Here is a 115,343-nt window from a genome sequence, read left to right as displayed (position 1 = left end):
CAACCTGCCGCTGCCGCCGAAACGCAACCAGCGCCCGTGTCGCCCCCAGTCGCTGAACAAACAGCGCTTCCAGAAATCATCCAGTCGGATGGGGTCAGTCATTTCACATTGCCAAATGGTCTGGAAGTGGTTGTCATCCCCGATCATCGCGCTCCAGTCGTGACCCAGATGATCTGGTACCATGTAGGGTCGGCCGATGAAGCGCCCGGCGTTTCAGGTATCGCGCATTTCCTCGAACATCTGATGTTCAAGGGTACGAAGAACCACCCAGCTGGCGAGTTTTCGGCGAAAGTCGCCTCCATCGGCGGGCAAGAAAACGCCTTCACCTCCTATGATTATACGGCCTATTTCCAGCGGGTATCTCCCGAAGCGCTGGAAATGGTGATGCAGTTCGAGTCGGACCGGATGGAAAATCTGGTGCTCAATGAAGAAGCGGTGAAAACCGAACGGGATGTCATTCTGGAAGAACGCCGGATGCGAGTTGATTCCAATCCGGCTTCCATGCTGATGGAGAATAGCGACGCTGTTCTTTTCTATAACCATCCTTATCGCAAGCCTGTAATTGGCTGGCAGCAGGAAATGGAAAAGCTAAGCCTCAAGAACGCCATCGACTTTTATCAGCAATATTACACACCGAATAATGCAACGCTCATCATCGCTGGAGACGTTTCACCGGAACGCGTACGCGAGCTGACGTTGAAGACATGGGCAAAGGTGCCGAAACGCGCCGAAGTTCTGCCGCGTGAGCGTCCTCAGGAGCCCGCGAAGCACGCCGCCCGCGTCGTGACGTTGCACGATGAGCGTGTAAGCACCCCCTCATTCCGTGTGTCGTGGCTTGTTCCTTCCTATGCGAACGAAAAACGGTTTCCGAATGTAAAACCAGGGGATGCCCCCGCCCTCGATCTACTGAGCGAAATTCTCGGCGGTTCGTTGCGTTCACGCCTTTATCAGGAATTGATCGTCAAGCAGGGTATCGCTGCCAATACGGGCGCGAGCTATGGTGGCGATGCGCTTGATGACGGTACGTTTTCTGTATATGGCGCGCCGCGCAATGGCGCGACGCTTGGCGATGTCGAAAAAGCCGTTGAAGCCGAAGTGGCACGGATCATCAAAGACGGCGTAAGCCAGACCGAGCTCGATCAAGCTCGCAATCGTTTCCTGAAAGCGGTTATCTTTGCACGCGACAGCCAGACAGGTATGTCCCGGATTTATGGCTCGTCGCTGTCTGTTGGGCAAACGGTTGACGATATCCAGAAATGGCCGGAGGTCATCAAGGGTGTCACAGTCGATCAGATCAAGGATGTGGCGACGCGTTATCTCGTTAAAGACCAATCGGTAACGAGTTACCTGCTTCCTCCGGACGCCGAGCCGGAGAGCGCTCGCGAGAACCCGGATGCGTCAGCGGGAAGCGCCGGGGCCAATGGTGCGGGAGGAGCGATCCAGTGAAGAACATTCTTACGTTGAACTTCAGACGTGTTTTCGACTTTCGCTATGCCGGGTCGGCTGTGGGTGTTCTTGCCGCATCAGTGACATTGTTGATCGTGTGCGCCTTGCCGGCGCGCGCAATCGAAATTCAGGAAGTTGTTTCGCCAAAAGGTATTCATGCCTGGCTGGTAGAAGACGATTCAGTCCCGCTTATTTCCATGCGGTTCTCATTCAAGGGTGGCACATCGCAGGACCCTTCCGGGAAGGAAGGGTTGGCTAACCTGATGACAGGGCTGTTCGATGAGGGGGCGGGCGACCTGAAATCGGATGCGTTTCAGGAGAAAATAGACAATCTGGGCGCCGAAATGAGCTTTTCTGCAACACAGGATTCCGTTTCGGGCGGTATTCGCATGCTCGCGGAAAATCGCGACGCAGTCACAAACTTGCTTGCTCTTTCTGTCGACAAGCCTCGCTTTGACCAGGATGCAATTGATCGTATTCGACAGCAGGTGGTTGCGAGTATCGAATCCTCACAACGCAACCCTTCGACGATTGCATCGCGTAAGTTCTCCGAAGTTCTCTACGGGAACCATCCTTATGCGCGTCCCGATGATGGCACGGTGAAATCACTGCAGTCGATCACGCGTGACGATCTGGTGAACTTTCACCGCAAGAACTTTGCGCGTGACCGTCTGACTATCGGCGTTGTGGGTTCGATCAATGCGAAGGATTTGGGGGCGTTGCTGGATAAGGTGTTCGGCGATCTCCCCGCGATGGCCGAACTGGTTCCTGTACCCGATGCCAAACTGGCACTTGGCACGACGACCAGCCTCAATTTCGATATGCCGCAGACCTCGATCAGCTTTGTCTATCCGGCTATTCCGCGCAAGGATCCCGAATTCTTTGCAGCCTATCTGATGAACCATATTCTGGGTGGTGGCTTTACATCGCGTCTTTATGCCGAAGTGCGTGAAAAGCGTGGCCTTGCCTATTCGGTATCGTCATCCATGGTCATGCGCGATCATGTTTCGGCATTGATGATTTCGACTGCGACCCGTCCTGACAAAGCGCAGGAATCCCTGAAGATTATCCGCGAGCAGGTTGCTGCTATGGCCGCGGACGGGCCCACGGAAGAAGAACTCGCTGCTGCCAAAAACTTCCTCAAGGGATCTTACGCCGTCAACAATCTGGATTCATCCGCCGCTATTGCTGAAACTCTCGTTAGCTTGCAGGAAGCAGAACTTCCGCGTGATTATATCGACAAGCGCTCGGAGTTGATTGATGCTGTAACGTTGGATCAGGTCAAGGCTATTGCTAAGAAACTGCTTGAAGCGGAACCGGCAATATTGATTTTCGGCCCGGCCCAAAGCTAAAAGGTGCCAAATTGGAAAAGGCAGTGCCGTCATCGCCACGAATTGCCGTCGCTTTCGGCGGAGGTGGGGCACGCGGCATTGCCCACATCCATATTGTCGAGGTGCTCGATGAACTTGGTATCAAACCGGTTGCAATTGCAGGCTCGTCGATAGGTTCGATTGTTGGCGCCGGAATGGCGAGCGGCATGACGGGCAAGGAAGTTCATGAATATATGGCGGCGATTTTCAATCGCCGCTCCGAAGTCGCAAAGCGTATGTGGCAAACCCGCCCTGCGCGCTGGGTAGAATTGCTGAAAGGTGGCTTGCGCGTCAGCCAGTTCAATATCGAAAAGGTGCTGGACGTCTTTTTGCCTGCAAGCCTGCCGATGAATGTAGAAGAGCTGAAAATCCCGATGACTATCACAGCGGCGGACTTTCACGCCGCTCGGGAAATCCATATTCGCGATGGCGATCTGCATTCGGCCATCGCAGCATCCTGTGCCATACCACCAGTTTTCGCACCAGTACGCCGGGATGGCCGCATTCTGGTCGATGGCGGCTTGTTCAATCCAGTACCCTTTGATCTGCTGTTTGATGAGGCCGATATTGTCATCGGCATCGACGTTGTCGGCACGCCGGTCGGACCAGATGACTACATGCCAACCACATTCGAGGCAGTGATCGGGGCGAACCAGCTGACCATGTGCTCCATCATCGAAAACAAATTTCGAATTCGCCCCCCGCATATTTTCATTCGCCCTAATGTCGAGCGGATCGGTCTTCTGGATTTCCTGAAGTTCGAACAGATATTGTCACAGAGCGCCAGTGTTCGCGACGAACTGAAACGTGCTCTCGAACTGACAGTTGAGGGAAAAGTGGTGCCGATAAATTCAACGCTTGCAACCTGAATCTACCGGCTTCCTATACGTTTGCTATTCCGCCGGAACGGGTGATCCGACTGTGTCACTTGACGACGAGGCGGATACGATATCATCCGCGCCTTTGTCGATGCGCTGACCTTCGCGGACAGGTTTGACCAGAGGCTCTGGTGTGACCGGTTTGTTGAAGAGCAGATGGCGACCAGCCATGATTCCTTCCGAAGCCTGCACGTGGAGACGATCTTCGTCGCGCTGGCGAACGTCTTCACGAATTTCGTAGGCTTGGGTTTCGGCTATGCCGAGCCCTTCGAGTGTACGCTGACCAAACAGCAAACCGGATTCGAACGTTTCGCGCAGTTCATACTCGACACCTTGAGCGCGCAATTGCAGCGTATGTTCGCGATCATATGAACGAACGAACAGCCGCACATCCGGATATTCGGATTGTATGAGGTTGACGATGTGGTTGGTTGTTTCCTTTTTGTGGGTACAGATGGCAACGATCTTCGCTTTTCTTATACCTGCCGCTTCCAGCACGTCTTTACGAGTGCCGTCGCCAAAATAAATACGGAAGCCAAATTTTCCGGCAGCACGGACGCGATTGGGCGAACTGTCGATCACGGTTACGTCGATACCGCCAGCGAGCAGGATCTGCGATGCAATCTGACCGTATCGCGAGAAGCCAATCATCAATACGTCAGAACCGGCACCTTCAAAGTTTTCCTCAATTTCATCAACAGTCTTGTCCTTGATAAGCAGCTTTGAGCCAATGAAAACGGAAAGCGGTGTTAGCGCCATGGATACGGTGACGGCAGCTACAAGCTCTGAGCCGAGTGCGCTTGAGATTATGGATGCGGCAGAAGCTGCCGAGAAAAGAACAAAGGCAAATTCGCCGCCTTGCGGCAGAAGAAACGCAATTCGCACAGCATCGTTATGGTTGGACCGGAAGACACGGCACAGCAGGTAGATGATCGCGATCTTGGCTGCCATGAAAATGGGAACAGCAAGAAGGATAACCTTCCAATACTGTATGATCACAGTGAGGTTCAGCGAAAGACCAACCGCCACGAAAAACAATCCGAGAAAGATTCCGCGAAATGGTTCGATATCCGCTTCAAGTTCGTGTCGGTAGGAAGATTCCGCCAGCAAAACACCGGCGATAAATGCACCCATGGCCATCGAAAGGCCAGCCGCCTGAAGCAGGCTGGCTGATCCGAGCACCACAAAAAGCGCTGCTGCGATCATCACTTCGCGAGCGCCGGTATTGGCGATAATGCGGAACATTGGATTGATAAGATAACGTCCGGCGACCACCAGTGCCGCGATGGCCGCAATTGCTGTGGCAAGATGGAAACCCGCGCTCGCCTGCGACGGTTCGGTTGGCGAAAGTGCCGGAATAATTGCAAGGATCGGCACGATGGCGAGGTCCTGGAACAGCAGGATCGAAAAAGCACGTTGACCGTGTTTCTGGTTCGTTTCGGCCCGGTCCTCCAAAACCTGCATGGCAAATGCCGTAGACGAAAGCGCGAGACCGAAACCGATGATGATCCCTGCTTCGGGGCTGAGGCCCGCAAAGTAAATGCCAAGAGTAGTGAGGGCTGCTCCACAAAGCAGAACCTGGGCGGTACCAAGACCGAAGATTGATTGGCGCAACGCCCAAAGTCTTGAGGGTTTCAGCTCAAGTCCGATGATGAAGAGAAGAAAGACAACGCCAAGCTCGGAGAAGTGCAGAAAATCTTCGCCGTCTGCAATGAGGCGAGCTACGGGTCCAATCGTGATGCCTGCCGCAAGATAGCCCAGGACTGTACCAAGCCCTAATCGCTTGAACAGCGGCGCAGCGATAATCGCACCGCCCAAAATCATCAGACACTGCAGGTAGAGACTTCCGCCAGTTGCAACCATGCCAAGCTCTTGGAATTTGGAGAAATGTAGGAGGGCTTGCCTTGAAGCCCTAGGATTTCGGCAATATAGAAACAAGATATGGCTGTAATCAGCCCGATGTCGAACAATTTGACGATATTTTTTAGCAAGTCCCGGTTTCGGTCCCGCTGCAAATCGTACTGCGAGGTTGAACCGTGATGAACTTGGGAAACTCGGATTATATAATGATTTCAGATAATTCGGCGGAGAAACTTGTCGATCGCGCAGCCGTTCTCGTGGCTGCAGCCAAACGGGCGGGAGCTGATCAGGCTGACGCAGTCGTGATGCGGGCACGGTCAGTTAGCGTATCAGTGAGGTTGGGCAAGGTTGAGGGAACCGAATCGTCGGAAAGTGATGATTTCGCTCTGCGCGTTTTTGTAGGCCGTCGCATTGCGAGTGTTTCTGCCAATGCGAGCGCCGATCCCGACCGTCTCGCCGAGCGTGCCGTTGCTATGGCACGCGTTGCGCCGGAGGATCCCTATGAGCAACTCGCAGACCCATCGCTGCTTGTTGTTTCGCCTCGTGATCTTGATCTCTACGATTCAACGGAAATCGATTCCGATCGTTTGACGCAGGACGCACTTGCGACGGAAGCAGCTGCACTCGCAGTCAGCGGCGTGACGAATTCAGGTGGAGCTGGTGCCTCGCGCAGCCTTGGTGGTCTGGTGCTGGTCACATCGACAGGCTTTTCGGGGCATTATGCTGCTACACGCTTTGGACGATCGGTCTCGGCCATTGCGGGCGAGGGCACGAAAATGGAGCGCGATTATGATTTCAGTTCGCGCCTGCATTTTTCTGATCTTGATACGCCTGATGATATCGGTCGTCGCGCTGGTGAGCGCGCTGTGCGGCGGTTGGGTGCACGTCAGGCAAAGACGGGGCCTGTCACAGTTATCTACGATCCTCGCCTTGCGCGCGGTATTGCGGGACATCTTGCAAGCGCGATTAATGGCGCTTCTGTTGCACGCAAGACGAGTTTTCTTCGTGACAGTCTCGGTAAACAGGTTCTCAAGAACGGCATAAATGTTACTGACAATCCGCTGCGTGTGCGCGGTTCGTCTTCGCGTCCGTTCGACGGCGAAGGGATTGAGGGGCAATCTTTGACGATGGTGGAGGATGGCGTTCTCAAACACTGGCTGCTTTCTGGATCGAGCGCCCGGGAACTGGGCCTGCAAGGCAATGGTCGTGGTGTTCGTTCGGGCTCTGGCGTTTCGCCTGCTTCAACCAATTTTGCCATCGAGCCCGGTTCGCAGTCGCCGGAGGAATTGATCCGTGCAATTGGCACAGGTTTTTATGTGACAGAGGTGTTCGGGCAGGGTGTTGACATGATCACGGGCCAATATAGCCGCGGCGCATCGGGGTTCTGGATCGAAAATGGCGAACTTGCCTACCCGATCAGTGAAGTGACGATTGCTTCGAACCTCAAGGACATGTTCCTCAATATGACACCCGCCTCCGATATTGATCGAAACTTCGGGATGACAGCACCGACACTCGCAATTGAAGGCATGACTCTTGCCGGAAACTGACAAGCACAACGAAATTGTCAGTGAACTGACGCTTCTGCGTGATGCTGCGCGTGAAGCCGGACGTATCGCGATGCGCTACTTTGGTCGTTCTCCGGAAGTCTGGCTGAAGGATGGTTCATCGCCCGTCAGTGAAGCTGATCTGGCCGTTGACCGCTATCTAAAGGATGTCCTTTTGAAAGCGCGGCCAGATTATGGCTGGATATCGGAAGAGACCGTCGATGAACGGGCAGCTGAAAAACGCAGCCGCGCCTTCGTTGTCGATCCGATTGACGGCACCCGTGCATACATCGCTGGGCAGGATCAATGGTGTATTAGCATAGCCGTTGTGGAAAATGGCCGCCCGTTGGCCGGCGTTCTGGAATGTCCGGCGCGCAACGAGCTCATCGAAGCAGGGAAAGGCGTTGGGGCTTCACAAAACGGTGCTGTCATACGTGTCAGATTACCATTGCCCGGTGAACAGGTGACAATAGCATCAGCCCGCAATATGGTGACGGCACTCCCGGAAAGCTGGCGGGATCGTGCAAAGATTCATCCCTACGTTCCCTCGCTGGCCTACCGTATCGCTATGGTGGCGCGCGGAGATATAGCGGGCACCTTCATTCGGCCAAATTCACATGATTGGGATTTGGCAGCAGCTGATCTGATCCTGAGTGAGTCGGGCGGGGCAATCCTGACAAGCGATGCCCTACCGATCCAGTATGGTGGTCCGACGTTGAGCCATGGCGCTCTCGTTGCCGCCAGCGGAGACCTTCTGCAAGAAATGTTGAGTGTTGTCGCGGGCTGACCCTTGGGTTAATCATGCCGCGAACCAATTTTGTTCAGGGATAATTGTCATGAGCGTCGAAGGCGACAAAAAGCAGCTTCTTCATCTGGTGTTCGGCGGTGAGCTGAAAAAGCTCGGTACCGTTGAGTTCCGCGATCTTGAAAACGTCGATATCGTTGGCATCTACCCGGATTACGAGTCGGCCAAGACCGCATGGAAGTCGAAGGCACAGCAAACAGTAGACAATGCTCATATGCGCTATTTCATCGTGCACCTGCATCGGTTGCTCGATCCAGAAGGCGTGACGCTGAAGGCGGATTGAGCAGTTTGACTGCTCCCGGCCAATATCGGATGCAAAGCGGAGATAGTCCGGGTCAGACCACCGGGCATAAGAAACAAGGATTCGCGAAGCGCCTCTGGCGACGTATTCGCGGGCCGCTGGCGCAGTCTGCCGTGGTTAAAGCCATGCTGGTCTGGCTGATCACCTCCTACTTCAAGCTTGTCTATTTCACAAATTCTCGCTTGAAAGAATCAGCAGACCCACAGGCGCTGGTGGGTAAGGACGATCCTTTCATCGTGACTTTCTGGCATGGGCAACATCTCATGGGACCGTTCATCTGCCCCAAGGGAATTGAACTTGTCGCCATGTTTTCGCGCAGTGCAGATGCGGAACTGAACGCTCGTGTTGCGGAAAAACTTGGATTGTTGACAGTGCGTGGCTCTGGTGGACGAGGTTCTCGCTCCAAGCCTGAAAAGGGAGGCGCACGCGCGCTTCTGACGTTGAAGAATGCTCTCAAAAACGGGCAATCGGCATCAATTATAGCGGACATCGCTCACGGCAAAGCGCGTGAGGCCGGAGAAGGCATCATTTTATTGGCGAAATTGTCCGGTCGTCCGATAATACCGGTTGCTTATGCTTTCTCGCGGAACCATGTTCTGGAAAAGTCTTGGGATAAAACGACGATTCCGCTGCCCTTTGGGCGTTCGATTATCGTGCGCGGCGACAATGTATGGGTCGACGCGGATGCCGATGAAACGCAATTGGAAGAAAAACGCATGGAGCTAACGCGCCAACTCAACGACGCGACCGTCAAGGCCTATGCTGCGTTGGAGAAAGCGAAATGAGCGAACGCTGGGCGCGCAATATGTTGTCTGCCTACCGTGCACTCGGTTCCGCGGCCTATCCATTTATGGGGCCTTACATCGCCTATCGCGCGTCTCGCGGCAAGGAAGAGCGCATGCGTCGCGGCGAGCGCTACGGCAAATCCGCCATAGCACGTCCGCAAGGGCCGGTTATCTGGGCCCACGCGGCAAGCGTTGGTGAAACCGTCGCGATCACGCCATTGATTGAGCGGATCGCTGCGACTGGTATCCATATCGTGCTGACGACAGGTACTGTGACTTCGGCAAAAGTTGTCGCAGATCAGTTAGGTAGTAAGGTCATTCACCAATACGCGCCGCTGGATTTGCAACCGGCGGTCAACAAGTTTCTCAACCACTGGAAACCTGATCTTGCCATCGGTTGTGAATCTGAAGTCTGGCCTGCTACTGTGCTTTCACTCGGCAGTCGCCACACGCCGCAGGTTCTGGTCAACGGGCGCATGTCTGATCGCTCCTTTGCTGTCTGGCAGAAAAGACCGGCTCTGGCCGAAGCGCTCTTTGAAAATTTTGCCTATGTGGTCGCACAGTCGGAACTAGATGCAGATCGCTTTCGTACGCTGGGAGCGCGGCCTGTCAGTGTTTCAGGTAATCTCAAGGTCGATACGAATCCGCCGCCGGCTGATCCACAGGCTCTGGCCGCATTGCAACGCCAGATCGGTGGACGGAGAACGTGGGCCGCAATTTCGACCCATGACGGCGAAGAAGCGATCACAGCAGAAGTTCATCAGATGCTGAAAGTACGCTATCCGCATCTTGTCACGATCATCGTGCCGCGTCATCCAGATCGTGCTGCGGCCATTCAGGCCATGCTGGCTGAAAAGGGGCTCAAGGTTGCGCGTCGCAGCGCCAATGAACCGATTGAAGCCGACACAGATATCCTGCTCGGAGATACCATTGGGGAGATGGGACTTTATCTCCAACTCACCGAAATAGCATTTATTGGCAATTCGCTGACCAAGGAAGGTGGACACAACCCTCTGGAACCGGCGATGATGGGAACTGCTGTGCTAACGGGACGAAATGTCCAGAATTTCCGTGAATCCTTCCAACGCCTCATCAAGAATGGGGGCGCACGCATTGTGAAGGATCGCAATATGCTCGCAGGAGCGATCAATTTCCTGTTCAACAACCCTCAGCATCTCCGTGCCATGATCAATGCTGGGGTGAGCACGGTCAGGGATATGCGCGGCGCACTGGATCGTACGCTTGTCGCCCTCGAGCCGTTTATCCAGCCGTTGATCCTGCAGGCACAGTTACCCGGCAATCGCAATGAGGCTGCCTATCAGACAGGCGGTCACTGAGCATGGTGAGTGAAGCGCCGCCTTTCTGGTGGGATAAACCTGATTGGCGCGCTTTGTCTTTGGCGCCTGCTGCCTGGCTCTACGGAGCCGTGGCGGGCCGTCGGCTTTTGAAAGCGGAACCACCAAAAATTTCTCTGCCGGTTCTTTGCGTGGGCAATTTTACCGTAGGTGGGGCCGGAAAAACACCGACTGCAATTGCTTTTTCTGCTGGCGCAAAAGCACGAGGTCTAAACCCCGGCATCGTCTCACGCGGCTATGGCGGCGCTTACAAGGGACTACACGTTGTTGATCCCGCGCATGACAGTGCGCGTTACGTCGGGGATGAGCCACTCCTGCTGGCACGTCATGCTTCGGTGGCTCTCTGTCCTGATAGGCTAAAGGCGGCTCGACATTTACAGGCGCTCGGTTGCGATTTCATCATCATGGATGACGGTTTCCAGAGCGCACGACTTTTTGCCGATTTTTCGTTGCTGGTTGTGGATGCTGCCCGTGGTATTGGCAATGGAAAGGTCATACCGGCAGGCCCCCTGCGGGCTCCACTGACTGATCAAATGCGTAAGACCGACGCTTTGCTGCGTATCGGCAAAGGTGATGGTGCTGATTTCGTTATCCGTCAGGCAGCACGAGCAGGTAGACCGATATATGAAGCTCACCTTAAGCCGTCGTCTACCGTACCGGTAGCGGGCAATCGTTGGCTTGCATTTGCGGGTATAGGCAATCCTGAAAAATTCTATGCAAGTGTTGCTGAAGCAGGCGGTGAGATTGTGGAAACACGCTCATTCCCCGATCATCACAGCTTTGCATCAGACGATATTCGCAATCTGACAGACACAGCACGTCGTCAGGGATTGGGATTGATCACTACGGCGAAGGATCAGGTGCGTCTGGCAACGATGATTGGAGTTCCTGCCGGTTTTCTGACGAAAATCGCTGTCCTTAACGTTGATCTCAAATTTGATCGCAACGATGCGCTTGACCACATTCTGGATACGGTCATCGAGCGCTTCAAAAGCCGTGTTACAAGCTGATTTTAAGCCTTCTTTCGGCTACGCATTTCAGGATTGACTTCCAACTCACGTTCAAAAGAAATCAGGCCTGTTGCGTAGGGTTCCTGCCGCGAAACACTCCAATATTTGAGTTCATCGAGCGGGATATGGGCGCCTGTCACCGCACACGCGACATAGGCTCCATGCCTGACGATTTCATAATCACCGTCGAGATAGCGCAGAACAGCTTCGGAAGAACGGGGGGATTCAAATTTATTCATGTGTGTAAAACCTTTGTAGCCGACTCTAGCAAGCGTCGTGCGTTGCGTCCAGCAGTACAACATCATACGTCGTTGTAATTTGTAGTGGCCCCCTAAATCCCCGGACACGATCTCCCACTTGTTAAGTGTTAGGAGTAATGTGCCCATTATGATCAGTCATATCCCTAAGATAGAAGTGCTGTCCGGCCCTGAGCGCCGCCGTCGCTGGTCGACAGCGGAGAAGCTCGCGATAGTCCAGGAGACCTACGAGCCTGACGTTACGGTCAGCATCGTTGCGCGACGGCATGGCATTCAGCCGAACCAGTTGTTCGCCTGGCGCAAACTTGCGGCGCAGGGTGCGCTGACGGCCACCGCATCGCAGGAAGAGGTCGTGCCGGCATCCGAATACAGGGCACTTCAGAACCAGGTGAAAGAGCTACAGCGCCTCCTCGGCAAAAAGACTATGGAAGGCGAAATCCTGAAAGAAGCGCTTGAGATAGCATCAGGGTCAAAAAAACACCTGTTGCGCTCGCTCTCGTTGCCGAAGGACGGTTCGCGATGATGGCGGTGTGCGAGACCCTGGGTGTCGCCCGATCCAGCATAGCGGAACGTGTGAGGCAGCGTCCTTCCAGAGCCAGAGGGCGGCCGCCGCTCGCCGATCAGGAGCTGGTGGATGAGATCAAGACAATCATCGACGACATGCCGACCTACGGATATCGCCGGGTTCACGCGATCCTGCGCCGTAAAGCCCGCAACGAAGACCGTCCATGGCCGAATGCCAAGCGCGTCTACCGGGTGATGAAGGTCCACGGCATGCTCCTTCAGCGCCACACCGGTGCGATCGATACGCGCCGTCACGATGGTCGTGTGTCTGTTGAGCAATCGAACCTGCGTTGGTGTTCAGACGGCTTCGAAATCGGCTGCGACAACAAGGAGAAGGTGCGCGTTGCCTTCGCTCTCGATTGCTGTGATCGCGAGGCTATCGCCCATGTCGCGACAACCGAGGGCATCAAGAGCGAGGACGTCCAGGACCTTGTCATCACCGCTGTCGAGAACCGCTTCGGTCTCATCAACACCCTTCCAAAGCCAATCGAATGGCTGACGGACAACGGCTCCTGCTTCATTGCAAAGGACACCAGATCGCTGCTTATGGATATCGGCATGGAGCCGTGTTCGACGCCCGTTCGCAGCCCCCAGTCCAACGGAATGGCCGAAGCCTTCGTCAAAACCTTCAAGCGCGATTACGTCTCGGTGAACCCATTGCCGGACGCCATAACCGTCATCGCGCAACTGCCCTCATGGTTCGAACACTATAATGCCCTTCACCCGCATAAGGCATTGGGGTATCGCTCGCCTCGTGAGTTCTTAAACCGTCAAACCGAAACCTGATCCTGTCCGGTTTTTAAGGGGCAACTCCATACGTCGTTGTAATTCTATCAGCGCCTGCCAAATAGCCGTTCGATATCTGTCAGTTTCAGTTCGATGTAGGTTGGGCGACCGTGATTGCAGGTGCCTGAGCCGGGGGTGGCTTCCATTTCACGCAGGAGCGCATTCATTTCTTCAGGCTTCAACCGTCGCCCCGAGCGAACGGAACCATGACAGGCCATTGTTGCGGCCACATGGTTCAACATGGCCTTCAATCCTTCAGATGTGTGGTGTTCCGCAATCTCATCCGAAAGATCGCGGATCAGCTGCTGCACGTTCATTTCTCCGAGCATTGCGGGCGTTTCACGCACCGCGATAGCACCTGGCCCGAATTGCTCGATGCCAAGGCCAAAGCGGGCAAGTGTTTCCGCGTGGGTTGCCAGTCGCTCGGCGTCTTCTTCCGGCAGATCCACGATTTCAGGAATAAGCAGCATTTGTCCCGATATGGGACGAGAATGCAGGGCGTTTTTCAACGCCTCATAAACAAGACGTTCGTGAGCCGCATGCTGATCTACAATGACGAGACTGTCTTCGGTTTGGGAGACAATATAGTTCGCGTGGATTTGTGCGCGGGCCGCCCCGAGTGGCTTTTGCTGGAGTTCCACCGGTGCTTCGTCACGCGTCGCTCGGGCATCTGCCGCCAGCACGTTAACGGTGGCGAGCGTCGCCTGGTCACTTTCCTGAAAGGAGCGTGCCGCTCCCAAGTCCAGCGGCCGATGCGCCGGATGTGCGGTCTGCGGTGACCATTCGGTTCTCGGGGAGGAAGCTGCGGGGTGCCAGCTCCCCGATGCATAACCAGCCGAAGAAGGCCGCGATGTGAATGATGGTGAGGGCGGCTGGAATCCTTCTGCACGGAACGCTTGCAGCATGGCATCGGCACCGCTGGTCGCAGGCCGAATACCTGATTGCGCCAGTGCTTGTTTGATCGCCCCGACGATTAGCCCGCGCACAAGACCTGGATCACGGAAACGCACATCAGCCTTGGCAGGATGCACATTAACGTCGACAAATGCCGGATCCAGCGTCAGAAACAATGCGGCAACCGGATGACGATCACGTGCCATGACATCCGCATAGGCTCCACGCAATGCGCCGAAAAGCTGTTTGTCCCGCACCGGGCGCCCATTCACATAGGCGAACTGATGCAGGGCGTTGCCACGATTGTGGGAGGGGATGCCGACAAACCCGGCCAGACGCACGCCGTCGCGTTCCGCGTCAATGGCAAGCGCATTTTCGCCGAATTCTTTTCCGAGCACCTGATTGATGCGCTCAAGCGTTGCTTCTGCGCCGCTGCCGGTTGCGGCCAGTTCCAGCGGTGTCCTGTCGGTGCCTGCAAGCGAAAAGCGGACATGGGGAAAGGCAATTGCGATGCGCTTGACGACATCGGTTATGGCGGAAGCTTCCGCACGATCCGTTTTCATGAATTTGAGACGGGCAGGCGTGGCGTAAAAAAGATCGCGAACCTCGGCAATCGTCCCGCGATTGAGCGCGGAAGGACGGGGACCGTCGAGATGTCCGCCGGAAACCGATACTTCAAAGCCGGAGTCAGCGTCCTGCGGACGAGATTTGAGGGTCAGTTTTGCGACCGAGCCAATAGATGGCAGAGCTTCCCCACGAAACCCAAGTGCGCGAATGTCGTGCACATCGTCCGAAAGCTTGGAGGTACAGTGGCGGGAAACTGCCAATGGAAGCTCATCGATCGGAATTCCCGAACCATTATCCGTCACGCGCAACAATGTCTTGCCACCGCCACCGGTCACGACCTCAATGCGGGTCGCGCCAGCGTCGATAGCATTTTCGACAAGTTCCTTGATAACGCTGGCGGGGCGTTCGATGACTTCCCCCGCCGCGATCTGATTGATGATGGTTTCGCTTAAGTGTCGAATTGGCATGACGGAACTATAGAAGGATTCGCTTCTGTAAAGAACATGCTTCTACAGTCCGTCCAGACTACCTTTTGTGCGTCTGAGGGGGCACAGAAATGCACAGTATTGTTGACAGGTAACCACCTTACTGCGGAGCGTAATCCTTATATGCTGGCAAATTCAAATCCTTAAGGCTGTCCGCATTGACAACTGCACGTGCCACGGCTTCTGCCATAACAGTCGCTGCAATCGCTCCAATCGCAGTTACATCGGCTTCCACGTCTTTTGCCTTGCCTGTGGAAAGTGCGAAGATCGTGTCACCGTCCCACATAGTATGGATTGGGTTGATTGTGCGCGCAAAACCGTCATGCGCCATGCCTGCAATCTTTTTCAGTTGAGCCTTGTCGAACGGGACGTTGGTCGCTATTGCGCCAATCGTGGTGTTGGCGCCGCCGGACTTGACCACGCCATGGCCCTGCATGATGGCAGACATCGTATCACGGAAGCCCTTGCCGTCCTCGGTCCGCGCACCAGCCAGAATCTGGCGCGAGTTCGGTGCATAGACGTCACCAACGGCATTGACGGCAACAATTGCGCCGACAACGATTTCGGTGCCAGGCACCTTGTAACTGGCTGTGCCGAGCCCGCCCTTCATGGCGTAGTCCATGCCGAACATTTTGCCGACGGTAGCGCCTGCACCAGCACCGATGTTGCCTTCTCCAGAAGCTTCAGCCTTGGCGGCCTGGCATGCCAGATAACCGGCTTCCTCATCGGGGCGCACAGAAAAATCTCCGACACCGAGATCCATCAGGATTGCTGCTGGTACAATCGGAACGACGCCTTTGCCGATCTTGAAGCCGAGATTGTTCTCTTCAAGATAACGCATAACGCCAGTCGCAGCCGCCAGACCATAGGCACTACCGCCTGAAAGCAGAATAGCTTGAACCTGCTGCACATAATTGATCGGATCGAGCAGATCGGTTTCACGCGTACCGGGCGCCGAACCGCGTACATCAACACCCGCGGAAGCGCCTTCTTCGCAGAGAAGAACAGTGCAGCCGGTCGGGCGTTTTGTCAGTGTGTGGTGTCCCAGCTTGATTCCGGGTACATCCGTGATGCTTCCACCCATAAGCTCCAGCATGCTTGCTCCTCCCTCAGTAGCTGCCGATGCCGCATTGGCGACAAAGGGCATTGCCCCAAGTCCCGCAAGCGACTTGGCGAATGTTCTGCGATCCATGAACAGTTTTCTCCTCCATTTTCGCTCTATTGAGAGAGCGTATTCTTTTCGCGCGCCCGGCGCTGGCGCAGTACGTCTGCCACGTAGTCACGTGACAAAGCATGGTAGAGCGGCTCGTGAGAGATCAGCCGTGCAGTGCCGTAGCCCAGCATCGATGCGCACATGAGTGGAATGACGTTGTTATGATTGCCGGTCATTTCCAGAATGATGACGAATGCAGTCATCGGCGCTTGCACGACGCCAGCAAAATAGCCTGCCATACCGAGAACAGCAGCAAGACTCGCACTGGTTCCAAGAACCAGGCCGATTGTGCTGCCTAGTCCCGCACCGACCGACAAAGAAGGTGCAAATATTCCGCCCGGTATCCCCGAAATCATGGAAAGGAGACCAGCAAGGAACTTCCCTATGAAATAAAGAGGTGGAAGAGCCAACCCTTCCACGGCGCTCCGTGCCTGATCGTAGCCTGCTCCAAAGGTCGATCCGCCGGACGCAATGCCAATGATAGCGACCAGAAGACCGCAAATTCCCGCGAAAAATACTGCGTTGCGAAGAGGGGCCTTTTGTATGCGGCGTCGCACACGACGTCCTAGTTCGAGTGCGAGCGCACTGAAGGCAGCCCCGAATGCTCCACCAATTACACCGCACGCAATCACCAGAACCCAGTCTTTACCGCTGGAAGCAGTAACGGTGGTCAGCCCGAAATAATTATAGTTTCCAACGAGGCCCAGCGAAGCAAGACCGGCGAGAATAACAGCAGATAATACGAGACCGTTGGTTCGTGCGGCGTAGGCGCGCCCCATCTCCTCAATAGCGAAGACAACACCTGCAAGGGGGGTATTGAACGCAGCCGCTATACCTGCGGCAGAGCCTGCAAGGATGAGACCACGCGCTTGTTCCATGCCGCCGAAACGCGCAGATTGCATCATGATGGACGCACCGATCTGCACGGTTGGACCCTCACGACCGATAGATGCACCACTGAAAAGCCCGGCCAGAGTAAGAATGATCTTACCGATCGCGGTTTTGAGTGAAAGCAGCAGAGTTCGATCTTCATGATCGTGCAAATGGCGTGCGGCAATTGCTTGCGGAATGCCACTGCCTCCAGAATTTGGAAACCAGGATAAGGCTATCCAGGAGCAGGCCATAAACCCCACCGGCGTGATCAGCAGGGGAAGCCATGCACGCCAGCCGCTTCCACTTGTGAGGCTCTTGAACCAATCTTGTGCAATGTCCGCAGCTTCGGCAAAGCCTACACTGATAAGACCGATGGCCAGTGCGCCGCACCAGAAGACCAGTCGCGGTTTCCAGACATGTGGTGAGATCCACATGGCTTTTGACCGGCGGATGAGTGGAACGCGTCTATAGGATTTTCTCACTTTGCCCCTGCAAGCCTGCTGCTGCCCGATTTCGATGTGTGCAGAGATTTATCACGTAAATCCTTATCGGTAACTGAAACTTGTCAGCAAAAGGCTTTCCATTTGGTCATAACCGTGTTACCAGCCGGTGCCAATTCAACCTAGCAAACCAGATGTGTCGCTGCTCCCGGACTTATTCCGGAGAGGCGGCTTTTCTCATTCGATAAAATCGGCAAAGGAATTGGCAATGGCTAAAATCGTGGAATCGCCCACTGGCGCTCTCGCTCTCACATTTGATGATGTGCTGTTGCAGCCGGGCCATTCCGAAGTAATGCCGGGGCAGGTTGATCTGCGCACGCGCATCGCCAAGGATATCGAGCTTAACCTTCCTCTTCTTTCTGCTGCCATGGATACGGTGACGGAATCCCGTCTGGCTATTGCGATGGCGCAGGCCGGCGGTATTGGCGTCATTCACCGTAATCTGACGCCGGAACGTCAGGCGGAAGAAGTCCGGCAGGTAAAGAAATTCGAGTCCGGCATGGTTGTAAATCCGGTCACGATCGGACCGGATGCAACCTTGGCCGATGCACAGGCATTGATGAAGGCGCATGGAATTTCCGGTATTCCGGTCGTTGAAAATGCTACCAAGGGGCCGGGCCGTCTTGTCGGTATCCTGACCAATCGCGACGTCCGTTTTGCGTCCGATCCGAAGCAGAAAATCCACGAGCTCATGACTCGTGAGAACCTCATTACGGTCCGCGAGAATGTCAATCAGGACGAAGCAAAACGTCTGTTGCACGCTCATCGTATTGAAAAGCTTCTCGTTGTCGACGATCAGGGCCGTTGTGTCGGTCTCGTCACCGTCAAGGACATTGAAAAGTCGCAGCTCAATCCGAACGCCGCCAAAGATGCCCAAGGGCGTCTACGCGCTGCCGCTGCTACGAGCGTCGGTGAAGACGGTTACGAGCGCGCCGAACGTTTGATCGAAGCCGGTGTCGATCTTCTGGTGGTGGATACGGCGCATGGCCATTCGCAGCGCGTTCTTGATGCAGTGGCCCGTATCAAGAAAGCCTATCCGAATATAGCAATTCTTGCAGGTAATGTGGCAACGACCGCTGGTACACAGGCACTGATTGATGCCGGTGCGGATGCGGTCAAGGTTGGTATCGGGCCGGGCTCGATCTGCACCACGCGTATTGTTGCCGGTGTCGGTGTTCCACAGCTTTCGGCCATTATGTCAGCCGTTGAAGCAGCGCAGAAGCAGAATATCCCGGTAATCGCTGATGGCGGCATCAAGTTTTCGGGCGATTTCGCCAAGGCGTTGGCCGCTGGAGCGGTCGCGGCAATGGCTGGTTCGCTGTTGGCCGGTACGGAAGAAAGCCCCGGCGAAGTCTATTTGCATCAGGGCCGCTCGTTTAAAGCCTATCGCGGTATGGGGTCGGTCGGCGCCATGGCGCGCGGTTCGGCAGACCGCTATTTCCAAGCGGAAGTGCGCGATGAGCTGAAGCTCGTACCGGAAGGCATCGAAGGACAGGTGGCTTACAAGGGGCCGATTTCCGCGGTCCTGCACCAACTTGCAGGCGGTTTGCGTGCTTCCATGGGCTATGTAGGCGCGAAGACGCTGGAGGAATTCCGCGAGAAGGCGACTTTTGTGCGCATTTCCAACGCCGGGTTGCGGGAAAGCCATTCGCATGGCGTTGCAATCACCCGCGAGAGCCCGAACTATCCCGGCGGCATGTAAGGTCAGTTCCCTGTGTACTTATAAAAGGCGGCTTCAAGCCGCCTTTTCATTTTGCGAGAGTTTCTAGTTCCTTTGGATCGATGAGAAGCCCGTTGGCGCTTTCCACGATACAATCACCAAGCGCCTGAAAGTCTTTTCGGCGCATACTCTGTCGCCGCCAGAACAAGGCGATTTCCCGCTTTGGTTGCTCGCCGTCAAAGGGCACGATACGCATATGATTACTGCGTGCTTCTGCGCGCACCGCGATTTCGGGAATGAGAGTAAGGCCCATTCCATGACTCACCATTTGTAGAAGCGTGGTCATGCTGGTGGCACCATATTTTACAAGCTGGCGCTGAGAAGGCAGCGAACAGACGGCCAATGCCTGATCCCGCATGCAATGCCCCTCTTCCAACAGGAGTAAACGGTCGAGAGCGACGTTGTCCTGTGTCATAGGCGAAGCGAGAACCGTTTGATCATTGGTTGAGGTCGCAATCAGGAAGCGGTCGTCGAACAGCTTTCTTTGGGCAAGCCGCTCATCATCAATGGGAAGGGCAGCGACAATTGCATCGATTTCACCCGCGTGTAGTTCATCAAGAAGTTTCGCGGTTACGCTTTCTCGCAATTGGAGGCGAAATGACGGATGCCGTTCGCGTAAAAGAGGGATAAGAACCGGGACCAAATAGGGTGCGACAGTTGGAATGATGCCCAGCCGCAGCCGTGTTTGTAACAATCCTCGGCTTTGCGCGGCTATTTCCTCAAGTGTGTGGAGTTCGCGCAAGATGGTCTGGATACCCGGATAAAGCTGCTTGCCGAGCTCCGTCATTATCACCTGTCGCTGTGAGCGCTCGAAAAGGGGCGCGCCTGCAAGAGCTTCCATTTCCGCGATCTGGGCCGAAAGGGCCGGCTGGGACACGTGTGCCAGTTGCGCGGCTTTGCGGAAATGCAGCGTGGCGGCAAGCGCTTCGAAATAGCGCATTTGACGTACTGTAAACATGATAAGAAAAACTTATCGAAAATAATCGGAAAAGCAATTGGAGATTATGATTGGAATAGGTCTAATCTGAGCCAGTTACCTAGCCACGGCACGACACGGACGAACTGTGTCGTGCTTATAGCAAGGCTAGTTGTATTCCAATATTGGCTTTTCAGGAGGGAATTCCCATGACAGATCGCCCAATTATGACGACGAGTGCAGGCGCTCCGATACCGGACAACCAGAATTCCCTGAGCGCAGGTGAGCGCGGCCCGCTTTTGATGCAGGACTATCAGCTCATTGAAAAACTAAGCCATCAAAACCGCGAACGTATCCCGGAACGTGCCGTTCATGCCAAGGGCTGGGGCGCTTATGGTACGCTGACCATCACCGGCGATATTTCGAAATACACCAAGGCCAAGGCACTGCAGCCGGGAGCCAAAACGCCGATGCTGGCGCGGTTTTCGACTGTGGCCGGTGAGCAGGGTGCGGCGGATGCCGAGCGCGACGTGCGGGGCTTTGCTCTCAAGTTCTATACGGAGGAAGGTAACTGGGATCTGGTCGGCAACAACACGCCTGTGTTCTTTGTACGCGACCCGATCAAGTTCCCGGACTTCATTCATACCCAGAAGCGTCATCCCAAGACGAACCTGCGCTCGGCGACCGCCATGTGGGATTTCTGGTCGCTTTCACCGGAAAGCCTGCATCAGGTGACGATCCTGATGTCTGATCGTGGCTTGCCGACCGATGTGCGCCACATCAACGGATATGGCTCTCACACCTATTCGTTCTGGAACGATGCCGGTGAGCGCTATTGGGTCAAGTTCCACTTCAAGACCATGCAGGGCCATAAGCACTGGACCAATGCTGAAGCCGAGGGTGTGGTTGGTCGCACGCGAGAATCCACCCAGGAAGACCTGTTCACGTCCATTGACAAGGGCGATTTCCCGAAGTGGAAGGTCCAGGTGCAGATCATGCCGGAACTCGATGCCGACAAGACACCGTACAATCCGTTCGATCTTACCAAGGTCTGGCCGCATGCGGATTATCCGCCGATTGATATCGGTATCATGGAGCTGAACCGTAACCCGGAAAACTACTTCACCGAGATCGAGAATGCGGCTTTCTCGCCGTCGAATATCGTGCCGGGCATCAGCTACTCGCCTGACAAGATGCTGCAGGCGCGTATTTTCTCCTATGCGGATGCGCATCGTCATCGCCTTGGCACGCATTACGAGACCATCCCGGTCAACCAGCCGAAGTGTCCGGTTCATCATTATCACCGCGATGGTCAGATGAATGTCTATGGCGGTATCAAGACCGGCAATCCGGACGCCTATTACGAGCCGAATTCGTTTAATGGCCCGGTCGAACAGCCGTCAGCCAAGGAACCACCTTTGCGCATTTCCGGCGATGCCGCCCGCTACGATCATCGTGTGGGCAATGACGACTACGTGCAGCCGCGGGCCTTGTTCAATCTGTTCGATGAGGGACAGAAGCAGCGCCTGTTCTCCAACATCGCTGCGGCAATGGGTGGGGTGCCGGGCTTTATCGTCGAGCGCCAGCTCGGCCACTTCAAGCTCATCCATCCCGACTATGAAGCTGGCGTGCGCAAAGCCTTGAAGGATGCACATGGTTATGAAGCCAACACGATTGCTACAAATGAAGAGGCAACGGCAGCCGAATAAACCTAGTTTATAAGACAGAAAGAAAGCCGGAGCTCGTTGCTCCGGCTTTTTTGTTTTGATTTGCCGATTGCCTTTTCCCTGCAAGGAAGGCTATGCCCGAGCAGGCATTCGAGAAGGAGACACAATGCGGCTTGGCGGACGCCTGCAGGCGGCTATCGAGGTATTGGATCAGATTGAAGCGGGTACACGCCCGGCTTCTGACGTGCTGAAGGATTGGGGCGCTTCCCATCGTTTCGCAGGTGCGGGTGACCGCGCTGTGATCGGCAATATCGTCTATGATGCACTGCGCCGCAAATTATCCATCGCATGGCGAATGGATGTCGATGACGCACGCGCTCTGGCTTTTGGCGCATTATTGGCCGACGGCGGCATGGATATTGCGGCCATCGACGCTGCTCTCGATGGAGACAAGTTTGCGCCGGAAGTGCTGGAGCAGCCGCGTCGTATTGCTTGGGAAAGCAGGGATGTCACAGAAGCGCCTGCCCATGTTCAGGCGGATGTGCCCGAATGGTGTGCATCGTCGCTTGAGGAACTTTTCGGCGCGCGCTGGGTGGATGAAGGCAGGGCGCTGGCAACGCGACCGCCAGTCGATCTTCGTGTGAACAGTTTGAAGGCGACGCCGGAAAAAACGCTCACAGCACTTGAAAAGGCTGGCGCTGCACCCGCGCCGTTCCTTGCGCAGGCGCTACGCATCCCACCGATTGAAGCACTTGGGCGCCATCCGAATGTGCAAGGCGAGCAGGCCTTTCTCGACGGCTGGTTCGAGGTCCAGGATTTGGGGTCACAGCTCGCCGCACTCTTTGCCGGTGCCAAACCCGGCCAGCAGGTACTGGACTATTGCGCTGGAGCTGGTGGAAAGACATTGGCTTTGGCCGCTGCGATGCAAAATAGCGGCCAAATTCACGCCTATGATGCTGAACGCTCCCGATTATCGCCGATGCATGAGCGACTGCAGCGTGCTGGAGTGCGTAACACGCAGGTCCATGGAAATCTCGATGCACTGGACCCACTGACAGGGCAGATGGATCTCGTGCTGACCGATGCACCTTGCACTGGTTCCGGCACATGGCGCCGCCGCCCGGATGCGAAATGGCGGTTGAACGACCAGCAGCTTGAGCGGCGCGTTCAGGACCAGAAGGAAGTGCTGGAATCTGCCAAGCATTATGTGAAGCCGGGCGGACGTCTGGCCTACATTACCTGTTCATTGTTCGCAGAAGAAAACACGAGACAGGTTGCACAGTTTCTCACAGGGAATGCTGATTTTACGGAAGTTGCGCCAAAGGCTTTGTGGGATACAATTGTAGCGGACGCTGGTGATGTGAAGCCAGTATTCTCGTCGCACGGCGCGGTATTCTCGCCATTGTCCACTGGCACTGACGGGTTTTATGTGAGCCTTCTGCAGAGATCAAACTAAAGCATTTCCAGCAAAAGTGCGAAGCGGTTTTCCGTTGGATAATGCGTGATAATAGATGAAAAGAAGGGGGGACGATGTCAGCGCATCGTGTAGCAGAACCGGATTTCAAAGAGCGCGTCGAGGAAAGTTTTGGTCGGCAAGCAGCCATGAAACTGATAGGCGCTGAACTGACACGGTGTGAGCCCGGTATTGTTGAAGTTGAGATGCCGTTTCGTGAGGAGCTGACGCAACAGCATGGCATTCTCCATGCGGGTATGATTTCTGCCGCTCTCGATTCTGCTTGTGGCTATGCGGCACTGACACTGATGCCCTCCGACGCAGCTGTACTGACCATCGAGTTCAAAGTGAATCTGCTGGCTCCAGGCAAAGGGGAACGTTTCCTCTTTCGTGGAGAGGTCACCAAACCCGGGCGGACGATCATGGTTAGTGATGGACAGGCATTCGCCGTAACTGACACGGAAGTGCGCCTGATCGCAACCATGACCGGAACAATGATGGTCGTGCAGGACAGAAAAGGCCTGCAGGGATGATTAAAACTGTCGCCGGAAAGCGTCTCCTCTACGTCATGGCAGTGGATGCCGAATATGGGCGTCATTTGGCGAAGCTCTTTACGCCGGTCATGATCGGGGTAGGGCCAGTCGAGGCGGCTGCCAATCTTGCATATACTCTTGCAGGTCTGGCGCAGGCGGGAGAAAAGCCCGACCTCGTGGTCTCGCTTGGCTCAGCAGGCTCAGCCAGTTTACCGCAAGCTGAAGTGTTTCAGGTATCTTCTGTATCCTATCGCGATATGGATGCTTCACCTCTCGGGTTTGAAAAAGGTACAACGCCTTTTCTCGATCTTCCCAAAGTGATCGAGCTCCCGGTTTCTGTACCAGAAATCCCTGTCGCTTCGCTCTCAACAGGTGCCAATATCGTTTCCGGCAAAGCCTATATGACGGTTGATGCGGATATGGTTGATATGGAAACCTATGCCTGTCTGCGCGCATGCCAGCTCGCAGGAATTCCGCTTTTTGGGCTTCGCGGTATCTCCGATGGTGCAAGCGAGTTGCAGCATGTCGGGGACTGGACGCAGTATTTGCACATTATCGATGAAAAACTGGCCCATGCTGTCGAGCGATTGGAGGCTGCAATCGCGGATGGTCTCCTGTCGGCTCCTGACAATGGTATGTCAGTATAGGTCGATTTTTGGCAACGCACTTGTTGAGCACGATGCCTATAACCCATATAGGCATTGCATCCCGGTCACTTTTTAAATAGACGCTGCACATGAGCACCACGGCACATCCCGACACAATCCTAATCATCGACTTTGGCAGCCAGGTTACGCAGCTGATTGCGCGTCGCGTGCGCGAAGCCAGTGTCTATTGTGAAATCGTCCCTTTCCAGTCTGCGGAAGAGGCTTTCAAGCGGCTGAAGCCGAAAGGCGTTATCCTTTCAGGCAGCCCCCATTCGACGACTGATATTGGGTCGCCGCGAGCGCCGCAGGCCGTTTTCGAGGAAGGCATTCCCGTTCTCGGCATCTGCTACGGCGAACAAACGATGTGCGCCCAATTGGGTGGCAAGGTGGAAAGTGGCCATGATCGCGAATTCGGTCGTGCTTTCCTGGATGTGCAGGAAGACAGCCCACTCTTCGAAGGCATCTGGGCCAAGGGCACTCGTCATCAGGTCTGGATGAGCCATGGTGACCGTGTTACGTCGCTGCCCGATGGCTTTACCATTATCGGCACTTCGCCGAATGCACCTTTCGCGGCTATCGCTGACGAGAAGCGCAAATATTACGGCGTGCAGTTCCACCCGGAAGTCGTGCATACGCCGGATGGTACAAAACTTCTTCAGAACTTCGTTCATCGTATCGTCGGTGTGAAGCCGGGCTGGACCATGGGCGCCTATCGCGAACAGGCAGTCGAGGCGATCCGCAAGCAGGTTGGTAGCGGCAAGGTGATCTGTGCGCTTTCCGGCGGTGTGGATTCTTCTGTTGCAGCACTCCTGGCGCATGAAGCCATCGGCGATCAGCTGACCTGTATTCTGGTTGATCACGGGCTGATGCGTAAAAACGAAGCTAACCAAGTCGTTGAAATGTTCCGCGAACATTACAACCTGCCGCTCATTCTCGTTGATGCTGCTGATCGTTTCATCGGTGAGCTGGAAGGCGAAACCGATCCTGAAAAGAAGCGCAAGACGATTGGCCGTCTCTTCATCGAAGTGTTCGAGGAAGAAGCAAAGAAGCTCGGCGGTGCGGATTTCCTCGTGCAGGGCACGCTCTATCCGGACGTTATCGAAAGCGTTTCGTTTACCGGCGGTCCTTCTGTCACGATCAAGTCGCACCACAATGTTGGTGGTTTGCCGGAGCGCATGAAGATGCAGCTGGTTGAACCGCTGCGTGAACTGTTCAAAGACGAAGTACGCCTGTTGGGCAAGGAACTCGGCCTGCCGGATAGCTTCATCGGTCGTCATCCGTTCCCTGGACCGGGTCTTGCTATCCGCTGCCCGGGCGGTATCACTCGCGAGAAACTTGAAATCCTGCGTGAAGCCGACGCGATCTATCTGGATGAAATCCGCAAGGCTGGCCTCTACGATGCCATCTGGCAAGCTTTCGCTGTTCTGCTGCCGGTTCAGACCGTGGGCGTGATGGGCGATGGCCGTACCTACGAATTCGTCTGCGCACTGCGCGCCGTGACGTCTGTGGACGGCATGACCGCCGATTTTTACCATTATGACATGAACTTTCTTGGCAATGCGGCAACTCGCATCATCAACGAGGTACGCGGCATCAATCGTGTTGTTTATGACGTGACCTCAAAGCCGCCCGGCACGATCGAGTGGGAGTGATCGGGCGTCTGGCACTGTCTGGCAGCTAGCGGAATAAAAGCCAGCGATTTCAATATGGAATCGAAAAATTGGGCGATTCCGTTTGGTGCTGATTGGCACCGTTTGGCATGACCAAGCACGTATTTGCATGGCATGGATCATGGTATCGACCAACGCCGATGCCATGCGCCATGCTCGATACCATGTGGGCCTTTTCAGCGGATCCATGGTATCGAGCGACAGGAAACTGTTGAACTTCATTGGCTTAGTTCGCGAAAACGGGCGCATTCGCGGCATGGTATTTCCGGGTCCCGAAGGCACTGCGCATTGCTTCCCTATACCACGCAGCGGAACCTCAAGCCGCAAGCCTAAAACGGCCCCTATACCTGATATGGTTCGTTTCTAACCCGTGCAGCCGTGCAGCGGCGAGTTAGCGAGCCGTGAACAGGTCGGCGGTGGCGTCGTCGCGTTGCGGTTTCTGGCCGCTGTCCCACAATCCCATGCCGCGTTTTCCCATCGCACGCGCGGCGTTTTCCGACACGCCACCTAGGGTTTTTCCTACCTCACGCCAAGACATTCCCGTAGCACGCAACGCGGCGGCTTTGCGTTGCAATTCGCGGCGGTGTTCCGTCCACCAACGTGGATCGCGCTTGAGTGCAGTCGTCACGGTGCGCACGCTCACGCCGAACTTTGCGGCCACTTCGCGGTTCGTCGGAACGCGCTTGAATTCGGCGCTCATGCGGGGTTCTCCACGTAGGCCGCCATAGCGGCATAAAGGACAGGGGCGGCGATGCTGGCGGCGCGGCGACGTGCGCGAGCAGCTTGCAGGGCGGCGAACGCTTCGGGCGTGAACTTGACCCACACCCACTTCGCCACACTCTTGGCCGTGTGCATCGCTTCGCGTTCCGGCAGTGGGTGCGCGAACTCGTTGAGCGTGCGGGTGTACTGCCGACAGGCCGCGTGCCATGCGTCGAAATCGCCATAGGCGAAGCGGTTTTTGTAGGCCCATCGCCGCAGGCCATCGAACAGCGCGACGTTGCGGCCTTCGCCCACGGCTTCGGCGCGGGCGATGCGCAGCGGCAGGTTGTCCGGCAGGTAGTCGCGCAACTCGTCCAGGTCGTAGGGCTGGCCACGCTCCCAGAACGTGCGCCAGCGCGGATGGCCTGGGTTCTTCGTGAGCCGGTGCGAATAGGCCCGGTCGGCATCGAGGGCGTTCGTCATGGCGCACTCGATGCGCGCCAGCAGCCGCAGCGGCTTGCCCCGGCTGGCTTCGCTGCGCGACACCGGCGCGGCCAGCACGTAGCCCAGATGCACGTGCCCGTTGGCCGGATTCTCGGCCACCCAATTCGGGGTCGGCATGTCCGCGTCGTCCCACGCCAGCGCAGCGCCGGGACGGTCGATGTCGAACACCATCGCCCAGACCCTGCCCCGTGGGTTGGGGTCGATGTAGGCGCGTTCCAGCGCGGGCGTGCGCGGTAGGTGCCGTTGGCCGTACTGCGCTGGGTCGTTGCTGCACCACATGCCCGCCGGGGTCTGCTTGCGGAACAGGTCTAGCTGGCGGTTGAGGGTCATCGGGTCGGCTCCGTTCGCTCGACCGCTCGGGTCGCGCAGCAACCATATCAGGTATGGGGGCCGTTTTGGGCTTGTCTCACTCATTGGCGGGATGGGGCGACCGGGTAGCGGTGGGGTAGTGGGTGCAGGCGGTGGGCAGGGCGTGGGCAACAGCTCCATCGTTGTCCATCCCTGTCCATGGTCTGTGCCCACGGTCGGCGAAGCCGAACCCCACGGCCTCGCGTAGCGAGCCGGGCGCGCAAGGCCGCAGGCCGCGCAGGGAGCGCAGCGACCGCAGGGGTGGGGGTCCGGGGGAGGGCGATCACGGGCGGCGCTCTACGGGCTTCCTAGGCGGTTTTGCGGAGCAGAGGGGGAAGGTCGGCACCAAAAGGGCAGATTCGAGCAGTGTATTTAATTCGTGATGCGTCACATATAGCGAAACATCATTAGTATTCCGTGACGCGTCACGGTATTATGATCGCTACCCAACAAGGCCATGCCCATGACCGACCAGCAACAGAAAAGGGGACGCAAGCCACTCGGAGATGCGGCGATGACTTCCGCCGAGCGGGCGCGCCGCTACAGGCACGATAGAGCGAAGGCCGCGCAGCTCGGCCGCCTTGCCGCCGTTGACGATCGGACGGCAGAGCGGGTGAGCACGATGGCGCTGATTGACACGTTGCGCGATTGCGTGACGCGTCGCGACAAGAAAAACGGCCGTAACGTCCTGCGCCTGATCGGCCAGCGGCTGGCAGAACTCGATGACCTGGCGAAGCCGAACGGAGACCCCCAATGACCAAGCCGAAAAGCTACATGACCAAGGCCGAGCGGGCGGAGCTGGTCGCTGATGGCATGTCCGAGAATGGGATGCTGGGCGCGGAGGCCGAAGCCGCCGAGAAGGCTGGCGACCTTGCACGTGTGGACGATGAAGAAAGCCGCTTGGAACAGCTTTGGCAGCAGATGGATGCGGACGTAGACGACGGCCGCGCGGCGCGCGAGCATTTGGCCGCCGGCTTCCCGATCTACTACCGCGAGGCCGACACGCCGGAAGGCTTGGAAATTAAGAAATACCCGGACGGCCGCCGGGAACTGGTGCGCTTCCACCGGGCAGGCGATGAGGTCATCCGCGCTCTATGAGTAGTGGACGGCCGAATTTATGGGTGTTCGCCGGGCCGAACGGCGCGGGCAAGTTCACGCCGGGAAGGCCCGGAAGCGCCTCACCAGCAAGCGAAACAGAGCGGCCGAGCTGTGAATTGGCACGTGCTTTCACATGCAGAACATCGTGCCTTTACGTGCAGCCCCCTTCGTGCCTTTACGTGCAGCAACACCTTTCGAGCCCTTGTGCCGCAAGGCTTCCAGAAACCGTAACGCGCGCGCGCGCTTTTAAATTCTTTAACTAAAAGCTTTTAACGCACGCGCCCTGTGGGTAACTCGGGCTGCGTTACGCCGCGTGCAACGAAAGATAAATAGCACCAAAAGAATAAAGGACAGCGGCAACCCGCAACAGCCCCATAAGGTAGCCAGAGAAGTCAGGGGGGCTTTCAGAGGGTGGACTGCCACCCCCCTACGTCCACAGCATGGACAAGGCTTAGATCGTCACTTACGCGGATTCAACCTTGCCGACATCCTCTAATGCTGGAGCGAAGTAAATCAACGCAAAGGGAAGCAAAGGGAAGCAAAGGGAAACGTGATTGCTCTCGATTGCACTGAATTGCGCAACTTGCATCCCTACACCTTGAATTGCACTCCCGCACCTTCGATTACGCAGAAGCAGACGGCAAGATGTGTGTTGTACCGGTGCGGGCTATGCCCGAACCAGTACAACACCGCCCCTTTACTCGCCTTCGGCTCGACGGGAATCTTGCTCTGCGAGGCTAACGGTCGCTGCCGCGACAACCATCCAACCGCCAACGAATTGCGAGCGTTGGGCATGGCATTTTTCATGGTATTGGGCGGGCCTGCGCTGCCATTGCATTGATGCGCAATGCGAATTTCGACGTTCAACAATCGAGTGGGAATGATTTGGGTTCGCCTATCACACCAAATGTGATTTAAATCGCCGAAAACCCTTTGGATTTATGCCCGTCAGTTCTTGCTGGCGGGCATATCATTTTTATAGCTCAGCATTGGCCGCTCCCGATCAAAACAACAACGACGCGATTAAAACTATGAGCGTTTCAAGTTCTGGACCGCGTAGGGATCGAGAGTAATCTTGGCGAATTGAGCGATGCTGACAGTCTGAGGCTGTGACGTGATGTTTACCAGCCAGAATTCGTGCTCTGTTGCAAAGGCCAGAACGTGATCAGGCCGCGACGAAATAAGCTGCCACCAATCCTTTCCTGCAAGTCCGGACAATGTTTTTATCGTGGTGAAGAGTGGACGTTTCCCACCTGCGAGTGTTGGTTCGCCTTCACCTGCAGTAAGTCCGAAAGGTCCGGTGAGGGCTGAAAGTGTAAGGCTGTCGAGACCAGCATTCAGCACCGATATGGCATAGGCCAATGCGAAGCTTTCCGCGAATTTTCCATTATGGCGCGGATCGCGATTGGCCATCGCAATGCGCTTGCCATTCGGGTTTTCCATCGTTCTGCTGCCATAAGGATTCTGGCGCATGGGGATGGTAGACGGCCCGATGCGATAGGGCTTGTCGCCATAGACTGCTCGCACCGAACGGGTAATGAAAGGCAGCGCCTCCAGTGTTTGCATGACGCTTAGATCATCGGCGGCATGAACAATCGGATTGGTGCAATGGGTGACGAAATCAACAAGCTCGCCTGGAACGCGCTTGCGATTAAGCTCGGTGAAATAGCTCAGCATTCCGCCACCAAGCCGCGCATTCGGGAAGGCTGCTCTTGCTGCCGCATAGACATCTTCAAGCGGGGGGCAGGTTGGCCATTCGCTGCCGGGTGGTGTCGACTGCCGATCTATAGCCGGTGAAACAATGACCGCATCTGGGTTAAAGCCAGCCGCTTTCATGTCAGAAGCGATTGCTGTCGTCTCTTCGATGAGCGATTTCTCGCAAGGTAATGCAATTTCGAGCGAAACGCGCGCGCTATGCTTCGCAGCCAAGGTCGCGAAATCAGCAAAAGCTGATCCGTTATGACCTGCCATTGGATCGTATTGAAATAACAAATCCTGCGGGTCAATTTCCTGCAACAGATCAATTGCAGCAAGGCTTGCCTTGGCTTCTTCCGGTGTGATGATGATGCCGATATTTGGCAATTTGCCACTTGTGTTGCCGAGCGTAATGCTCACCGGCTCCGCATTCGTGCCCGCTTGTAATGCTGCTTTGCGTGTGTCGGAAATGTTGAGCACGATGCGCTGATGCTGAGGTTTGGAGGCTTCGATCTGGTAAGGCCATGGCAAGGCCAGCGGACGTACATAGGTCTTGTAAGATGCATCGGACCAGTTGCGCTGATCTTCCATCTCAAACGTATCGCCTTCCATGCGGCATTCGGCCGTAACGCCAGGCATGGCCTCATGGGTGATCGCACGCATATCCTTGAAAGGCTGCCATGGCTCAATCAGATCGGGCAGCTGTGTTCTATTGAGCGTGCCATCGACATGCTCGACAGTTACAGGCGAACCGGCAACGCCGACGATTGGATGCAGGATGCAGAAGCCGCAACGGTTGGTTTCAAAGCCTGTCGCAGTATTCGCTACGGCGTCGAAAGTGAGCGTACCGCCACTCTTTGCCTGAATGCGGACATCAATGGTGAGTTTGGTCGCATCCGGGCCTTCGCAACGTGCCTGATAGGTGACGATGAAACCGCTGTCGCTTTGCTCGACGTTCAGATCATGGATTTGCGGATTATAGGTCCCCCAGTCGCGATCCCGCACCAGATAGGAGACGGCACGCAGAACTTCGACACCGTCGTAAGTGATGGTGCGAAGATTGCCGTCGTTCAAATCCAGGCTAAGCAAGCCCGCTTTCAGATGCGTCGGCTTAGCTTCGGTTTCACGCGTTCCATAGAGCAGGAAAGGATCGACGTTGCTCATTTGAGCAGCGCCGTAATGTCGATGCGGTTGCCGCTTGCGGCACTGTCATAGGCGGCTTCGACAAGCGCGAAAGTCTTGAGATTATCCGCACCTGATGTTGAGGTTTCTTCGCGAGTTTCCAGCTTGTCCACCCAATGCTGCTGAATGGCAAAGACGCTTTCCTGAATATTGTGCCATGGACGTGTGGCCCATGAGAGCAGTTTTGGTGAAACGTCGGAAACCGTGGTGCCGTTCGGCGTAATCACTTCAAGGCGATAACCCTGATAAAGCCGGATCGAACCTTCGGTGCCATCAATTTCAATGAGTGTTTCCGGGAAAGGATCGGTTTCGAGCTTGGTGGCATAGCTTACGTCAACTATGGAAGTAGCACCATTTTCATGGTCCATGAGGATGGTTGCAACATCTTCACCCTTGATCTTAGGGTTCACACGCTTGGTGCGTGCGACAAGGCTCGTAACGTCGCCCAAGATAAAGCGCGCAATATCAAGCGTGTGGATCCCGAGGTCTTCGATGATGAAGCGTTCGCCTTCTGCAAGATATGGCTGCCCGGAAAACACGTCGAAGCCCGAGCGGAAGGAGAAACGTCCCCAGAACGGCGTGCCGATGACGCCACTGTCGAGTGCCTTGTGCACTGCCTGAATAGGCGTCTGCCAGCGGAAGTTTTCATGGACCATGAGCGGAATACCTGCTTCATCGCAGACCTTCACCATGGCCTTTGCATCATCAAGCGTTTTGGCAAAAGGCTTCTGGCAGATTGCTGGCACCTTGTGGGCAGCAGCAAGTTCCACCAGAGCACGATGGCTTGAAACTGTGGTGGCGATATCGACAAAGTCGATGCCGCCATCTGCAAACAGCGCTTGCGCATCCGTGTAGTGGCGTTCGATGTCAAACTGGTCGCCGACAATCTTCAACCGCTCAGGATCGCGGTCGCAGATTGCCACGATTTTGGCACCTGAAACGTCATTCCATGCGTGCATCTGGTTGATTGCGAAGAAACCGCAGCCGATCAGAGCGCCATTCAATTCCGCCATTTACTGAGCCTTTATCCTGCTTTTGCCATTTGCATAAGTGTAACGCGCTGCTGGAGGCGGCGCTGTGCCTGATCAACCACCACGGCAATGATGATGACAAGGCCCTTGATGACCATCTGCCAGAAGGACGATACGCCCATCATAACCAGACCGTCGGAGAGAATACCGATGACGAATGCACCGATGATTGTACCGCCAATGGTGCCGCGTCCGCCTGACATCGAAGTGCCGCCGAGAACGGCTGCTGCGATGGCGTTCAGCTCGAACGAGTTGCCGGTTGCTGGATGCGAAGACATCAGTTCAGACGAGATGATAAGCCCGGCAATTGCGGCACAGAAGCCCGAAAACATGTAAACGAACATCTTTACACGGTCGACGCGGATACCCGACATGCGTGCCGCACGTTCATTGCCGCCGACGGCAAAAATCTGGCGACCAAGCGGTGTGTATCGCGCGATATAGGCTGCGGCCAATGCGACGACGATCAGAATCCAGATCGAGACCGGAAGACCGAGAATGCTGCCCGATCCCAGGAATGCGAAGCCGGTTGTGCCCAAGTCTTCGCGGCCCACGAGATTAGGGAAGGTTTGGCCGTCCGAGGACAGAAGAGCCAGACCGCGCGCTACATAAAGCGTGCCGAGTGTCGCAATGAAGGGCGCAACATTCAGTTTGGTTATCAATAGCCCGTTTATGAAGCCGACGGCGACACCAACAGCCAGCGTTATCAGCGAGATTTCGATGATGTTGAAATAGATCGTATAGCCGATGCCTAGATCGATACCGTAGATCAGAAGACCACCGGCAACCATGCCGCAAAGCCCGACAATGGAGCCGACCGAAAGGTCGATGCCGCCTGTGATGATGACGAAGGTCATGCCCATTGCAAGAAATGCGTTAAGCGCAACGTGCTTTGACATCAGGATCAGGTTGGCGGCTGAAAGGAAGTTCGGTGCTGCGAACGAGAAGAAGATGAACACCGCAAAAAGCGCGATGAAGGTTCTCAGTTTCATCAGTGTCAGCAGGGCCGAGCCGCTGTTAAAGGTTGAGTCAGTGGCGGCCGTCGTCGTGTTGGCTGTCATGACGCGAGTTCCCTTGTTTGTTTGTTGTGGTCGTTGTCATGTGTGTGCCCGTGGCCCTTGGCCGATGCGGCAACAATGTCGGCTTCCGTCGCTTTGTCGCGGTCGAATATGGCAATCAGCTTCCCATTGCTGAGCACCGCGATGCGATCGGAGAGCGCCATGACTTCTTCCAGATCAGAGGTTGAAAAGAGAATGGAAAGACCTTCGGCAGCAAGCCTGCGCATGGTGCGGAAGACATCGGCTTTCGCACCGACGTCGATGCCGCGCGATGGCTCGTCCATCAGAAGGACTTTCGGATTGGTCATCAGCGCCTTACCGATGACGACCTTTTGCTGATTGCCACCTGACATCGAAGTGACTTCGAATTCCGGATTCGGCGCCTTGATCGAAAGGTCTTTGATCGCCTGTTGAATGGCCTGCTTTTCACGCTTTGGCGTGATGTGGAAGAAGCGAGCCAGACGGTCGAGACTTGCCAGTGTCAGATTGCTGGCAATCGACAAAATCTGCACCAGTCCTTCGCGCTGACGATCTTCCGGTATGAGGGCAAGGCCGCGCCGGATGCGACGGGTCGTATCGCGTTCCTTCACTTGCCTGCCGTCGATATATATATGGCCGGTAGAATGCCCATGCTGGCCCATCACGCATTCGAAAAACTCGGAGCGCCCCGCGCCCATAAGGCCGTAAATGCCCAGAACTTCGCCTGCGCGCACGGTCAGCGATACATCATCGACCGCCAGCCCGCCGGTTGGGCGGGGTAGGCTGATGTTTTCAGCGCGAAACCGTTCTGCACCGATCTTGTGGGTAACAGGCTTGGCAAAATCCTTGGCATCAGAACCGATCATCGAACGCACGATCCATTGCGTATCGATATTTTTGATCTCTTCCTGGCCGGTGATTTTTCCGTCGCGCAGAACCGTGATGTAATCGCCAATCCGCATCAGTTCTTCGAGACGATGCGAAATATAGACGATTGCCACGCCCTTCTTCTTCAGTTCGGCGATCACCTTGAACAGAATGTCGACTTCGGCAGCAGAAAGTGCCGATGTCGGTTCATCCATGATGACGATGCGTGCATCGAGCGAAATGGCCTTGGCGATTTCGACAAGCTGCTGCTGACCGATCGGCAGATCGGCGACGAGCGTAGTTGCACTGATGCCTGCGTCAAGGCGGTCGAGATATTCATTGGCCTTGACGACCTGCGCCTTGTGATCAATGCCACGCAAACCGCGTGTGATCTCGCGTGTGGCAAAGATATTCTCGGCCACCGTCATGTTTGAAAACAGGTTGAGTTCCTGAAAGATCATCGCAATGCCGCGCTTCTGCGCGTCGGCGGGACTGTCGAATGACACTTCCTCGCCATCGAGAATAATCTTCCCCATGGTCGGACGCTCAACGCCCGCGATGATTTTCATCAGCGTTGACTTGCCAGCACCGTTTTCGCCGACAAGCACATTGACCGAACCACGGCGCAATTCAAGATTGGCGCGCTTGACCGCGACAATGCCCGAATAGACCTTGGAAACATCCTCAAGCTTGAGGACGATATCGTTTTTCTCGTTCAATTCCGTCTCCATGGCTTATTTCTCCAGAGAGATGGAAACAGGCGTCACAAGAGGAAGCTGGCCCTTCGATGGCAACGGGAAAGCACCTTCGGCCTTCACCTTCATGCCAATGAGTTCTTCGCGTGGCAGCTTGGACAATACGTCATCGTTGATGCGGGTGTTGAACGCCTTGCCAAATTGCGCCCAGTCGATCTGATTGCGGAACTCGTTGAAGTTCACGAAGGACAGGCTGTCACGGATTGCGCTGCCGCGAACGGTCGGCCCGATCTGCACGCGTGCATCGGCCTTGCCATCGCCATTGCTATCGACATCGACATAGGCGGCACGTGACTTTGTTTCAGCGGCTACCACTGTGCCTTCAAGCTTGGCTGCGAAAGTCCAGGGGGCATTGCCCTGCTTTTCGCGATGACCGTATTTCGCTCCAGCGGCATCCGCATCTGCGTTTGCTGCCTGCATCACTTCATCGAGCGTTGGAGTTTTCTCGGCAAAAAATGGCTTAACTTTTGAATCCCATATGTCGGCAACAGAACGATCGGGATTGAAATTATCGCCGCGTGCTTCTGCGGCTTCTTCTGCTGTCGGCGTCTTGATGATTTTGCAACCCGAAAGCGCGACACCGCAGGCCAGCAGGATAATGGAAGCTGACTTCAGCACTGACATGAATTTATCCTCAATATAGAAAATAGTGCCGGGAACACCCAAATTAGATTGGCGCTCCCGGCCAGGCAGTGCTTGATCAATCCTTCAAAGCGAAGGTTTCGAGCTTGTCTGCATTGTCGGGATTGATGAGGACACAGTCCATCAGCTGCTTTTCTTCAGCAGGGCCCTTACCGGTCTTGATGAATTCGTCAGCCTGAACGACAGCCATCTGTGCCTGAGCATAGGCTGGCTGAAGAACGGTTGCCTTGATGCCGCCAGCCTTGATGGAGTCGCGAACATCGTTGGAGCCGTCGAAGCCGACAACGATAACGTCCTTGCGACCTGCGGCTTCAAGCGCTGCCCATGCGCCCATGGCCATGGTGTCGTTGCCGGAAATCACGCCCTTAATGTCGGGATTTGCCTGCAGGATGCTCTGCATCTTGGAGAAGGCTTCAGTCTGGCTCCAGTTGGCAGACTGCTGCGCAACCATCTTCATGTCAGGATATTCATCGATGACGTCGTGATAACCCTTCGAACGAGTGCCTGCATTGAGGTCGGATTCGCGGCCGAGCAGCTCGACATAATTGCCAGCTTCACCCATCAGCTTGACGAACTCTTCCGCACCGAGCTGTGCGCCCTGATAGTTGTTCGAAACGATCTGTGAAACCGCAACACCGGAGGCGTTGATTTCACGGTCGATCAGGAATGAAGGGACTTTGGCATCCTTGGCCTTCTGAACGGCGGCAATCGATGCTTCCGAGCCAGCATTGTCGAGAATGATTGCCTTTGCGCCACGACCGATGGCCGTATCGACGAGCTGCGACTGCTTGGTTGGATCGTCGTCATGCTGAAGGATCAGTGTTTCGTAGCCGAGTTCCTTGGCTTTGGCTTCAGCACCCACGGCTTCAGCTTTGTAGAATGGATTGTCGTGCGATGGCGTGATGATTGCGATCAGATCAGCGGCCCATGCTGGCATGACAACGCTGCCTGCCAATGTTGCCGAGACGGCTGCAATCGCAAAACCGCGTGCAATTGTCCTGCGTGTAAACTTCATATTTTCCTCCCAAATCAAGCCCCGTTTCCCAAGAGGCGGTAAAAAAGGGGAAGGCGCATTACGCCCTCCCGGATAACGTCACGTAATGCGACGGATGCTTTCTGCGATTTCTTCCGGTTCGAAAACGTTCTTCCAGTCGTCGCGCATCAGCGCAGGAATGCCGAATTCGATTGCCTTGTTGCAGGCATCGGAGAATACGCCCTGGACTTCGCCAAAGATGACGGCGCCGAGAACATTCATGTGGCCGAGCAGGAAGTCGCGCGCTGCTTCTTCAGGAACGCCGCGACGAACGGTTTCATCCATGGCCTGCTTCATGACAACGAGAAGCGAAGCTGCAACGGTTTCCGAGAGGCCCGGCTCGAGAATTGCGAGCTGCTCAACGGTTACGCGATGCGAGCGCATCACTGGTGCCCAGATGACCTTGGCGATTTCTTCGCCCAGTGCATAAGCTTCTTCCGGTCCCTGCATCAGAGCCGAAACGATGTGCTGCTTTGCAAACAGACCGCCGAAGTGGTCCTTCTTTGCTTGCATATCCGTTTCGTCGTTGAAGATCGGCGGATGGCAAGGATGGGTCACGAAATAGGTGAGGTCTGCACGTTCTGGCAGATGGCCGGCAAATGGCGCGGCTGCGTCGAGTGCAACAACCATCGTGCCCGGCTTCAGCTTGTCAACGATGGATGAAGCAACTTTACCGATGATGGTATCCGGCACAGCCAGAATGACGACTTCCGCGCCTTCAAGACCCGCATCAACATCGACTGTATCGATGCCGAGGTCGTTCTTCAGGCGTGCCTTGCCTGCGTCGCTGACTTCAATGTGACGGACGTCAAAGCGCGAACCTTTGAGGTTCTTGGCCAGACGGTAGCCCATCTTGCCGCCCGCTCCGAACAAAGCGATAGCTGTCATGATTGTAGTTCCTTCCCAGACTTTTGGTAGCGCAACTGGTATAACCAGTCAATGAGTATTCCAGATTCAAGCGGTCAGGCCGTCGCGAATCTGACTGAAATAACCGTCAGAACCGACCTGACCACCCTTGAGGGCAATCTGGAGGCCGTTGGTGGCGGCGTGAGCGCCGTGCGCCGTGCAAAGCGGCGACCCCGGTGTTTGTGGAAGCGGCAAAAGCGTGGTGAGTGCATCGACATGCAATTCACGCAATGCGTGGCTCGAAGTGTCGCCGCCTGCAATGACGGCGCGGGTAAGCCTTTCGCGCTCGACAAGGCTGCGGAGGATGAAGCCGAGGCTGCGGGCCAGCTTGTGGCGGCTGCCTGCAATCTTGTCGATTTCGGTGCCTCGGTCAGCCGAAGGGCCGAGGGCGGTGTTGAGGATCACACTGTTGCCCTGCTGAAGCGCCTTCTGACCGTCAGCAATGGCAGCTTCGATTGCCTGATTGCCATTCTCACCCAGAAGATCGAGCGGGTTGAGATCAATGCCGGTAAAGCCTGATGCCGTTGCATGACGAATCTGACGTTCTGTCGTCGGTGAGACGCTTCCTGAAACGACCGCAATGCGGTCAGCCTTGCCCGGAAGTGGAAACTCTTTTTTCGCACTGATCAGTCCGGCCTTGGCCCATGCTACGAGAAGTGCGTATTCGACACCGGACGAGCCTGCAACGAACCAACCCGCATCAGGACGCAGACGCCAAAGCTGTTCACCTGCCTGTAACTGGCTTTCATGGCTGTCGACGTCGAACAGCAACATGCCGTCCGCATTTTTGACAATGGCGTTTATGTGGTCATTTGCGTCTGCGGCTGAAAGCGCTACGAGATCAGCAAGTACCGTTTTCAGTGCGGTCTGCTTTGCCAGATGCACGCGCAGGTCTGCTTCATGCATGGGCGTGACCGGATGGCGGCTCATGACGGGGTGGCGGTCGATACGATAGGTTTCGCCCTGATAGGCGGCAAAGAGATTGCCGAAAGATGTGTAACGCTTTAGCTGCGGCGCACCGACAATCAACGGTACATAGGCCTGATCGAAGATTGCTTTGCCGATTTCCACGGCCTTGCCAATATTGCCGACATGTGGTGCGGAATCGAATGTCGAGCAGACTTTGTAATGCGCAATCGCAGCATTCAGACTTTTGAGCCAGTTGAATGCAGGCGTGAGATTTTCCTGCATCCATTCCGGCGTTTCGCTGCGGCTGGTGCCTGCAAGACCGATAGCCTTGCAGTGTGAAAAGCGCGAAAGAAGCGCTTCGTCTGGCACATTCATGAACAGCACAGTGTCGACGCCGTTGGAAGCCATGGCTTCCATAACATCGGTCGAGCCGGTGAGATCGTCACCGTAGTAGGACAGCAGCAGTTCGTTGGAAGCCTGTGACATTACTCGCCACCGTTCCCGAATTTCGCGAGCGAAGCTGCAAGCTCAGGATGGTCCGTTGCATAGGTTTCAAGTGGGATGCCAGCGACTGCTGCTTCCCATGCCTGTTGCACGGCGCGAACACCGGCTGCCGGGCCACCCGGATGGCTGACAATGCCGCCGCCGCACAGATAAAGCAGGTCTGTCGTGCGGCCCGTGCGCTCATAGGTTTCCGGTGCCTGTCCACCCCATTGCCCGGAACCGGCGACAGGAAGCGGGCAATCGGCAGGCGTGAACAATGGCGTGCTGACAGCCTTGAACGAATTGACGAAGCTTTCGTCCGGCTCCCAATATTTGACGCGGATGCCGTTGATCTGGAACTGATCGACGCCGAGCAGGCGCCAGAACTGCTGATAGACGCGGAAATCCATGCCGGCGCCCGGATTGCGGGTCAGAATATCCCAGCCATTGCGGTGGGCGTGAAGCACGAGGCCTGAGCGCTTGCGCAAGAAGCTCATGCCGCCAAAGCCAACCGAGTTGATGTTGACCACGGCGCAATTGCCGCCAGCTTTCAGCACCATGTCGTGGTTGCGCATCATGACATCAGGATCAGCATGGGAGATGCCAAAGGCATACATCACCTTTTTGCCGGTCTTCTGTTCGTGATTGAGAATGAGCGGCATGATCGCGGCGATGCGCTCTTTAAGCGGCGAGTAGGCCGGGCTCATCAGCTTTTCATCGTCCTTGATGAAATCGACGCCAGATTCGATCAGTTCGCCTACGAGTTCTGCTGTCTCATGTGGACGCAGACCGAGTGCTGGCTTGACGATGGTGCCGATGATCGGACGCTTTTCAACGCCGGTGAGACGGCGGCTTCCGGTGATGCCGAACTGTGGGCCGGGATGCGCGCTTTTGAAGGCTTCCGGTAGCTTCATATCGACAACGCGGATGCCTGTCATGCCCTTGATCGAATAGACGCCGCCAACGGCAATTGTCATCAGCGCTGCTAAATCGGTGCCGATAGCATCAAGCGGAAAGGCAATATCGACATCGGCGCGCCTGATCGGGCTGTGTCCGGGCTCAAGCTCCGGCCATGCAGGCACCGTTGCGTCTTCAAGTGGGCGAACTTCGAGCACGCGTGCTGCGACGCGTGCCTTCAACTCTTCGGTTTCGCCTGGAATAGCGACGAAAGTGCCGGTCGACTGATCGCTCGCGATCTTGGCGGCCATCTGTTCGATGCTGCCGGTTGTCTCAATGCGATAGGTCAAACAGATGTTCATCGGAATTGTCGTCACTCACGGTTTTCGTTGCGCCTACAATGAGCGCATGGTGTTTGAGTGCAAACTGGTATAATGAGTATTCCAATATCTGCAAGGGGAAAATTGTTAACCGGTCACGAGAGTGTGGGTAACGGCTTTCCTCAGAGCATTTGAAGATGCATAAGGGAGAAAAGCTCATGAGCAGTGAGACGCAATGACCCAAGCAATTGAACCCATCATTCGCCGCAAACTATCCGACGAAGTTTTCGACCGGCTCGAAAACATGATTACTTCCGGTGAATTGACGCCGGGCGACGAGATGCCGTCCGAGCGCGTTCTGATGGAGCGTTTTGGCGTTGGACGGCCCGCGATCCGCGAGGCGATGCAGTCACTTGCCAAGATGGGGCTGGTCAGCATTTCGCATGGTGAGCGCGCCAAGGTTTTGAAGTTGACGGCAAAGTCGATCTTTCAGCAGGTGGATCCGACTGCGAAGATCATGATTGCGCAATCAATGGACACGCTGGAAGATTTGAAGAGCGCGCGAATTTTCTTCGAGCGTGGTATTGTTCGCGAGATTGCACAGAAGACAACGGAAGATGATATCGCCGAGCTGCGGGAGATCATCGAACGGCAGCGGAAATCGCTTGGTGATGCAGACGCATTCATCGCTGCGGATATGGAGTTTCATGTCCGGATAGCTAGAATTGCTGGCAATCCAATATTGGTCGCAGTAAGCGAAGCTATGCTGGCTTGGCTGAAAGAGTATCACACTCATATGCTTATCTGGACAGGCAAAGAGAAATATACCCTTGTTGAACACGAGGAAATATTGGATTGCTTGTCGGCTAAGGATGCGGACCGCGCCGAGGCTGCCATGCTCCGACATCTTGAGCGGTCGCGCACGCTTTACAAGAAAGAATAGAGCTTCGTGCCTGAAAGCTATTGTCGTTTCATCAGGCAGTAGACCAAAAGCGAGGAGGCGATGGCCACGATTGCAGAAACCAGAAGCGCAACCGAGAAGCCAGCAGAATAACCTCGCATGGCAAGTTCGGTTGCGGCAATCCTCGCCGAAGGTGCTACCATACCAAGTGCGTTAGGCAAGTCGCCCGCGACTATCGCGTCAGCAAAATTTTCACGGCATGTCGGATCGTTGCAGCCCGCTTGCATTAAGTGAGTCCGGACAGCACTTGCAAGCACTCCGCTCAGGACCGCGAAGCCGAGCAGAATACCGGTAAATCGGGCGGTTGTGCTGATGCCCGATGCCATCCCAGCACGGTCGCGTGCAACGGTACTCATGATCGCTTTCTGGGTTTCACCATTCAGCAAGCCGCCACCGCTCCCAATCAGAAACATACCGCACATAACGATAGACCAGGCGCCGGAATGTGCGCCGAAGCTTGTCACAAGACTACCGATACCCACGATCATGAGTCCAAAGGACAGAATTTCCCGTGAGGACATTCTCTTTCCGAGAAAACGCCCGACATTGGGGAAGATCAGCATCGCGCTTGCAAATGGAAGCATGGCAAAACCAGCTTGCAATGGCGGCTGACCGAAGCCGTTTTGAAGGAATAGCGGCAGCATGGACGCCATCACTTGAGCGCAGGCTGCATAGGCAAACATCGCCCAAACCCCGCCTATAAAGCGAGGATTGCGAAATAGGCTGAGATCGAGCATCGGACGCTGCTGGACAGTCTCCGCAACCAAGAAAATAGCCAGACCGGCCAAGCCGCCGACAAATCCTGCAATCGCGGTTGAAGAGGTCCAGCCATGTGCCTGTCCATTGATAAGTCCCCATGTGAGGCCGAACATTGTACTCGCAAATGCAACGATGCCGATTGGATCAACGCGCCGCGCATTTTCATCTTTTGAATCGGTGATGGAACGCAGCGTAGCCAGTGCCAACACAATGCCGATAGGTATGTTTATGTAGAATGCCCAGCGCCAGCCGAGACTATGGGCGATAAGGCCTCCGATAATCGGTGACAGCACCATGGTCAGGCCCATGATGCCGCCCCAGATTGACCATGCACGGTTACGTTCCTCATCGCGATGGAACGTATGGCCAATGATTGCGAGCGCAGGCGCGAGCTGGAAGGCGGCACTGGCGCCTTGCAACGCGCGAGCAAGGTAAAGTGAAGCGGCTGAATCTGCTACACCGCAAAGCCAGGATGAGAATGCGAACGCACCAATTCCAATCAAAAAAACAGTGCGACGTCCGAACCGGTCGGCTAGAGCGCCAGCCGGCAAGAGCAGCGACGCGAAGCAAAGGACATAAGTGCTGATGACCCACTCTACGTCAGCAAAACTTGCCGAAAATTCCCGTGCAATGGTCGGTAGGACCATCGCGATAACATTTGTGTCCAGCACGGTCATTGCGCAACCGGTCGAGGCTGTCAGCAAAATGAAAGTTGAATTGGTAACGCGCGGCGCGGATGCGAGAACAGTTGTCATTTGGTTGTCAATGCTGCTGCACCAGCTTTCGCAATCTGCTGGTCATGATCGGGTGTGTCGGCTGATACGCCAATGGCGCCAACAATTGTACCATTCACCGTGATTGGAACTCCTCCGCGCATGAGTACGAAACCGCGCGCCGTGATAGCGGCAGGGCGAGCCCCGTTGATAGCATCCTCGAGAGCGCCGCTTTCCCGACGGAAAAGCGCGGCTGTGCGAGCTTTGCCGGGCGCTAGCTCGACGCCAGCAGGTACTGACGCGTTGTCCATGCGTATCGTGAGGATCTGCAGACCTTCTGCATCTACGACTGAGATCACGCAGGGCCAGCCGTTCGCTGTCGCTTCTTTTTCGGCAGCAGCTACGACGGAGCGGGCAGCTTCAAGAGTAAGATAAGGCTTTGTCGGCAATTCGATTGCCAATGCCGGGAAGGCTGCGGCGAGGGTCATCGTTGCGGTCAACGAGGCGAGGATTGTGACAGAACGGGCGGACATTGGACTTCCTTCATTACGTTTGAGGTGCCAATAAACAGGATGTTTGAATTTCTTTCATTCGTGGCATTTTGAGATAATATTAGTTTTTACCTAATTATTGGAGCCACTCATGGAACTCAGGCATCTTCGTTATTTTTTGACACTCGCCGAGGAGCTTCATTTTTCAAGAGCGGCAGAACGGTTGAACATTGCGGCTCCGACGCTCACGGTTCAGATACAGGAAATCGAGCGGCGGCTCGGTACGAAACTTTTCTTCAGAACCAAACGCTCAGTCACAATCACTCCCGCGGGTGAGGTGTTTCTGAAGGAAGCGAGATTGGTGTTGGATCAATTCGATAAGGCGGAAAGTGTCGGCCGCAGAGCTGGACGAGGGGAGATCGGGCGGATCGAAATCGGCTATGTCGGCTCGGCGGCTTATGCCGGGGCCTTGCAGAAGCAAATCAGCCGTTTCTCGCATGATTGGCCCCAAGTGGAGCTTCATTCGCGCGAATTTCCGATGGAGGATCTACCGAAGCTCATTGAGGACGGGCATCTCGACATTGGCTTCGTCCGTATGCCGATGACGCTCCCACCGTCACTCAGCGCTCATGTTTTGCTACAAGACTATTTTTGTCTGGCGCTGCCCTCTGACCATCGGCTTGCGGTTGCTCAGTTGGAGGATCAGTACGCTCTTCTTGCGGAAAGCCGGTTTATTTTGCCGGAACAGGAGGCGGGCACATATGAGGTCGCGAAACGAGGAGGCTTCACTCCGAGGATCATTGCAAAGCCGGGCGGTCTTCTTGCTGTTCTGACACAGGTATCGCTGGGTGCCGGTATATCGGTCATACCGGGCGTGGTGAGAAACGTCGTACACATGCCCAATACGGTTTTCCGTCCAATAATCGGAAAGCCGATCATGTCGGAAGTGGTCGCCATTTTCAGAAGTAGGGAATACGCGGGCAGTGTCAAAAATTTCATCGACCAGTTATGCGCTTCGCCACCGATCCAGCTTGACTATAAGCGAAATGAACAAATAGTATGAAATATATTTCATATACTGAATTATATTGACAGTCGCGTTTCTTTGCGATTAGCTATCAATACTGGTCTTCGAGGAGGAGGGCCGGTCTTCATAAAGATCAACGGCGTTTTTGGGACGCTTTCCGCGCGTTTGGGAGGGGCTTCGGCCTCGAGGAGGACACTTGCGCAATTTTCTGAGCACGACCGCAATGGCGGTTCTTGCGGTAACGCTTCTGGCCGGTTCCGCAACGGCAGCCGAGACCGAGAATCCGTTCCGCTGTAAACCGGGCGAAAAATATGTGATGAACGTCATGGTTTCTGGCGTTGAATACTGGTTTCCCGTCTATGAAATGTTCAAGCAGGCTGGCCAGCAGTTCGGCTGCGAGACGGAATATACTGGCACACCGGAATATGACGTGAACAAGCAGATCGCCACGTTCGATCAGGCGTTGGCGCAGAATCCAGCTGGTATTCTTGTTCATCCGATGAACTCTGACCCGTTCATCGAACCCATCAATCGGGCGATCGATCAGGGTACGGCGGTCGTCACATTCGCAGCAGATTCTCCGCTGTCGAAGCGCGTGTCCTTCATCACTTCGGACAACACCCGCGAAGGCACCTATGCGGCTGATGCCATCGCCCAGAAAATGGGTGGCAAGGGCGAGTATGCTGTTCTTGAAAATCCGGGGCAGGATAATCACGACAAGCGCATTGCGGCTTTCATCGCCCGCATGGAAGAGAAGTGGCCTGACATGAAGCTGGTTGGTCGTGCTGCTTCCAATCAGGACCCGACGAAAGCGTATCAGGGGCTGTCGAGCCTCATTCAGGCCAATCCGAACCTCGGTGCGGTTTTCATGCCGGAGGCCAACTCCGCAATTGGGGCTGCGCAGGCGAACAAAGAAGCTGGTGGCAAGGTTCTCGTCATGTGTGCCGACGTCAACGCCAACATCCTCGACATGATCAAGGCTGGTGAAGTCTTCGGTTCGATCAATCCGAACCAGGGCATGCAGGGCTATATGGGCTTCATGCTGCTGTGGCTTGCCAAGCATCCGGAACTGATCGACCCGATGAATGACGCCAAGCGTTCCGGCTTCAACCCGATGAGCATTCCCGTTGTCGATAATGGCCTCTCGATTGTGACCGCAGAAAACGCGGACGACTTCTATTGGGACAAATATCTGAAGCGTCGCGGTACTAAGGGCATTGAGGAATAGGCTCCGTTCAAGAAGCCATCCGCGCCCTGTGGTGCGGATGGTTGGAATGAAGAGGGAGGAAAAAGATGGCTGAACCGGTGCTGACCATCCACGGGGTAACCAAGCATTTCGGAGCGGTGAAGGCGCTGACGCAAGTGGATTTCACGCTTGAACGTGGTGAGGTCCATGCGCTCTGTGGCGAGAACGGTGCTGGTAAATCGACGCTGATGAGCATCATCGCTGGCGTTTTGCAGCCGACCGAGGGAGAAATACGCATCGACGGGAAGATGGTTCACATTGCTTCTCCCGCCGTGGCGCAATCGCTCGGTATCGGTCTGGTGCATCAGGAAATAGCGCTTTGCCCGGATGCCACAGTCGCTGAAAACATGTTTATGGCGACGACCAATCGTCGTCGTTCGCCTTTCATGAATTACCGCGCGCTGGAACGTGATGCACAGATCGTGATGAACCGCTTGGCGGCTATCGATGTTCGGCAAAAGGTCGCCAACTTGCCGATTTCCAGCCAGCAGCTCGTGGAGATCGCCAAAGCGCTGACACTCGATTGCCGTGTGTTGATTCTGGATGAACCGACGGCTGCGCTCACCGAAACCGAGGCACAGCAGCTCTTTTCCATCATCCGTGATCTCAAGGCAAACGGTATTTCCATCATCTATATCAGTCACCGCATGGCCGAGATTTTCAACCTCTGCGACCGGGTGACGGTTTTCCGCGATGGTCGTTATGTATGCACCGATCGCATTGCAGATGTGAAACCCGACGATGTGGTGCGTCGGATGGTGGGCCGCGAGATCACGCAGCTCTACCCGGATAAACTTGGATCGCACGAGGCGCCGGGTGAAGTCATTCTTGAAGTTGGTGATATTGGCGATGGGTTGCGTTTCACAGATGTAAGCTTCTCTCTGCATAAAGGTGAAATTCTTGGTGTCGGTGGCCTCATCGGATCGGGGCGAACGGAGATTGCCGAAGGCATCTGCGGCCTTCGCCCACGTACCGCAGGAACAGTTCGCCTCCATGGCAAGACCCAGAAGATCAATTCATATTCCGATGCCGCCAAGGCCGGCATTGTTTATCTTTCAGAAGACCGCAAAGGTTCTGGCGTATTCCTGGAGATGTCCATCGCGCAGAATATTTCCGTGCTGGACCTGAAGTCGCTGACCAATGCCGCCGGACTTCTGAACGGTCGAGCCGAGGCCGCACTTGCGGAGGACTTCGCGAAACGGCTCTCCGTGCGCATGGGTGGCATCGAAGCGCCCGTGAAATCACTCTCAGGCGGCAATCAGCAGAAAGTGGCAATCGCCAAGCAACTGGCGGTAAAGCCCAAAGTCATTCTGATGGATGAACCGACACGGGGCATAGATGTCGGCGCGAAGGCGGAAATTCATCGCCTGTTGCGGGAGCTTGCGCTCTCCGGCATCGGCATCATCGTCATCTCGTCGGAAATGCCGGAACTGCTTGGTCTTTCAGACCGCGTGCTGGTGGTCCGGGAGGGGCGCATTGCGGGAGAGCTTTCAGCGGATGCCATGTCGGAAGAGGCAGTGATCCTTCTTGCTTCAGGTGTTGGCGCGGAACGGGCATCGCATCATGCTGCATGAAAAGAAAATGGGAGAGGGTGAAATGGCAATCGACACAATGGCAGCGGCTGCGCCAAAAAATTCGTCGATAAGGCGCATAGGAACCATGCGTGAAGCCGGTTTGATTGCGATCATTCTGGCATTGGCCGTGGTGATGAGTTTTGCGTCGCCGCATTTTCTGACGCTCGGCAATTTTCGTGCGATGTTGATGAGCTTCTCGGTGGAAGGCATCGTCGTGGTGGGGATGACGATCCTGTTGATTGTCGGGGGCATCGACCTTTCGGTCGGCTCGGTGGTCTGTTTTTCCATGGTTCTTTCCGGCGCACTCTTTCTGGCCGGGCTCGATCCATGGACGGCTTCGCTTGTCGGTATCGCGGCGAGCGCAGCCATCGGCGGTATTATGGGTTTCTTTGTAACCGTCGTTGGCCTCAACCATTTCATCACGTCGCTGGCAGCCATGGTAATTGTGCGCGGCCTTTGCCTTATCATCACCAAAGGAACGCCATTGTCGCTTTTCACGCTGCCGCCAAGCTTCAAGGCGGTGGGGCAGGGCACCTTTTACGGCATTCCTTACGTTATCCTGATCTTCGTTGCTGTCGTCATTCTGTTCGATTTCCTGCTGCGTCGCGCCACCGCCTTTCGCAAGGTGTTCTATACCGGCAGCAATGAAAAGGCTGCGCTCTATTCGGGCATCAAGACAAACCAGGTCAAATTCTGGGTGACGGTGCTGTGCTCGACGCTCGCCGGTGTGGCAGGTGTCATTTATATGTCCCGCTTCGGTGCTGCGACGCCTACTTTCGGTGTTGGCATGGAGCTGAATATTATCGCTGCCGCAGTCATCGGCGGTGCATCGCTCAGCGGCGGTTCAGGTACTATCCTTGGCGCTATTCTCGGCATGGCTCTGCTTTCGCTGGTCACATCCTCGCTGATCCTTCTCAATGTTTCGGTGTACTGGCAGGACATGATCAAGGGCTGCATTCTTCTTGCCGCTGTTTCGATCGACCATTTCCTGCACAAGCGGAAGGCGTCCTGATATGCCCATTGCTAAACTGAAACCGAGAACAACAGCGCCACGTGAGGAAATCGTCGTTGCCCGCCAGATGCATCAGGCTCTCGTCCTGCATTTTCTGGAAGGGCTGACACAGGCGCAGATTGCGGATCAGCTCGGGATTTCTCACGCAACTGTAAACCGGCTCATCAAACGCGGCCGCCAGCTTGGCCTTGTAGAAATCAAGATCAAGTCGCCGGTCGAGCCTCTTATCGATCTGGAAGAACGATTGCTGGCGCTTGGTGGCATTAGCCGCGCCATCGTTGTGCCGACCGCATCCGACAACCCGCAAACGGCTTTGCTGGCGGTGGGGGAAGCCGCTGCCCGCCTGCTTCTTGAAGAAATCGCCGATGGCGACACGATCTGCATCACCGGCGGCAAAGGTGTCAGCGCCGTTGTCGCAGGCATTCAGGCACCGCGCAACTTCAATGTAGAGGTCATTCCGGCGACGGGTTGTGTGCAGGGAAAGCACTATACCGACGTCAATCACGTCTCGACGTTGATGGCCGAAAAGCTCGGCGGACACTCATATCAGATACATGCGCCTTTGTTTGCAGATGACGCCGGACAACGTGCGATGCTGATGAACATGCGCTCCGTAGCGGAAGTATTCCAGCGGGCACGGGAAGCCAAAATTGCAGTTGTCGGCATCGGGTCCATCGTCAGCACGGATTCGACCTATTACGACCTGCACCCTTCTTCGAGCGGAGATCGCACTGCTATCGAACATTCCGGTGCCAGTGCGGAACTTCTCGCCCATCTGCTCGATGTGGAGGGACGGATTTGCGACTATAGCCTCAACCGTGCGCTGGTCTCGCTAACGCTGGATGAGTTTGCGCATATCCCGACGAAGATCGGTGTAGCAAGCGGATTGAACAAGGCCGAGTCTATCCTGAGTGTTCTCCGCGGCAATCATCTCGATACGCTTGTCACCGACGAAGCGACTGGCGCCCGCATTCTCGAACTTGCATCCCAAGAAGGATATTCCGCATGAGCGGCGAACAGTTGATCCGCGAAATCGGGCGTTCCGGCGTCAGGGCGTCCGCAGTCGGTCTCGGTACATGGGCTATAGGCGGCTGGATGTGGGGCGGAACGGATGAAGCCCAATCCATCGCAGCAATCCAGGCATCGCTGGACGCTGGCGTGACACTGATTGATACGGCGCCAGCCTACGGCCTCGGACGCTCCGAGGAAATAGTCGGTAAGGCGATTGCCGGGCGTCGTGACAAGGCGGTGATCGCGACCAAATGCGGCCTCGTCTGGCACACCCAGAAAGGGCAGCACTTCTTCGATCAGGATGGAAACCCAGTTCATCGCTATCTGGGGCGGGATGCGATCATCCACGAGGTAGAAGAAAGCCTGCGTCGTCTCGGTACTGATTATATCGATCTTTACATCACCCATTGGCAGGACCCGACGACGCCAATCGAAGAGACTGTAGCGGCGCTTGAGGAACTGAAACAGGCTGGTAAAATCCGGGCTGTTGGTGCCAGCAACCTCAACCGACCGGAACTGGAACAATATATCCAGACTGGCGCGCTCGATGCGATCCAGGAGCGGTTCAGCATGATCGATCGGGAGATCGAGCAAGACTTGCTGCCGCTTACCACTGCAAACAACGTATCGACGTTGAGCTATTCCTCACTCGCGCTTGGTCTTCTGTCAGGCATGATCGGGCCGGAACGTGTGTTTTCCGGGGACGATCAACGCAAGGACAATCCACGCTTTTCCGTTGCCAACCGACAGAAGGCAAAGGATTTCGCGACGACAATACAGCCGGTCGCTGATCGCCATAACGCGACGATCGCCCAGATCGTGATTGCTTGGACGCTGGCGCAGCAGGGGGTGACCTTCGCACTTTGCGGGGCGAGAAATCCGGCGCAGGCTCTCGACAATGCGCAGGCAGGAAGGCTCCGGCTTTTGTCCGATGATCTTGCGGCTATAGACACGGCCATTTCGGCACAACTGGTTAACATGGACGGATAACGGACGGCCATCATGAACCGTAAAGAAGTATTGGACGGGCTCCGCCAGAGCCCGAAGGTGGACGTTTGTGTCGTCGGTGGCGGCATCAACGGGCTCAGCGTTTTTCGCGAGCTTGCGCTGCAGGGCGTGAACGTGCTGCTGGTCGAGCAGTCCGATTATTGTTCGGGTGCCAGCGCGGCGCTTTCGCGGATGGTTCACGGCGGTTTGCGTTATCTGGAGAATGGCGAATTCAGCCTCGTGAAGGAATCCCTTGTCGAGCGTGACAGGCTGCTGCGCAATGCTCCCCATTATGTGGCACCACTACCGACAACTGTTCCGATCTTCGATACGTTCTCGGGACTAGGCAATGGGATCGTGCGCTTTCTGGGGCTTACCCGTCGTCCAAGCCGGCGTGGTGCAATCGCTGTCAAGACGGGTCTGAGCATCTACGATTTCCTGACGCGCAAACGGGCATTGATGCCGAAGCACCGTTTTCGCAGCCGCAAGACGACGCTTGCGAAATGGCCTTCGCTTAATCCCGCAATACGCAGTTCCGCGACCTATTTCGACGCCTGGGTCAGCCATCCCGAGCGGATCGGGATCGAGCTTCTTCGCGACGGTCTTTCAGCTGGACCGAATGCCAGGGCGCTGAACTATGCGGCAATTTGTGAAAGTGGCGGTGGTGATTTCCAGTTATTCGACGGTATTTCCAGCGAAACACTCTCTATCCAGCCGCGGCTGGTCATCAACGCGACGGGCGGCTGGATCGATATCGCGAATGGCACACTGTTTCCGAAAGAGGCACTACCTGCCCCGCTGATGGGAGGCACCAAAGGTTCGCATCTCATTGTCGATAATCCTGCTCTCAGTGACAGTCTTGATGGGCACATGATCTATTACGAGAACGAGGACGGGCGCATCTGCATCCTGTTTCCCTATCTCGACAAAGTTCTCGTCGGCTCGACCGATATCCGCGTCGATGACCCTGGCGTGGTTCGCTGCGAGACAGATGAACGGAACTATATCCTGCAATCGCTCACCTTCGTCCTACCGGAGATCAAAATACATCCCGACCAAATTGTCTTTCAGTTCGCAGGTGTGCGCCCGCTGCCAGTTAGCAATGACAGTTTTACGGGGCGTATCCCACGCGACCATTTCTGCACGGTGCTCGAAGGGCAGAACGGGCGTCCGCCGGTCCTCTGCATGATCGGTGGAAAATGGACGACTTTCCGCTCGTTTGGCGAAATGGCTGCCGACATGGTGCTAAAGCGATTGGGTCTGTCACGACGGATCGACACGGCGGAACGCGCCATAGGCGGCGGACGTTCATTTCCGAAAGACAGCAAAAGCTGGATCGGAAAACTGGCTGTCGCCACCGGGCTGCCTGCGGATCGCCTTGAAATCCTCTTTGAACGCTATGGCACCGATGCCGCCGAAATAGCCCGCTTCATTGCCACAGGGGCGGATCACGTCTTGCCCAATACCGACTACAGCACGCGGGAGCTCCTGTATCTCATCCGCACAGAGGCGGTCGAGCGTCTCGATGACTTGCTTTTGCGGCGCACGACATTGGCGATTTCCGGCGAACTATCTCTCGCCATGACCGAGGCTGTGCTTGATTTGCTGGCGACGGAGAAAAGCTGGTCACCAAAGTACAAAAAAGCAGAGCTGACGCGATTTCTAACCCTCATGCGCGAGCGCCACGGCGTCGCCGAAGAAACCCTTTCCGCAAGGAACGAACAAAGGAGTGAATTATGCGAGAAAACCGCAAAGTCCGGATGAACCGGCTGTTCGGCAACGGTCGCTGTCTGGATGTGGCTGTTGACCATGGCGTGTGCAATGAGCCCTCTTTTCTCGACGGCTTGGAGAATATGCCAGCTGTCATCAAGGCATTGATCGACGCTAAGCCTGATGCAATTCAGATGAACTATGGTCAGGCCGATCTGCTGCAGGATATTCCCGGCAAGGATAAGCCAGCGCTGGTTATGCGCCTCGATATGGGCAATCCCTATAACCGCATTCGCCATCGCGACATGTGGGCTGTGCTGCAGAACGAGGCCGATCCGCTGATCGGAGCGCTGCAGATGGATGCGGCCTGCGTGGTGGTGAACCTCTTCATGCTGCCGGACGAGCCAGACCTCTTTCGTCAATGCGTGCAGAACATTTCCCGCGTCCGGGCAGATTGCGAAAAATACGGTATGCCGCTGATGATCGAACCGCTCGTCATGCAGCCAGTCACAGAGCGCGGCGGCTACATGGTCGATGGTGACGCCGACAAGATCGTGACGCTTACGCGGCTTGCCCGCGAAATGGGAGCCGACATCATCAAGGCAGACCCGACAACAAATGCAGAGGATTTCCATCGTGTCGTAGAGACGGCGCGCTGTCCGGTGCTGGTGCGTGGCGGCGGTAAGGAAGATCTCTCCGCCGTTTTTGCAAAATCTGCAGCCTTGATGCAGCAAGGTGCAATGGGCATGGTCTATGGACGCAACATATATCAGCATGCCAATCCAAGCGCCGTGGTGCGCGGGTTGATGGCGATTATTCATAAGAATGCGAGCGGCGAGGAGGCCTACTCGCTTTATCAGCAGGGCTGAGTTACTGGATTGGTTGGACCTTGGGAGGGGTTCTTCATGCAAAAATATCTGTTGGGGCTCGATGCGGGCAATACTGTTATCAAGGCGGTGGTTTTTGATCTTTCGGGACGGGAGCTCGCCCATGCAGGTGAAGAAGGACATAGCCGCATGCCGCATCCCGGTCACGTCGAGCGTGACCTTGGCGAACTCTGGTCCAATGCCAAGCGGGTTATTCGAGCTTGCCTTGATAAGGCGGGGATAGCGGCGAGTGATATTGCCGCTATCGGCTGTGCCGGACACGGCAACGGGCTCTACGCGCTCGACCGGGAGGGAGATCCGCTCATAGGTATCCAGTCGCTCGACACCCGCGCGACCGGTCTCGTTGAAGAGTGGACGGCAAAAGGGGTGGGCGCAAAGACCTATCCGATAGCACGCCAGCGTCCATGGCCCTCCCAAACCCCGACGCTGCTTGCCTGGCTGAAGCGCTACCAGCCTGAACTGTTTGACCAGATTGGCACGGTATTTTTCTCCAAGGACTTCGTGGTCAATCGCTTGACGGGCAAACGTTTCAGCGAAGTTTCCGACATGTCGGGGGCAGGCTTGCTCGATCTTGCAACGCGCCGTTACGACAGTGCTTTGATGGAAGCTTACGGTTTGGGCGACTGTATGGATATCCTGCCACCGCTCATCGAAAGCGACAATATTGCAGGCAATGTAACCGAGGCTGTGGCGCGGGAGACCGGGCTTGCGGCGGGTACACCCGTTGTTGGAGGTCTCTTCGATGTCGTAGCTTCGGCGCTAGGTTCTGGTGTCTCACGCACAGGAAGTGCATCGATCATTGCTGGTACGTGGAGCATCAACCAGATTATTGTCGACGGCCCAGATCTCAAGGGGCCGGTCTTCATGACCTCTACTTTTGATCGCAGCCGTTACATGGCGATGGAAAACAGCGCTACCTCTGCGGCGAATCTTGAATGGCTGGTGCGGGAATTTTTCGAAGGAGACCATCATGCTGATGTCTCGCCATTTGATGTTTGTTGCAGTCTCGCCGCAGCCATCGAACCTGCAAGTGATGATCCGCTTTACCACCCTTATCTCTACGGAGCGCAGCAGGACGGCCACGCCCGCGCAGGGTTTTACGGTATTGCGGGCTGGCATACGAAGGGGCATCTGATACGCGCTTTGCTTGAAGGCGTTGCCTTCGGTCATCGCCAGCATGTGGAAACCATCCGAAAAGCAGGCGCGACCTTCGAGGAGGCTGTGCTTTCCGGTGGCGGCTCACGCAGCCGTTTATGGCCCCAGATATTTGCCGATGTACTCGGCGTGCCAGTTTCTGTTGCCGTCTCACGAGAAACAGGCGCACTTGGCGCAGCCATTGCGGCGGGGACCGGTGTTGGGCTGTTTGTCGATTTCACAGAAGGTGCCAATGCCATGGTGCGCGCCGATCGGCATTACAAGCCGAACGCCGCGCTGGATGGACACTATAATCGCCGTTACGCGCTTTATGGAGACATCACAGCTGCAATGACGCCTCTATGGCGCCAGATACAGGCTAAACCGGTACAAAGCGTCCAGTTAGCGGAGACCGTTTAGTCAATCGTGAGTCATCAGGTGGGAATTGCCCAAGCTGCTTTACCCACCTCTTGGCTCGCCGAAACTGGTATAAATATCCGCTCTCGTCTGCGGCACAGCGGAAATGCCGCGTTTGCGTTTTGAAGCCACGGTCTGGTTAATCTGGACGGTGCCTCTCTCAAATGCCAGTGAACATCCCGCAAGATAGAGCAACCAGAGACGCGCTTTTGGATAACCGATTTCGGCAACGGCCTTGTCGAAATTGGAATAAAGTCGTTCGCACCATAACCGGCAGGTGCGGCCATAATGTTCGCGCAGATTTTCGACGTCGTGGACTTCGAACCCGTGTCCTTCGAGGTTTTCTATCGTCATTCCAAGATGATCGAGTTCCCCACCGGGGAAAATATACTTCACAAGCGCCTTATGCTCTGCACTTTTGCGTTTGAAGGATTTCTTGTCCTTCTTCATGCGCCGTGTGATTGCGTGGTGCATGTAAAGCCCACCGGGGCGCAGAAGCCGGTTCACGGCATTGAAATAGCTGTCGTAATTGGCGATACCAACATGCTCGAACATTCCAACAGACGAAATTTTGTCGAACTGCCCGTCAAGCTCTGCATAGGATTTGACGTGGATGGTGATCCTGTCTTCAAGTCCAGCCTGCTTGATCCTCTCTCGGGCAAGTGCCGTTTGTGCCTCCGACAATGAAACGCCGGTTCCGATAACGCCAAAGTTCTGTACTGCATAGATCAGGAGGGCACCCCAACCGCAACCGATATCCAGAAGACGGTCACCTGGTTTCAATCGTAGTTTTCGGCAGATGAGTTCCAGCTTGTCCTTCTGGGCCTGATCGATATCATTGGCCCAGTCCGTGAAGTAGCCGCATGTGTAAACCATTCGCTCATCGAGGAATAAGCGATAAAACTCGTTGGACACATCGTAATGATGGGTAATCGCCTCCTTGCTCGATCCACTGACGAAAGGCTCCTTGCCGTCAAGAACCTCGCGCGCATCGGTTTTGCCAGCGAGCAGAAGAGCCGGAAGATCCTTGAGTAGTTGCCATTTTGGCAGCTCTTTCAGCCTGTTCTTCACACTTCCATCGGTTTTGGCATTTGCGAGGTCGAAGATCGTACCATTGCTGATATCCACACGACCGGATGTCCAGATATCGATCAGAGAATCATAGTTGGGCTTGAGGAGAAGCTGTCGAACGATTGTCGGATCGTTGATTACCAATGATGGGCCATCGAATGCACCGATGCGCGTGCCGTCCCATAACTCCACATTGAACTGTGGGCGCAGTGTTTCAACAACTGTCCGAATAATGCGAACGGACCTGGTTTCAACCGTCATGCCATGCCTCTCTATTGAGGTTTCAGAAGATAATCTTCCCGCGCTGACCCTAACCGAAGGCATCTGCGATTGCAGTCATAAAATCGTGACAGTTACTGCTATGCCTTCAACAGGAACAGCACCTGATATGCAGGATTGCTTGCGCGTTGCGTTTCGGTCAAAACAACGCCGTTGATTTACGATTCAGGAAAAGGAGCAGCCGATGGGTAAACGTTCGAATACAACTCGATGGCTTGTAATATTCTCGGCCATATCTTGTATTCTGAGTTTTCCAGCGGACTTGCACGCGCAACAGGCAGCAGGTGCTGAGGTGTCGGCAGGGACTGAAGAGACATCGCATCATTCTGCACCGGCAACCGACACCTTTGGTCAGACCCAGTTCGTTCTGAGTGGCGATCCCGTTGTCCCCCCGCGCGATTATGCCAAAGGGTTGGAGATACCAAATCCTGATGAGTATGATCCTATCGCGTCCGGCACGATTTTTGACATCGTTTATTTGGGCGTCGCCGATGGCAGAATGCGTTTCGAGATTCGCGGTTATACCGCGACTGATCTGCAAAACCCGGATACGGGACAAACAGTCGATTTTCCGGTCGAGCAACAATCTATCGAAATCAGGAATATCCGAATTGACGTGGAGGCTGCTGAGTCGGGAAGCCTGACTTACAAGGCAAACAGATTTTCTGAAACTTCAGGAAATTAGTTCTCTGATGTATCCCAACCTGGGTAGACGCCCGAACGTATGTTGCCCCAGGTCGGATCAATGTCGTGGTACTCGTGATAAAGTCTGATAATCACGGCAGTCACAAGGAAAACTGCGCATAAAGCCAGTATGATTTTAAAGAATAAGTCCGGCTTCAAGCTCTGCCTCGCCCATTGCTAAATGTAGCCCTCAGCGTTTTATATCCGTGCAGATCAATGTTTTCCGTTAACGGGTGCTGTCGAACGAAAGTTTCGTTCAATGCGGCATTGTTGAGAAGTGCCTGCTATATTGAATTGTGAAACGATAGAAATGGCGGGTAACAGCTTGCGATTCGACGAGCCGAAATTTTTGCGCATTGAACCACGTGAAGAGGCAAACGGCATGGAATTTCCCCGTGATATTGAAGATGCGGCCAGAAATTTGTGGCTCGAAGTCTCAGAAACGAACGAAAAAGTTGCACCCATTGATATAATTGCACTTGCTATCCTGAGGGAGAGGCAGCGATGTGCGACAATTGCGCTTTGCGTATTTGATGATGAAGAATGGTCGGATGAATACCGCATGGCAGGTGGATTGGCTGCGGATGCAATACTTGCAGGCAATAGCAATATTTCAGATTAAGCGGTGGCATCGCACGTGAAGCCTGTCGCATAAAGAAACGGAATGAAATGGTATTCGAACGTTTAGGGGCAGGGATTGCTGGCCTGCTGTCAATGACTTTGGTTGGATGCACGACATCGCCGCAGAATTATGCGTCCTCGCTTTCAATTCAGGATCCCAAATGGCAGTCGCCGCAGTGCGAAGAAATTCGTGCCGAGGCCGCGAATTATGAGGCGAGAGAAAAGAAGGTTTCCGACCTGGCTCCCGGACTTCTCATCGGCCCGTATGGGCTGGGTATAGCGGCGGCAATAAAGGAGAATGACGAGAAGCGGCGAAAAGTGTTCGTTCGCGAGATGCACCTGCGCTGCTCAAGTTTGCCTCTTCCGAGAGAGCTCGAAAATACACAAAACGAAACGAACCAATCAAAACCAGCTGATACATTTCGATAGTTTGCGTACTTCTTCGCATAATTCCGATCCGCAATAGCGACGTCAACAGCGAGTTAATGAAGATGCCCGAATTTGTACCTGTCATCGCGTTGCATGGCGGCGCTGGGACCATTCTTAAAGCCAATATGACGCCAGAGAAGGAAGCAGCCTATCATGCCGGCCTGCGTGAATGCCTGCAGGCTGGACTGGATGTTCTGCGTAAAGGTGGCAAAGCACTCGATGCCGTGACGGCATCTGTGATTGCCCTGGAAGAAAATCCGCTTTTCAACGCCGGGCACGGAGCCGTTTTCACGACGGATGAAACGCATGAGATGGATGCGGCTATCATGGATGGTGCAACGCGCGCATGCGGTGCCATCTCCGGAATTTGCGGGCCACGCAATCCTGTTCTGGCGGCACGTGCAGTCATGGAGCAGACCGAACACGTATTTTTCGCAGGCGAAGGGGCAAAGCGGTTTTGCGAAGCTGCCGGTCTGGAAATGATGGCGCCGGAATGGTTCTCGACGGAACAGCGTCGCAAGGCCTTGCACGACGAAATGGCACGTCGTCGCAGTGGTGCCGCCGACGATGGCGATCCTGCCCGCAAACACGGCACTGTCGGAGCAGTTGCACTGGATCGTTTCGGTCATCTGGCGGCAGCTACATCCACGGGCGGCATGACCGCCAAGACACCGGGACGCGTTGGTGACAGCCCGGTCATCGGTGCTGGAACCTGGGCGGATGACGAGACGGTAGCGCTTTCCGCCACAGGTCACGGAGAATATTTCATTCGCTGGGCGGTGGGTCACGAAGTGGATGCACGGATGCGCTGGGCAGGGCAATCGCTCAATGAAGCGGCTGGCGCGGTTGTCCGCGAGCTGGGTGAAATCGGTGGCTCTGGCGGTCTTGTTGCGGTGGATCGCAAAGGCAATGTCAGCCTGCCGTTCAACAGCCCAGGCATGTATCGTGCATGGTGCGGTTTGGACGGGGAGATAAATACGGGTATATACAGATAGGGTCGAAGCGCTCGCCTGTTTTTAACAGGGCTTGTTCAACAAGCGTCAGCTTCTCTATTCCAAGTTGGAATGGCAAGTCTAAAATTGCATTGGCCAAAGCCTAAATTTGCTGCCTATAAATTTCAAATAACAAAATTGACAGTCAAGGGAGATTACTCCTCGGCTTTTCTTCAAGCTTTTGAAAAAGCAAGAAGATTGGCTTCGGGTAACGATGGCTGGTGCGCCTTTCAAACGAGCGCGAAAATGGGGAAATGAATGACGGAAGCCAAGCGCGTTCTGGAGGGGAAGATTTACCCTTCTGACGAAAAGGCGCAGCTATTCAACAATATGGAGCCGCAAAGCGGTACCAGTGGAGCGGCAAGTCTTGCGCAACCAGTGCAGGAGTTTCGCTTGCCGGTCAGCGACCTGCATGAACTTTCCGTTTTGGAATATGGCAATCCAAAAGGGATCCCAGCTGTCTTTCTACATGGCGGTCCCGGTGCGGGTGTCTCGGCCAAGCAGATTGCCAGTTTCGATCTCAACACTTATCGTGTCATCACCTTCGATCAACGCGGTGCGGGCCGTTCCACCCCTATCGCGGAAATTGCTGAAAACACCACACAGCATCTGATCGCGGACATGGAGACCCTGCGCAAAAAACTGGGTATCAAGCGCTGGCTTGTGGCCGGAGGCTCTTGGGGATCATGTCTTTCGCTTGCCTATGGAATAGCGCATCCGCAGTACTGTCTCGGGTTTCGGCTGCACGGAATATTTCTGGGCGGGCAGGAGGATGTTGACTGGTGGTTCCATGGCTGCCGTGCCATTTTCCCGGATCACTGGCAGGAATTCGCTGAATTCGTACAGGAAAGTGAGCGCGCCGACCTGCTCGCCGCCTACTATACACGGCTAACGTCTGGTGATCCGGTACAAGAACAGGCGGCGGCCCAGAGCCTGCGCGGATTTTCGGCGCGTACGCAGACCTTCGAACCGGACACGAACCACGTCTCCAAACTTCTGAAGCCGGAAGCGGCCTTGGCCGTATCACGCATTTTTACCCACTATTGCATCAACCGCGCTTTCTTGCCGGAGAATTACCTCATCGGGAGTATTGATCGTATTCGTCACCTACCGGCCGAAATCGTGCAGGCGCGATACGATACGGTGACGCCGATGATGACGGCCTGGAGACTCAAGGAAGCCTGGCCGGAGGCCGGATTCACCATCGTCACACTTGCCAATCACCAGTCGACGATCGGCCCGATGGCTGATGCGCTGGCCGCTGCATCTGCCCGGCTGGCGCGGCAGTTGGTGTAATCCAATTCATCAATGCTTGGAATTGAGGACAATTCGATGTTCGATACAAGGACCGCCGATACATCGCTTTCGATGACGCACTACGTCGATATCTGCAAGGCGGTGAAGCCCGCCGTATCACCGGACGGTGAACTTCTGGTCTATCTCAGCGATGAAAGCGGTACGGCACAGGTTTGGACGCGCTCGCTTGCAGGTGGCAAGCCACGCCAGCTCACCAATCTGCCGGAACCGGTCGGCAATCTTGCCTTCAATCCCAAGAACCGTGATCTGCTGATCACCACAGACTGGGGTGGCGATGAGCGTCACCAGCTCTGGCTGATCGAAAACGCCGAAGGTGAGCCGCGCCTCCTCACCACCGATACTACGGTGGTGCACGCTTGGGGCTGCTGGTCGCCGGATGGCACCCAGATCGCCTATGGCGCTAATTATCGCGACCGTTCGCACATGGATATTCATGTGATGACCGTTGCAACGGGCGAGACGAAATGCGTCTACGAGGGTATCGGCTGGCGCAGCCCCACAGCTTTTGCGCCCGATGGCAAGTCGCTTCTGGTCAATGATTGCCAGCGTGCCATGACGGATCAGGACTTCTGCCGCCTCGACCTCGAAACAGGTGCCTATGAAAATATTCTGCCGCATGAAGGCCGGGCGCGCTATCAGGCGCCGAAATTCTTCAAGGATGGCTCCGGTATTCTGTTGATTGCCGATCAGGAACGCGAATATCTCTCGGTCATGGTCAAGCCGCATAACGCGGCATCGCTGACCGAACTCGCCGCTTTTGAAGGGCAGGATGTTGAAGCACTCGCAATCTCACCTGATCAAAACAGGATAGCACTCGTCCTGAACCGTCAGGGCTGGAATGATCTGGTTCTGATCGGTCGCGACGGAGCGATGCTGAAACAGCTAGAGATGCCGGTTGTCGGGGTCGTTGCTTCGATTGCATGGACGCTCGATGGAATGTCGTTGATCATGCCTGTGGAAGGTGCAGCGACGTCGGGCGATATCTGGCGCTGCGATGTTGAAAGCGGTGTTTTTACACGCCTGACAGATGCGCCGAAAGCGAAGGTGAAATTGCCGGCCTTTCTGGAACCAACGGTAACGAGCGTTGCAAGTTTCGACGGTCTGGACGTTCCGTATTTCGTCTACAAGCCGGAGCGTGCACCGGGTCGTGATGGTTATCCAGTTATGATCATTGTGCATGGCGGTCCTGAAGCCCAGTGGAAACCGGATTTCCGGGCGGACATCCAGTACATGCTGGCACGGGGCATCATGGTCATCGCGCCGAATATTCGCGGCAGTACCGGTTATGGCCGCGACTACCAGCATCTCGACGACCGTGAACTACGCATGGACAGCGTCGCTGATCTCAAAGCGGTGCGCATGGCGGTCGCAGCACGTAGTGACGTAGATGAAAGTCGTATTGGCGTGTTTGGCCGGTCTTATGGTGGATTCATGGTCCTCTCGGCCATGACGGAATATCCCGACCTGTGGAAGCTTGGTGTCGAATATTACGGGATCGCCAATTTTCTCACTCTGCTGCAGACAACGGGACCGTGGCGCAAGGAACTGCGCGCCATCGAATATGGTGATGCCGAAACCATGCGGGATGAGCTGGAGCGGTTCTCGCCCATCAATCGCATAGGCAATATCGCCGCGCCATTGATGATCGCGCATGGTCTGGAAGACCCGCGTGTCACGCCGTGCGAAAGCGAGATGGTTTATTCGTGCCTGCGCGGCCTCGGCAAACCGATCGAATATCTGCGTGTACCGCATGAGGGCCATGGCTTCGCGCGTATCGAAAATCGGCGCCGCGTGTTTGGCGCGCTGGCCCGTTTCATTGACGAGAATCTTTAAGAGCATTGTTGGGAGAGAACACCGTGAAGAATGGTGAAGATATCTGGGATCTGGTGGACGCGAAGAAGGCTGATTTTGAAGCCTTGAGTGACCGCGTCTGGGGCATGCCGGAGATCGCTTATACCGAATATAAGTCCTGTGCCGAGCATACTGCAATGTTGAAGGAACAGGGGTTTCGTATTGCCGAGAACGTAGCGGGCATTCCCACCGCCGTGATGGGTGAAGCCGGGGATGGTGGACCGGTCATCGCAATCTTGGGTGAATACGATGCCCTTCCGGGCCTCAGCCAGGAAGCGGGTATTGCGGAACCCCGTCCGATCCCTGGTACGGGACATGGCCATGGTTGCGGCCACAATCTTCTGGGTTCCGCCGCCATTTTGGCTGCGACGGCGGTTAAGGACTGGCTGGAACAGACCGGCAAGAAGGGACGTGTACGCTATTACGGTTGTCCGGCGGAAGAAGGTGGGGCGGCGAAGTCGTTCATGGCGCGTGCTGGCGCTTTCGATGATGTCGACATTGCCATCTGCTGGCATCCGGCTTCGTTCACCCAGGTAGACGACGCGCAGTCGCTCGCCAATACGCGCATGGATTTCGAGTTTACCGGACGGGCCTCCCACGCCGCCGCGGCACCGCATCTGGGGCGCTCGGCTCTGGATGCGGTGGAGCTGATGAGCGTCGGTTGCAATTATTTGCGTGAACACATCCCTTCTGATTGCCGTCTTCACTATGCCTATCTCAATGCGGGCGGTATCGCGCCGAATGTCGTTCAAGCCAAAGCCAAGGTGCGCTACGCCATCCGGGCAACCGATCTTCCGGGTATGTTCGCTCTCAACGACCGGGTGAAGAAGGTTGCAGAAGGCGCTGCGATGATGACGGAAACGACCGTCAACATCTCCATTATGAGCGCGGTGTCGAACCTGCTCGGTAATACGCCGCTGGAAATCGCGATGCATTCGAACATGGAACGTCTGGGCGGTGTGCCGTTTGACGATGTGGATCGTGCCTTCGCAGCCAAGATTCAGGCAACACTTTCGAAGGAAGACATTGAAACCGATTATCTGCGCGTCGGCCAGCCGCTGGCAGAAAATGAACCTCTTTGCGACTACGTCTTGCCACGTGAACAGAAGGGCGTGCCGATGATCGGCTCCACCGATCTGGGCGATGTAAGCTGGGTCGTCCCGACCGTTCAGGCGCGCGTGGCAACACATGCGATCGGCTCGCCCGGTCATTCGTGGCAGATCACCGCACAAGGCAAGATGCCAGCTGCGCATAAGGGCATGGTCTACGCCGCCAAGGTGATGGCGGGCACTGCGCTTGATGTTCTTCAGAACGAGAAAACCCTGAACGACGCCAAGGCTGATCACAAGGCTCGTACGGCAAAGACGCCCTATACCTGCCCGATCCCGTCAGACGTCAATCCGCCGCTCCAACCGCGTCCGGCAGACTGACTGGCTGAATAATTGCATTTTGTGCCGCGCGGACTCGCGCGGCACCTTTCGAAAATGCTCAACCATAAAAGGGGATAATAATGCAAAAACAAAAGACAACCATCTTGCGCCGTACCACAGCACTCGCACTTGTCGCCGGTATGAGTGCTGCGACATTCCCTGCTGAGGCCGCGTCGCCACCGAACGCGCTTGTCATGGCGTGGAACATCGACGCTATCAGCACTTTTGACCCAGCACAGATCGGTGAGGCGGCTACCAACGAGATCATCCAGAATATCTGCGACCCCATGGTTGATTTCGATCCGACTGACGAGACCAAGATCGTGCCGCAACTCGCCAAAAGCTGGGACGTCTCGCAGGACGGTCTGCAGATCACGTTCCACATGCGCGATGACCTGAAGTTTGACAATGGCGACAAGGCGACGGCGGGCGATATGGCCTGGTCGCTCCAGCGCGCAGTCAAGCTGGGTTTTGGCAATGCCGCGACGTTGACAGAATATGGTTTCACCAAGGACAATGTGGACCATACCATCTTGGCACCTGACGACGACACGGTCGTTTTCAAGCTGGACAAGCCTTATCCGGTCAACCTCATTCTGGCAGCGATCGCTGCCAACCGGGTTGCCAGCCTTCTTAATCAGAAGGTGTTGATGGAGAACCAGGTCGATAATGACATGGGCAACAAATATCTGGCCACTCGGTCAGAATGCGTCGGCCCCTACAAGTTGATGCGGTGGAACCCCGCCGAAGTGGTTATCCTTCAGGCGACCGACAATTACTGGGGAGAAGCGCCGAAGCTCAAACAGGTACTGATCCGCCATGTTTCAGAAGCGGGAACTCAACGGCTTCTGCTTGAAAAAGGTGACATAGACATTGCTCGCGATCTGACGCCGGAGGACCTGCGCGATCTCGAAGCCCAGGATAAGGTGACCGCTTCACGCTCGCTAAAGCCTTCGCTGTTCTATTGGAATTTCAACAATGCCGATCCGATCTTCGCCAATGAAAAGGTGCGCCTCGCAATGCGCTATCTCATTGATTACGAGGGCCTCGGCAAGACGGTCATCAACAATGTCGGCGTGCCGCGTGCGAGCTTCGTGCAGTTAGGTGCTTTCGGTGCACTGGATGAGAAGGAAGGGCAGCCCTTCAAACTCGATGTGGAAAAGGCTCGTGAATTACTGAAGGAAGCCGGTTACGAGAAGGGCTTCGAGACGACGATGTTTATCAGTACCGCGCCTTATGCGGCTCCGATTGCCCAGAGCATTCAGGATGCCGCCGCCAAGGTCGGCGTGAAGATCAAGATCGAACGCATGGCCAACGCGCAATTGTTCAGCCGCATTCGCGGTCGTGAGTTCCAGACGTCGCTGATGGGCTGGCAGACCACCGTTCCGGACGCGCATGGCAATGCTTCGCGTCAGATTTTCAATCCTGATAACCGAGCTGAGGCCAAGCAGACCATGTATCCGAGCTGGCGCGCGAGCTACTTCAACGAAGCCGTAAACAAGGACGTCGACACGGCTTTGTTCGAGAAGGACGAGGCCAAACGCAAACAGATGTATATCGATCTGCAGAAGGAGATGATGGAGAAGGGGCCGCACGCCTTCATTTTCCAGATCTATAATGTCGCTGGCGTTAACAAGGCTATGAAGAACTGGAGCTGGAACGGCTTCCGCGTCTACTACGATCTGGCCGCGAAATAGCGAGAATAGCGTTCCCGGTGGCTTCCTCACAGTCGCCGGGCGTTCTTCGCTTCGATGGATGACCGTGTGACCGCTTGTGGCTCGCAGTGCGATCCTGGTCCGGCATCCCGTTTTTCTCTTTCGGGAGTTTGCAGATGACGACGCACGAAATCATGGAAGACGTGGAGGAGGCGGACCGCGACAGGGAAGCCGGTCCGGTGCATCAGTTTCTCGCCGCCACAGTGCGCCTGATCATTTCAGTGGCGATTACGCTTCTGGGACTGGTCACACTGACCTTTTTCATCAGCCGCCTTTTGCCGCTCGATCCGGTTATTGCCATGCTGGGGGACAATGTTTCCCAAGAAGCCTATGACACGATGTATCGTAAGTTGGGTCTCGACCAGCCGTTGATCGTGCAATACGGCCTATACCTCAAGAATGCGCTTATGTTCGATTTTGGCAACGCGCTGACTTCCGGTCGTCCGGTACTGGAAGATATTGCACGCGTCTTCCCAGCCACCATCGAACTGGCGACCGTGGCTATCGTCATCGGCACCACGCTTGGTATTCCGCTTGGTGTTTTCTCTGCCATGTATCGCAATTCGCCGCTGGACCATGTCGTGCGTATGGTCAGTTTGCTTGGCTATTCTACGCCGAACTTCTGGCTCGGTCTGATGGCACTGCTGATCTTCTATGCCACGTTGGGTTGGATCGGTGGGCCGGGGCGGATCGACTTCATCTACGAATATTCCGTCGAACCGACGACCGGCTTCTTGCTTCTCGACAGCGCAATGCAGGGGCAGTGGGATGCATTTTGGAACGCTGTAAGCCATATCATCATGCCAGCCCTGATCCTCGCGTTTGGTTCCATGGCTTATATTAGCCGCATGACGCGTGGCTTCATGATCGAACAGCTCAATCAGGAATATATTATCACTGCACGCGTCAAGGGGCTGTCCTGGGCGCGTACCGTTTGGGGCCATGCCTTCCGTAATGTGGCGGTTCAGGTCGTGACGGTAGTGGCGTTGTCCTATGCGTTCCTGCTGGAAGGTGCGGTGCTGACCGAAACGGTGTTCGCATGGCCGGGCTTTGGGCGCTATCTCACCAATGCGCTTCTGGCGGGTGACATGAACGCGGTGGTCGGCTGCACGCTGATTGTCGGCATCCTGTTCGTCGGTATCAACCTGATCAGCGATCTTCTGTATCGCGTTTTTGATCCTCGCACACGATAGGACACTGCCGATGAACACCCACACCAGCACATCGTCGGCCCAAACTTCCAATTCTCTGCGGGGTTGGCTGACTGCCCCCGTGCCTACTTCTGCCTTTCAGGCCAATATCCAGCAGTTACGCCGTTCCTGGTTCAAGCTGATGGCCAATACGTCCGCCGTGTTCGGTCTGGCCGTAATCGTGCTTTTGGTACTGGTAGCTATTTTTGCGCCTCTAATCGCGACGCACGACATTGGTGCCAACAATCTCGCTAACCGGCTCCAGCCGCCGTCATGGGGGCATTTCTTTGGTACGGACGAACTGGGGCGCGATATTTTCAGCCGCCTTGTCTATGGCTCGCGCATCACGCTTTACATCGTGACGCTGACTGCTGTCATCGCTGCGCCTATTGGTCTCGTCGTTGGCACCACCGCAGGCTATATGGGCGGCTGGGTTGATACGGCACTGATGCGTATTGTCGATATCTTCCTTGCTTTTCCTAGTCTCGTGCTCGCGCTGTCCTTTGCTGCAGCGCTTGGGCCAGGCATCGAAAATGCCGTCATCGCCATTTCGCTCGCCGCATGGCCACCGATAGCCCGTCTTGCTCGCGCCGAAACACTGACCATCCGCTCGTCTGACTATGTGGCCGCCATTCGTCTGCAGGGGGCTTCCACGATGCGGGTGATTACGAAGCATGTCGTGCCGATGTGCATTCCGTCGGTGGTGATCCGCATTACGCTCAACATGTCCTCGATCATTCTGACGGCCGCCGGCCTTGGCTTTCTCGGTCTTGGCGCACAGCCGCCAAGCCCAGAATGGGGCGCGATGCTTTCCAGTGGTCGCGAATTCATGATGACCTCGTGGTGGCTTGCCGCTGTACCCGGCATTGCAATCCTGCTCGCCAGTCTCGCTTTCAACCTGTTCGGCGACGGTTTGCGCGACGTACTCGACCCCAGAAACGGATAAGATCAATGACAAAACCATTGCTTGAAGTTGACGATCTTTGGGTGTCGTTTCCCGGTGCCGATCACAACATCGATGTCGTTCGCGGCATCAGCTTTTCTATAGGGCGTGAAAAAGTCGGTATTGTAGGCGAATCCGGTTCCGGTAAGTCGATGACTGGGCGCTCGATCCTCAAGCTGACACCAAAGGCGGCACAAATCCGCGCCAAGAGCCTGCGTTTCGGTGAGATCGACCTGCTGTCGGCCAGCGAACGTCAAATGCGCGGTGTACGTGGCAACCGCATTTCGATGATCCTTCAGGACCCGAAATATTCGCTCAACCCGCTGATCCGTATCGGTGATCAAATCATGGAGGCCTATCGGCTACACCATCGGGTGAAATCGGCGGCGGCACGACAGAAGACAATTGCCATGCTGGAAGCCGTGCATATTCGCGATCCCGAGCGTGTCATGCGTCTGTTCCCGCATGAGATTTCCGGTGGCATGGGCCAGCGTGTGATGATTGCCATGATGCTGATCCCTGAACCGGACATGATTATTGCTGACGAACCGACCTCCGCGCTCGACGTGACTGTGCGGCGTCAGGTTTTGACTGTGCTCGATGAATTGGTCAGCCGTTCAGGTACTGGGTTGATGTTCATCAGCCATGACCTCAACCTGGTGGCGGACTTCTGCGACCGGGTACTGGTTATGTATGCGGGGCGCATCATGGAAGATCTGCCGGCCAAGGACCTACACAAGGCGCGTCATCCCTACACGCAGGCGCTTCTGGCAAGTCTTCCTCGGCTGGATCAGCCGGTCGATATGCTGAAGGTGCCCGAACGCGATAAAAGCTGGCTCACCGAGCCGACGCTGGTGGGAGAAAACTCATGATACATGCAGGCAACTCTCCCTTTGTGGATGTTTCGGACCTTTCCATCAGCTTCGGCAAAGCGCGCAAGCGCGCCACTGTCGTCAGGAAGGTAAAGTTTCATATCGAGCGCGGCGCGGCCTATGGCCTGATCGGTGAATCCGGTTGTGGCAAGTCCACGATCCTGCGCGCTCTCGCAGGCCTTATCCCGCACCATCAAGGCAACTTCGTTTTTGATGAACAGAAGATGGGCGGCGAGCGCGACAAAGCGTTTTTCCGTCGTGTGCAGATGGTGTTTCAGGACCCCTATGCTTCGCTGCACCCGCGCAAGCAGGTGCACAAGGTGTTGGCGGAATCGCTTGCCATTCACGACATGGATCGCAAAGACGAGCGTGTTCGTGACGTATTGCAGGCGGTCGGTCTCGGCCCAAGCTTCCTTTATCGCTATCCGCATGAACTGTCCGGTGGTCAGCGTCAGCGCGTCGCAATAGCGCGTGCGCTTATCATCGAGCCGGATGTGCTTCTTCTCGATGAACCGACATCCGCGCTCGATGTTTCCGTGCAGGCGGAAATTCTCAATCTGCTCAAGGTACTGCGCCGCGAGCGCAATCTCACCTATCTCATGGTTTCGCACGACCTCGCCGTAGTGGCGCATATCTGCGAGCGTGTCGGGGTCATGCACAAGGGCATCATTCTGGAAGAACTGACGGCAGACGATCTTCGTCATTTGCGTGCCAAGGCTGAATATACGCAGGAATTCCTGCAGGCCAGCGTGGAAGCCGTCGCACATAATCAGGCTGGGGAAATACGGGTATGAACTATCATTCGGCGGCTAATCCGGGACAGCAATGGGAACGTTTGAAGAGTCCTGCCGCGGCGGGTTGGTCGGAAGCTGGACTTCGTGCTGTTGATACTTGCGCGTACCAACAGGAAACCGATGCGTTGATAATCGTCCAAGGTAACAAGATCGTTCACACATATGGTGACATCACACACAAATATCTCTGCCATTCCATTCGCAAGAGCATCCTTGCCGCACTGATGGGGCAGGATGTGGCCGATGGCACCATTGATCTTAGCCTGACGCTGGAACAGCTAGGTATTGATGACAATGAAGGCTTGAGTGAAGTCGAGAAGCAGGCGACGGTTTATGATCTCCTGACCGCGCGTTCCGGCGTCTATCATCCCGCGGGCTACGAGACGCCATGGATGCGGATGATCAAGGAAAAGCGCCACTCCCATGCGCCGGGTACCTTCTGGTGTTACAACAACTGGGATTTCAATGTGCTCGGCACTATTTTCGAGCAGTTGACCAGCAAGACCGTACCCCAAGCTTTCGATGAGCGTATCGCAAAACCGCTCGGGCTTGAAGATTTCAGACTGGATGGTGACAAGCCGGATGGCTGGCATGATCGCTTTACGGAAAGCCGGCACGCCGCCTACCCGTTCCGTCTGTCCACACGTGATCTGGCCCGCTTCGGCCAGCTTTATCTGCGCAATGGCCGCTGGAATGGTGCATCCGTTCTACCTGATGGGTGGGCGCAGGAATGTGTGATGCCTTACTCTCATGCTGGTGCACGTGGCGCTTATGGCTATATGTGGTGGCTGGAGCGAGACGGTGTGTTCTTCCCCGGTGTGGTGACACCGAAAGGCAGCTATGCAGGCTTCGGTGCAGGTGGCCATTTCTGCGTTGTCTTGCCTGCCCTTGACATGGTGATCGTGCATCGCGTGGATACTGACATTGCTGGGCGCCAGCTCAATCGACACAAGTTCGGGCGTCTTTTGAAGCTCATTCTCGACGCATTTCAGGGGTGAAATCATGCCGCGGGAGGAAATGACGGTCGCACTCGCGATAGCTTCAGCATGCGCAAAGCCAGTGTTGAGCACCAATGCGCGGGAACTGGCGCGTGACGCCATTTTAGATACCTTGGCCTGTATGGTGGCAGGCCGCGACGACGTCAGCACGCAAAGCGTTGTGAAAGCCTTTGCAGAATTCAGCGCTGGTGGAACTGCTTTGTCGGTTGCGGGAGGAACAGGCAGCCCGATGTTCGCTGCGCTGGTCAATGGTACAGCAGCACATGCGCTCGATTTCGACGATAATTTTCTGCCCGGCATGAGCCATGCTTCGGCGGTGATCGTGCCTGCTATCCTGGCGTTGGCCGATCTAGATGAAACCGCAGGGGGGCGTCTGATCGACGCCTATCTGGCAGGACTGCAGGCGCAGGCGCTGGTAGGCAACGGCCTGGGACAGGCACATTACACAGCTGGCTGGCATGGCACCTCAACGGTGGGGAGTATTGGCACTGCTGTCGCCACGGCTCAAATGCTTGGTCTCGACATCCAGGCGACCGCACAGGCGATTACTATCGCTGCCAGTTTCGCATCCGGCACGAAAGGTCAGTTCGGCACGCTGATCAAGCCGTTTCATGCGGGCATGGCCGCGCGCAATGCTGTTGAGGCTGCATTGCTCGCAAAAGCTGGAATGGAGGCACGGCCCGATATTCTGGAAGGGGAGCAAGGTATTCGTGAGCTATTCGCTGGTGACCCACGTCTCAGCTGGAATATCGAAGATATCCTCATCGACAAGGCGCATGTGATTGAAACGGCCGGTGTCATGCCGAAACGGCACCCTTGCTGTGGGTCCACCCATATGATCGTCGACTCATTGCTTGATCTTAAGGAAGAGCACGGGTTTGATGCCGAGGATGTTGTGGCTGTAGACTCTTTGGTCGGGATCGCGAATTATCGCAATCTCGCATATACGCAGCCGACCGACCAGATGCAGGCACGCTTCTCAATGCAATATTGCGTCGCACGCGCCTTGCGGCAGGGCTATCTTGCACTTGCAGATTTCACCCCAGAGGCTGTGGTTGCTTTCCGGGACGATCCACTGCTCGATGTTATCGCCATGCGAAGTTATTCGATAGAGGAAGAACGGGTATCAGCGGAAAAGCTGCCGCATGTCGCAACCGTTACACTGAAAAACGGACGTGTTTTGCAGGCGTCGCGCAGCTTCGCTGTTGGTACTCTGCAGCAACCTTTCAATGCCGATGATCGGACGCGGAAATTTCTGGATTGTTGTGCGGCGATTCCGGTCGCAGATAAGATCTATTTGGATTTGCGCGGTCTTGACGATGCAGAGAACCTGAAAGCTGTTGCGGCACTTTTCACGCGGCCTTGATGTTTTAACTCGGCGCAAGACTTCCGGCGTTGTGGCCACTTTTCTGGGAAACCAGTTGTGAGGCGCGGCGCCAGAAGAGTTCCGCCTGTTTGTTCCTGAATTGGGGTGTTCGGTAAACACGGATTTCGATCAACAGATCGGTGTTTGTTTCACCGGCGCGGACCAGCACGCCGCGCTTCAATTCATCGTCGACAAGGCTTTCCGGTATCCATGCAACACCGTGTCCGGAGACCGCCATTGCCTTGAGCGCAACAGACATTCCGTTTTCGTAAACCGTGTTCAATTCGAAACCATGTTTCTCAAACAGCCAGGGCAGAGCGAGAGAAAAGAACGAGTTGCCACGATAGCTGAGGAAGTCGATCGGTAGCGACTTTTCCTTCAGGCTATGCAGGGCCTGTCCATTCGGCGCAGGAGCGGATACAGGGATGACCCTCTCGGTGCCCAGTGCCAAAAACGGATAACCGCCAAGATCGTCCATCTGCGGAACAGCCGGATGCGCATAAGTCAGGAAGAAGTCGCAATGCCCGCTGACGAGTGTGGAGATATTACCGACGAACGATGAATGCGGATCGGCAAAACGGGCGCGGAATGAAGCCCCAGAAGCTTCAATCTGTGCCATCCAATGCGGGAAGAATGTGAGCGACAGCGTGTTGAGTGTTGCGAAAGAAATGATTTCCCACGTTGCGCTGTAGCCGTCGCTGACACTCTTGCGAGCACTGAGCAGCATTTCGAGAGCATCTTGTGCCCGCGGAAGAAAGCATTCTCCTGCCTTTGTCAGGCATATCGGGTTGGATGAGCGATCGATTAGTGGCAGACCAACCCAGTCTTCCAGTTGCTTGATGCGCTTACTGAGAGCGGACTGCGTGATATTGCGGTCACCTGCAGCACGGGAGTAGCTCCTGTGTTCCGCGAGGCTGACGAAATCTTCCAGCCATTTTAGTTCCATAGTCTGTACCAATGCATCGGATAAGCGAAAATGATCCCGCCCTGATTTATAACGCGATCCGGCTCCATTGAGTTAGAACCCATCCGATGTTTTCGATCAAACGATAATCTGACTGATAGTGATAAACAGATAGAACTACCCACCTGATTGCCTTTACATCGAGTCGCGTACGCGCTCCCATGCCTTGGTCAAATGGCGTCCCAATACTTCAGACAGTCGGGTTGCGTCGCGGGCTTCCAGCGCCTCGATCATTTCTTGGTGCTCAGATACAGCCGCCGCCCATTTCTCGGCGCCTTCGTGGCCGACGAAACGGATCCGCTTCAATCTCGTCTGCAGCATCTGGTGAATGTCAGCCAGCGTGGGGTTCTTGGCAAGATGAACGATGGCAAGATGAATCTGCTGGTTCAGTTTGTAATATTGCAGTCGGTCAGCATGCTTGTAGCGTTCGACCATTTCATCGTGTAGCGAACGAACCTCGGCGATTTCCTTGTCGGTCGCAAGCTCGCAGGCGAGTTTCCCAGCAAGTTCTTCCAAAGTACGCAGGACGGTGAGCATGTCCCTGACATCAGCTGCACTGAACCGTTTCACAACAGCACCGCGGCTTGGAACAAGCTCGACGAGTCCCTCGCTGGCCAGATACTTGATCGCCTCACGCAACGGTGTCCGGGACACACCGAGTTGTTCTCCGAGCTGGCCTTCATGCAGGCGCGTGCCGGGTTCCAGCTGCCCTTCGATAATCATGTCGCGCAGATGGTTGACGAGCATATCGTGCAAGGCCGTGCGGCGGAACGCTTGTGAGCCGTTGTCGGCTTGCCCGGTTTTCTGAATTTCGTCCATCGGCCTTTTTCTCAAAGAGTGGTTTCGAATCCTCATCGCACCAACTGAGGCGAAGATGGCTGGCCTGCTTTCAACCGTCAACATAAAATGCTGCATACAGAATACAAAATGCTTGCGCCGTACGGAAGACCATCTTATGAATGCTGTATACAGAATGCAGACGAGGAAGATGCTAATGACCGTTACCGGCGCTGAACCGAGCGTGATCGCGCTTGCAATGGGGGATCCAGCTGGTGTCAGTCCAGAGCTGACAGCCCGTCTGCTCGCTTTGCCGGATGTCAGAAAAGAAGCGCATATCATCGTCTTCGGTGATCGCCGCATTCTGGACGAAGGTGCGTATATCGCAGGTGTTAAGCTTGATCTGCAGGATGCCAACCTCGAAAATGCGCCTAACATGCCGGTCGGCAAACACGTCTTCGTTGACTTGAAGAATCTCGATCCGAAGGATGTTGTGCGTAGCGAAGCCACGCTGGTTGGCGGAACTTTCGCAACCCAGAACTTTCGTACCGCACTGAAATTTGCCGATGCTGGACATGCGCAGGCTGTTTGTTTTACGCCGTTCAACAAGCAGGCGATGCGGTTTGCCTATCCGGGTTACGACGACGAAATCCGCTTTGTTGCCGATGTGCTGAGCTTCACAGGCAAGGTGCGTGAGTTCAACGTTCTGGAGAAAGTCTGGAACGCGCGCGTGACGTCGCATATTCCGCTCAAGGATGTAGCCTCGACCCTGACTGTTGAAGGAATTCTCGCCGAGCTGGAACTGGCTTGGGTGTGCCTGAAGAAAGCGGGATACGACAATCCGAAGATTGCAGTGGCCGGGCTCAACCCACATGCCGGTGATGGTGGCAGCTTTGGCATGGAAGAAATCGACATTATTGAGCCTGCAGTAAGGGCAGCGAAGGCCAAGGGTTTCGACGTCGATGGCCCGTTCCCGGCTGACACAGTGTTCCTGCGTGCGCTGAAAGATGATTTTCAGGCGGTGCTGACCATGTATCACGATCAGGGTCAGATCGCGATGAAGCTGATGGGCTTCGACAAAGGTGTGACAATGATGGGCGGATTGCCATTCCCGCTTTGCACGCCGGCCCATGGAACAGCCTATGATATTGCTGGAAAGGGCATCGCTGACGTGGGAGCCACGCGCGAAGCGATCCTGCTCGCAGCACGAATGGCGAAAAGAGCAGCAGCACTTTCAGACGCTGCCTGATTTTCGTCATTTTGACACTATCGGCATTGGGGGGAGGCCCATGCCGCTTAACTGGGAGGATAGACCATGAAGAAGTCTTTGCACATTGCCTGCCTGGCAGCAGGAGTGGCAATAATCGCATCATCCGCTCTGGCATTCGAGCCGACACGGCCGGTGGAGTTTGTAGTGACTGCAGGACCGGGCGGCGGCACGGATATTTTCGCGCGTACGATCCAGTCGATCATCGGCAAGTATGACCTGATGAGTGCGCCAATCGTCGTCACAAACAAGGGCAGCGCGGGCGGAGCAGAAGGTTTTGTCTACACTGCCGGCTATAAGGGCGATCCATACAAGCTCGCTTTCGGCACGAACAACGCCTATCTTTTGCCGGTGCGCGCAAAGGTTCCTTATAAATCGGCAGATCTGGTCCCAGTTTCGGCACTGGCTTCGGATGAATTCATTCTTTGGGTCAACGGAAAGTCTGAATTCAAGACAGCCGCAGAGTTCATCGCCAAGGCGAAAGATGATGCGGGCCTGAAGGTTGGCGGCAGCCAGTCCAAGGACGTTGACCAGATTTTGACATCCATGATCAACGATGCCACGGGCTCGAAACTCGGCTACATCCCGTTCAAAAGCGGTGGCGAAGCTGCCGTCCAGCTCGCGGGGGAGCACATTGCTGCCAACGTCAACAATCCCAGCGAGAATCTTGGCCAATGGCAGGCAGGCATGGTGAAGCCGCTTTGCGTCTTCAAGGGCGAAAAGCTCAAAGGTGACGGCAAGATTGCTGGCGATATGGGGTGGAGCGACATCCCAACCTGCAAGGAAGCGGGGATTACAATCGAAAATTACGCCATGCCGCGTACTGTATGGCTTCCTGCGGGCGTTGATCAGGACGTCGTTGATTACTATGCAGGCGTACTCAAGAAGGTTGCCGAAACACCTGAATGGGCGAAGTATCTTGCCGATAGTTCGCAATCTGCCGCCTATATGAGCGGTAATGAACTCTCATCCTTTATCAAGAACGATGAAACAGCGGTAACGGCCGTGCTGAAGCGTGAAGGCTGGCTTGCCAACTGACGTTTCGTGCATTTGTGCAGACGCCGCCGGCGTCTGCACCATTCATTGAAGGAGCTTATCCAATGAGTGACAAAGGCGAGGCCGGAATTTCCCGCTTCATTGTCGAGGCGAGCGTAGCTCTTTTGACGGGTGGGTTGGGAGCGGTGGTCTGTTATGGCTCACTACAGGCTGGTACAGGCTGGACGGAAATGGGGCCGGATGCAGGTTATTTTCCGTTCTACATCGGGCTACTGATCATGTTCGGAAGCACGGTCAATCTCGTTCTGGCATTTGTAAAATATCGTGGTAGCGGAGAAGTATTCGTTGAACTCTCTCGGTTGAAACCTGTTCTCGGTTTCGCCTTGCCGCTGGTTGCCTTCGCTGCCATATCGACGGTTCTCGGACTATATGTCGGTACCGCGCTCTATATCGCTGCAGCGATGATGTTTCAGGGGCGCTACAAATGGTGGGCTTCATTGCCAGCCGGTATTGCCGTTTCCCTCTTCTTTTTCGTCATTTTTGAAATCGGCTTCAAGGTTCCGCTCCTTAAAGGTCCGGTGGAGGCTTTCTTCGGCATTTATTGATACCGGAAAGTCCGATGTCTTGGGAGGAAAGACATGGAAAATTTCAGTCTCCTGATGGATGGCTTTGCCCACATACTCAGTTTCAATCATGTTTTGCTGATGATGCTGGGTGTGACGCTTGGAATTCTGGTTGGTGTCCTGCCGGGATTGGGTGCGCCCAATGGTGTTTCCCTGCTTTTGCCACTGACTTTTACAATGGACCCCATCTCCGCGATCATTCTGTTGTCCTGTATGTATTGGGGGGCATTGTTCGGTGGATCAACCACGTCCATTCTTTTCAATATTCCGGGCGAGCCTTCGTCCGTTGCCACCACTTTTGATGGATATCCGATGGCGAAGGCCGGACATGCGAGCCGCGCCCTGACGCTGGCGTTCGTTTCGGCTGGCATCGGCGCGCTGGCTGGTGTGGTGATGATTACACTGCTCTCTAGTTGGGTTGCCAATTTCGCCCTGCGATTTTCATCGCCAGAGTATTTCGCTGTTTATTTTCTGGCTTTCGCCAGCTTTATATCCATGGGTGCTCAATCGCCCTTCAAGACGCTCGTTTCCATGATGATCGGTTTTGCCTTTGCCTCGGTGGGCATGGACACTATCTCCGGCAATTTGCGCCTGACATTTGAAATACCGGAACTCATCAAGGGTATCTCCTTTCTGATTGCAGTGATGGGCCTGTTCGGGATCGGTGAACTGTTGCTGACGACGGAGGAGGGGCTGCGTTTTGATGGAATCAAGGCACGGGTGCGTCTCGGTGAGATCGGACGCACGCTGCTGGAAATGCCGCGCTACTGGTTCACGCTTGCACGTTCAACGCTGATCGGTATCTGGATGGGCATAACGCCCGCCGGGCCAACGGCTGCATCCTTTATGAGCTATGGCGTGGCTCGTCGTTCCGCCCGCGATAAATCGAAGTTCGGCAAGGGGGACCCGCGCGGTATCGTGGCTCCGGAAACCGCTGACCATTCTGCCGGTACATCTGCGCTTCTCCCCATGCTGGCACTTGGTGTTCCGGGTTCGGCTACTGCTGCTGTGATGATGGGCGGCCTGATGATCTGGGGGCTCACTCCTGGCCCGACATTGTTCACGGATCGCCCGGATTTTGTTTGGGGCCTGATTGCATCCATGTATCTCGGTAATATCGTCGCCGTTATTCTGGTCATTGCGACCGTGCCGCTCTACGCATCTATTCTGCGCGTGCCGTTCTCGATCATCGGACCCATCATTGTTGCGGTCATTTTCTCCGGCGCTTATCAGGTCGCCAACTCGATAACCGACGTCTGGCTGGTGATCGCATTTGGTGTGCTGGGCTATATCTTCAAGAAGCTTGATTATCCGCTGGCACCATTGGTTCTCGCCATGGTTCTCGGAGACAAGGCAGAAGATGCATTCCGTCAGTCGATGATGATGTCCAGCGGTCAGCTTTCGATATTCTGGTCGAATGGCCTGGTTGCATCGCTGATGACGCTCGGCGTTTTCCTGCTTGTTTCACCCGCCATCTTCTGGGGCATTGGCAAACTGCGGAACCGGAAACCCGAAATTCCCTCCGGTAACGGCAACGTGGCCTGATGTCGATGGATCACGCAAAAGAACAGGAATGTAAGTTGAAACAGACGACTTCCAAATGGACACGTGAAACCTGGCCGATTGCAGCAGCGATGATCCAGTATCCCAATATGCTGCCGGATGGCAGTTCGGTGCAGGATCAGTCGGTGGAAGATTGGGCCCGCACTTTGTCCGATGTTGCGGATGCAGGGTTTACCGAACTTGATCCGACTGACAGCTGGCTGCGACTGGCTGACTTGTCACCTGTTCGTCGCAGTGAATTTATGGCGGTCGTCAAATCGCTCGGCTTTACTATTCCTGCAATTTCGACGTCGCGACGCAGCGTGATCGACGCACAACACGGCGACGAATATCTGGCTTATGGTCACAGGGTCATCGACACCACTAAGGAAATTGGCGCGAGCTGCGTTTCCTTCGGGCTTTTTGAACCGCTGACGGACGCTCAAAAACAGGCATTGTGGTTCTGGACGGTCGATGGTGCTAAGAACCCGGACGATCCGGCTGTGTGGAACAAGGCTGTTGAGCGAATTCGTGAACTCGGTCGCCATGCGGAGGAGCTTGGTATAGAGCTGTCGCTTGAAATGTACGAGGATACCTATCTCGGCACTGCGGACAGCTCGGTCCGTTTTGTCGAGGAAGTTGGCCTCGACAATGTTGGGATCAATGCCGATCTGGGTAATCTCATCCGTCTGCACCGTCCGGTTGAACATTGGCAGAAGATGATGGAGAAGGTGGCGCCTTACGCAAAGTTCTGGCACGTCAAGAATTACACCCGTACGGAAGACCCAGCATCCGGCGTGACCGTCACGCATCCAGCTCCCCTTGAAAGCGGGATCATCAATTATCGTACGGCCATCAGGATGGCACTGGATCACGGTTTTGCCAGCCCCTTCTTATGTGAACATTATGGTGGCGACGGGCTCTCCGTTTCGGCTACAAATCGTGACTACCTGCGCCGCATCCTGCCACGCGGCTAATGACCCAGACCAAGGACTGTTTCAATGACGACGATTTTCGACGCGCCGGAGGAGTTTGCCTCGACCGCTCTTGCCGGGTTTGCCAGTATCTATAACCGCTATGTTCGCCACGTGCGTGGCGGCGTTGTTCGTTCCACAAAGGTGCCTCAAGGCAAAGTTGCTGTGGTTGTCGGAGGTGGCTCGGGTCATTACCCGGCATTTGCTGGTTACGTCGGGCCAGGCTTGGCGGATGCAGCAGTTGCTGGTGACGTATTTGCTTCGCCTTCCACTGCGGCAGTGGCGCGCGTCTGCCGACAGGCGCACAACGGCGGCGGTATCCTGCTGGGCTTCGGCAATTACGCCGGGGATGTCCTTAATTTCGGCGTTGCTGCCGAACGCTTGCGTGCCGAAGGTATTGATGTCCGCATCGTACCCGTAACCGACGATGTCGCTAGCGCTCCGGCTGATATGCATGAGAAGCGGCGCGGCATTGCTGGAGATCTGGTTGTGTTCAAGATCGCGGGTGCCGCTGCCGAAGCCGGTCTGTCACTGGACGAAGTCGAACGGCTGTCACGCCACGCGAACGCGAACACTGTGTCCTTTGGCGTTGCCTTCAAAGGCTGCACTTTGCCGGGCGCACCGCACCCGCTCTTCACCGTACCGGAAGGCCAGATGGCGCTTGGTCTCGGCATTCACGGCGAGCCGGGGATCAAGGAGGAGGCGATCCTGCCTGCCTCCGGTCTGGCAAGCCTGCTGGTGGAGAAACTTCTTGCGGAACGTCCAAAAGGAACGCAAAAAGTTGGCGTTATCCTGAATGGCCTCGGTGCGACCAAATACGAAGAACTGTTTGTCCTGTGGACGGCGATCGCGTCGCTGCTGGAAAAAGCTGGTCTCGATACCGTAGCACCGGAAGCGGGTGAATTTGTCACCAGTCTTGATATGCAAGGTTGTTCACTGACCCTTCTTTGGCTCGATGACGAACTCGAACGCTACTGGACAGCAGCTTGCGATACTCCGGTTCTACGTCGCGGCGAAGCGATCGCAGTCGAGCCTGCGAACAATGTCATTGCCAACGAGGATGCAGCCCCCGATTTTACTCAGGCGGATGAAGCCGGGCGTGCCGGTGGCGTTTGCATTCAGGATATTTTGCACGCCGTCGCCGACGTGTTGGTCGAGGCTGAAGAAGAACTGGGCCGCATTGATGCCTTCGCCGGCGACGGCGATCACGGGCAGGGCATGCGACGTGGCTCTGCAGCTGCAAAAGATGCAGCTGATCAGGCTGTCAGGGCTGGGGCCGGGTCCGCGAGTGTATTGGCTGTTGCAGGCGATGCTTGGGCCGACCGGGCCGGAGGGACTTCCGGAGCTCTGTGGGGGCTTCTGTTGCGCTCGTGGAGTGCAGAGCTTTCCGACAATGGTAACATTGATGATGGTGCAGTCGTTCGCGGTGGCAGGCGCGCGCTTGATGCCGTAACAACCCTCGGCCGCGCGAAACCCGGCGACAAGACATTGGTGGATGCATTCGTGCCTTTCGTGGAAACGTTTGAAAGCGCATTTGCATCGGGCAAACCACTTGCTGATGCATGGAAACAAGCCGCTGAAGTCGCCAAGGTGGCTGCGGAAGCGACAGCTCCACTTACTCCGAAACTCGGTCGAGCAAGACCGTTGGCAGAAAAGAGCATTGGCCATCCCGACGCAGGCGCCATTTCACTGGCTCTGGTCGCAGAAACCGTCGGCAAGAAACTGAAAAGCTGAATTGTCAATCAGGCGGGCTGGTTCGAAGCCGGCCCACCTGACAGGCATTAAATGATTGTCTAAATAGCAATCAGGACGGGAGGATCTGGTAGAAATTATCAAGTTTTCCCGGCTTTGAGTGGGCTACCAGCATGACCAGTTTTTCCTGATCGAACACGCGAAACCAGTCTTCCCATTCCACGACCTCAAGACCGCCAGCATCCAAGGGTCGTTCGACATCGGCGACGAATTCCGGTTCGAAAACAATTCGCAAAACGGGCACTGCATCGGGGTCTATGGAAGTGCTGACAAAAGCCGGGTTTCCATTGCGAGCGGCCACCCAGTCCCGAATGGCTTCATGCGTATCAAGGGTGATCGTTTCACTCATCGGGAGCATTCCTCTGGTTGCTATCATTAAGGACATCTTTGGCTCGGCTGGCAGATGAGTCAAATGCAAGCTTTCGTAATGTGCCATGATATTCAGATAGGCCCGCTCAGGTTTCTGAAAAGACACTGCTCCGTTCACTTTCTTCATGAATCTGCAATCGGGGTAAAATCTTTCAGTCCATCCTGTTGACGACGGCTGTGCGTTCATTCATGTCGTAAACCGACTATCTGCTGTTACAGCCTGGAAATCCCCAAAATGACTGAACGTCTCTCTCTCGCACGCGACCGCATCAATGTTCTTCTACTGGAGGGCATCAATCAAACGGCCGTCGATTACTTCAAAGCCTCCGGTTACACCAATGTCACGCATCTGCCGAAGGCGCTGGATAAAGCCGATCTGATTGAAGCGATTTCGTCTGCACATATCGTCGGAATTCGTTCGCGGACGCAGCTGACTGAAGAGATTTTTGCTGCGGCTAACCGCCTGATCGCAGTCGGTTGCTTCTCGGTTGGGACTAATCAGGTTGAGCTGAAAGCTGCACGCAAGCGCGGCATTCCGGTCTTCAATGCACCATTTTCGAATACCCGTTCGGTCGCAGAACTGGTGATTGGCGAAATCATCATGCTGATGCGCCGGATTTTCCCACGCTCCGTCTCCGCACATGCAGGCGGTTGGGACAAAACGGCAAACGGCAGCCGCGAAGTGCGCGGCAAGACGCTTGGTATTATCGGTTATGGCAATATCGGTTCGCAGGTCGGCAATCTGGCCGAAAGCCTCGGCATGACTGTGCGCTACTTCGATACTTCCGACAAGCTGCAATATGGCAATGTCAAACCGGCTGCGAGCCTCGATGAGCTGCTGAAGATTTCGGATGTCGTCAGCCTGCACGTGCCGTCCAACAAGTCGACTTCGAAGCTGATTACCGAAGCGAAACTGCGCAAGATGAAGAAGGGAGCCTTTCTCATCAACAATGCGCGCGGTACGGTTGTCGATCTGGAGGCTCTGGCGAAGGTTCTGCAGGAAGGTCACCTTGCAGGCGCTGCCATTGACGTGTTCCCGGTTGAACCAGCCTCCAACAACGACAGGTTTGTCTCCCCGATTCAGGGGCTGGAGAACGTCATTCTCACACCGCACATCGGCGGATCGACAGAAGAAGCGCAGGAACGTATCGGTTTGGAAGTCACCAGAAAACTGGTCGAATATTCCGATGTCGGTTCCACGCTGGGCGCTGTCAACTTCCCGCAAGTCCAACTGCCGCCGCGTCCCACGGGTACGCGCTTCATGCACGTGCATGAAAACCGCCCGGGCATCCTCAACAGCCTCGTGAATGTTTTCTCGACGCATAACATCAACATCGCCAGTCAGTTTCTGCAAACCGATGGCGAAGTGGGTTATCTTGTGATGGAAGCAGACGGCGTCGGTGAGGCCAGCGAAACGGTTTTGCAAGCCATTCGCGAAATTCCCGGCACAATCCGGGCCCGTTTGCTCTATTGAGTGTATTTCGCAGCGCCAACTATCTCTGGCGCTGTGATTTCTCAAAACGTTTGATGAGGCGGTCTCGACGCAATCGCGAAAGGCGCTGAATCCAGAAAATACCATCGAGCTGGTCTCTTTCGTGCTGATGGCAAACTGCGAGCAAGCCTTCCGATTCCTCGGTTTGCTCGGTGCCACTCAGGTCTTGATAGCGAATTTTGATGCGGGCGTGGCGCTCGACGTCGTCGACTACGCCCGGCATCGAAACGCTACCTTCCTGATGATGGATTTTTTCGTCCGAAGCCCAGACTATTTCCGGATTCACATAGAATTTCGGGGTTAGCTCGGTAGGTAGTTCTAAAACCACCAAACGTTTCGATATGCCGACATGTGGCGCGGTGATACCGATGCCCGGTGCTGCGCGCATTGTATCGAGAAGATCGGTGCCTAGTTCCTGCAAATCGCTGTCGAATTGGGTGACTGGCTCGGCAACAGCGCGCAGTCGTTTATCCGGATAGCTTACAATCGGGCGAACAGTCATCGGACCTCACATTCTGCATGCGGATAGACCTCGTATCCGCACGCGATCTTTTGGCCGATTTTCACCGTGACTTGCAAACACTATCGCAGGTGACCGTCACAATCCTCGCGCTATAACGAGACGCTGTACGTCGCTGGTGCCTTCGTAAATCTGGCACACGCGAACATCGCGATAAATGCGCTCAACCGGATAATCAGCAAGGTAACCGTAGCCGCCATGAATCTGAATCGCGGCGGAGCAGACCTGTTCGGCCATTTCGGAGGCGACGAGTTTGGCCATTGATGCTTCGGTCAAGCAAGGTTTGCCCGCCTCGCGCAGCGCAGCTGCATGGAGAACCATCTGACGGGCTGTCTCAATCTTCGTTGCCATGTCGGCGAGCCTGAAAGAGACAGCCTGATGTTCGATAATGGGCTTGCCGAATGTAATGCGCTCTTTGGCGTAAGCACATGCAGCTTCGAACGCTGCGCGAGCCATACCGACTGATTGCGCCGCAATGCCGATGCGTCCGCCTTCCAGATTGGCAAGCGCGATTTTGTAGCCCTGGCCCTCATCGCCCAGTCGGTTCTCTACTGGGATGCGCATGTTGGTGAAAGCGAGCGCACAGGTATCCGACGAATGCTGGCCGAGCTTGTGCTCGACGGAAACAACCTCGTAGCCCGGAGTATCGGTCGGCACGATGAAAGCCGAAATGCCTTTCTTGCCTGCCGATGGATCGGTAACGGCAAACACGATCACCACGCTGCCGTTCTTGCCTGATGTGATGAACTGCTTGGAGCCATCGATCACATAATGATCGCCGTCGCGGCGTGCACGGGTTTTGAGCGCAGACGCATCCGAGCCGGCCTGTGGTTCGGTCAACGCGAACCCGCCAATCCATTCGCCTGAAGCCATCTTGGGCAAAAAACGTTTTTTCTGTTCTTCGGTGCCGAAGCGCAGGATCGGAACGCAGCCGACGGATGAGTGGACTGAAACGATGGTCGAACATGCCCCATCGCCAGCAGCAATCTCTTCCAGCGCCAGAGCGTAGGCAACCGTACCGAGATTGGAACCACCCCATTCTTCCGGCACCAGCATTCCGAGAAAACCAAGCTCGCCCATTTCCGCGAGCTCGGCGCGTGGAAAAGCGTGTTCCCTGTCACGTGCGGCGGCACCCGGCGCGAGCCGTTCCTGCGCGAACTGCCGGGCGGCGTCGCGAATCTGCTCCTGCGTATCGCTCAAGAGCATCAGACGATCCTCTCGATACCAACCGCAGTCGCTTCGCCGCCGCCCAGACATATGCCAGCAACACCGCGCTTCAGACCATGGGTTTCGAGGGCTGAAAGCAGGGTGACAAGTATGCGCGCCCCTGACGCGCCGATGGGGTGGCCAAGGGCGCACGCGCCACCATGAATGTTGACTTTGTCGTGCGGTAGATCAAGATCACGCATGGCCGCCATGGTTACGACCGCAAAAGCTTCATTGATCTCAAAGAGATCGACATCTTTCAGGTTCCAGCCGATTTTCGCTGAAAGCTTGTTTATGGCGCCGATCGGGGCGGTCGGGTAGAGATTTGGCTTGTCGGCATGGGTTGCATGGCCGACCAGAACAGCACGTGGGGTGAGGCCGCGCCTTTCCGCTTCGGAAGCACGCATGAGAACAAGCGCTGCCGCCCCGTCCGAAATCGAGGAGGAGTTGGCGGCCGTCACGGTGCCGCCGTCACGAAATGCCGGGCGAAGGGTCGGAATTTTGTCCAGTTTCGCCTTGCCGGGCTGTTCATCAATGGAAATTTCAACTTCGCTACGTCCAGCTTTCACTGAAACGGGGGTAATTTCGGCGGCGAAAAGGCCGTTCGTGATAGCATTCTGCGCACGTGTCAGAGAGGCAATGGCGAACTCATCCTGAGCTTCGCGAGTAAACTGGTAAGCTTCCGCGCAGTCTTCGGCAAAGGTGCCCATCAGACGACCTTTGTCATAGGCATCTTCAAGCCCATCGAGGAACATATGGTCGATAATCTGGCCGTGTCCCATACGATACCCACCACGTGCCTTTGGCAGCAGATAGGGGGAGTTCGTCATGCTCTCCATGCCGCCGGACACGATGACATCGGCAGAACCTGCCAGCAGCAGATCGTGCGCCAGCATGGTTGCCTTCATGCCTGAGCCGCACATCTTGTTGACCGTCGTCGCGCCGGTTGAAACCGGCAATCCGGCTTTGATTGAGGCCTGTCGTGCCGGAGCCTGCCCCTGACCGGCAGGCAGAACACAGCCCATATAGACATCTTCGACCGCTTCCGGTGCAAGACCCGCGCCCGCAAGTGCGCCGCGAATGGCGGCGGCACCAAGATCGGTCGCCTGGGCGTTGGCAAAATCGCCCTGAAAGCCGCCCATGGGAGTACGGGAAGCACCGACAATGACAATAGGATCGCTGTTGGACATAGTTGTTCCTCGTTACTTTGCTGCCATGCGAAGTGCGCCATCCAGACGGATGACTTCACCGTTGAGCATCTGATTTTCCACGATGTGGCGGGCAAGAGCCGCATATTCATCCGGGCGACCGAGGCGAGGCGGGAAAGGCACGGAAGCGCCGAGGGCATCCTGCACTTCCTGCGGCATGCCCGCCATCATCGGCGTGGCGAAAATTCCGGGCGCAATGGTCATGACGCGGATGCCATGTCGCGCAAGCTCGCGCGCCACAGGCAAGGTCATGGCAGCAACGCCGCCCTTGGAAGCGGAATAGGCAGCTTGCCCAATCTGGCCGTCAAAGGCTGCAACCGACGCCGTGTTGATGATGACGCCACGTTCTCCGCCTTCACCGGGCTCGTTCTTTGCCATGGCTTCGGCAGCAAGGCGCAGCATGTTGAATGTGCCAATCAGATTGATCGAAATTGCGCGCGTGAAGCTTTCCAGCTTATGGGCGCCATCGCGACCGAGAACCTTTTCGCCGGGTGCCACACCGGCACAATTGACGAGTACATCGACACGCCCGAAGGCTTCAAGCGCAGCCGCGATGGCAGCCTTGCCATCCGCATCGCTGGTGACGTCGGTGTGATGAAAGTTTGCCGCCGAACCAAGCATCTTGGCCTGCGCTTCGCCAGCTTCCGCATTCACATCGAGAAGCATGACTTTGCCATCGGCATCGACGGCCATTTTCGCAACTGCTGCACCGAGGCCAGAGCTTGCGCCAGTAATCAGAAATACCCGATCCTTAATCTGCATAATCTTGTCCTCAGGCCTTCGTCTGTTGCTGTTTGTCGATTTCCGCCTTGCGCAGGAGGAACCGTTGGATTTTGCCGCTTGGTGTCTTGGGAAGCTCGTTCACGAAATCGATTTCGCGCGGATAGGAATGGGCGGAGAGTCGCTTCTTCACGTGCAACGCCAGCTCATCCTTCAGTTCATGCGTACCTTCGAAACCGGGGGCAAGGATAACGAATGCCTTCACAATTTCCGTTCGTTGCGGGTCAGGTACGCCGACGACCGCTGCTTCGTTGACGGCTACGTGCTCAAGAAGGGCGCTTTCGACATCGAAGGGTCCAATGCGATAACCTGATGATGTTATTACGTCATCGGCACGGCCTATGAAGCTGATCGAACCATCCGGCTCGAATTCCACTGTATCTCCGGTGCGATAGTAACCGTCCGCAATGGCTGGTGTTTCCTGCTTGTAATAGCCGGAAAACCAGAGAAGCGGCGATTTTGCAATATCGACGGCAAGAATGCCGGGCTGATTAGGACCGAGCTCATTGCTCTGTTCATCCAGAACGGCGATGCGATAGCCGGGCATTGCATAGCCAGCCGAACCGTGTCGAACGGAATGTTCAAGGCCGTGATGATTATTCACCACCATGCCGAGTTCGGTCTGGCCGTAATGATCGTAAATCGGTGCGCCAAGATATGCGTCGAACCAGCGAATGACTTCCGGGTTAAGCGGTTCTCCGGCACTCGACACCACACGCAGGCGACCTTTGACCCGTTTCGCAGCTTCCGGTCCCTCGGCCATTAACAGACGGAAGGCAGTCGGCGAACCGGCAAGGCTGGTGACGCCAAGACGCTCGATAATGTCGTAGGTGCTTTCGGCGGTGAAACCACCTTCGTAAAGCGTGGTTGCCATGCCAAGCTGCAATGGCCCGGTCACGGCATAATAAAGGCCATAGGCCCATCCCGGATCGGCAATATTCCAGAAAATATCGTCGGAACGCAGGCCGATGGCTTCGCGCATATAGGCACCGAACGCCATTAGCGCATGAAGCGGGACCGGTACGCCTTTGGGCAGGCCAGCGGTGCCGGAAGTCGACATCATCATGAACAGATCGCTGCCCTTGCGAAGCACCGGCGCGCAGTCAACTGAAGCAGAAGCCGCCGCCGCGCGAAAATCGATGTCGCCGGCTGGCAAGTCTTCGCCGGATGCCAGCACGATTGCGACTTTGGAGCAGTTTTCAACTTCTGTCAGCTTGGAGCGGTTGGCCGTGTTGGTGACGACCAGTTTTGCGCCGCTGGTTTTCAGGCGGTGTTCGATTGCTTTGGGGCCGAAAGCGGTGAAAAGCGGCTGATAAATAGCGCCGATACGCCATGCGCCGAGAATGGTTGCAATGAGTTCTGGTGCGCGCGGCAACAGGCCGGCGACCACGTCACCAGCGCCGACACCTGCATCTTTCAGTACATTGCCGACACGAGCGGCCATATCGCGCAGGTTCTCGAAGGTAAATTCGGAAAGTTCGCCATTGGCTGCAATCGCGCGCAGGGCTACGCGATTATCACCCGTATGCCGGTCGCAGCATTCAATACAGGCATTAATGCCTGTTTCAGGATTGCCGTGAAGCTTTGCAATGGCATCTTCGATGCGAAATTGCGCGACGGCATCATCATAACGCATCAATCGCGCTGAAACGGACGTTTCAGTCATCCAGTATAACCTCCCTGACCGCCACCTCCTCGTGGCCAACCATGCCTAAAGGTTAACGCGTCACGCATTGCAAACAATGACATTAGATGCATTAATATGTGATCGATTTTGCAATATAGAGAAACCATGGAACGCCATAATATTGCACCGGGCTTCGTTGAGGACGCGCTCGAAAGCGTGCGTGTCCGGGGCATGGATACGGCTGCCCTGATGGCGGAGATCGGCCTGCCGGAGACAGTGACAGAACCCGTCACTAATGTGGAATATGGTCGTTTGTGGTGGCTGATTGCCGAAACGATCAACGACGAATTCTTTGGACTGGCTGCAAGGCCGATGCGCCCCGGCAGCTTCAATCTGCTTTGTCATGCTGTGCTGCATGCTGGCACGCTGGAACGGGCTTTGCGACGGGCTTTGCAGTTTCTCAATGTAGTGCTGGATGATCCGCGGGGCGAATTGCGGATCCGCGATGGCATGGCCCATGTCGTTCTGACCGATGCCGGGCACCCGAGACCTGCCTTTGCTTATCGTGCCTATTGGCTGATCCTGATGGGTGTGGTCTGCTGGCTGATCGGGCGACGTATTCCGTTGCGGACACTCGACTTTGCTTGTCCGGCACCGGTCCACCGTCAGGACTATCACAAGTTCTTCGGAGCACCGGTCCTGTTCGACCAGCCGGTGACGCGATTGGTTTTTTCATCGTCTTATCTATCACTGCCGATTATTCGCAGCGATGTAGCGCTGGACAGTTTTTTACGAGAAGCTCCCGCCAATATTCTGATCCGCTATCGTCATGATAATGATCTTTCCGCAAGGGTGCGCGCGCAATTGAATGCTTTGCCAATCACAGACTGGCCTTCTTTTGAAGAGCTCGCGAAGGGACTTGGCATGTCCGTACCGACCTTGCGACGCAGGCTGCGCGGGGAGGGGCAGAGCTTCGGTACGATCAAGGACGAGTTGCGGTTCGTTATTGCTGAAAGGCTTTTGCAGGAAAACAGGTTGAGCGTGGCGGAGGTGGCTGCCGAACTTGGCTACAGTGAGCCGAGCGCCTTTTATCGCGCCTTCCATAAATGGATGGGGCAAAGCCCTGGGCGGTTTCGGACAGTACAACAGGAGGAATAAAAATGCCGGACGGTTAAGTCCGGCATTTTGTCGCTTGGGAGGCGGTATCAGTCTTCCTTGATCATGCTGTCCTTGCTCGTATCCCGCATACGCAGATAAACGATGAGGGAAATGCCAATCATGATGGTGACATACCAGTAGAACCCGCGTTCCCAACCACCATTCTTGAAGCTTAGTGCAACATATTCGGCAGTACCACCGAAGAGAGTGTTGGCCAGTGCGTAGGGCAGGGCTACGCCGAGTGCACGGATATGCGCCGGGAAAAGTTCCGCCTTCACCACAGCGTTGATGGAGGTGTAGCCGGTGACGATGATGAGCGCACCCATGACCAGCAGACCAGCCGTGATCGGGTCGCGGGTCTGTTCTAGCGTCGTGAAAATCGGATAGGTGAAAAGAACACCTGCGGCGCCGAACGCGATCATCAATGGCTTACGACCAATCCTGTCTGACAAAGCGCCAGCGATGGGCTGCAGGCACATGAAGATGAAAAGGGTCACGGCATTGATCTGGCTTGCCACTTCACGGCTGAAGCCGGACGTATTCACCAGAAATTTCTGCATGTAGATCGAGTAAGCGTAGAATGCGAGCGTACCGCCGGCAGTCAGAAGCATGACGAGAGCGGTTTCCTTCGGATGATGCTTGATAAGCGTCCAGAAACCGGACTTTGGAGTGTCTTTGGTCTTGGCGTTCTTGAAGCTTTCGGTTTCCGCAAGGCCGCGACGCAGCCAGAACACGACAACGGCGAGCAATGCACCGATGAAGAACGGAATACGCCAGCCCCAGGCTTCCAGTGCGGGGGTCTCCATGGTCGACTGAAGCACAATCAAAAGCAAGATTGCGAGAAGCTGGCCTGAAATGAGCGTGACATACTGGAACGAGGAGAAGAAGCCACGACGATCCTTGCCTGCCATTTCCGACAGATAGGTGGCGCTGGCGCCATATTCGCCGCCGACTGACAGGCCCTGCATCAAACGTGCGAGCACGAGAAGGGCTGGGGCTGCGAGGCCGATGGTCTGGTAATCGGGCGTCAGTGCGATGATGAGCGAACCTGCACACATCAGCGTCACGGACAGCGCAAGACCCGCCTTGCGACCCTTGCGGTCGGCGTAAATACCCATGATCCACGCACCGATGGGGCGCATGACAAAGCCGACTGCAAAGACTGCGGCAGCACTCATGAGCTGCGCGGTCTGGCTTTCAGACGGGAAGAAGTGCGGTGCAAAATAGAGCGCAAATGCTGCGTAAACATACCAGTCGAACCATTCGACCAGATTGCCGGTCGAGCCACCGATGATGGATTTCAGGCGGCTATTGGTGCTTTGCACTTCACTCCGTTCACTTGTAATTGAGACCATGGGTTGCTCCTTCCAATCTCTGGATTTTTGAATTTCACCCCTTATTGTGGAACCGGATCAGCGAAACGGTTTCAGGGTGTTTTTCCGTCGCCATCAACTCGTCTCTCTGCACTTCCACTTGGGTTCGTGAGAGAAGGCTTGTTTGGCGCTGGTGAATATTCTCACTTCGCGCTCCGCTTCAGCGTCGAGCACGCAATATCAGTGACCCGGCCGATAAGAGCGGCTCTGGAAGTGATTGCGATGCGGGTGCTATATTGATGCGGTTCACGGTTAAGCTCCTCCCTTCGAAACTCCCTTTTTCGAAGTAGCGCTAACATGCTGTAGCTGAACAATGATCACCAGAGAGCGAATTTAAAAAGATTAAAATATTGAAATTAAATGATTTTCTGCAGATTTCGATTTACTTTCGTGCGGATCTTGTGCAAGATTCTGCGTGACTATTCGTTTGAATTTGCATAAATGTGCACAAATGAAGGTGCCATCGAAGATTACAAAATTCCTTTTGGTTGCCCTCGCTTTCTTACTGGCAATCGGTGTGTGGTTTTCCGCCCGGCTGTGGGCGGAAAACGAGGCGCTTGATGGTCTTCGGCAAAATGCGACGCTTGTAGCGCGTCAACAGACCCGCCTGATAGACAGTGAACTGGCAAAGTTCCGGTTGTTGCCTGTGGTTTTGAAGGAATATAGCGATCTGCGTGATGTGCTTGCTGGCAGATCGGAGGACGCGACCACTCGTCTGAACCAAAAGCTTGAACTTCTTGCACATCAGATCGGTTCGCCAATCATCTATGTGATCGCTCGTGACGGAACTGTTATCGCGTCATCGAATGCTAATACGCCGGAGAGCTTTGTCGGACGCAATTACGATTTCCGGCCTTATTTCAAGGGCGCGATGGCAGGAGGTTCGGCAGAATATTATGCCATAGGTGATTTGAGTGGGCGTTTCGGCCTTTTTCTGGCGCGGCGCATCGGTGATCAGGCTAATCCGGTTGGTGTGGTCGTCATCAAATTTGAATTCCACAGACTGGTGCAAACATGGGCAAATGACCCCGGCCAGACCTTCGTTGTGGATCCTCGCGGGATCATACTGGCCTCCACCGATAAGGCCGAAGACCTTCGCTCCTTTCAGCCGATATCAACTACAGAACGCACAGAGATTATCGAGAGTGGACAGTTCAATGCTGCGGATATGAAGCCGAGCAATTATCGTTTTGCGCCGGATGGGATGATGATTGGGCCGTCCGGCCAGTATTTAGTTGCGGTCGACGAGTCGATTGCCGAAACTTCTCTGAAACTGGTTCATATCGAGCCTATGGGGCGGGCTCTGCGCGCCGCCAACGACCTTGCGCGCCTGATAACGGTGTCAGCTATGCTCGTTTTTGTCGTGATCGCCGGTGCCGTTTACTGGCGAGTGAGCCGCGCAGCGCGTGCGGCAGCCTATCGTGCCGAACTCGAGACTGCAGTTGAAGAGCGCACTGCAGCGTTGAGCGCGGAAATGGCGGAACGTGAACTGGCTGACAAACGCTTTCGTGATGCGCGGGAAGAGCTTGCTCAGGCGAACAGGCTTGCTTCCCTCGGATCGATCACCGCAGGGCTGGTGCATGAAATCAACCAACCCGTCGCGACCATTCGGACGCTCACCGAAAACGCACAGCATCATCTAGCACATGGCAAGCTCGATAAGGTCGCCCAAAACCTCAATACATCTGTGGAACTGACAGCGCGCATAGGCTCTATCACACAGGAAATGCGCCGGTTTGCGCGCCGTCGCAGCGGTGTCGTTCGTTCGCTCCCTCTGAATGAGCTTGTGGATGGCACAATGCTGCTAATGGGAGACCGGTTCCGCAACGCCAAGGTTCAACTGGATATACCCGAGCGTTCCAACTTGGTGATACTTGCCTGCCGCGTCCGATCAGAGCAGGTGCTTGTAAATTTGCTGCAGAACGCGTTGGATGCAGTGAGGAATATCGAGAATCCACGTGTTTCGGTCAGCGTCCGCGAGGAAGGCGACCAGATTTCCCTTGTCGTGGACGATAACGGCCCTGGCATTGATCCCCAATTGGCTGACGAGATTTTTAGCCCATTTGTTACAGGAAAAGCGGATGGCCTCGGTCTGGGGCTGGGCATCGCGAGAGACCTCATGACCGAATTAGAAGGAACGCTGCGCGTCGTTCCATCGCAGCTTGGCGGTGCAGCTTTTGCGGCAACCTTGAAGCGGGCGAAAGAGGAGGGTGGCCTTGACGGAAAGTGAGCCTTTGCGCGTGATGTTGGTCGATGACGATGCAGCATTTCGCACGGCCTTGGCCGATTCATTTGAAATCGCAGGACTTGATATTGAAGTGCACGGTGACGGTCAGTCCGCTTTGACCAGTTTGACGCCTGACTATCCGGGCATCGTTGTGACCGATATCCGCATGCCGCGGGTCGATGGACATGCGGTGATGGAAGCATTGCTGGCGCGTGACCCGGAACTGCCGGTTATTTTGATGACTGGACATGGCGACATTGGAATGGCTGTCGCTTCTCTCAAAAAGGGCGCGTTTGACTTCATAGCTAAACCTTTTGCTGCCGATCATCTGATCTCGAGCGTACGCCGCGCTTTGGAAATGCGTCGGCTGGTGCTGGAAAATCGCCGCCTTCGCCGGGCTGCGGCAAATGCCGAGCAGGATTATCCCCTACTTGGCGAGACGCCGGTGATGATGCGACTGCGTGACACGATCCGCCAGCTTGCCAGTGTCGATGTCGATGTGTTGATAGAAGGCGAAACTGGGACCGGAAAAGAATTGGTGGCTCGCCTTCTGCACCGCTGGAGCGCGCGTCACGCCCGCAGTTTTGTTGCCATCGATTGTGCCGCCTTGCCCGACGTCATTGCCGATGAGGTTCTGTTTGGTAGCCGCATTCAGCGCGGACGAATAGCCGACGCGGATCGCGGCACATTGTTTCTCGATGAAGTCGATAGCATGTCACCGTCCGTTCAGGGCAAGCTGCTGCGTGTTGTCGAAGAGCGTGAGTTGCCCTCACTTACTGGAGAACCGCGCGCTGTCAATCTAAGGATTATTGCGGCTGCAAAAGGCAATCTGGAGGAAGCTGTGGCTTGCGGTCGCTTTCGTTCCGATTTGTTTTATCGTCTTGAAACAGTCAGGCTCCGTATTCCTCCTTTGCGAGAGCGGCGGAAGGATATAGGTCTACTTTTCTCCTATTTTCTTGACGAAGCGGCAGCACAGTTCAGCCAACCGCGGCCTGCGATCGACGCTGTAATGGAAGCACGATTGAACTCGGACGAATGGTCGGGAAATGTCCGCGAACTGCGCAATTATGCCAAGCAGGTCGTGTTGGGATTGCGCCACGATCCAATTACGGAGCCCAGTCCGCTTTCGCTGTCGGAACAGATGGACCGTTTTGAAGACGGCGTTATTCGCGCGACGTTGGATCGTTGCAACGGTGATGTAGGGGTTGCTGCAGTTCTGCTGCAATTACCGCGGCGCAGTCTCTACGCCCGCCTGCAAAAGCTTGCAATTGACGCTTCGACCTTCAGAAAGCGTGATTGATGTTTTCATTACGGGGTTGGTTTGATAACGATGCCAGCGAACCCGCTGATATTGACGCCAAGTTTTTGCCAGACGACGGTCTGGCAATGAGGATGTGATGGCTACCCCCCTTGATAAAACACAGATCCGCTCCCTGTCGGTCTTTGCCGGCATGGATGATGCGGGTTTTGATCAGTTTCTTGGTCTGGCTACTCGGCGCGCTGTTCCGAAAGGAACCGCCGTCTTCAATCAAGGTGACGATGCAAGCCACTTTTTTGTGTTATTGCATGGGCGCTTGAAAGTCATGCAAGTTACCGCCGATGGGCAGCAGATTATTGTGCGGGTCGTCAATCCCGGAGAACTTTTCGGCTTCGCGGTAGCGTTGGGGCGTAAAGACTATCCCGGTACGCCTCTGGCTGCGGTCGATAGTTCCGTCCTTGCCTGGCCGATGGAAATGATGACTGATTTCATGGCGCGCAGCCCTGCACTCGCTGTCAATACGATGCAGATGATCGGGCGCAGGCTGGATGCCGCGCACAATCGCATCAGAGAGATATCTACGCAAGAAGTCGAACCCCGTGTGGCACATGCAGTGCTGAGACTTGTTCGTGAAGCTGGGGTAAAAGAAAGTGGCGGTGTGCGTATCGATTTTCCGGTTTCGCGACAGGATATCGCTGAACTGACCGGAACAACTCTGCACACGGTTTCGCGTATTATCAGCCAGTGGCAGACGAAGGGCTGGGTGGAAGGTGGCAGACAATCGTTGCTCGTTCGCGACCTCCGGCATCTGAAATCGATTGCCGAAGGCGAGAGCTAGAGTTCTTCCGATAGAAGTAAGAACGTCTCGATCTAGTTTGCAGCTGCCGACCGCTGACGGCTGATCCATGCAGCCCCGATGTTCCCATGCAAGAACCCGTTGGAGAGCGGGACGCCCGGATAGACAGTTCTCAAGCGCGCAATGCCGTCGTCGGGACTGATAGATCGGTTTAGCACCTCGTCATGGATATGGGCTACTTCCACCATATCGCAGTCCTGCGGTGACAGTCTAAAACGCCTGATCCCTGCTTCTTGCAGCTCAGGCAGGTCCTCAATCAGTGACTGACAGGTATGAGAGAGCGTCTGCACACCGTTCAGTGCCAGAAATGGTTGGCTATCCAGGGTCTTGACTGGCAGTCCGTCGGGCTCTTCACCACATACAAATTGGCAGTTGTCCTTTATGTGGCCCTTGGATCGCGCATGCGCACAACGAGCTGAAATGGCGAGCGGCACTCGTCCGAACGCGAATACTTCAAACGCAATCTCAGGCGCGGCTTTGACGATTTCCCGGATTGAACTGATTGGTAACTCTGGCGGCAGGCAGATAGACTGTGCACCACGGGCCGCAAGAACCTTCGCGGTCGCAGCATTATAAACATTGACCAGTGGACCGACTATATGCGGCACACCGGACAACAGCCCCAGTGCCGACAGATCGTTTGCCTCCACCGGCAGTGTCGCCTCCTTGATCGTGTGACGGACCTGTTTTGCTTCTCGCTCGAGCATGACGAGCGCCAGCGAACCGACGTTCACCGTTTTTCCTGCGCGTTGCAGCCGCTCGATCACAGCATCCATATAAGGTGTCAGGAAATGGAACCGTTTGGAGCAGACGATTTCACCGACGGTGACATGGTCGATCGGGGCTTCGTCGGCGATACGAAAATAAAAATCCCGCCATTTTGGGCCGTCCCACAGGAAGAGAACGGGACCAAGGCTGAGGCTGGGTGCTGACATATCTATCTCCAGCGTTTGTCGTAAGCGCCCGAAGTCGTTTGCTGGCCTTCGCTCAGCAGACGGAGGCGGGACAGAAGGGCGGCGCGGCTTTCGGGACTTGCTGCGAGTGTCTGACGCAGTGTGGAGACGACTTCACCAACATAAGCCTTGCCGCGTTGGCGACCCTCAATCTTGAGCGCTGAGACGCCTGCCGCTCGCAACTCATCGATATGATTCATGACATCGAGTGAAACTGGATCTTCAAATGCATAACCTTGATCGTCTGCGATATTGAACCGGCCTTTACAGAGTGTCGGATAGCCGGTGGGCTCGCCCAAAGGGAAACGATTGATCGTGTAATCGCCGAGTTCGGAGACGAGTTCCTCTCCGTCTTGCCGGTAGCGGACGTGGCTGGCCGGTGAGCAAACGCCGTTCATGTTGGGCGATCTGCCAGTGGCGTAGGAAGACAGGGAGCATCGTCCTTCTGCCATCACGCATAGTCCACCGAACACGAATACTTCCATTTCGCAGCCGATCTTGCGGCCGAGTTTCGCAATATCGGCAATGGTCAGAACGCGTGGTAACACGACACGCTTAGCCTTGAATGCATCGACGAGAAACTGGATTGCGTCTGCATTGGAAGCGGAAGCCTGTACGGATACGTGGAGCCGCTGTGTCGGATGCTTCCCGGCAGTATAGGCCATGAGCCCGAAATCGGCGAGGATGACTGCGTCTGCGCCAAGGGAGGACGCATCGTCTACAGCTTGATACCAAATGTGCTCATCGCCTGCGCGCATGAACGTATTGATGGCAACGAAAACTTGCGTTTTACGAGCATGGGCGAACTGGATTGCGTCGCGTAGTTCGTCACGGCTGAAGTTGAGGCCTGGAAAGTTGCGCGCATTCGTTTCGTCGCGAAAGCCGCAATAGACGGCATCCGCTCCAGCACCCACTGCTTCACGCAAGGCCGATGGCGTTCCTGCAGGACAAATCAGTTCCATCCGGTAGCTTCCTTGCCGAGGGCCTTGCTGCGTACGTAGTTTGCAATGCCGCGGACCATCGGGGCAAACGGTCCGGCACTTGTGCCGAGGTCGGATGGAAGGTCTATATTGCAGTCATCCAGCGCATTGCGAAGCGCCAGCATGGCCTCCATGTCGCCCGTCACGGTAATATCCCTAGAGAAGAACAGCGCATCTCCATCAAGCTTACCTTCGAGAAGCGCGAGCAGCATAACCAGCGGTCCTTCGATGCCTGCGTCGACCTCTGTCGCTTCGTCGTCGCGCACGATTGTGATGCGCGGCTTATCCGGCTCGATCACAAAAGCAAATGGTATGTCGGACGGGCGAAAACGGAACCGCTTCGTCGCATAGTCTCCGAGACGCTCGAAGAGGCCCGGATGCGCGCGCATTACTTGAAAGAAAATGCGCGAGACAAAAGGGGCGATCAGAAAAGGCGGAACAAGCCGGGCTGGAACAGCCACAGCCGGAGGTATCTTCATCATCACTCAGCTCCGGTGAGCTTTACAAGGTGAGTTCAGAACTAGGCGATTCAATACAATGACAGTTTGATTCAGATCAAAGACGGCGAAAGAATTCGATATTCAAAACTAGGGGCATGAAAACGGCTCGCTCTCTTCCGTCACATTACGACTGCCTGCAAAGCTTTTTGTCGGAGCTTGAACGGCGCAACGATCTCATTCGGATCAAACGTCCGGTCTCGCTCGTCCAGGAAATAACAGAAATCCACAAGCGTGTGCTCGAAGTGGATGGTCCGGCATTACTCTTCGAACAACCGGTCGATGCAGACGGTCATCAACATTTAATTCCACTCGTGGCCAATCTTTTTGGTTCCGCACGACGTATTGCATTGGGACTTGGTCGTGCCGTCGAGGAAATTCCCGATCTTGCCGAGATGCTTGCGGAACTGCGTGCACCAAAGCCGCCCCGTTCAGCAGGGGAAATATGGAGCAAGCTGCCTTTGGCAAAGGCAGCATTGAATATGCGTCCTCGGCAGGTCCGACGCGCATCGGTGCAGGCGACGATATTGGAAGGCGAAGCAGTCAACCTCGATCTACTGCCGATCCAGTGGTGTTGGCCGGGAGAGCCTGCGCCGCTTGTTACCTGGCCGCTGGTTATCACACGGGCACCAGACGATCCATCCGACGTAAATGTCGGAATTTACCGGATGCAGAAGCTTGGCCGGGATAAGTTGATCATGCGCTGGCTCGCCCATCGCGGCGGTGCGCGTCATCACCGCATGTGGCAAAAGCGAGGCGAGGATATGCCGGTTGCCGTTGCTATCGGGGCCGATCCGGCGACAATCCTTGCAGCCGTTATGCCCTTGCCTGAGGGGATGAGCGAACTTGCCTTTTCGGGCCTGCTTGCTGGACGAAGGCCTTCCGTCGTTGATGCGTACACTGTGCCGCTCTCCGTGCCCGCTAACGCTGAAATCATTCTGGAAGGGCGAGTTTCCGCATCAGTGACAGCGCCAGAGGGGCCTTATGGTGATCACACGGGCTATTACAATAGTGTCGAGGAATTTCCGGTCATGCAGGTGACAGCGATAACCATGCGGAAAAACCCAGTCTATCTTTCGACCTATACCGGTCGCCCGCCGGATGAACCCTCAAGACTTGGCGAAGTGATGAACGAGCTGTTCGTGCCAATTGTACGAAAGCAATTCCCGGAAATCGCCGATCTGTGGCTGCCTCCGGCGGCGTGTTCCTATCGGGCAATAGTCGTTTCGATTGACAAACGCTATCCCGGTCAGGCGCGGCGGGTGATGATGGGGCTTTGGTCGATGCTGCCACAGTTCAGTTACACGAAGCTCATAATCGCCGTCGATCCCGACATAAATGTTTGTAACTGGGATGACGTCATGTGGGCACTTGCCACACGCTTCGATGCTAGTCGCGATGTCATCACGCTTACCGACACACCAGTGGATTATCTCGATTTCGCGTCGCCGCGCTCAGGTCTGGGCGGGAAGCTTGGACTTGATGCGACCAACAAAATCGGTGCGGAAACTGACCGGGAATGGGGTGCGGTGCTGAAGATGAGCGACGATGTAATCGCCCGCGTGGATGCAATGTGGGGCGAGCTTGGGTTGATTAAGGAAAGCATGCGATGAAACGGGTTGTTGTTGGCATTTCCGGCGCATCGGGCGCTCTCATCCCGCTCAAACTGCTGGAACAGCTTTCCACTTTAAACGATGTCGAGAGCCACCTGGTCGTATCGGACGCAGCGCAGCAAACATTGCGCCACGAGCTGGGTCCTGACGGCTATGCGCTTCTGCACAGGCTGGTGCACAGAAGTTATTCCGTCAGCGATATAGGTGCACTGATTGCAAGCGGATCAGTCGCAACGGCCGGTATGATCGTTGCGCCGTGCTCCATGCGGACGCTCGCGGCGATCGCAACGGGGCACAGCGACAGTCTGTTAACCCGCGCTGCGGACGTTCATTTGAAGGAGCGGCGCAGGCTGGTCCTGATCGCGCGGGAAACGCCGCTGCATCTGGTCCACCTGCGCAACATGTGCACGGTGACAGAAATGGGCGCGATTGTGATGCCGCCGGTTCCGGCCTTTTACTTCAAACCCCAATCGGTCGATGAAGTAGCCGATCAGATCGCGGCGCGAGCCATTGATCTGATCGGTATTGGCGAAAAGCAATCGGAAAGCTGGGCGGGAATACCCGGCAATCGATAGCAGTAGTTACGGCATTATGTGAAAGGTTCGGTTGGGCCTTTTGCTGGTTGGGTGAACCATTTTGGTCCGGTCGCCGTCATATGGATATGATCTTCCAGACGAATACCGAACTGGTCCGAGACTACGATCATCGGCTCGTTGGAGAAGCACATGCCTTCAGCGAGCGGGAGCGAATTGCCGCGAACGATGTATGGGGCCTCGTGAATTTCCAGACCAAGGCCGTGACCGGCTCGATGCGGAAGGCCGGGTAGCGCATAGTCCGGTCCCAATCCATGCTTCACCAGCGTAGCGCGTGCCGCATCGTCAAGGGTTGAACAGGCCGCACCAAGCTTTGCCGCATCAAAAACGGCTTGCTGCGCTTCGCGTTCAATCGCCCATATGCGCGAAAATTCTGCGCTTGGCTCTTCCAGCATGTAAGTGCGCGTGAGATCGGAGTGATAGCCATCGATACGGCATCCGGTATCCACAAGGATAACGTCACCGGGCTGATAGAACTGTTCGCCATCTGCGCCATGTGGCAACGAAGTCGCCGTTCCGAACGAGACGATGCAGAATGTCGAGCCGCCTGCGGCGCCGAGGGCACGGTTCTGTTCATCGATAAAGCGCACCACTTCGCTTGCGGCAATGCCGGGCTTAATCAGCGCATGCGCCCGGCGATGAACTTCAAGCGTCAGATCCATCGCGTGCTGAATAATAGCGATTTCATTGGTTGACTTGCAGATGCGCTGTTCACGGATCAGTTCGCCGCCGTCAAGCAAGCGCTCCGGCGAGATTTCCTGTTTAAGGGCATTATAGACGAACAGCGGCATGGCATCGTCCACGGCAAGTGTAGCGCTTGCCGGAATGAGTGATGCTATCAGCGCTGCGCTACTTTCTTCCTCCTGCCAAACACGGATTTCTCCTGGCAGATGCGGCAGGCTTTCGACGCGGCTCTGTTCAAAGCCGGGAACGATATAAATGACTTCCGACGGTGTGACGAGGGCACCCAGAAAACGTTCGCTGATGTGCCAAACAAGCCCGGTATAATAACGCAAACTTGCCGTTGGCCCGAGCAGAAGGCCGCCAATCCCGCGCTCTCTCAACTTGCCTTGCAACAATGCCAGTCGTTCCAGGCGCTCTTCCTGTTCGATCCGCGGAGGAGATGACGGTGAAGTCATAATGTATACCTTTGTGATTTTGTTTGTGCGCAAGCCTGTGTCTGAAAGCGGCTCGCTTGTCGCCAGATATATCACGGCTTGCGCCGTCTGAAAGTAATCTCTCTGCTCTTGTGTTCAAAAGTGCAGGACTACAAGGTCGAACGGCGTAACACGATGTGGAGTTCGTTTTTCAGCATTTATTGCGACAGATGCGAGACCATTCCTGCAACTGCATGAGAGAGGCAAGCGATCACAAATTGATGATTACCGGACCAAACGTCCTATGGTACATTGCAGGCTTGAATGTGAAACATTAAGTGACATCACACTGTAGTAATAATGTTTTGATATAATTCGCGCAGTTTCAAAATGAGTTCAGCATTTGTGAGGTTTCATGTCCGAGATATGGCAGTGGGTTTCCGCTTTCGGTTTTTCGATTGTCATCATCGTCGCTGCGCTGGTCTATCTCAACATGTCCAACCGTGAAACGCCTGGCGACACGTTCAATCTTTTCACAAAGGTCGGTGCTGTCGCAGTGGCGTTTGTTGCCGCTTTCGCGAGCCTCGCCGCCGCAGCTATTATCGATTGATCTTACTACTCATATTTTCAGCGAAGACACTGCCGCTTCGCTTTTATGTACATAATCATTGGCATCCTGCTGTCGTTGGAACAACAGGATAAAAAGCAAGTCGGTCAGAACCAGTTGTGCATCGCGTGCGGTGATCGATGATGAGCGAACGCGTTCTTCGTCTGCGACTGTGTACAGACGAATGTCGGCAATCTTATTGAGCGGGTTCTCGTTGAGGCCTGTGACGGCAATCACAGTCGCTCCCCATTTTTTAGCCTGTTCAGCAATGCGAAGGGTTTCAATGCTCGTTCCGGAATAGGAAAGGGCAAACAGAACGTCACCCTCGTGCAATGTGGAAACATTGGCCATCTGGATGTGACTATCGCTGTCGTGCATCACATTGCGACCGAGCTTCATCAGCTTGTAAGAAAAATCGCGTGCGACGAGTGACGATGCGCCAACGCCGGCGAGGTGGATACGCCGGGCGCTGATCAGGGCTTGCAAAGCGCCGTCGATACCTTGTTCATTGTTGGCGGAAATCGTCTGCTGCATGGATTGCAGTTTGCTGCCGATAAGCTTCTGCAGAACCGTGATATAGCTGTCCCCGGTCTCAATGCTGCCATGGACCATGCCTGCCGGAACCTGCCATTCCTTGGCGCGCGCCTCACTGACGGCGAGTTTAAGTTCCTGATAGCCGTCAAACCCGAACTTCTGACTGAACTTGACGACACTGGATTGACTCCGACCGGTTGCGACCGCGAGCGCGGAAGAGGAAAGCTTCAATACCTGTTCTGGATGATCGACGATGAACTGGCCGATCTTTCGGTCTGCAACAGTCAATTCGTTCAGTTTGGCGTTGATCTTTTGCAGGATCGACATGCGCGATTATTCCCCATTCCGGCGCCGGAGGGCTCGATATTCGGTTGCCTTGCCTCATAAGACAACCGAAATTGATTTGGAATATAAAATTCCAATCTTTTAAAATTTATGGAATGAGCTAACAATCCGCAAGAGAGGACATGGTGGAGAGACATGGAACGATTGCGAATTGTCGGTGGACGACCATTGCAGGGAGCGGTCAATATCTCCGGTGCAAAAAACGCCGCGCTGCCTCAGATCGCGGCTTCCTTGTTAAGCCCTCACCCTGTTGAACTTACCAACCTCCCAGCGGTGAGTGATGTCGAAAACATGCTCAATGTCGTGCAGTCACATGGGGCACAGGTCTCCCGCGCGCCGCACTCGACGACAGTAACCGCCACGGATGTTGTCGGAGGAGAAACTCCTTATGACACTGTAAGGCGAATGCGTGCGACTGTTCTGGTGCTGGCACCCTTGTTGGCGAGACTGGGCAAGGTTCGTGTTTCCTTGCCGGGCGGGTGTGCCATTGGTGCGCGTCCCGTGGATATGCACTTGAAAGCGCTCGCAACACTTGGCGCAGATGTTTCCATTGATCGCGGCTGGATCGTGGCTTCGACTGATAACGGCCTGATCGGAAGCCGGATTGTTTTGCCAGCGCCTTCCGTTGGTGCGACGGCGACGGCGATGATGGCGGCAACTTCCGCTCGTGGCGAAACGGAAATATTGAATGCGGCTCGGGAGCCGGAAATTGGCGACCTTGCCGAATGTCTCGGGGGCATGGGTGCGCAGATTGAAGGAGCGGGTACGCATCGCATTCTGATCCAGGGCGATACATCTTGGCGGACTGCACGCCACCACGGCATACCGGATCGTATCGAGGCCGGAACTTACGCTGTTGCCGCCGCCATTACAGGCGGCACGCTCGAACTCACGCATGCCCGTCTTGAACATCTCGCGTCTGTTGTGCAGATGCTTGAAACGATGGGCGTCAGCGTTTGGCCAAGTGATCGCGGATTGGTTGTTTCACGTAGCGGTTCCTTGCGTGGATCTGATCTGACGACAGAGCCCTATCCTGGTTTTCCGACCGATCTGCAGGCCCAATTCATGGCACTGGCAGCTTGTGCCGAAGGAGCATCACTCATTCGCGAAACGGTGTTCGAAAGCCGGTTCATGCATGTGCCGGAACTGATGCGGCTTGGTGCCGACATCAAACTGCATGGGACAACTGCGCTGGTACGCGGCGGGCGCCCGCTGCATGGCGCACAGGTTATGGCAACGGATTTGCGGGCGTCCGTATCACTTGTTCTTGCAGCACTCGTGGCCGAGGGAGAAACTGTCGTTAATCGCATCTATCATCTGGATCGTGGATATGAACAGCTTGACCGCAAACTGAAGCTTTGCGGTGCAGATATAGAACGGCTGTCAGAATGATGTCGGACAGGGTTGGGAAAGATCAGTTCTATCTTGGTGTGGATGGCGGCGGTACGGGCTGTCGAGCCCGGCTGGAAAATGAGACCGGCAATGTGCTGGGACAAGGATTGTCTGGCCCGGCAACTACACGGCTCGGGATAGACAAGGCGTGGGAATCCATCGCACGTGCGTTTGACGCAGCAATCAGCGAGGCGGGCCTGGGTGCTGAAGAGTTGGCCAGAACACATGCAGGCGTTGGGCTGGCGGGCATAGGCAGGCAAGGTGCGCTCGAAGCACTTCAGGCTATACAGCATCCCTTTTCGAGTATTCATTTCATGAGTGACGGCAAAGGCGCGTGTCTCGGTGCACATTCGGGTAGTGATGGGGCTATCGTTATTGCCGGGACCGGCTCAATTGGTCTCGGCTTCGTGAATGGTATCGACATTCGCGTCGGAGGCTACGGCTTTCCAATTTCCGACGAGGGCAGCGGTGCTTTTCTGGGGCTGTCAGCGATTCAACAGGCCCTTCAGGCTTATGATGATCGGATCGAGCGTACGCCGCTTCTCTATGAGGTTATGGAGCGCTTTAATCAGGCCCCGATGGACGCTGTGGCGTGGATGGACCGCGCAACCGCTACAGAATATGCGTCTCTGGCGCCTATGGTCATGCGTCATGCGGACCAGGGAGATGCAGCGGCACGCCGTATCGTTCAGGCGGCTGCGGGCCACATAGATACTATCGTGCGCGCGCTTTTCGAAAAGGGGGCGCCGCGCGTGACCTTGCTTGGCGGGCTTGCTACCCCACTTGAACCGTGGTTGGCGCCAGACGTCCGCAGACGGTTGAAACCTGCCGACGGTGATGCGGTTTCCGGTGCGATCATTCTTGCGCGAAACATGGCTTCTGCAAATAAGGAATAATTTATTCCTTATTTTGATTGACTGATGGAATTTATAATCCTAACATTTGTTAACCATAAGGCGGCGCGTTTTGAACGCTGCTCGATAAGCAGGCAGAGGCATGACGGAACAGGCGTTGTTATCTGAACTGGATAGGCTGGTTTCTGAAGAGCGAAACCCACGCACGATGGATATCGATCTCTTGTCGAGCCTTGCTATCGTACGCCGCATCAACGACGAGGATCATCTGGTTCCCGCCGCTGTTGAGCAAGTGCTGCCTCAGGTCGCCCAGGCCGTCGATAAGGTCGTCGACGCATTTCGGGTTGGCGGTCGGCTGATTTATTTGGGCGCAGGAACAAGCGGACGTCTTGGCGTTCTCGATGCATCGGAATGTCCGCCGACTTTCAGCGTACCGGAAGGCATGGTGATCGGGCTGATTGCAGGCGGCGTGGATGCATTGCAACATGCAATCGAAGGGGCAGAAGATGATCCGTCGCTCGGGGAATCTGATCTGCGCAACATAGGTCTGACTTCGCACGATGTTGTCGTGGGAATCGCCGTTAGCGGGCGAACGCCCTATGTAATAGGCGGTCTCGCCTACGCAGAATCGATCGGCGCTACGACCGTGGCGCTCTCCTGCAATCCCGATTCGACCATTGCGACCATGGCTGAAATCGCGATATCGCCAGTTGTTGGGCCTGAAATACTGACGGGCTCGACGCGGCTCAAGTCCGGTACGGCGCAGAAGCTCGTTCTTAATATGCTGACGACGGCGAGCATGATCCGAATAGGGAAGACATACGAGAATCTCATGGTGGACGTCAGTGCCACCAACAATAAGCTTGTCGCGCGGGCATCGCGAATTGTCATGCAGGCAACCGGTTGCGGGGCGGGGGAGGCAAAACGCGTTCTCGCTTTGACGGATAATGAGGTCAAGCTTGCAATCCTCATCACGATCACCGGAATGCCAGTGGATGAGGCAAGAAAGGCATTAAAGAATGCTGGGGGATTTCTTAGACAGGCAATAAATGCCAATAAAGCGTGAGCCGAAGCGGGGAAGCAGTCGGACATTAGCATTGCAGTCATTTGCGAGGGAAGAAAATGGGAGCGAGTTTCAAGAAAAGCCTTATTGCAGGCGCGGCCGCAATAGCGTTGAGCATTGGAAGCTTTGGTGGATTAGGTGTTTCGACGGCTTTTGCCGCGACGCTCCGAATGGCCTGGTCGCAGGATGCCACTGGTCTCGATCCGCATAAGCAGCCAGCATTTTCATCGATTCGTCTGCTCGAGCTCATCTATGAGCCGCTCGTCCGTCTTGGTTCCGACCTTCAGATCGCGCCTGCCATTGCCAAAAGTTGGGAATTTTCCGAAGGCGGAAAGGTTCTCACATTCAAGCTCGACAAGAATGCGAAATTTCAGAACGGTCAGCCGGTAACGCCAGCCGATGTGAAGGCCTCCTTCGAGCGCATTCTGGATGAAAAGACAGGCGCCGTCGCGCGTGCGAATTTCGGTTCCATTTCTGCTATTGAAACGCCGGATGCTGAAACGGTCGTCTTCAAACTCTCCCAGCCTGACGTTCCGCTATTGGCTGCAATCGCCAGCATCAATGCGGCGGTCGTTCCAGAAAGCGAGATCAAGGCGGGAACTATAGGTACGAAAACTATTGGGTCGGGTCCATTCATCCTTGAGCGCTGGGAACCGAATTCCAAGGAAGTGCTGAAAGCCAATCCCGACTGGGCGGGCGGTAAAGTAGCGATCGACGGGATCGATATCAGTGTTCTGCCGGACGAAACAGCAATCCTTGCGGCGCTTCGCGCCAAGCAGATCGACTTTGCGCTCCTCAACGACCCTCTGGTTGCAACGATGGTGCCGAACGAAAGCGCTCTGGAACTGGTGCGCACTCCGGCTCTTGCTTATCATGTCTTGCAGTTGAACCCGTCGCGCAAGCCGATGACGGAACTGGCCGTGCGTCAGGCAATCTCCTGTGCCGTTGATCGTCAAGATGTGCTCGATACAGCCTTGCTCGGTGAAGGCAAGGTAACGGGCCCGCTGACAATGCCCGCCTATGCGAGCGATCCAAACACGCTCTTCTGCTACAAGCGCGATGTCGAAAAAGCGAAGAAGCTGATGGCGGATGCCGGTTATGCGGATGGTTTTTCGGCAACTATCATTGCTGCAAATGGAGAGCCTGCAACCGCTGCAGCCGAAGCCCAGGTTCTCCAGTCGCAACTCGCCGAAATCGGCATCAAGCTCGATATCCGCATGATGGAACTCAACGTCTATGTCGATACGTGGTTGAAGGGCGACTTCGATATGGCGGTGGCGCTTAACGGTGGTTCGGCTGATCCCTACACGATGTATGGCCGTTACTGGACAAAGGCGGGTAACCTGCAGAAAGTCGCACAGTATATTGACGATACGCTTGACGATCTGATGCAAAAGGGAAGAGCCGAGACTGATCCTGAAAAACGCAAGCTTATCTTCTCTGACTTCGAAAAGCACATAACGGAAGTTTCTCCGTGGATATGGCTTTATACGGCCAACAACTATGTCGCCTACCAGAAGAACGTTACCGGTTTTGAGCCTCGCGCTACCGGTTCGCTGTTCGGCGTAACCAAGCTGCAGATCGGGCAGTGACGTCATGAAATCCGCCACGTCTTCAATATGGAGGCGTGGCTTTCCAGTGCCTTCCTTGACGGCAGGCCGTGAGTAATCTGACATGAATTATCTGACACGTCGGCTGCTGACATTTCCCCTGGTTATGCTGGGGGTGTCGATCCTTGTCTTCGTCGCGATCCGTATGGTTCCAGGTGATTCCATTACGGCTATGCTTGGAACGGAAGCAGGGCTGCTGACGCCGGAACAGCGGCAGTCTCTGGCGCAATATTTTGGTATCGACCAAAGCTGGACCACGCAGTACTGGCGTTGGCTCGGTGACGTAGTGCAAGGTAATCTGGGTGTCTCGGTCACATTCGGGAAGCCAGTTCTGACAGTTATTCTGGAACGCTTCCCGCTGACACTGCAGCTGGCATTGATGTCGATGATTATTGCCTTGCTTATCGGCCTCCCGGCCGGGGTTTATGCAGCAACGCGCAACGAAAAAATGTCCGATCTGGTGGTCCGCATTTTTGCAATGATCGGGCAGTCGACGCCGAGCTTCGTTCTTGGTCTCCTCTTCATTTATATTCTTTCGGCAGGGTTCGGTGTGTTGCCGACTATGGGCGAATTCACGCCACTATGGGTAAATCCGTGGCAGAATTTTCTACAGATGATTTTGCCCGCCATAACGCTCGGCTGTGCATTTGCGGCATCGGTCACACGCATATCGCGTTCGGCTATGTTGGATGTTCTAAGTGACGATTATGTTCGCACTGCCCGCAGCAAGGGTGCCTCGGCCCGCTCTGTCATCTGGCGACACGCATTGCCGAACGCACTCATCCCTGTGGTGACGCTGAGTGGTGTAGAATTTGGTTACCTTCTGGGCGGAGCCGTGCTGGTCGAGCAGATCTATGCTCTGCCGGGGCTCGGACGCATGGTGCTGGATGCCATATTGCAGCGCGACTATGCGCTGGTACAGGGTAGTATTCTCTTCATCGCGTTCAACTTCATGATGGTCAATCTGCTTGTTGATCTTCTTTACGTTGCGCTCGATCCGCGCATTCGTCTGGGGGAAAACTAATGCGGATATTGCGTTCCGTTTTTGCTCATCCGAGTGGCCGTATCGGCGGGCTCATCGTATTGATCTATCTGATCGTCGCGTTTCTGGGGTATTTCGGTTTTACGCCGCATGACCCGTTGATGCAGTACCGGATAGACAGGCTGCGTCCTCCAAGTGCTGCCCACTGGATGGGAACTGACCTGTTCGGTCGTGACGTCATGAGCCGCCTGATGGCAGGCATCGCGCAATCCTTCATCGTTGGCTTTTCTGCGGTCGGAATTGCCGCCATCGCGGGCACCGTTCTGGGATTGACTGCGGCATGGTTTGGGCGCTGGTGGGATGGAACTGTCATGCGCGTCATGGACGTGCTTCTGGCATTTCCGGCAATCTTGCTTGCGCTTCTGATCATTGCCGTTGTCGGACCGGGAACAGGAACAAGTATCGCCGCCATCGCCATCGTCTACACCCCGATTTTTACGCGGGTTGTGCGTGGTCCGGCCTTGTCGATCAAAACACGTGAATTTGTTGATGCAGCGCGTACGTTCCACAGTAGCAACCGTTACATCCTTTCGCGCCATCTGCTGCTTAATCTGATCGCGCCTCTGACCGTCCAGATCACCTTGGCGCTTGCCTGGTCGCTGCTGACTGAAGCAGGCTTGAGCTTCCTCGGTCTCGGCACGCAGCCGCCGGCTTCGTCGCTTGGTCTCATGCTGGCAGATGCGCGCAATCTCATGGAAACCGCGCCATGGCTGCTGGCATTTCCGGGACTGGCGATCATGATCGGTATACTTGGCTTCAACCTTCTGGGTGATGCTCTGCGCGACATTCTCGATCCCAGAATGCGGAGGGTAGCGGCATGAACAAGCTTCTGTCCGTCTCAAACCTTCGTGTCGGTTTCGGGCGCAATCCTGAAGCTAATGAGATTGTGCGCGGTGTGAGTTTCGATCTTGCCGCCGGGGAAACGCTGGCGATTGTCGGGGAAAGCGGTTCCGGTAAATCTGTAACGGCCTTGTCGATCAATCGCCTTGTGGATTTTGGCGGCGGGCACATTATCGATGGAACGATCGAGCTGAATCGCGCGAACGGTACCACCATCGATCTTGCGACTGCGAATGAAGCTGAGCTGACGAAAGTCCGTGGCGCGGAAATCGGCATGATTTTTCAGGAGCCCATGACGTCACTCAATCCAGTGCTCACTATCGGGACACAGATTGAGGAATCGTTTCGCCTTCACCGTGGACTTACCGGCAAGCAGGCAGCTTCCGCTGCCAAGGACGCACTTGATCGCGTACGCATTCCGGATGCTGCACGGCGTCTCAAATACTGCCCGAACCAGCTTTCCGGCGGTATGCTGCAACGGGTGATGATTGCAACGGCGCTTGCCTGCAATCCGCGCCTCATGATTGCCGACGAGCCGACCACAGCGCTCGATGTTACGGTACAGGCACAGATCATGGCACTTCTGGCAGAGCTGAAGCGCGAAACCGGCATGGCGATGATCTTTATCACTCATGACATTGGTCTGGTCGCAGGTATGGCCGACAAGGTCATGGTGATGCAACACGGCGAGGCAGTGGAGCAAGGTGAACTGAATGTCGTTCTCGATCAGCCTCAGCATCCTTACACGCAGCATCTCCTGAAGGCTGTGCCACATTTTGAAAGCGGCAAGGCGGTACGAACGGATAACGTACGCGCAGCCAAACCCGGAACGAACCCAATTCTGGCTGTGGAAGGGCTCACAGTCCGGTTCCCCGTCAAGGGCGGCATTCTTGGCCGCAGACTTGGTGCAGTTCATGCCGTGGAGAGTGTCGATTTCGATCTTGTTCCGGGCGAAACACTGGCGGTCGTAGGGGAGAGTGGTTCGGGTAAGTCGACGACTGCGCGTGCGATTCTCGGGCTCGTCAAAGCGTCACGCGGCAAGCTTGAAGTCGGTGTGGCAGATACCGCCGATACTCGAAATTCATCTTCTGTGCAGATGGTTTTTCAAAACCCCTATGCATCGCTTAATCCTCGTCTGCGTATCGATAGCATTCTTGCTGAGCCGGTCATAGCTGCTGGCGGGCGCGACGGGCCGGAAACACGACAGAAGATGCTGCAGTTGCTTGACCGGGTGGGGCTGCCTGCAAACAGTCTGGAACGCTATCCGCACGAGTTCTCCGGCGGGCAGCGGCAGCGGCTTTGTATTGCCCGCGCCTTGATGCTGAATCCTTCAGTGTTGGTGCTCGACGAAGCCGTCTCAGCTCTCGACGTATCCGTACAGGCGAAAGTGCTGGAGCTGTTGATCGATCTCCAGAAGGAACGTGGTCTCGCCTATCTGTTCGTGTCGCATGATATGGCGGTGGTGGAGCGTATCGCGCATCGCATCGCCGTCGTTTATGCTGGGCAGATCGTGGAAATTGGCGATGCCGCTTCCATTCTTTCTGCACCGAAACACTCCTATACGAAGCGGCTGATCTCTGCCGTTCCAAGTATTGATCGGCGCAACGAGCATTTTACCCTCGATACGCGACAAGTGCCTTCACTCGTACGCCCGCTGGGATATGAGCCGGCACCGGCAAACTGGCAGACATATGGCCATGATCACATGGCCCGGGCCGAGGCATAACTATCATGGCAGAACCGAATGTCCGCCACTCCGTCGATACTGCTTTTACGGCTCGCTTTGAGAAAGCTTTCAGCCTTCTGACAGGTGCGTGCGACTCAGGCCGTATTCCGGGAGGGGTGCTCGGAATGGTCGATCTCTCCGGGAACCGGGCTGTCCGGGCGACTGGCTATGCGCAGATCATTCCGGCCCGGCGCGCGATGACAACCGATACGTGGTTCGATCTCGCCTCGCTGACCAAAGTGATTTTCACGACACCTCGCATCCTTACGCTGGCTGAGGAAGGGGTCATTGACCTCGATGCACCATTGATCACGTTGCTTCCGGATCTTCGGCAATATGATAATGATGCCTGGGAGCGCAAAGTCACCTTTCGTGAATGTCTCGGCCACCAGACGCCATTTCCGTCGGTCGAACCGATCTACACATATGGACGGGATCCGGAATTGTTGCGCGCGTTCGTATTGCAACGCGAATGGAGAGAATCCGCGCCGGTTTATTCAGACATCAATTTCATTCTGCTCGGTTTTGCGATGGAAAGATTATACGGCAAGACCATTCGCGAGATGGACCCCGGCGAAGGCTTTGCCTTTTCCGCGGAGCCGGAGATTAGTGCCGCTACCGAAGATTGCACCTGGCGCAATCGTGTACTCTGCGGTGAGGTGCACGACGACAATTGTTCAGCGTTGCAGGGTGCGGCGCATGCGGGTCTGTTCGGTACGGCTGCGTCCATACTTGATTTTGCGCTTGGCTTGCTTGACGGCACGGGTGCATCGCAAAACGTTATCGAACACATGCGCCAACCACTATCCGCCACCCGTACGCATGGCTGGGAACGGCCTTATGACGGTTGGTCGGGGGGCAATTTCAATTCGAAGGATACAATCGGGCATACCGGTTTCACGGGAACCGGCTTGTGGATTGATTTTGAAGCGGGCAGGGCATGGACCTTGCTCACCAATCGTATTCATCCGACACGTCACTTTGACAGCGGTATTCTGGCGCTGCGTCAGGGTGTCGGCGACGCAATTTCATTGGGATAGGAGACGTCTATGCAGCCAATATGGGCCGTTGGCCTGATGACCGGTACCGTTCTTGATGGAAACATCGATGTTGCTCTGTTGAAAACTGATGGCGAAACCATTGCAGAATTCGGCGCTTACGCGTTGAAACCTTATCCGCGTTGGATTCGTGATCTTCTCGAACAGGCGCAGGCCGAGGCTCGCGTCTGGAATTTTGAAGGTGCGGAACCTGCGATTTTTGCTGAGGCAGAGGAAGCGCTGACACGCGCGCAGTCTGCGGCAGTGCGCGAACTGGTCGAGGAAAGCGGGCTGTCGATGGCGGATATCGGCGTTGTCGGTTTCCACGGGCAGACGGTTTTACATCGCGCACCGCAGGCAGGCAGGCTTGGTGATACAAGGCAGCTTGGCGATGGAAGGCTTATGAGCCAACTGCTCGCTACTAAAGTGGCTTATGATTTCCGGACGGCAGATATTCGGGCTGGCGGGCAGGGTGCTCCGCTTGCGGCCGTCTATCATGCTGCCTTGCTGCGCAGTGCCGATGCGAGTGGTAATACTGCGATTCTCAATCTCGGTGGTGTCGGTAACATCACCTGGTGGGATGGTGATGATGCGCTTGTGGCATTCGATACCGGTCCAGCCAATGCGCCTATCAATGACTTTATGAAAAAGCGGGGATTGGGCGAAATGGACCGCGATGGGGCACTGGCAGCAAAAGGTAAGGTAGACGAAGACCGGCTCGCCGAACTGCTCAAGCACCCCTATTTGATTGCTCCGTATCCCAAGTCGTTGGATCGCTTCGACTTTACCGAGATGATGGCCGACGGCCTGAACGAGGAAAATGGCGCGGCGACATTGACCGCGTTCACGACCTCGGCGGTGGGGAAGGCTCTGGATATTTTGCCGCGTCGGCCGAAGCGGCTTGCAGTCAGTGGCGGTGGCCGTCGCAATCCAACCATGATGCATATGCTGGTCGAGCGCGCCGAGGTGGAACTCGTGCCTGTCGAAGCGCTCGGCTGGCGAGGCGATGCTGTAGAAGCTGAATGTTTTGCTTTCCTCGCAGTGCGAGTCTTGCGCGGTTTGCCTATCAGTTTTCCGAGCACAACCGGGGTTCCTGAGCCAATGACCGGCGGAGAACTAGTCGGTTGAAGAGACAATAACTATCCAATTTCTCCAAAGGGCAGCGTCAATCACGTTGTCCTTTTTGTTTTTGACAGCACGAATTGAGCCTGATTGACCTAGTGCTCAGCTGATACGGCATATTAAAAGCGTTACTATCCAATAAAAACGATCTAACATTAGGGTAATTCACTAACTGCGGTCGTTTGAAGTTACGTTGCGGCAAGCTTGACGCCGATATTCCATTTTTATTGCATAAGAACATGAAAAAATACAAGACTCATGCGATCTTCACGTTGATTTAGGCAATTCTCTTTATTGTTCTAATTTATCATGGAGAAATGCAATGAAACTAATTCGAGTCCTTGCCTGTCTGCTCTTGCCTTTCGTCTGGCTATCCGGGGCCGCTGCTGAACCGCTGGCCAAACCGACGGGTAAGCCGATCCTGGTCATATCCGGCAATATTTCGAATACAAATGTTGACGATACAGCGCAATTTGATCGGGATATGCTGGAGGCCCTGGGTTTGGTGACCGTAGAAACGGCAAATCCATGGTATGATGGTCGTGTGCGTTTTGACGGCGTGTCGATGGACAAGCTTATGACGCTTGTCGGTGCCAAGGGAACGAAAGTGACTGCGGTAGCGTTGAACGATTATGTTAGCTCGTTACCGATGGAAGACTTCAAGAAGTTCAATGTTATTCTTGCCATGAAACGAGATGGCAATTACATGCCGGTTCGCGATAAAGGACCATTGTTTATTATTTACCCGTATGACAGCGACCCACAGCTCCAAAGCCAGACCTATTACACACGTTCCGCGTGGCAGGTTGCCAAGCTGATAGTTGAATAGAGGCAAAGTGTGAGACGAATTCTAGGCGTCATTATCTGTTGTTTCGTGGTGGCAACGGCCTATATCGCCTATGTCATTGCCGAACGACAGACAGCGCTTCAGAAATTCTCCCGTTATAATGATTCCTGGGCTGTTGGTCAGACAGTATCGGAATATATGCGGCTTGAGCATGTTCTGGCTGGATACGTCCTGGATATGAACGAAGAAACGCGCGACGAAGTGCGGCTTCGCCTCGATATTATGCTCGGGCGACTGGAACTGTTGCAGCAAGGCAATCTGCGCTCCTTCATTCAAAACGATCAGCGGCGACGCGATCTCTTTTTGAAGTTAAGCGACGTTCTTCAGGCACTTGACGTCCAGCTGGATAAACTTGATGCAGACGAGGTCAAAATCCATCTGCAATTAATGAGTGCGCTTGATGGTCCGATGACAGCGCTTGCGTCATCTGCAGTTGAGTATGATGTCGGACTTATCGATGCTGCCCAGGCAGAAGTTCGCCAGTTGCATCTCATCTACACCGGATTGGCGGCGGGCCTCATTCTCTGCGGCGTCGTGCTCGTTATTCTTCTGCTGCGTCACAACAAGCTTCTTGATCGGGCGCACGGCAGCATGCAACGCCTGACAAGCGATCTTCGGCAAGCGACAGGTGAACTGCAGTCGCAGAATTTTCGGCTGGAGCACGATGCACATCACGATGCGCTGACCGGATTGCCCAATCGTGTCCTGTTCCGGCAGGATTTGGAGAAAAGGCTTGAGGCCGCACAGACGGGAAGCCAGTCGGCCATTATTCTTCTTCTGGATCTCGATGGGTTCAAGGACGTAAACGATACGCTTGGGCATGATGTTGGCGACGCACTGTTGCAGGCAGTTGCACGACGTCTTACCAAGCTCGGCGAACGAGGTGACATGGTGTGTCGCCTGGGTGGGGACGAGTTTGCCGTGCTTTCCACGGGATTACGGGAAGAGGAAGCACTGGAACTTGCGGATCGCCTGATGGACGTGATCAGCCAGCCTTATCATGTCGGCGAGCTGGAAATCAAAATCGGAACCTGTGTCGGTGTCGCAATCTCCGAGGGTGAACCCGACACGGAGGAACTTTTCAAACATGCCGATTTGGCGCTTTATGAGGCAAAGGCTCTCGGGCCTGGTCATGCGAGCGTATTCAAATCGCAGATGCAGACGCGTTTGCGGGAGAAGAAGTCATTTGAGGCCGATCTTCAGAAGGCACTGGAGAATGGTGAAATGGAAGTTTACTATCAGCCGCAGGCCTGCACCATAACGCGTGAGATTTGCGGTTATGAGGCTTTGCTCCGTTGGACCCACCCTATCCGGGGGGCAGTTTCACCGGTTGAATTTATTCCTGTGGCAGAGAAGATTGGCTTTATTCACGCACTCGGGGATTGGGTACTCAAGACGGCCTGTCTTGAAGCTGCTCATTGGAGCAAACCGCTCAAGATCGCAGTCAACCTCTCCCCCGTTCAGTTTCGCAGCCTGAACCTCATTCAAAGCGTTATCGATGCCCTGGAGCAAAGCGGCCTCGAAGCGAATCGGTTGGAGCTCGAGATCACAGAATCAGTTCTGCTGGACAAAAATGAGCAGACCTTGAGCACTCTACGCCAGTTAAAAGCATTGGGTATCCAGATAGCGATGGACGATTTCGGAACAGGCTATTCCTCGCTTGGCAGTCTCAGCGGGTTCCCCTTCGACAAGATCAAGATTGATCGATCTTTCGTACGCGATGTGACAACGCGACCGGACGCACTGGCGATTGTCGAACTCGTAACTGGGGTCGGGCGCAGCCTCAGAATGGTAACAATTGCAGAAGGCATTGAAACCGAGGAGCAATTCGAGTGCCTGAAGCGGTTGGGATGCGATCAAGTTCAAGGTTACCTCATAGGTAGGCCGATGCCAGCTTCAAAACTCAAACATCTTCATGGTCGGAGTGGGCAGGACGTCAAGGCGGTCGGTCATGCATCAAATCGCTGACGTTATAGCGGTGTGACAACTGGCATCAGATACGAAAATCAGTTTATGTTCATATGCTAATCACATCGTAAAGTTACGTGTGATGCATTCAATAAGTTGGGGCGCATTTGGTCGTTCGTTCGGACGCAATGCTCCAATGCTGGGGAACTGGGGCGTAGGAATTGCTGAAAGTACATGGGATTAACGTGCCGATCGCATCTGACGAAGTTTCGCCGGTTATCTGGCAGGCTTTGATAAGCGGCAGCTATGAAGCCAAAGAAGCGCGTTCGATTTTCAAGGCAGTGAAGCCGGGAGATCGCGTGCTGGAGCTCGGCTCAGGCATCGGAATTATCACATCAATTATTGCCAAGATTGCCGGGGTGTCTGTTTGGGCTTTCGAGGCGAACCCGTCTACTGCAGCGCTTGCTCAGCGTGTAATCGATGCCAACGGCATCAACAATGTTGTGCTTTCCCAAGGGATTCTTACTGCAGGTGAGCCCTGCTCTTTCCGCTTCTATGTGCGGCGTGACCTCTGGATGTCATCTATGGATGAGAATCAAGGGCCATACGAACACGCTATAGAATTGTCCTCGACCAATATTGACGAGTTCATCACTCGGCACGGTATCAATGTTCTTGTCATGGATATCGAAGGCGCTGAGCATCACCTGCTGCAAAACGCCGAT

102 protein-coding genes (2 of these 102 only partly in view) are annotated in these 115,343 nt (G+C 55.4%); 68 read left to right on the top strand and 34 right to left on the bottom strand.

Features of this window, described 5'->3' with window-relative positions; translation table 11 throughout:
• The 3 genes in view from OHI65_RS02595 to OHI65_RS02585 are tightly spaced (at most 11 nt apart) and all read left to right on the top strand, a layout consistent with a single transcriptional unit that may run on beyond the window.
• Positions 1 to 1,446, top strand: the 3' portion of a protein-coding gene (locus tag OHI65_RS02595) for a M16 family metallopeptidase (protein ID WP_011982755.1). Its footprint begins 96 nt before the window's first position; 1,446 of the gene's 1,542 nt are visible here — the last part of the coding sequence; its start codon lies beyond the left edge, outside the window; its stop codon occupies positions 1,444 to 1,446.
• Positions 1,447 to 1,451: 5 nt separating this feature from the next.
• Positions 1,452 to 2,798 (top strand): M16 family metallopeptidase, encoded by a 1,347-nt coding sequence (locus tag OHI65_RS02590; RefSeq protein ID WP_235824413.1) that lies wholly within the window; start codon positions 1,452 to 1,454, stop codon positions 2,796 to 2,798.
• Positions 2,799 to 2,809: 11 nt separating this feature from the next.
• The gene (locus OHI65_RS02585) at positions 2,810 to 3,685 is read left to right on the top strand and encodes a patatin-like phospholipase family protein (RefSeq protein ID WP_011982757.1); all 876 of its coding nucleotides are present in this window, start codon (positions 2,810 to 2,812) and stop codon (positions 3,683 to 3,685) included.
• A gap of 24 nt (positions 3,686 to 3,709) precedes the next feature.
• Here the strand turns inward: OHI65_RS02585 and OHI65_RS02580 are convergent, their stop codons facing one another.
• A complete protein-coding gene (locus tag OHI65_RS02580; protein ID WP_125300722.1) occupies positions 3,710 to 5,557 on the bottom strand; it encodes a monovalent cation:proton antiporter-2 (CPA2) family protein in 1,848 nt (615 codons plus the stop codon).
• Positions 5,558 to 5,760: 203 nt separating this feature from the next.
• On the opposite strand from OHI65_RS02580, the gene OHI65_RS02575 reads away from it, so the two are divergent.
• From OHI65_RS02575 to lpxK, 6 genes are read left to right on the top strand one after another with little or no spacing between them, the layout of a single operon-like run.
• Positions 5,761 to 7,104: a TldD/PmbA family protein gene (locus OHI65_RS02575; RefSeq protein ID WP_040128437.1), complete on the top strand. Its 1,344-nt coding sequence runs from the start codon at positions 5,761 to 5,763 to the stop codon at positions 7,102 to 7,104.
• Complete coding sequence (locus tag OHI65_RS02570; RefSeq protein ID WP_011982760.1) at positions 7,091 to 7,888, top strand: 3'(2'),5'-bisphosphate nucleotidase CysQ; 798 nt, start codon at positions 7,091 to 7,093, stop codon at positions 7,886 to 7,888. Before OHI65_RS02575 ends, OHI65_RS02570 begins: the two co-directional genes overlap by 14 nt.
• Positions 7,889 to 7,937: 49 nt before the next feature.
• A complete protein-coding gene (locus tag OHI65_RS02565) occupies positions 7,938 to 8,189 on the top strand; it encodes a DUF4170 domain-containing protein (RefSeq protein ID WP_010661008.1) in 252 nt (83 codons plus the stop codon).
• 29 nt (positions 8,190 to 8,218) lie between these two features.
• Positions 8,219 to 8,992 carry a lysophospholipid acyltransferase family protein gene (locus OHI65_RS02560; RefSeq protein ID WP_010661009.1) on the top strand — a complete coding sequence of 258 codons (774 nt, stop codon included), beginning with the start codon at positions 8,219 to 8,221 and terminating at the stop codon, positions 8,990 to 8,992.
• On the top strand, positions 8,989 to 10,329 hold the full coding sequence (gene waaA, locus OHI65_RS02555) for a lipid IV(A) 3-deoxy-D-manno-octulosonic acid transferase (protein ID WP_011982762.1): 1,341 nt from the start codon (positions 8,989 to 8,991) through the stop codon (positions 10,327 to 10,329). The genes OHI65_RS02560 and waaA overlap by 4 nt, the downstream gene beginning before the upstream one ends.
• A gap of 2 nt (positions 10,330 to 10,331) precedes the next feature.
• Positions 10,332 to 11,357 (top strand): tetraacyldisaccharide 4'-kinase, encoded by a 1,026-nt coding sequence (gene lpxK, locus OHI65_RS02550; protein WP_125300721.1) that lies wholly within the window; start codon positions 10,332 to 10,334, stop codon positions 11,355 to 11,357.
• A gap of 2 nt (positions 11,358 to 11,359) precedes the next feature.
• Here the strand turns inward: lpxK and OHI65_RS02545 are convergent, their stop codons facing one another.
• Positions 11,360 to 11,596, bottom strand: a complete 237-nt coding sequence (locus OHI65_RS02545; protein ID WP_010661012.1) for a DUF2093 domain-containing protein — start codon at positions 11,594 to 11,596, stop codon at positions 11,360 to 11,362.
• A gap of 148 nt (positions 11,597 to 11,744) precedes the next feature.
• On the opposite strand from OHI65_RS02545, the gene OHI65_RS02540 reads away from it, so the two are divergent.
• A protein-coding gene (locus tag OHI65_RS02540) for an IS3 family transposase (RefSeq protein ID WP_264358634.1) occupies positions 11,745 to 12,964 on the top strand; the annotation gives its coding sequence in 2 pieces (ribosomal slippage) (positions 11,745 to 12,084 and positions 12,084 to 12,964; 1,221 coding nt in all).
• A gap of 47 nt (positions 12,965 to 13,011) precedes the next feature.
• On the opposite strand, the gene mutL is transcribed toward OHI65_RS02540, so the two are convergent.
• The 3 genes from mutL to OHI65_RS02525 all read right to left on the bottom strand — a co-directional run bounded on the left by mutL (position 13,012) and on the right by OHI65_RS02525 (position 17,478).
• A complete protein-coding gene (mutL, locus tag OHI65_RS02535; protein ID WP_264358725.1) occupies positions 13,012 to 14,892 on the bottom strand; it encodes a DNA mismatch repair endonuclease MutL in 1,881 nt (626 codons plus the stop codon).
• A 118-nt stretch (positions 14,893 to 15,010) separates the two neighbouring features.
• Positions 15,011 to 16,102, bottom strand: coding sequence for a P1 family peptidase (locus tag OHI65_RS02530; RefSeq protein ID WP_125302596.1), 1,092 nt, complete (start codon positions 16,100 to 16,102; stop codon positions 15,011 to 15,013).
• A 26-nt stretch (positions 16,103 to 16,128) separates the two neighbouring features.
• Complete coding sequence (locus OHI65_RS02525) at positions 16,129 to 17,478, bottom strand: chloride channel protein (protein ID WP_029376223.1); 1,350 nt, start codon at positions 17,476 to 17,478, stop codon at positions 16,129 to 16,131.
• 226 nt (positions 17,479 to 17,704) lie between these two features.
• On the opposite strand from OHI65_RS02525, the gene guaB reads away from it, so the two are divergent.
• On the top strand, positions 17,705 to 19,198 hold the full coding sequence (gene guaB, locus OHI65_RS02520; RefSeq protein ID WP_010661016.1) for an IMP dehydrogenase: 1,494 nt from the start codon (positions 17,705 to 17,707) through the stop codon (positions 19,196 to 19,198).
• Positions 19,199 to 19,244: 46 nt separating this feature from the next.
• Here guaB and OHI65_RS02515 read toward each other — a convergent pair whose 3' ends face one another.
• The gene (locus OHI65_RS02515; protein WP_011982769.1) at positions 19,245 to 20,174 is read right to left on the bottom strand and encodes a hydrogen peroxide-inducible genes activator; all 930 of its coding nucleotides are present in this window, start codon (positions 20,172 to 20,174) and stop codon (positions 19,245 to 19,247) included.
• Positions 20,175 to 20,341: 167 nt separating this feature from the next.
• On the opposite strand from OHI65_RS02515, the gene katA reads away from it, so the two are divergent.
• From katA to guaA, 5 genes are all read left to right on the top strand, one after another.
• Complete coding sequence (gene katA, locus OHI65_RS02510) at positions 20,342 to 21,841, top strand: catalase KatA (protein WP_125302599.1); 1,500 nt, start codon at positions 20,342 to 20,344, stop codon at positions 21,839 to 21,841.
• Between the two features lie 124 nt (positions 21,842 to 21,965).
• Positions 21,966 to 23,255: an RsmB/NOP family class I SAM-dependent RNA methyltransferase gene (locus OHI65_RS02505; protein ID WP_125302602.1), complete on the top strand. Its 1,290-nt coding sequence runs from the start codon at positions 21,966 to 21,968 to the stop codon at positions 23,253 to 23,255.
• Between the two features lie 74 nt (positions 23,256 to 23,329).
• Positions 23,330 to 23,785 (top strand): PaaI family thioesterase, encoded by a 456-nt coding sequence (locus OHI65_RS02500; protein WP_010661020.1) that lies wholly within the window; start codon positions 23,330 to 23,332, stop codon positions 23,783 to 23,785.
• The gene (locus OHI65_RS02495; RefSeq protein WP_125302604.1) at positions 23,782 to 24,432 is read left to right on the top strand and encodes a 5'-methylthioadenosine/S-adenosylhomocysteine nucleosidase; all 651 of its coding nucleotides are present in this window, start codon (positions 23,782 to 23,784) and stop codon (positions 24,430 to 24,432) included. Before OHI65_RS02500 ends, OHI65_RS02495 begins: the two co-directional genes overlap by 4 nt.
• Before the next feature lie 89 nt (positions 24,433 to 24,521).
• Entirely contained in the window at positions 24,522 to 26,084 is a 1,563-nt protein-coding gene (guaA, locus tag OHI65_RS02490) for a glutamine-hydrolyzing GMP synthase (RefSeq protein ID WP_125302607.1), read from the top strand.
• Positions 26,085 to 26,493: 409 nt separating this feature from the next.
• Here guaA and OHI65_RS02485 read toward each other — a convergent pair whose 3' ends face one another.
• The gene (locus tag OHI65_RS02485) at positions 26,494 to 26,802 is read right to left on the bottom strand and encodes a hypothetical protein (protein WP_125302609.1); all 309 of its coding nucleotides are present in this window, start codon (positions 26,800 to 26,802) and stop codon (positions 26,494 to 26,496) included.
• A complete protein-coding gene (locus OHI65_RS02480; protein ID WP_185758033.1) occupies positions 26,799 to 27,635 on the bottom strand; it encodes a replication initiation protein in 837 nt (278 codons plus the stop codon). The genes OHI65_RS02485 and OHI65_RS02480 overlap by 4 nt, the downstream gene beginning before the upstream one ends.
• Positions 27,636 to 28,116: 481 nt before the next feature.
• On the opposite strand from OHI65_RS02480, the gene OHI65_RS02475 reads away from it, so the two are divergent.
• Together OHI65_RS02475 and OHI65_RS02470 are read left to right on the top strand one after the other, a co-directional pair.
• Complete coding sequence (locus OHI65_RS02475) at positions 28,117 to 28,410, top strand: hypothetical protein (protein ID WP_125302615.1); 294 nt, start codon at positions 28,117 to 28,119, stop codon at positions 28,408 to 28,410.
• On the top strand, positions 28,407 to 28,751 hold the full coding sequence (locus OHI65_RS02470) for a hypothetical protein (RefSeq protein ID WP_125302617.1): 345 nt from the start codon (positions 28,407 to 28,409) through the stop codon (positions 28,749 to 28,751). Before OHI65_RS02475 ends, OHI65_RS02470 begins: the two co-directional genes overlap by 4 nt.
• 1,029 nt (positions 28,752 to 29,780) lie before the next feature.
• On the opposite strand, the gene OHI65_RS02465 is transcribed toward OHI65_RS02470, so the two are convergent.
• The 9 genes from OHI65_RS02465 to oiaX all read right to left on the bottom strand — a co-directional run bounded on the left by OHI65_RS02465 (position 29,781) and on the right by oiaX (position 40,550).
• Positions 29,781 to 31,610, bottom strand: a complete 1,830-nt coding sequence (locus tag OHI65_RS02465; RefSeq protein WP_125302620.1) for a hypothetical protein — start codon at positions 31,608 to 31,610, stop codon at positions 29,781 to 29,783.
• Positions 31,607 to 32,641, bottom strand: coding sequence for a Gfo/Idh/MocA family protein (locus OHI65_RS02460; protein WP_125302622.1), 1,035 nt, complete (start codon positions 32,639 to 32,641; stop codon positions 31,607 to 31,609). The genes OHI65_RS02465 and OHI65_RS02460 overlap by 4 nt, the downstream gene beginning before the upstream one ends.
• Before the next feature lie 11 nt (positions 32,642 to 32,652).
• Positions 32,653 to 33,720 (bottom strand): ABC transporter permease, encoded by a 1,068-nt coding sequence (locus OHI65_RS02455; RefSeq protein ID WP_010661025.1) that lies wholly within the window; start codon positions 33,718 to 33,720, stop codon positions 32,653 to 32,655.
• Positions 33,717 to 35,294: a sugar ABC transporter ATP-binding protein gene (locus OHI65_RS02450; RefSeq protein ID WP_125302625.1), complete on the bottom strand. Its 1,578-nt coding sequence runs from the start codon at positions 35,292 to 35,294 to the stop codon at positions 33,717 to 33,719. The genes OHI65_RS02455 and OHI65_RS02450 overlap by 4 nt, the downstream gene beginning before the upstream one ends.
• Positions 35,295 to 35,297: 3 nt before the next feature.
• A complete protein-coding gene (locus OHI65_RS02445) occupies positions 35,298 to 35,942 on the bottom strand; it encodes a DUF2291 family protein (RefSeq protein WP_125302627.1) in 645 nt (214 codons plus the stop codon).
• A gap of 76 nt (positions 35,943 to 36,018) precedes the next feature.
• The gene (locus OHI65_RS02440; protein ID WP_024900161.1) at positions 36,019 to 36,975 is read right to left on the bottom strand and encodes a D-ribose ABC transporter substrate-binding protein; all 957 of its coding nucleotides are present in this window, start codon (positions 36,973 to 36,975) and stop codon (positions 36,019 to 36,021) included.
• A gap of 78 nt (positions 36,976 to 37,053) precedes the next feature.
• A complete protein-coding gene (locus OHI65_RS02435; RefSeq protein WP_094540570.1) occupies positions 37,054 to 37,881 on the bottom strand; it encodes a phosphogluconate dehydrogenase C-terminal domain-containing protein in 828 nt (275 codons plus the stop codon).
• Between the two features lie 66 nt (positions 37,882 to 37,947).
• Positions 37,948 to 39,294, bottom strand: coding sequence for a four-carbon acid sugar kinase family protein (locus tag OHI65_RS02430; RefSeq protein ID WP_125302630.1), 1,347 nt, complete (start codon positions 39,292 to 39,294; stop codon positions 37,948 to 37,950).
• The gene (gene oiaX, locus OHI65_RS02425; protein WP_125302632.1) at positions 39,294 to 40,550 is read right to left on the bottom strand and encodes a 3-oxo-isoapionate-4-phosphate decarboxylase OiaX; all 1,257 of its coding nucleotides are present in this window, start codon (positions 40,548 to 40,550) and stop codon (positions 39,294 to 39,296) included. The genes OHI65_RS02430 and oiaX overlap by 1 nt, the downstream gene beginning before the upstream one ends.
• Before the next feature lie 193 nt (positions 40,551 to 40,743).
• Here oiaX and OHI65_RS02420 point away from each other — a divergent pair, with 193 nt between their 5' ends.
• The gene (locus tag OHI65_RS02420; protein WP_010661032.1) at positions 40,744 to 41,451 is read left to right on the top strand and encodes a transcriptional regulator NanR; all 708 of its coding nucleotides are present in this window, start codon (positions 40,744 to 40,746) and stop codon (positions 41,449 to 41,451) included.
• 17 nt (positions 41,452 to 41,468) lie between these two features.
• Here the strand turns inward: OHI65_RS02420 and OHI65_RS02415 are convergent, their stop codons facing one another.
• A complete protein-coding gene (locus OHI65_RS02415; protein ID WP_125302635.1) occupies positions 41,469 to 42,983 on the bottom strand; it encodes an MFS transporter in 1,515 nt (504 codons plus the stop codon).
• Entirely contained in the window at positions 42,980 to 43,474 is a 495-nt protein-coding gene (locus OHI65_RS02410; protein ID WP_012092516.1) for a GlcG/HbpS family heme-binding protein, read from the bottom strand. The genes OHI65_RS02415 and OHI65_RS02410 overlap by 4 nt, the downstream gene beginning before the upstream one ends.
• Positions 43,475 to 43,583: 109 nt before the next feature.
• Here OHI65_RS02410 and OHI65_RS02405 point away from each other — a divergent pair, with 109 nt between their 5' ends.
• The 9 genes from OHI65_RS02405 to OHI65_RS02365 all read left to right on the top strand — a co-directional run bounded on the left by OHI65_RS02405 (position 43,584) and on the right by OHI65_RS02365 (position 54,440).
• On the top strand, positions 43,584 to 44,495 hold the full coding sequence (locus tag OHI65_RS02405) for a LysR substrate-binding domain-containing protein (RefSeq protein WP_125302637.1): 912 nt from the start codon (positions 43,584 to 43,586) through the stop codon (positions 44,493 to 44,495).
• Positions 44,496 to 44,655: 160 nt separating this feature from the next.
• Positions 44,656 to 45,687, top strand: a complete 1,032-nt coding sequence (locus OHI65_RS02400; RefSeq protein WP_012092518.1) for a substrate-binding domain-containing protein — start codon at positions 44,656 to 44,658, stop codon at positions 45,685 to 45,687.
• 65 nt (positions 45,688 to 45,752) lie between these two features.
• A complete protein-coding gene (locus OHI65_RS02395; protein ID WP_125302640.1) occupies positions 45,753 to 47,279 on the top strand; it encodes a sugar ABC transporter ATP-binding protein in 1,527 nt (508 codons plus the stop codon).
• A 22-nt stretch (positions 47,280 to 47,301) separates the two neighbouring features.
• Positions 47,302 to 48,291 carry an ABC transporter permease gene (locus OHI65_RS02390; RefSeq protein ID WP_181394251.1) on the top strand — a complete coding sequence of 330 codons (990 nt, stop codon included), beginning with the start codon at positions 47,302 to 47,304 and terminating at the stop codon, positions 48,289 to 48,291.
• Between the two features lies 1 nt (position 48,292).
• Positions 48,293 to 49,300 (top strand): sugar-binding transcriptional regulator, encoded by a 1,008-nt coding sequence (locus OHI65_RS02385; RefSeq protein ID WP_125302645.1) that lies wholly within the window; start codon positions 48,293 to 48,295, stop codon positions 49,298 to 49,300.
• Positions 49,297 to 50,292, top strand: coding sequence for an aldo/keto reductase (locus OHI65_RS02380; protein ID WP_012092522.1), 996 nt, complete (start codon positions 49,297 to 49,299; stop codon positions 50,290 to 50,292). The genes OHI65_RS02385 and OHI65_RS02380 overlap by 4 nt, the downstream gene beginning before the upstream one ends.
• 12 nt (positions 50,293 to 50,304) lie before the next feature.
• Positions 50,305 to 52,053, top strand: a complete 1,749-nt coding sequence (locus OHI65_RS02375) for a glycerol-3-phosphate dehydrogenase/oxidase (RefSeq protein ID WP_012092523.1) — start codon at positions 50,305 to 50,307, stop codon at positions 52,051 to 52,053.
• Positions 52,026 to 52,868, top strand: coding sequence for a class I fructose-bisphosphate aldolase (locus OHI65_RS02370; protein WP_012092524.1), 843 nt, complete (start codon positions 52,026 to 52,028; stop codon positions 52,866 to 52,868). The genes OHI65_RS02375 and OHI65_RS02370 overlap by 28 nt, the downstream gene beginning before the upstream one ends.
• Before the next feature lie 36 nt (positions 52,869 to 52,904).
• Positions 52,905 to 54,440: an FGGY-family carbohydrate kinase gene (locus tag OHI65_RS02365; protein WP_125302649.1), complete on the top strand. Its 1,536-nt coding sequence runs from the start codon at positions 52,905 to 52,907 to the stop codon at positions 54,438 to 54,440.
• Between the two features lie 39 nt (positions 54,441 to 54,479).
• Here the strand turns inward: OHI65_RS02365 and OHI65_RS02360 are convergent, their stop codons facing one another.
• On the bottom strand, positions 54,480 to 55,769 hold the full coding sequence (locus OHI65_RS02360; RefSeq protein ID WP_125302651.1) for an SAM-dependent methyltransferase: 1,290 nt from the start codon (positions 55,767 to 55,769) through the stop codon (positions 54,480 to 54,482).
• A 202-nt stretch (positions 55,770 to 55,971) separates the two neighbouring features.
• Between OHI65_RS02360 and OHI65_RS02355 the strand changes: the two genes are divergently transcribed.
• From OHI65_RS02355 to OHI65_RS02290, 14 genes are all read left to right on the top strand, one after another.
• Entirely contained in the window at positions 55,972 to 56,472 is a 501-nt protein-coding gene (locus tag OHI65_RS02355; protein WP_012092527.1) for a hypothetical protein, read from the top strand.
• A 309-nt stretch (positions 56,473 to 56,781) separates the two neighbouring features.
• Positions 56,782 to 57,093 (top strand): hypothetical protein, encoded by a 312-nt coding sequence (locus OHI65_RS02350; protein WP_231771515.1) that lies wholly within the window; start codon positions 56,782 to 56,784, stop codon positions 57,091 to 57,093.
• Between the two features lie 47 nt (positions 57,094 to 57,140).
• Positions 57,141 to 57,521, top strand: a complete 381-nt coding sequence (locus tag OHI65_RS02345) for a hypothetical protein (RefSeq protein WP_010661047.1) — start codon at positions 57,141 to 57,143, stop codon at positions 57,519 to 57,521.
• Between the two features lie 62 nt (positions 57,522 to 57,583).
• Positions 57,584 to 58,516: an isoaspartyl peptidase/L-asparaginase family protein gene (locus OHI65_RS02340; protein ID WP_040128753.1), complete on the top strand. Its 933-nt coding sequence runs from the start codon at positions 57,584 to 57,586 to the stop codon at positions 58,514 to 58,516.
• Positions 58,517 to 58,771: 255 nt separating this feature from the next.
• Positions 58,772 to 59,809: a prolyl aminopeptidase gene (gene pip / locus OHI65_RS02335; RefSeq protein WP_125302201.1), complete on the top strand. Its 1,038-nt coding sequence runs from the start codon at positions 58,772 to 58,774 to the stop codon at positions 59,807 to 59,809.
• Between the two features lie 36 nt (positions 59,810 to 59,845).
• On the top strand, positions 59,846 to 61,663 hold the full coding sequence (locus OHI65_RS02330) for an alpha/beta hydrolase family protein (protein ID WP_125302198.1): 1,818 nt from the start codon (positions 59,846 to 59,848) through the stop codon (positions 61,661 to 61,663).
• 23 nt (positions 61,664 to 61,686) lie between these two features.
• Positions 61,687 to 63,111, top strand: a complete 1,425-nt coding sequence (locus tag OHI65_RS02325; protein WP_125302196.1) for a M20 family metallopeptidase — start codon at positions 61,687 to 61,689, stop codon at positions 63,109 to 63,111.
• An 80-nt stretch (positions 63,112 to 63,191) separates the two neighbouring features.
• On the top strand, positions 63,192 to 64,808 hold the full coding sequence (locus tag OHI65_RS02320) for an ABC transporter substrate-binding protein (protein WP_125302193.1): 1,617 nt from the start codon (positions 63,192 to 63,194) through the stop codon (positions 64,806 to 64,808).
• Between the two features lie 134 nt (positions 64,809 to 64,942).
• The gene (locus OHI65_RS02315; RefSeq protein WP_125302191.1) at positions 64,943 to 66,019 is read left to right on the top strand and encodes an ABC transporter permease; all 1,077 of its coding nucleotides are present in this window, start codon (positions 64,943 to 64,945) and stop codon (positions 66,017 to 66,019) included.
• 10 nt (positions 66,020 to 66,029) lie between these two features.
• Positions 66,030 to 66,962, top strand: a complete 933-nt coding sequence (gene nikC, locus OHI65_RS02310; RefSeq protein ID WP_125302188.1) for a nickel transporter permease — start codon at positions 66,030 to 66,032, stop codon at positions 66,960 to 66,962.
• 5 nt (positions 66,963 to 66,967) lie between these two features.
• Positions 66,968 to 67,831, top strand: a complete 864-nt coding sequence (locus OHI65_RS02305) for an ABC transporter ATP-binding protein (RefSeq protein WP_010661723.1) — start codon at positions 66,968 to 66,970, stop codon at positions 67,829 to 67,831.
• Positions 67,828 to 68,625, top strand: a complete 798-nt coding sequence (locus tag OHI65_RS02300) for an ABC transporter ATP-binding protein (protein ID WP_125302186.1) — start codon at positions 67,828 to 67,830, stop codon at positions 68,623 to 68,625. The genes OHI65_RS02305 and OHI65_RS02300 overlap by 4 nt, the downstream gene beginning before the upstream one ends.
• Positions 68,622 to 69,623: a serine hydrolase domain-containing protein gene (locus OHI65_RS02295; RefSeq protein WP_125302183.1), complete on the top strand. Its 1,002-nt coding sequence runs from the start codon at positions 68,622 to 68,624 to the stop codon at positions 69,621 to 69,623. Before OHI65_RS02300 ends, OHI65_RS02295 begins: the two co-directional genes overlap by 4 nt.
• Before the next feature lie 19 nt (positions 69,624 to 69,642).
• On the top strand, positions 69,643 to 70,989 hold the full coding sequence (locus OHI65_RS02290) for an MmgE/PrpD family protein (RefSeq protein ID WP_040128747.1): 1,347 nt from the start codon (positions 69,643 to 69,645) through the stop codon (positions 70,987 to 70,989).
• 4 nt (positions 70,990 to 70,993) lie between these two features.
• On the opposite strand, the gene OHI65_RS02285 is transcribed toward OHI65_RS02290, so the two are convergent.
• Together OHI65_RS02285 and OHI65_RS02280 are read right to left on the bottom strand one after the other, a co-directional pair.
• On the bottom strand, positions 70,994 to 71,935 hold the full coding sequence (locus OHI65_RS02285) for a LysR family transcriptional regulator (protein WP_012092540.1): 942 nt from the start codon (positions 71,933 to 71,935) through the stop codon (positions 70,994 to 70,996).
• Between the two features lie 153 nt (positions 71,936 to 72,088).
• A complete protein-coding gene (locus tag OHI65_RS02280) occupies positions 72,089 to 72,772 on the bottom strand; it encodes a GntR family transcriptional regulator (protein ID WP_125302178.1) in 684 nt (227 codons plus the stop codon).
• Positions 72,773 to 72,947: 175 nt separating this feature from the next.
• Between OHI65_RS02280 and OHI65_RS02275 the strand changes: the two genes are divergently transcribed.
• The 6 genes from OHI65_RS02275 to OHI65_RS02250 all read left to right on the top strand — a co-directional run bounded on the left by OHI65_RS02275 (position 72,948) and on the right by OHI65_RS02250 (position 79,866).
• Positions 72,948 to 73,979, top strand: coding sequence for a 4-hydroxythreonine-4-phosphate dehydrogenase PdxA (locus OHI65_RS02275; protein ID WP_036589210.1), 1,032 nt, complete (start codon positions 72,948 to 72,950; stop codon positions 73,977 to 73,979).
• Between the two features lie 66 nt (positions 73,980 to 74,045).
• Positions 74,046 to 75,035, top strand: coding sequence for a Bug family tripartite tricarboxylate transporter substrate binding protein (locus OHI65_RS02270; protein ID WP_010661730.1), 990 nt, complete (start codon positions 74,046 to 74,048; stop codon positions 75,033 to 75,035).
• A gap of 62 nt (positions 75,036 to 75,097) precedes the next feature.
• The gene (locus OHI65_RS02265; protein ID WP_125302175.1) at positions 75,098 to 75,598 is read left to right on the top strand and encodes a tripartite tricarboxylate transporter TctB family protein; all 501 of its coding nucleotides are present in this window, start codon (positions 75,098 to 75,100) and stop codon (positions 75,596 to 75,598) included.
• A 33-nt stretch (positions 75,599 to 75,631) separates the two neighbouring features.
• Positions 75,632 to 77,161, top strand: coding sequence for a tripartite tricarboxylate transporter permease (locus OHI65_RS02260; protein WP_012092544.1), 1,530 nt, complete (start codon positions 75,632 to 75,634; stop codon positions 77,159 to 77,161).
• On the top strand, positions 77,161 to 78,135 hold the full coding sequence (locus OHI65_RS02255; RefSeq protein ID WP_185758024.1) for a sugar phosphate isomerase/epimerase family protein: 975 nt from the start codon (positions 77,161 to 77,163) through the stop codon (positions 78,133 to 78,135). The genes OHI65_RS02260 and OHI65_RS02255 overlap by 1 nt, the downstream gene beginning before the upstream one ends.
• Before the next feature lie 24 nt (positions 78,136 to 78,159).
• Entirely contained in the window at positions 78,160 to 79,866 is a 1,707-nt protein-coding gene (locus tag OHI65_RS02250) for a dihydroxyacetone kinase family protein (RefSeq protein ID WP_264358724.1), read from the top strand.
• Between the two features lie 70 nt (positions 79,867 to 79,936).
• On the opposite strand, the gene OHI65_RS02245 is transcribed toward OHI65_RS02250, so the two are convergent.
• The gene (locus OHI65_RS02245) at positions 79,937 to 80,233 is read right to left on the bottom strand and encodes a hypothetical protein (protein WP_010661735.1); all 297 of its coding nucleotides are present in this window, start codon (positions 80,231 to 80,233) and stop codon (positions 79,937 to 79,939) included.
• A 255-nt stretch (positions 80,234 to 80,488) separates the two neighbouring features.
• Here OHI65_RS02245 and serA point away from each other — a divergent pair, with 255 nt between their 5' ends.
• Entirely contained in the window at positions 80,489 to 81,727 is a 1,239-nt protein-coding gene (gene serA, locus OHI65_RS02240; RefSeq protein WP_012092547.1) for a phosphoglycerate dehydrogenase, read from the top strand.
• A 19-nt stretch (positions 81,728 to 81,746) separates the two neighbouring features.
• On the opposite strand, the gene OHI65_RS02235 is transcribed toward serA, so the two are convergent.
• From OHI65_RS02235 to OHI65_RS02215, 5 genes are all read right to left on the bottom strand, one after another.
• A complete protein-coding gene (locus OHI65_RS02235) occupies positions 81,747 to 82,247 on the bottom strand; it encodes a peptide deformylase (RefSeq protein WP_125302167.1) in 501 nt (166 codons plus the stop codon).
• A 96-nt stretch (positions 82,248 to 82,343) separates the two neighbouring features.
• Positions 82,344 to 83,471, bottom strand: coding sequence for an acyl-CoA dehydrogenase family protein (locus OHI65_RS02230; protein WP_125302164.1), 1,128 nt, complete (start codon positions 83,469 to 83,471; stop codon positions 82,344 to 82,346).
• Positions 83,471 to 84,661: an acetyl-CoA C-acyltransferase gene (locus OHI65_RS02225; RefSeq protein ID WP_125302161.1), complete on the bottom strand. Its 1,191-nt coding sequence runs from the start codon at positions 84,659 to 84,661 to the stop codon at positions 83,471 to 83,473. Before OHI65_RS02225 ends, OHI65_RS02230 begins: the two co-directional genes overlap by 1 nt.
• Positions 84,662 to 84,673: 12 nt before the next feature.
• Complete coding sequence (locus OHI65_RS02220) at positions 84,674 to 85,441, bottom strand: 3-hydroxyacyl-CoA dehydrogenase (RefSeq protein WP_125302158.1); 768 nt, start codon at positions 85,439 to 85,441, stop codon at positions 84,674 to 84,676.
• Between the two features lie 10 nt (positions 85,442 to 85,451).
• Positions 85,452 to 87,125 (bottom strand): acyl-CoA synthetase, encoded by a 1,674-nt coding sequence (locus OHI65_RS02215; protein WP_125302155.1) that lies wholly within the window; start codon positions 87,123 to 87,125, stop codon positions 85,452 to 85,454.
• Between the two features lie 126 nt (positions 87,126 to 87,251).
• Here OHI65_RS02215 and OHI65_RS02210 point away from each other — a divergent pair, with 126 nt between their 5' ends.
• A complete protein-coding gene (locus OHI65_RS02210; RefSeq protein ID WP_125302152.1) occupies positions 87,252 to 88,244 on the top strand; it encodes an AraC family transcriptional regulator in 993 nt (330 codons plus the stop codon).
• A 47-nt stretch (positions 88,245 to 88,291) separates the two neighbouring features.
• Here OHI65_RS02210 and OHI65_RS02205 read toward each other — a convergent pair whose 3' ends face one another.
• Positions 88,292 to 89,599 (bottom strand): MFS transporter, encoded by a 1,308-nt coding sequence (locus OHI65_RS02205; protein ID WP_012092554.1) that lies wholly within the window; start codon positions 89,597 to 89,599, stop codon positions 88,292 to 88,294.
• Positions 89,600 to 90,068: 469 nt separating this feature from the next.
• Between OHI65_RS02205 and OHI65_RS02200 the strand changes: the two genes are divergently transcribed.
• From OHI65_RS02200 to OHI65_RS02190, 3 genes are all read left to right on the top strand, one after another.
• The gene (locus tag OHI65_RS02200; RefSeq protein ID WP_125302150.1) at positions 90,069 to 91,847 is read left to right on the top strand and encodes a sensor histidine kinase; all 1,779 of its coding nucleotides are present in this window, start codon (positions 90,069 to 90,071) and stop codon (positions 91,845 to 91,847) included.
• Positions 91,834 to 93,144, top strand: a complete 1,311-nt coding sequence (locus OHI65_RS02195) for a sigma-54-dependent transcriptional regulator (RefSeq protein WP_125302148.1) — start codon at positions 91,834 to 91,836, stop codon at positions 93,142 to 93,144. Before OHI65_RS02200 ends, OHI65_RS02195 begins: the two co-directional genes overlap by 14 nt.
• A gap of 97 nt (positions 93,145 to 93,241) precedes the next feature.
• Positions 93,242 to 93,940, top strand: a complete 699-nt coding sequence (locus OHI65_RS02190; RefSeq protein WP_036578854.1) for a Crp/Fnr family transcriptional regulator — start codon at positions 93,242 to 93,244, stop codon at positions 93,938 to 93,940.
• 32 nt (positions 93,941 to 93,972) lie between these two features.
• Here OHI65_RS02190 and OHI65_RS02185 read toward each other — a convergent pair whose 3' ends face one another.
• From OHI65_RS02185 to ubiT, 3 genes are read right to left on the bottom strand one after another with little or no spacing between them, the layout of a single operon-like run.
• Positions 93,973 to 94,893, bottom strand: a complete 921-nt coding sequence (locus OHI65_RS02185) for a U32 family peptidase (RefSeq protein WP_125302145.1) — start codon at positions 94,891 to 94,893, stop codon at positions 93,973 to 93,975.
• Positions 94,894 to 94,895: 2 nt separating this feature from the next.
• Positions 94,896 to 95,873 (bottom strand): ubiquinone anaerobic biosynthesis protein UbiU, encoded by a 978-nt coding sequence (gene ubiU / locus OHI65_RS02180; RefSeq protein WP_125302143.1) that lies wholly within the window; start codon positions 95,871 to 95,873, stop codon positions 94,896 to 94,898.
• Positions 95,864 to 96,373, bottom strand: a complete 510-nt coding sequence (gene ubiT, locus OHI65_RS02175) for a ubiquinone anaerobic biosynthesis accessory factor UbiT (protein WP_012092560.1) — start codon at positions 96,371 to 96,373, stop codon at positions 95,864 to 95,866. Before ubiT ends, ubiU begins: the two co-directional genes overlap by 10 nt.
• Before the next feature lie 113 nt (positions 96,374 to 96,486).
• Between ubiT and OHI65_RS02170 the strand changes: the two genes are divergently transcribed.
• Positions 96,487 to 98,001 carry a UbiD family decarboxylase gene (locus OHI65_RS02170; RefSeq protein WP_125302140.1) on the top strand — a complete coding sequence of 505 codons (1,515 nt, stop codon included), beginning with the start codon at positions 96,487 to 96,489 and terminating at the stop codon, positions 97,999 to 98,001.
• Positions 97,998 to 98,576 carry a UbiX family flavin prenyltransferase gene (locus tag OHI65_RS02165; protein WP_012092562.1) on the top strand — a complete coding sequence of 193 codons (579 nt, stop codon included), beginning with the start codon at positions 97,998 to 98,000 and terminating at the stop codon, positions 98,574 to 98,576. Before OHI65_RS02170 ends, OHI65_RS02165 begins: the two co-directional genes overlap by 4 nt.
• Before the next feature lie 14 nt (positions 98,577 to 98,590).
• Here OHI65_RS02165 and OHI65_RS02160 read toward each other — a convergent pair whose 3' ends face one another.
• Complete coding sequence (locus OHI65_RS02160; RefSeq protein ID WP_264358723.1) at positions 98,591 to 99,733, bottom strand: M24 family metallopeptidase; 1,143 nt, start codon at positions 99,731 to 99,733, stop codon at positions 98,591 to 98,593.
• A 373-nt stretch (positions 99,734 to 100,106) separates the two neighbouring features.
• Here OHI65_RS02160 and OHI65_RS02155 point away from each other — a divergent pair, with 373 nt between their 5' ends.
• Positions 100,107 to 100,301, top strand: coding sequence for a hypothetical protein (locus OHI65_RS02155; RefSeq protein WP_012092564.1), 195 nt, complete (start codon positions 100,107 to 100,109; stop codon positions 100,299 to 100,301).
• Positions 100,302 to 100,310: 9 nt separating this feature from the next.
• Here OHI65_RS02155 and OHI65_RS02150 read toward each other — a convergent pair whose 3' ends face one another.
• A complete protein-coding gene (locus tag OHI65_RS02150; protein WP_012092565.1) occupies positions 100,311 to 101,159 on the bottom strand; it encodes a MurR/RpiR family transcriptional regulator in 849 nt (282 codons plus the stop codon).
• A gap of 153 nt (positions 101,160 to 101,312) precedes the next feature.
• On the opposite strand from OHI65_RS02150, the gene murA reads away from it, so the two are divergent.
• From murA to OHI65_RS02090, 12 genes are all read left to right on the top strand, one after another.
• Positions 101,313 to 102,569 carry a UDP-N-acetylglucosamine 1-carboxyvinyltransferase gene (gene murA / locus OHI65_RS02145; RefSeq protein ID WP_125302137.1) on the top strand — a complete coding sequence of 419 codons (1,257 nt, stop codon included), beginning with the start codon at positions 101,313 to 101,315 and terminating at the stop codon, positions 102,567 to 102,569.
• Positions 102,566 to 103,465 (top strand): N-acetylglucosamine kinase, encoded by a 900-nt coding sequence (locus tag OHI65_RS02140; RefSeq protein WP_125302134.1) that lies wholly within the window; start codon positions 102,566 to 102,568, stop codon positions 103,463 to 103,465. Before murA ends, OHI65_RS02140 begins: the two co-directional genes overlap by 4 nt.
• A 100-nt stretch (positions 103,466 to 103,565) precedes the next feature.
• A complete protein-coding gene (gene murQ / locus OHI65_RS02135; RefSeq protein WP_012092568.1) occupies positions 103,566 to 104,489 on the top strand; it encodes an N-acetylmuramic acid 6-phosphate etherase in 924 nt (307 codons plus the stop codon).
• A gap of 56 nt (positions 104,490 to 104,545) precedes the next feature.
• Positions 104,546 to 106,078, top strand: coding sequence for an ABC transporter substrate-binding protein (locus OHI65_RS02130; protein WP_012092569.1), 1,533 nt, complete (start codon positions 104,546 to 104,548; stop codon positions 106,076 to 106,078).
• Between the two features lie 82 nt (positions 106,079 to 106,160).
• Positions 106,161 to 107,120 carry an ABC transporter permease gene (locus OHI65_RS02125; RefSeq protein WP_125302132.1) on the top strand — a complete coding sequence of 320 codons (960 nt, stop codon included), beginning with the start codon at positions 106,161 to 106,163 and terminating at the stop codon, positions 107,118 to 107,120.
• Complete coding sequence (locus OHI65_RS02120) at positions 107,120 to 107,959, top strand: ABC transporter permease (protein WP_125302129.1); 840 nt, start codon at positions 107,120 to 107,122, stop codon at positions 107,957 to 107,959. The genes OHI65_RS02125 and OHI65_RS02120 overlap by 1 nt, the downstream gene beginning before the upstream one ends.
• Positions 107,956 to 109,704: an ABC transporter ATP-binding protein gene (locus OHI65_RS02115; protein WP_012092572.1), complete on the top strand. Its 1,749-nt coding sequence runs from the start codon at positions 107,956 to 107,958 to the stop codon at positions 109,702 to 109,704. The genes OHI65_RS02120 and OHI65_RS02115 overlap by 4 nt, the downstream gene beginning before the upstream one ends.
• A 5-nt stretch (positions 109,705 to 109,709) precedes the next feature.
• Entirely contained in the window at positions 109,710 to 110,744 is a 1,035-nt protein-coding gene (locus OHI65_RS02110; protein WP_125302126.1) for a serine hydrolase domain-containing protein, read from the top strand.
• 9 nt (positions 110,745 to 110,753) lie between these two features.
• Positions 110,754 to 111,869 carry an anhydro-N-acetylmuramic acid kinase gene (locus tag OHI65_RS02105; RefSeq protein WP_012092574.1) on the top strand — a complete coding sequence of 372 codons (1,116 nt, stop codon included), beginning with the start codon at positions 110,754 to 110,756 and terminating at the stop codon, positions 111,867 to 111,869.
• 316 nt (positions 111,870 to 112,185) lie between these two features.
• Positions 112,186 to 112,692, top strand: coding sequence for an oxidoreductase (locus OHI65_RS02100; protein WP_012092575.1), 507 nt, complete (start codon positions 112,186 to 112,188; stop codon positions 112,690 to 112,692).
• 9 nt (positions 112,693 to 112,701) lie between these two features.
• Positions 112,702 to 114,678 carry a putative bifunctional diguanylate cyclase/phosphodiesterase gene (locus tag OHI65_RS02095; RefSeq protein WP_125302124.1) on the top strand — a complete coding sequence of 659 codons (1,977 nt, stop codon included), beginning with the start codon at positions 112,702 to 112,704 and terminating at the stop codon, positions 114,676 to 114,678.
• Positions 114,679 to 114,839: 161 nt separating this feature from the next.
• Positions 114,840 to 115,343 carry the 5' portion of an FkbM family methyltransferase gene (locus tag OHI65_RS02090; protein WP_125302121.1) on the top strand. It continues 180 nt past the right edge of the window, so only the first 504 of its 684 coding nucleotides appear in the window; its start codon is at positions 114,840 to 114,842; its stop codon lies beyond the right edge, outside the window.

The organism is Brucella sp. MAB-22 (assembly GCF_025908475.1).
GTDB lineage: Bacteria > Pseudomonadota > Alphaproteobacteria > Rhizobiales > Rhizobiaceae > Brucella > Brucella anthropi.
This window is presented reverse-complemented; position numbering and strand designations above follow the sequence as displayed.

What these genes read in the sequence shown, in the direction of transcription:
- OHI65_RS02205 (WP_012092554.1), bottom strand. Translation starts at nt 89,599, where the DNA reads ATGGTCTCAATTACAAGTGAACGGAGTGAAGTGCAAAGCACCAATAGC.
- OHI65_RS02465 (WP_125302620.1), bottom strand. Translation starts at nt 31,610, where the DNA reads ATGAGCAACGTCGATCCTTTCCTGCTCTATGGAACGCGTGAAACCGAA.
- OHI65_RS02110 (WP_125302126.1), top strand. Translation starts at nt 109,710, where the DNA reads ATGGCAGAACCGAATGTCCGCCACTCCGTCGATACTGCTTTTACGGCT.
- OHI65_RS02105 (WP_012092574.1), top strand. Translation starts at nt 110,754, where the DNA reads ATGCAGCCAATATGGGCCGTTGGCCTGATGACCGGTACCGTTCTTGAT.
- OHI65_RS02440 (WP_024900161.1), bottom strand. Translation starts at nt 36,975, where the DNA reads ATGAAGTTTACACGCAGGACAATTGCACGCGGTTTTGCGATTGCAGCC.
- OHI65_RS02150 (WP_012092565.1), bottom strand. Translation starts at nt 101,159, where the DNA reads ATGTCGATCCTGCAAAAGATCAACGCCAAACTGAACGAATTGACTGTT.
- ubiU (WP_125302143.1), bottom strand. Translation starts at nt 95,873, where the DNA reads ATGGAACTGATTTGTCCTGCAGGAACGCCATCGGCCTTGCGTGAAGCA.
- OHI65_RS02460 (WP_125302622.1), bottom strand. Translation starts at nt 32,641, where the DNA reads ATGGCGGAATTGAATGGCGCTCTGATCGGCTGCGGTTTCTTCGCAATC.
- OHI65_RS02500 (WP_010661020.1), top strand. Translation starts at nt 23,330, where the DNA reads ATGTCAGCGCATCGTGTAGCAGAACCGGATTTCAAAGAGCGCGTCGAG.
- OHI65_RS02330 (WP_125302198.1), top strand. Translation starts at nt 59,846, where the DNA reads ATGTTCGATACAAGGACCGCCGATACATCGCTTTCGATGACGCACTAC.
- OHI65_RS02455 (WP_010661025.1), bottom strand. Translation starts at nt 33,720, where the DNA reads ATGACAGCCAACACGACGACGGCCGCCACTGACTCAACCTTTAACAGC.
- OHI65_RS02285 (WP_012092540.1), bottom strand. Translation starts at nt 71,935, where the DNA reads ATGGAACTAAAATGGCTGGAAGATTTCGTCAGCCTCGCGGAACACAGG.
- OHI65_RS02265 (WP_125302175.1), top strand. Translation starts at nt 75,098, where the DNA reads ATGAGTGACAAAGGCGAGGCCGGAATTTCCCGCTTCATTGTCGAGGCG.
- OHI65_RS02220 (WP_125302158.1), bottom strand. Translation starts at nt 85,441, where the DNA reads ATGCAGATTAAGGATCGGGTATTTCTGATTACTGGCGCAAGCTCTGGC.
- guaB (WP_010661016.1), top strand. Translation starts at nt 17,705, where the DNA reads ATGGCTAAAATCGTGGAATCGCCCACTGGCGCTCTCGCTCTCACATTT.
- OHI65_RS02485 (WP_125302609.1), bottom strand. Translation starts at nt 26,802, where the DNA reads ATGAGCGCCGAATTCAAGCGCGTTCCGACGAACCGCGAAGTGGCCGCA.
- OHI65_RS02235 (WP_125302167.1), bottom strand. Translation starts at nt 82,247, where the DNA reads ATGACTGTTCGCCCGATTGTAAGCTATCCGGATAAACGACTGCGCGCT.
- OHI65_RS02405 (WP_125302637.1), top strand. Translation starts at nt 43,584, where the DNA reads ATGGAACTCAGGCATCTTCGTTATTTTTTGACACTCGCCGAGGAGCTT.
- OHI65_RS02185 (WP_125302145.1), bottom strand. Translation starts at nt 94,893, where the DNA reads ATGTCAGCACCCAGCCTCAGCCTTGGTCCCGTTCTCTTCCTGTGGGAC.
- ubiT (WP_012092560.1), bottom strand. Translation starts at nt 96,373, where the DNA reads ATGATGAAGATACCTCCGGCTGTGGCTGTTCCAGCCCGGCTTGTTCCG.
- OHI65_RS02420 (WP_010661032.1), top strand. Translation starts at nt 40,744, where the DNA reads ATGACCCAAGCAATTGAACCCATCATTCGCCGCAAACTATCCGACGAA.
- OHI65_RS02165 (WP_012092562.1), top strand. Translation starts at nt 97,998, where the DNA reads ATGAAACGGGTTGTTGTTGGCATTTCCGGCGCATCGGGCGCTCTCATC.
- OHI65_RS02435 (WP_094540570.1), bottom strand. Translation starts at nt 37,881, where the DNA reads ATGACAGCTATCGCTTTGTTCGGAGCGGGCGGCAAGATGGGCTACCGT.
- OHI65_RS02450 (WP_125302625.1), bottom strand. Translation starts at nt 35,294, where the DNA reads ATGGAGACGGAATTGAACGAGAAAAACGATATCGTCCTCAAGCTTGAG.
- OHI65_RS02160 (WP_264358723.1), bottom strand. Translation starts at nt 99,733, where the DNA reads ATGACTTCACCGTCATCTCCTCCGCGGATCGAACAGGAAGAGCGCCTG.
- OHI65_RS02360 (WP_125302651.1), bottom strand. Translation starts at nt 55,769, where the DNA reads ATGACGGTTGAAACCAGGTCCGTTCGCATTATTCGGACAGTTGTTGAA.
- OHI65_RS02385 (WP_125302645.1), top strand. Translation starts at nt 48,293, where the DNA reads ATGCCCATTGCTAAACTGAAACCGAGAACAACAGCGCCACGTGAGGAA.
- OHI65_RS02470 (WP_125302617.1), top strand. Translation starts at nt 28,407, where the DNA reads ATGACCAAGCCGAAAAGCTACATGACCAAGGCCGAGCGGGCGGAGCTG.
- OHI65_RS02225 (WP_125302161.1), bottom strand. Translation starts at nt 84,661, where the DNA reads ATGTCCAACAGCGATCCTATTGTCATTGTCGGTGCTTCCCGTACTCCC.
- OHI65_RS02380 (WP_012092522.1), top strand. Translation starts at nt 49,297, where the DNA reads ATGAGCGGCGAACAGTTGATCCGCGAAATCGGGCGTTCCGGCGTCAGG.
- OHI65_RS02130 (WP_012092569.1), top strand. Translation starts at nt 104,546, where the DNA reads ATGGGAGCGAGTTTCAAGAAAAGCCTTATTGCAGGCGCGGCCGCAATA.
- OHI65_RS02305 (WP_010661723.1), top strand. Translation starts at nt 66,968, where the DNA reads ATGACAAAACCATTGCTTGAAGTTGACGATCTTTGGGTGTCGTTTCCC.
- OHI65_RS02445 (WP_125302627.1), bottom strand. Translation starts at nt 35,942, where the DNA reads ATGTCAGTGCTGAAGTCAGCTTCCATTATCCTGCTGGCCTGCGGTGTC.
- OHI65_RS02255 (WP_185758024.1), top strand. Translation starts at nt 77,161, where the DNA reads ATGTCGATGGATCACGCAAAAGAACAGGAATGTAAGTTGAAACAGACG.
- katA (WP_125302599.1), top strand. Translation starts at nt 20,342, where the DNA reads ATGACAGATCGCCCAATTATGACGACGAGTGCAGGCGCTCCGATACCG.
- pip (WP_125302201.1), top strand. Translation starts at nt 58,772, where the DNA reads ATGACGGAAGCCAAGCGCGTTCTGGAGGGGAAGATTTACCCTTCTGAC.
- OHI65_RS02350 (WP_231771515.1), top strand. Translation starts at nt 56,782, where the DNA reads ATGGCGGGTAACAGCTTGCGATTCGACGAGCCGAAATTTTTGCGCATT.
- OHI65_RS02430 (WP_125302630.1), bottom strand. Translation starts at nt 39,294, where the DNA reads ATGTCACAGGCTTCCAACGAACTGCTGCTGTCCTACTACGGTGACGAT.
- OHI65_RS02270 (WP_010661730.1), top strand. Translation starts at nt 74,046, where the DNA reads ATGAAGAAGTCTTTGCACATTGCCTGCCTGGCAGCAGGAGTGGCAATA.
- OHI65_RS02320 (WP_125302193.1), top strand. Translation starts at nt 63,192, where the DNA reads ATGCAAAAACAAAAGACAACCATCTTGCGCCGTACCACAGCACTCGCA.
- OHI65_RS02260 (WP_012092544.1), top strand. Translation starts at nt 75,632, where the DNA reads ATGGAAAATTTCAGTCTCCTGATGGATGGCTTTGCCCACATACTCAGT.
- OHI65_RS02545 (WP_010661012.1), bottom strand. Translation starts at nt 11,596, where the DNA reads ATGAATAAATTTGAATCCCCCCGTTCTTCCGAAGCTGTTCTGCGCTAT.
- OHI65_RS02395 (WP_125302640.1), top strand. Translation starts at nt 45,753, where the DNA reads ATGGCTGAACCGGTGCTGACCATCCACGGGGTAACCAAGCATTTCGGA.
- OHI65_RS02215 (WP_125302155.1), bottom strand. Translation starts at nt 87,125, where the DNA reads ATGACTGAAACGTCCGTTTCAGCGCGATTGATGCGTTATGATGATGCC.
- OHI65_RS02140 (WP_125302134.1), top strand. Translation starts at nt 102,566, where the DNA reads ATGATGTCGGACAGGGTTGGGAAAGATCAGTTCTATCTTGGTGTGGAT.
- OHI65_RS02530 (WP_125302596.1), bottom strand. Translation starts at nt 16,102, where the DNA reads ATGGATCGCAGAACATTCGCCAAGTCGCTTGCGGGACTTGGGGCAATG.
- OHI65_RS02495 (WP_125302604.1), top strand. Translation starts at nt 23,782, where the DNA reads ATGATTAAAACTGTCGCCGGAAAGCGTCTCCTCTACGTCATGGCAGTG.
- nikC (WP_125302188.1), top strand. Translation starts at nt 66,030, where the DNA reads ATGAACACCCACACCAGCACATCGTCGGCCCAAACTTCCAATTCTCTG.
- OHI65_RS02355 (WP_012092527.1), top strand. Translation starts at nt 55,972, where the DNA reads ATGGGTAAACGTTCGAATACAACTCGATGGCTTGTAATATTCTCGGCC.
- OHI65_RS02475 (WP_125302615.1), top strand. Translation starts at nt 28,117, where the DNA reads ATGACCGACCAGCAACAGAAAAGGGGACGCAAGCCACTCGGAGATGCG.
- OHI65_RS02290 (WP_040128747.1), top strand. Translation starts at nt 69,643, where the DNA reads ATGACGGTCGCACTCGCGATAGCTTCAGCATGCGCAAAGCCAGTGTTG.
- murQ (WP_012092568.1), top strand. Translation starts at nt 103,566, where the DNA reads ATGACGGAACAGGCGTTGTTATCTGAACTGGATAGGCTGGTTTCTGAA.
- OHI65_RS02190 (WP_036578854.1), top strand. Translation starts at nt 93,242, where the DNA reads ATGGCTACCCCCCTTGATAAAACACAGATCCGCTCCCTGTCGGTCTTT.
- OHI65_RS02410 (WP_012092516.1), bottom strand. Translation starts at nt 43,474, where the DNA reads ATGTCCGCCCGTTCTGTCACAATCCTCGCCTCGTTGACCGCAACGATG.
- OHI65_RS02515 (WP_011982769.1), bottom strand. Translation starts at nt 20,174, where the DNA reads ATGTTTACAGTACGTCAAATGCGCTATTTCGAAGCGCTTGCCGCCACG.
- OHI65_RS02275 (WP_036589210.1), top strand. Translation starts at nt 72,948, where the DNA reads ATGACCGTTACCGGCGCTGAACCGAGCGTGATCGCGCTTGCAATGGGG.
- OHI65_RS02250 (WP_264358724.1), top strand. Translation starts at nt 78,160, where the DNA reads ATGACGACGATTTTCGACGCGCCGGAGGAGTTTGCCTCGACCGCTCTT.
- serA (WP_012092547.1), top strand. Translation starts at nt 80,489, where the DNA reads ATGACTGAACGTCTCTCTCTCGCACGCGACCGCATCAATGTTCTTCTA.
- lpxK (WP_125300721.1), top strand. Translation starts at nt 10,332, where the DNA reads ATGGTGAGTGAAGCGCCGCCTTTCTGGTGGGATAAACCTGATTGGCGC.
- murA (WP_125302137.1), top strand. Translation starts at nt 101,313, where the DNA reads ATGGAACGATTGCGAATTGTCGGTGGACGACCATTGCAGGGAGCGGTC.
- OHI65_RS02565 (WP_010661008.1), top strand. Translation starts at nt 7,938, where the DNA reads ATGAGCGTCGAAGGCGACAAAAAGCAGCTTCTTCATCTGGTGTTCGGC.
- OHI65_RS02315 (WP_125302191.1), top strand. Translation starts at nt 64,943, where the DNA reads ATGACGACGCACGAAATCATGGAAGACGTGGAGGAGGCGGACCGCGAC.
- OHI65_RS02170 (WP_125302140.1), top strand. Translation starts at nt 96,487, where the DNA reads ATGAAAACGGCTCGCTCTCTTCCGTCACATTACGACTGCCTGCAAAGC.
- OHI65_RS02115 (WP_012092572.1), top strand. Translation starts at nt 107,956, where the DNA reads ATGAACAAGCTTCTGTCCGTCTCAAACCTTCGTGTCGGTTTCGGGCGC.
- OHI65_RS02100 (WP_012092575.1), top strand. Translation starts at nt 112,186, where the DNA reads ATGAAACTAATTCGAGTCCTTGCCTGTCTGCTCTTGCCTTTCGTCTGG.
- OHI65_RS02560 (WP_010661009.1), top strand. Translation starts at nt 8,219, where the DNA reads ATGCAAAGCGGAGATAGTCCGGGTCAGACCACCGGGCATAAGAAACAA.
- OHI65_RS02280 (WP_125302178.1), bottom strand. Translation starts at nt 72,772, where the DNA reads ATGGACGAAATTCAGAAAACCGGGCAAGCCGACAACGGCTCACAAGCG.
- OHI65_RS02480 (WP_185758033.1), bottom strand. Translation starts at nt 27,635, where the DNA reads ATGACCCTCAACCGCCAGCTAGACCTGTTCCGCAAGCAGACCCCGGCG.
- OHI65_RS02230 (WP_125302164.1), bottom strand. Translation starts at nt 83,471, where the DNA reads ATGCTCTTGAGCGATACGCAGGAGCAGATTCGCGACGCCGCCCGGCAG.
- OHI65_RS02365 (WP_125302649.1), top strand. Translation starts at nt 52,905, where the DNA reads ATGCAAAAATATCTGTTGGGGCTCGATGCGGGCAATACTGTTATCAAG.
- OHI65_RS02125 (WP_125302132.1), top strand. Translation starts at nt 106,161, where the DNA reads ATGAATTATCTGACACGTCGGCTGCTGACATTTCCCCTGGTTATGCTG.
- OHI65_RS02300 (WP_125302186.1), top strand. Translation starts at nt 67,828, where the DNA reads ATGATACATGCAGGCAACTCTCCCTTTGTGGATGTTTCGGACCTTTCC.
- waaA (WP_011982762.1), top strand. Translation starts at nt 8,989, where the DNA reads ATGAGCGAACGCTGGGCGCGCAATATGTTGTCTGCCTACCGTGCACTC.
- guaA (WP_125302607.1), top strand. Translation starts at nt 24,522, where the DNA reads ATGAGCACCACGGCACATCCCGACACAATCCTAATCATCGACTTTGGC.
- OHI65_RS02375 (WP_012092523.1), top strand. Translation starts at nt 50,305, where the DNA reads ATGAACCGTAAAGAAGTATTGGACGGGCTCCGCCAGAGCCCGAAGGTG.
- OHI65_RS02200 (WP_125302150.1), top strand. Translation starts at nt 90,069, where the DNA reads ATGAAGGTGCCATCGAAGATTACAAAATTCCTTTTGGTTGCCCTCGCT.
- OHI65_RS02155 (WP_012092564.1), top strand. Translation starts at nt 100,107, where the DNA reads ATGTCCGAGATATGGCAGTGGGTTTCCGCTTTCGGTTTTTCGATTGTC.
- OHI65_RS02345 (WP_010661047.1), top strand. Translation starts at nt 57,141, where the DNA reads ATGGTATTCGAACGTTTAGGGGCAGGGATTGCTGGCCTGCTGTCAATG.
- OHI65_RS02210 (WP_125302152.1), top strand. Translation starts at nt 87,252, where the DNA reads ATGGAACGCCATAATATTGCACCGGGCTTCGTTGAGGACGCGCTCGAA.
- OHI65_RS02120 (WP_125302129.1), top strand. Translation starts at nt 107,120, where the DNA reads ATGCGGATATTGCGTTCCGTTTTTGCTCATCCGAGTGGCCGTATCGGC.
- OHI65_RS02245 (WP_010661735.1), bottom strand. Translation starts at nt 80,233, where the DNA reads ATGAGTGAAACGATCACCCTTGATACGCATGAAGCCATTCGGGACTGG.
- OHI65_RS02415 (WP_125302635.1), bottom strand. Translation starts at nt 42,983, where the DNA reads ATGACAACTGTTCTCGCATCCGCGCCGCGCGTTACCAATTCAACTTTC.
- OHI65_RS02505 (WP_125302602.1), top strand. Translation starts at nt 21,966, where the DNA reads ATGCGGCTTGGCGGACGCCTGCAGGCGGCTATCGAGGTATTGGATCAG.
- OHI65_RS02370 (WP_012092524.1), top strand. Translation starts at nt 52,026, where the DNA reads ATGCGAGAAAACCGCAAAGTCCGGATGAACCGGCTGTTCGGCAACGGT.
- OHI65_RS02575 (WP_040128437.1), top strand. Translation starts at nt 5,761, where the DNA reads ATGATTTCAGATAATTCGGCGGAGAAACTTGTCGATCGCGCAGCCGTT.
- OHI65_RS02390 (WP_181394251.1), top strand. Translation starts at nt 47,302, where the DNA reads ATGGCAATCGACACAATGGCAGCGGCTGCGCCAAAAAATTCGTCGATA.
- mutL (WP_264358725.1), bottom strand. Translation starts at nt 14,892, where the DNA reads ATGCCAATTCGACACTTAAGCGAAACCATCATCAATCAGATCGCGGCG.
- OHI65_RS02295 (WP_125302183.1), top strand. Translation starts at nt 68,622, where the DNA reads ATGAACTATCATTCGGCGGCTAATCCGGGACAGCAATGGGAACGTTTG.
- OHI65_RS02580 (WP_125300722.1), bottom strand. Translation starts at nt 5,557, where the DNA reads ATGGTTGCAACTGGCGGAAGTCTCTACCTGCAGTGTCTGATGATTTTG.
- oiaX (WP_125302632.1), bottom strand. Translation starts at nt 40,550, where the DNA reads ATGAACATCTGTTTGACCTATCGCATTGAGACAACCGGCAGCATCGAA.
- OHI65_RS02340 (WP_040128753.1), top strand. Translation starts at nt 57,584, where the DNA reads ATGCCCGAATTTGTACCTGTCATCGCGTTGCATGGCGGCGCTGGGACC.